Below are 115,343 nucleotides of genomic sequence, written 5' to 3' on the forward strand. Positions count from 1 at the left end.
GAAATCTGCAGCCGCTCGGCCACCCGGTGCTGGGAGTAACCGTCGACGAGAACCACATCGACGATCTTCTGCCTACCGGCCGGGGTCAAAGGTGCGTTACGGTGTGTTATGGAAACCTCCGTCGTGGATGTTCGTGTGGATGCCTACACCTCTACCGGAGGCTTCCCCTTTTCGTTCACAACCTCCCGAGGAAGCACACCGAGCGGCGAGTACACTAGAACGCCGTGATTGTCACCAACGATTTCGAGGTCCGCGTCGGCGCCCGCACGCTTCTCGACGCCCCAGGCCAGCATCTTCGGGTGCAGCCGGGTGACCGGATCGGTCTCGTGGGCCGCAATGGGGCCGGGAAGACCACGACGATGCGCATCTTAGCGGGGGAGACCGAGCCCTACGCCGGTTCGGTGACGCGCTCCGGCGAGATCGGCTACCTGCCGCAGGACTCCAAGGAGGGCGACATCGAGCAGACCGCCCGGGACCGAGTGCTCTCCGCCCGCGGGCTGGACCAGATCCGCCGCAGTATGGACAAGCAGCAGGCAGCGATGGAATCCACCGACGGCGCCGAGCGCGACAAGGCGATTGCGAAGTACTCCCGGCTCGAGGAGCGCTTCCAGGCGCTCGGGGGCTACGAGGCCGACGCCGAGGCCGCGCAGATCTGCGACAACTTAGGCCTGCCCGAGCGCATCCTTGACCAGCCGCTGAAGACGCTCTCAGGCGGCCAGCGCCGCCGGATCGAGCTCGCGCAGATCCTCTTCGCGGCGAACGACGGGGCGGGCAAGTCGACGACCACGCTGCTTCTCGACGAGCCCACCAACCACCTTGACGCCGACTCCATCCACTGGTTGCGCGGGTTCCTGTCGCGCCACGAGGGTGGGCTGGTCATGATCTCCCACGACGTTGACTTGCTTGACGACGTCTGCAACAAGATCTGGTACCTCGACGCCGTCCGCGCCGAAGCCGACGTGTACAACATGGGCTTTTCCAAGTACAAGGACGCCCGGGCGCTCGACGAGGCGCGGCGCCGCCGCGAGCGCGCCAACGCCGAGAAGAAGGCCTCCGCGCTGCAGAAGCAAGCCGCCAAGCTGGGCGCCAAGGCCACGAAGGCGGCGGCCGCGAAGCAGATGCTCGCCCGCGCGGACCGCATGATGAACGAGCTCGACGAGGTTCGCGTCGCCGACAAGGTCGCCTCGATCTCGTTCCCCGAGCCCGCCCCTTGTGGCAAGACGCCGCTGTTTGGCAAGGGCCTGACCAAGATGTACGGCTCGCTCGAGGTTTTCGCCGGTGTTGACCTTGCCATTGACAAGGGCTCGCGCGTCGTCGTCCTTGGCACCAACGGGGCGGGCAAGACCACGCTGCTCAAGCTGCTCGCAGGCGTCGAGCGCACCGACGGCGAGGGGGGACTTGTCACCGGCCACGGCCTGAAGATCGGCTACTTCGCCCAGGAGCACGACACGATCGACGGCTCCAAGTCCGTCTGGGAGAACACCATCGAGGCCTGCCCGGACGCGGGACAGCAGGACCTGCGCGGCTTGCTCGGCGCGTTCATGTTTTCCGGCGACAAGCTCGAGCAGCCGGCGGGCACGCTCTCCGGCGGCGAGAAGACCCGCCTCGCGCTGGCCACACTCGTCTCCTCGCGTGCGAACGTGCTGCTTCTCGACGAGCCCACCAACAACCTCGACCCCCAGTCCCGCGAGCAGGTCCTCGACGCCTTGAAGACCTACACCGGCGCCGTCGTCTTGGTCACCCACGACCCAGGCGCCGTGCGCGCCCTCGAGCCGGAGCGCGTCATCATCATGCCGGAAGGCGACGAGGACCTGTGGAACGACGAATACATGGAGATCGTCGAACTGGCGTAGTAGCATCCTGTGAATGGGGGATTTTCATAGTGTGCTCGACCAGGAGCGGGGGCGTGTCATCGACGTCCTGGTCGGCTTCGACAAGCAGGAAGCACTCAACGCAGGCATCAACAACGCGCAGGTCAACGACTGGAAGCGCATCCACGACGCGTACTTCGGGCGCACGCGCTGCACGCGCTTGCAGCGCGTTGCCCTCATCAAGGCGCGCGCGAACCGGGTCACTCTGTCCAAGCTAGCGGTCATCGAGCGCGCCATCGCGCACATCGCCGATGAGGCCGCGCGCTGGCGGGCGCGCCACGCGCTGTTGGAGGTGCGCGGGCGGTGCGAGACGCTGCGTCGACAAGCAAAAGCGATCGTCCCGGCGAAAGAACCCGCGCCGCCGCGACCCGGGGTCCGCTTCAGCAGCTCGCACGCAGGACACCGGCGTCTCACGGTCATCGCGCCCGAACGTGTGATCGCCGACGTGGAGCACGCCCTGCGCAGCGGACTCGACGCCGCACGGGCGCCCGCCGAGCACATGCTGGAGGCGTTCGTACGTATCCTGCGCGGCGGAGGCGCCGTCCCGGAAGGCACCTACCGGCCAATTCTCATGGTGCCCATCGACGTGCACCTGCATCCCGAGCGCACCGATGCCGGCGTGACCCTTCACGCCACCGACGGCACCAGTGTGACGCTCCGCGACTACCTCGCCCGCACCTACGGCGAAGCACTTGAGGTTGCCGCCTTCCACCCCGTGCGTGGCGCGCTCGACCTGTTTCGCACCCAGCGCTTCGCCAACGACAAGCAGCGCACCCTCATGCGCATGGTGCAGCCTACCTGCACCGTCCCTGGCTGCCGCCTGCCCTCCGACTTGTGCGAGATACACCACATCACGGCCTGGAAAAACGGGGGCACCACGAACCTCGACAACCTCGCGCCGCTGTGTCGCTACCACAACCGTGTCAACGACGACGACGCGCACGTGCGCAAGCGCGGCCGCATCCGGCATGTCGCCGGCAGGTGCACGTGGGTGTCACCCCGCGGCTATGCTGTGCCCGCCAGTCACCCGGCCAGCGCCATGCAGGTACTTTTTGGGGACCCTGTAGAGGACCAGGGCCGGCGCTCGTCTGCTCACGACGTGGAAGTCCGAGGCGTGCAGGTCATGCGTGCCCCGGTGCGATGAGGAGGAGGGCAGCGCATCCGCCCCGCAGCTGCGGCGGCCAGTGAGAACGAGCGCGGCCCCGTTTATGCACGGGGACGTTGACCGAGACCTCGGTGGCGGACGCGTGGATGACCTACGACTGGGACCATAAGCCATATTTGTTCGAACTGGCGGCCCTGCAAAAACCCGGCGGGTACCTAGCGCACCGTGTGCGCAGCCTCGGCGTCGCTCGCTATGCGAACGCCAATGGCGAAGATGCCTGGGCGGAGAGCGCAGTCATTGCCCTCAGGGCGCTCATTGACAATGGTGAGATCGCCGCGGATGCGGGGGGGCTGAGCGAGCTACGAGACGCAAAGCGCCTGCCCTGCGCATACGGCGTGGAAAAACGCGGTTACCTACTCATTCGTGTTCGATCGGGCTTGACCCTAACGAGGCCGGGGCAGGGTTGTGTCCGTTAGCGTGGTGTATCTGTGGCTGTCGGTGAGGGACCTCATGAATGTGTGAGGCGGCCGCCGCCACACCGCGGTTCTTGTCAGTACACGCTCCTTAACCTGCCGTCGGCAGGGACGCGGCCACCCAGCTTCGCCCGGGCGTCCAGCGCGTCGGCGACCGTGTGGTCTCGGAGCTACGCCCGCTCACACCAACCAGACAGCCAGGAACGTTCGGCGAGGTCAAAGAGCGCCTCGCGTTGTTGGCGCGTGAGGGTGGTGTCGAGGGCTGCGCGGTCGTCGTCATGCCGGTGGTTGATAGCGACGATCCCCCAGCCGTTGGTGGTGTGCGCGTCCACGGCAGCGGAGGGTTCGTCGCTGGCCACGTTGAAACGGCGCGCGTACCAGCGGGGCATCCTGGAGAGCTGGAACTCGTACGAGTGCATCGGGCGCAGCGAGCCGCCGGGGAGAAGCACAAGCAGGGGAGCCTTGTAAAAGAATTGCATGTGGTCGCCGTTGATGCGCCTGCGATGAAGATAAATGTCGCCGATGAGCGCGGGGTAGAAGCCGATTCACCCATTGCGCCACGCGAGGGTGAACCGCCGCCGGCGACGCGTATCGACGACAAGCATGACCGCGGCTACGACGAACGCGACCGCGCCCAGCGCGAGGACGACCACACCGCCGGGAGTGCTGCGTGGCCCGTCGCTGAGGAGCGCCGCCGCGATGACGGCGAGCACCACACCGATGGTGCCGAAGATGAGGGTGACGCGCAGGATGCCGGGGTGAATCTGGGGTTCGGGGCCGGACCGTTGTCCGCGATGACGCCGGCGGCACCGCTGGCGCCGCCGTAAGGAAGGGTGTAGTAGCTTTCCGTGCGTCCCGGCACGAGCCGCGGTCGGCTACTCGACCGAACCTTAAGTTCAGTGCGCGGCATCCGTGTCATCCCTCTACCGGCTCCTTGCTAGTTCCTGAACCCGTGCACCGGTGCCGGGATGAACCCGCCGCGGCGGATGAACGCGTCGTTGCCAACGCTGCTGACCGGGATGACGGGAGCGTAGCCGAGGAGACCGCCGAAGTTGACCTCGTCGCCGGGCTTCGTGCCGGGGACGGGGATGAGGCGCGCGGCGGTGGTCTTATGGTTCATGACTCCGATGGCGGCCTCGTCGGCGATCATGCCGGCGATGAGTTCGGCGGACGTGTCGCCGGGAATGGCGACCATGTCGAAGCCGACGGAGCAAATCGAGGTCATGGCCTCAAGCTTGTCCATAGAGATCGATCCGGAGCGCACTGCGTCGATCATGCCCTGGTCTTCGGAGACGGGAATGAAGGAGCCGGAGAGGCCGCCGACGCGGGAGCAGGCCATCATGCCGCCCTTCTTGACGGCGTCGTTCAGCAACGCGAGCGCCGCCGTCGTGCCGTGGGTGCCCACCTGGTCGAGCCCCATGTGCTCGAGGATGTGTGCGACAGAGTCGCCGATCTCGGCCGTCGGAGCGAGGGAAAGATCGACGATGCCGAAGGGAACCCCGAGGCGCTCGGCGGCCATGGTGCCAACGAGCTGGCCGGCCCGGGTGATTTTGAACGCCGCCTTTTTGATCTCCTCGGCGACCTCGTTAAGGGTCGCGCCTTCGAGCGAACCGATCGCGTTGTCGACGACGCCGGGGCCCGACACGCCGACGGAGACGACCGTGTCGGGTTCCTCGATGCCGTGGAAAGCACCCGCCATGAAGGGGTTGTCGCCGACGGCATTGGCAAAGACCACGAGCTTCGCGCAGGCGATGGAGGAGCGGTCTGCGGTCAGCTGCGCGGCCTCTTTGACCACCTCGCCCATGGTGCGCACGGCGTCCATGTTGATGCCGGCCCGGGAGGTGGCCACGTTTACCGATCCACAGACGGCCTCGGTGGTGCTGAGAGCCTCCGGGATGGAGCGGATGAGTCGCGTGTCGGACTCCGTGGCGCCCTTTTCCACCAGCGCCGAATAGCCGCCGACGAAGTTGACGCCCAGTTCGGCGGCGGCGCGGTCGAGGGCCGTGGCGATGTCCACCGGGTCGCCCTCGGCGCCCGCCGCAACAAGCGAGACGGGGGAGACCGAGATGCGCTTGTTCACGATCGGGATGCCGAGCTCGCGCTCGATGCCTTCGCAGACCTCGACGAGGCGCGCGGCGCGCGTGGTCACCCTGTCGTAGACCGCCTCGGCGGTCGCGGCCATGGTGGGGCGCGTGCACCCGATCAGGGAGATCCCCATCGTCACCGTCCGGATATCCAGCCGGTAGTCCTCGATCATCTGGATGACGCTGACGACGTTGCGTGCAGCGATCCTGAAATCTACGGCCACCTGAACCCCCTAAATCTCGTTCATGGCGGTGAACAAGTCCGCCGACTGGATACGCACCACGACGCCGAGCGGCTCTCCCGCTCGGGCGAGGTGCTCCTGCAGCTCGCCCATGTCGACGGGGTCGCCGGGAATGTTGACGCGCATGACCATGGTGAAGAAGTCGTCCATGAGCGTCTGAGTGACGTCGAGTACGTTGAGGTTGTGCTCTGCCGCGGCGGCGGAGACTGCGGCGATGATGCCGATCTGGTCGCGCCCGGTAGTCGTAATGATTGCCTGCATACCGGGCAGTGTAGTCACTCGCTGCGGCAGTGCTGCACGTAGCGCCTGAGCAGCTCGTTCGACCAGGTGACGTCGACGCTCGGCAGCGAGGCGATGATCGTGTCATAGTCCGTCAGCGGGAAGTAGCCGTAGTCGTAGAAGAAGTCCATGCGGGTCTTCATCGCGGGCGCGTCCATCTCAGCGTGGAACTGGCACGCCCACACCTTCTCGCCCCAGCGGGCGACTTGCACGGTGGTGGTGGGGCCGGTGGCGAGCACCGTGAGGTCGGCGGGCACCACCTCTGGGTTTTCGGTGTGGCCGGTGAGCGCGTCGAAGCGAGCCGGGAAGTCGGCGAGCAGCGGGTCGTCGTGGGCGGCGTCGGTGAGCTCGACCACGGTGGGGCCGGAGGCCTCGGGGCTGGAGTGGCCGACGGCGCCGCCGAGGGCGTCGACAAGCCAGCACATGCCGAAGCAGATGAAGAAGACAGGCACGTCCGCGGTGAGCAGGCCGCGCAGTTCGGCGTTGACGTGGTTCTGCCAGGCGTTGTACTGCGGGGTCGTGACGGTCAAGGAGCTGCCGCCGACGATGACGCCGGCGAAGCCGGACACGTCGCCGATCGTCGCCGAGGGGGAGTCGATGACCCGCACCTCGACGTCCTCGCGGGCGAGCGCGGTGGCACGAAGGATGTCGTTGAGCTCGGCCTCCACCACGGAGGGCCCGATCTCTCCGTTTCGGAGACAGACGAGGAGGAACCTAGACATGCTCCCCACCCTATACCGCTCGGTCTAGTGCTCGGGGACAGGGGCCCGTACTGAAAGCTCCACCAGGTCGAGCATGGCGGACAGGCGCGCGGAGGATTCGCCCTCGGCAAGCTTGACGACGAGCCCGTCCATCACCGTTTCGAGATACGTCTGGATGACGTCGAGGGGGACGTCCTCACGCATGTCCGCGTTGTGCGACAACCGCGAGCGAACCGCCTCGTCGAGCACCTCTTGGTGCCCCCGCCAGCGCTCCTCGAAGGCGGGGTCCGTGCGGAGCTTGCGGACGGTTTCCGCGCGGGTCATGTACCAGCTGTGCGCCTCCGGGTGGGCGACGAGGGTCCGCATGACCTCGATCAGGCCGTTGTCCGCCACGACCTCAGCCTGGCGACGCGCATCCTCGCTGGCGACTGCGAGGAAAAGCGATTCCTTGTCGCCGAAGTGGTGGAAGATCGCGCCCCGGGTTTTACCGGTGGCTTTTTCCAGCCGGGTCACCGTTGCCCCCTCGTAGCCGTACTGTGCGAAGCACCCGCGCGCGGCGTCGATGATGTCGCTGCGGCGACGGGATAACTCGTCGTTGCTGACTATGGGCATGGGTGTGTCCTTCCGGGGCGAAAAGGGCCCGCCGGCCGAAACCGGAGGGCCCTCGATGATGGGTCAGAAGTTAGCTCTTGACCATCTGGCGCAGCACGTACTGCAGGATGCCGCCGTGGCGGTAGTACTCGGCCTCGCCAGGCGTGTCGACGCGGACCACGGCGTCGAACTCGACCTTCTCGCCGCCGTCCTTGGTGGCGGTGACGTGGACGGTTGACGGGATGGTGTCGCCGTCGTTGAAGGCAGTGATGCCGGAGATATCGAAGGTCTCGGTGCCGTCGAGGCCCAGGCTCTCGTGCGACTCACCGTCCGGGAACTGCAGCGGCAGCACACCCATACCGATCAGGTTCGAGCGGTGGATGCGCTCGAAGGACTCGGTGATGACGGCCTTCACGCCGAGCAGGTTGGTGCCCTTCGCGGCCCAGTCGCGCGAGGAGCCGGTCCCGTACTCCTTGCCAGCGAGGACGACAAGCGGGGTGCCCTCCTTGGCGTAGTTCTGCGCCGCGTCGTAGATGTAGGCCTGCGGAGCGCCCTCTTGTGTGAAGTCGCGGGTGTAGCCGCCGGCCTCGTCCACGAGCTGGTTGCGCAGGCGGATGTTGGCGAAGGTGCCGCGGACCATGACCTCGTGGTTACCGCGGCGCGAGCCGAAGGAGTTGTACTCGTGGCGCGCGACGCCGTTCTCGTCGAGGTAGTTCGCGGCTGGGGTACCCGGCTTGATGGACGAGGCGGGGGAGATGTGGTCGGTCGTGACCGAGTCACCCAGCTTCGCCAGGACGCGAGCGCCCGCGATGTCCTCGACGGCCTCCGGCTCCTCCGGCATGTCGTCGAAGTACGGCGCCTTGCGGATGTAGGTGGAGTCGTCGTTCCACTCGAAGGTCGTGCCTTCGGGGACCTCGAGGTTCTTCCACTGCGCGTCGCCCTCAAACACGTCGGCGTAGTCGTGCTCGTACATCTCGCGGGAGATGGTGTCGGCGATGGTCTTCTCGATCTCCTCCGGGGAGGGCCAGACGTCCTTGAGGTAGACATCGTTGCCCTCGGAGTCCTGGCCGAGCGGCTGGGTCTCGAAATCGAAGTCCATGGTGCCCGCAATGGCGTAGGCGATAACGAGCAGCGGGGACGCAAGGTAGTTCATCTTCACGTCCGGGGAGATGCGGCCTTCGAAGTTGCGGTTGCCGGACAACACGGCGGTCGCGGTGAGGTCGTACTCGTTGATGGCCTCGGAGACTTCGGTGGGCAGCGGACCGGAGTTACCGATGCAGGAGGCGCAGCCGAAGCCGGTGAGGTAGAAGCCCACGGCCTCGAGGTCCTTCCACAGGTCGGCGCGCTCGTAGTAGCCGTCGACAACCTGGGAGCCGGGAGACATGACGGTCTTGACCCACGGCTTGGCGCGCAGGCCCTTTTCGGCGGCCTTCCGGGCAAGCAGAGCAGCGCCGATCATGACAGAGGGGTTCGAGGTGTTGGTGCAGGAGGTGATCGCCGCGATGGCGACGGCGCCGTGGTCGAGGGTGTACTCGCCGCCCTTCGGGGATTCGACGATGACCGGCTTGGAGGCGCGGCCTTCGGCACCCTCGGCTGCGGACTCGCCGTTCGCGGCCCAGGACTCGTTGTAGGAGACGGACTCGCTCTTGGCGGCGCGCACCGGCTCGAAGGTCTCGTCGCCAGCGTCGTTGTAGTCCGGCAGCTGCTGGCGGAAGGTCGACTTAGACTCGGAGAGCAGGATGCGGTCCTGGGGGCGCTTCGGGCCGGCGATCGAGGGCTTGACCGTGGACAGGTCGAGCTCGAGGTACTCGGAGTACTGCGCCTCCTCGGCGTCCTGCTCGAGCCACATGCCCTGTGCCTTGGCGTAGGCCTCGACGCGGTCGAGGGTGACCTGGTCGCGGCCGGTCAGCTCGAGGTAGTTGATGGTCTCCTGGTCGATCGGGAAGATCGCGCAGGTGGAGCCGAACTCGGGCGACATGTTGCCGATGGTGGCGCGGTTGGCCAGCGGGATCTGGCTCACGCCGTTGCCGTAGAACTCGACGAACTTCTGCACCACGCCGTGCTCGCGCAGCATCTCGGTGATGGTGAGCACGACGTCGGTGGCGGTGACGCCGACGGGGATCTCGCCGGTGAGCTTGAAGCCGACGACGCGCGGGATGAGCATGGACACCGGCTGGCCAAGCATCGCGGCCTCAGCCTCGATGCCGCCGACTCCCCAGCCCAGGATACCCAGGCCGTTTTCCATGGTGGTGTGGGAGTCGGTGCCGATGCAGGTGTCCGGGTAGGCGACACCCTCGTTGTCGAAGACGACGCGGGAGAGGTACTCGATGTTGACCTGGTGGACAATGCCGGTCCCCGGGGGCACAACGCGGAAGTTGGAGAAGTTCTCCGCGCCCCAGCGCAGGAACTGGTAACGCTCTTCGTTGCGCTGGTACTCGATCTCCACGTTCTTATCCAGCGCGTCGGTGCTGCCGAACGCCTCGATGATGACGGAGTGGTCGATGACCATCTCGGCCGGGTTGAGCGGGTTCACCTGGTCCGGGTTACCGCCCAGGCTAGAGACGGCCTCGCGCATGGTGGCCAGGTCGACCACACAGGGCACGCCGGTGAAATCCTGCATGAGAACGCGGGCCGGGGTGAACTGGATCTCGACGGAGGGCTCCGCCTCCGGGTCCCAGTTGGCGAGGGCCTTGATGTGCTCCTCGGTGACGTTCTTTCCGTCCTCGGTGCGCAGAAGGTTTTCTCCGAGGACCTTCAGGGAATAGGGAAGCTTGTCCATTCCTTCGACGGCGTCGAGTGCGAAGTAGTCGTAGGACTTTTCGCCGACCTCAAGGGTTTTCTTAGCGTTGAAGGAGTTCTTACTTTCAGCCACAGTGAGCTCCATTTCTCGTTGTAAACCTGGTTCGGGGATAATGGCCCCGGTTGTGGTCTCCTCCTTATCTTAGGGGAGACCACCGGTTCCAGTCGGCATTGTAACGTAACGGCCGTTATGTTTCGGACCCGGCCTGCGCCTGCCGCTCCGGCGCACCGGATTTGTTCGAAAGTTTCCCCCCGAGCGGGGTAGTAGCGGCGCGCAAGGAGGCCCCATGATCCCCGCTGGTATTGACATGCCCGACCTCGCAACCCAGCTGGAGGAGGATGGCATCGCCTTCACGGCACCCCACCCCGCCACTGCGCCCTTGGAGGCGCACCTCGAGGCCACCCTGAACGCGATCGACATCGACGCGATCGCCCCGATCGGCGTGGTGGTAGTGGAGCACACGCCCGAGCGCCTCGCGGACCTGCGTGACGTCGCCCAGGATCTCGCGCTCGCGACCGACTACGAGACTGTCGTCGTTCGCTCACCCGGCGGGGCGGGGATTGTGAGCGAGCACTTGACGCGCGCCGAGATCGAGAGCGGGCAGCGTGCCATGCTCGCCGAGCAGGACTACGGCGAGGGGCTTCGAGCCTTCGTGTCCGAGGCGTCGTCGGTGGCGATCCCGTGGGGAGTCGTTGCCGTCGCGATCGCGCTTGTGATCGCCGTAGTGTGCGGGGCAACCTTTGCCCGCGCGCGCTCCGTCGTCAAGCGATAGGCGTTCGCGTTACATGGTGTGAGTAACATCACACCACCTCTACGGCGTGGCAATCCCGCTGCTTGTGGCGCTTGTGAGTCATGTGAAATTCCTTGACTGTTGAAAAGATCGGTAAAGGATGGGTCACGAATTAATAAAGTGCCGTAGGGTGTGCTTGTCGGCTCGCGAGCCGAAAGTAGCAACATACATTTCAGAGGCACCTTGAGGCCCCGTGGTCTAGTCAACCCGGGGACGCAGTCCAGGCATGTGGGGAAGCACGCTCCGTACTGTGGTGGCTCGATCCGGTATGCCTTTCGGCCCGCGGCTCGGCGTCAGTAGTCAACCAACCGACCGCGCGTCAAGCCTCGTACCTTGCCGTGCGGTGTGAGGAGCACCATCAGTGGGCAGCACACCTTTGGGCACGGGTCTGCGCTGGGCACGCACAGCCGTCAGCGTCGTCACGTGCTCGACCATCTTGTCACTCACAGCCTCGCCGAGCGCGTCGAGCCAACCCGCGGGCTCGAGCGCCTCCGAGCTCGTCGCCGCCATCGCGCAGGCACAATCGCGTGTCGACGCCCTCGACCTCCGCATGGGCGGCCTGCGCGAAAACGTCAACAGGGCGCTCGTCGAGCTTCACGACGCCCAACTGCGCGCCGAGCAAGCTCGGCGCGGCGTCGAGGAAGCCCGCTCGCGGCTGAACCAGTCCGAGGACGCGGTTGTCAGCGCACGGACCGAACTATCGGAGGTGACACGCTCGCTGTACCGCGCCCAGGGCGGGCCCTCCGTGCTCGCCGGGCTCAACAGCGACGACCACGCGAAAGACGCTCTCGACCGCGCCTCCTTCCTGCGCAGCCAACGGGAAGAGAAGCAGGAGCAGCTCACTGAGGTCGAGCGCGCCCGCACCGTCGCAGCGAACGAGGAATCGACGCTCCGAGAGGCGAGCAACTACGCGGAGGAAGCTGCGAACGACGCCGTCGCCGCCGAAACGGCTGCCCGCGCCGTGCTCGAGGAGTCTCAGCAGGAGCTGGAGGCGCAGCTGGCCGAGCGCCAGGCCGCGCACGACGAGCTCGTCTCCGTGCAAGCCCAGCTGGATGCCGTCCGTCCGTCCGCCGCGCGGCCCGCCGAGGATGAAGAGGCAGTGCCGGACACCACGGTGCCGGATACCGCGGCGCCGGACACCACGGCGCCGAGCACCGCCTCGACTGAGACCCAGGAAACCGAAACCCGAGAAACCAGAGCCGACGAGCCCGCGGAACAGCCGGGCACCGCGGAGACCGAGCCCGAGGCTCCCGACGAGGCGGGTTCCCACCCTGCCCTCGTCCAGCCGCAGCCCCCCGCCCCGGCGGCGGGCGTAGCGGGCACCCCCTACGCCGCCTCGCAAGACGACATCGACGCCGTGCGCGACGAGGTCTCGAGCAGCTTCCCGGGCACACCCGAGCTCAGCGACACCGTGATCTCAAGCGCCCTGTCGACCGCGCAGCAAGCAGCGCAGCGGGCCGGCGAGACGCTCAGCGACCCGACGATTCAGGCCGCGGCGATCGCGGCTGCGTCGGCTCTGGTGGCATCGTCGCAGGCGCCGCACGACACTCTGGACAACCCGTACACGGCTAACGGAAGCAGTGCCGGCGCTGGGGAGCTTGTCGCCGCGTTTTCCCGCGGGCTGACGGACGTCCTCGAAGGGCGCGTCGCGACGGCATCCCCCGCGGTCGAGGAGGTCCTGCCCGAGGTTGACTCCGCAGCGACCGCCACGGAGAAGATCACTGGCACGGTCCCGGTGGGCAACGGCGTGGAAACCGTGATTGCGCGCGCAATGTCGATGATTGGCACCCCCTACGTGTGGGGCGGCGGCGACGCCAACGGCCCGACCACGGGTGTCAATGGCGGTAGCCAGCTTGGCTTCGACTGCTCGGGGCTGGTGCTCTACGCTTTCGCTGGGGTGGGCATCAGCCTCCCGCACTACACCGGCGACCAGTACCGGCGCGGCACCCAGATCGACCCGAGCGAGGCTCGTCGCGGCGACCTATTGTTCTGGGGGCCCAACGGTAACCAACACGTGGCGATCTACCTGGGGGACGGCACGATGATCGAGGCCCCGACGTTCGGGCAGACAGTGACGATCTCCCCGGTGCGCTACGGCGGTATGTCGGCGAAGGCGGTTCGTCTGTTGTAGGCATCGACTAAAATCGCCCGCATGGCATTTCATGACTACGACGCACTCCTCGTCCTTTCCTTCGGTGGCCCCGAGGGAGAGGACGAGGTTATTCCTTTTCTGGAGAACGTGACCCGCGGGCGCGGCATCCCCCGCGAGCGCCTCGCAGAGGTAGGGGAGCACTACTTCCACTTCGGCGGTGTCAGCCCCATCACCGCGCAGAATCGGGAAATCATCGCGAACGTGGAGGACGAGCTCACGACCCGCGGCATCGACCTGCCGGTCTACTTCGGCAACCGCAACTGGCGGCCGTTCGCGGAAGATGCCGCGCGCAGGATCGCTGCCGACGGCCACCGACGAGTCCTCGTGTTCGCTACCTCAGCGTGGGGCGGATACTCCGCGTGCCGCCAGTATGACGAGGACATCCTGCGCCTGCGGGAGGCGACGCCAGAGCTAGAGTTCACCAAGCTGTGGCAGTTCTACGGCCACCCGGACTTTATTCGGCTCAACGCTGAGTACCTGCGCGAGGCAGTCGAGCGCGCCGAGGGGAAGCGGACGGCGATCCTCTTCTCCGCCCACAGCGTCCCCACCGCGGCGGATCAGGCCTCGGGCGGCCCGCAGGACTCGCAGCTGTACTCGCGCCAGGTTGCCGAGGCCGCGCGCCTCGTGGCCAAGGACGCGGGCGTGGACGACTACGAGGTTGTCTGGCAGTCCCGCTCGGGTAACCCGGCCACCCCGTGGCTCGAGCCCGACGTCGTGGACCGTTCGCTTGAGATCCACGCCGCGGACCGTCCCGAGCACATCATCTGCGTGCCCATCGGGTTTATTACGGACCACATGGAGGTCGTGTGGGACCTAGACACCGAACTCAAAGAAGCGGTCGAGGACAAAGGCATGAGCCTGGACCGCGTTCCCACAGTAGGCCTGACCAAGGACTTTGCCGCGATGGTCGTCGATATCGCGGAGAACGTCGCGCAGGGATCGACGCCGCCCACCCTGTCCGAAGTCACCGTGCAGGGCTGCACGGTCAACGGCGCGCCCTGCGCGGCGAAGTGCTGCGCACCGGCCCAGCCGAAGCCCGCCAGCGCCTAGCCGTAGGCCTCGCGCCACAGTTCGTGCACCGCGTTGGCCACCCCGGCCATGCGCGCAGTGCGGATGTGGCGCCAGAGGGCGAACAGGTGCGGGTCGAGGCTGTGGTCGTTGAGGCGGTCGGTGACCGTCTCAACGATCGCCGCGACACTGTCTGCCCTAGCAAAGAGTTTCGCAGAACGCGGGGGTACGCAGCCGGGTAACCCGGGCGCGTCGTAGAAATCGGCGAGCGAGCCCATCGTCAACCGGGGGGAGGGCAGCTCGGCGGAGGCGCCGCCCGCTGCCTCTATGAGAAGAGCCGCCCGGTCCGTCGCCTCTACGAGGAGCGCGTCGGCCTCTCCGGGCGAGAGCCATGCGGGTTCGGGGAGGCGCTCGTGCTCCTCGAACCAGCGCCACTGCACCCCGTCGTCGCCGTAGGAGGGGACCAGAAGGTGATGGACGTGTTCGCTCTCGCGCAGCGCGAGCGCCCCGGCGGGGGTTAAGGCCTGCAACGCGGGGGAGGCCGGGGGAATCGCCGCGGCTTGGCCGGGGCCCCAGAGGATGAGCCGGACTACCGGCTCGGGTGAGGTGAGGGAGGCGGCCGACCGGACGTCGTTGAGCAAAGCCGACAGCGGTGCGTCGCCGTAGGCGTGGGGGCCTCCGAGGTCACGAAGAGCGGCGACGAGCTCGTCGGTCGGTTCGTGGCCGTAGAGCCATGCAGCGAGCCACACCGCGGTGTTCTGTAAAGGGGAATAGACTTCGGCGCGCGTGTACATCGCGGCTATCCTAGCGGATAGAGTAAGCGGACTATGGACCGTTACGCAGGAGACATCTTTGCCGGGCACGCGCGCCGCACAACGCCGTCCTACCCGCAAGTCCCGGCCGAGCCCGGGCTCGTCGCGGAGGTCTACGGTGACGAGTTCGTCGGCGCGGTCCTCGGGGTCGAGCGCACGTACGACGGCGAATTCGTCCGCCTCGAGGACAGGTACGGGACGCAGCGGCTGTTCAAACTACTTCCGGGGGCGTTCCTCGTCGACGGTGCGCGGGTGACGCTCACGCGCCACGTGCCGCGCACGGACACGGCGCCGCGCACCTCGAACTCGGGGTCGCGCAGAGTCGAGGGGGTGCGGGCGAAGGTTGCCCAACCGAGCCGGATCTGGGTCGAAGGCATCCACGACGCCGCAATCGTGGAGAAGGTGTGGGGCCATGACCTGCGCGTCGAAGGTGTCGTCGTGGAGTATCTGGAGGGCTTAGACAACCTCGCTGAGAAGCTGGCTGAGTTCGAGCCGGGGCCGGGTCGACGCATCGGCGTGCTCGCCGATCACCTCATCGAGGGGACGAAGGAGTCGCGCCTTGTTGCAGACGTCGGACCGCACGTGTTGGTGACCGGCCACCCGTACATTGACATCTGGGCAGCGGTAAAGCCGGCAAGCGTGAAGATCCCGGCGTGGCCCGAGGTGCCCTACGGCGAGGACTGGAAGGAAGGCGTGTGCCGGAGACTCGGGTGGTCCGACCCGCAGGAGGGGTGGCGGCGCGTGTATAGCTCGGTGGGGACGTTCCGAGACCTCGACTACACGTTGATCGGGGCTGTCGAGAGGCTGATAGATTTCGTAACAAACCCACAGCTACGAAAGGAAGACATGTAGGCTGGCGGCGTGGGCGCGATCGTGTGGTTAATCGGAGCAGTAGTACTCGCGGGCCTCGAGTTGGCCGTCGGCGAATTTACCTTCCTCATGCTTGCCGCCGGAGCGCTCACGACCTCGGGCGCCGCATTGTTCGGCCTGCCATTGTGGGCTGAGGTTGCGGTATTTGCCGCCACCTCCGCAGCGTTTTGGGTGTTTCTTCGCCCGTATCTACACAGGCGCTTTCTCACCCCGGGGGCGTATAACGACTCACCCCGTACCCTCGTCGGATCCCGCGCGGAGGTAATCGAGGACATAACGCCCGGCGGCGGCCAGATCCGCCTCGACGGCACGATCTGGTCGGCCCGCGCGCTTGACCCGGCGGTCCGCATCGCCTCCGGGGAACACGTAACCGTATCGGACATCGACGGCCCGGTCGCGGTCGTCTGGAAGGACAACTAATGGGAGCTATTGTTGCCCTCATCATCCTCGCGTTGGTGGTGGCGGTACTGTTTGCCTCGATCAAATTGATCCCTCAAGGCGAGTCTGCCGTGATTGAACGACTCGGACGCTACACGCGAACGGTCTCCGGCGGTATTACGCTGCTGGCCCCCTTCATCGACCGCGTCCGCGCCCGGGTGGACACGCGCGAACGCGTCGTGTCCTTCCCGCCGCAGGCCGTGATCACCCAGGATAACCTGACCGTGGCCATCGACATCGTGGTGACGTTCCAGATCAACGACCCAGCCAAGGCCATCTACGGTGTGGACAACTACCTCGTCGGCGTGGAGCAGATCTCGGTAGCTACGCTTCGCGACGTCGTCGGCGGCATGACCCTGGAAGAAACGCTAACCTCCCGCGAAACAATCAACCGCCGCCTGCGCGGCGAGCTCGACGCCGCAACCGGCAAGTGGGGACTTCGCATCAGCCGAGTGGAGCTCAAGGCGATCGATCCGCCGCCCTCGATCCAGCAGTCGATGGAGATGCAGATGAAGGCGGACCGCGAGAAGCGCGCGATGATCCTCACCGCCGAGGGCAAGCGCGAGTCCGACATTAAGACCGCCGAGGGCGAGAAGCAGGCACGCATTCTGTCCGCAGAAGGCGAGAAGCACGCCTCCATCCTCGCCGCGGAGGCCGAGCGCCAAGCAACGATCTTGCGCGCCGAGGGCGAGCGCGCCGCGAAGTTCCTCATCGCGCAGGGTGAGGCCCGCGCGATCCAGAAGATTAACGCGTCCATCAAGTCTTCCGGCGTGACCCCCGAGGTGCTGGCGTACCAGTACCTGGACAAGCTGCCGCAAATCGCGGACAACGAGGCCGCCACCCTGTGGATGATCCCCTCCGCCTTCGGAGACTCGCTCGAGCAGTTCGCCAAGGCCTTTGCCAAGAAGGACGACGACGGCGTCTTCCGCTACGAGCCGGCCTCCGTCGACGCAGAAACCCGCGACATGGCGCGGCAGGACAACACGGACAAGTGGTTCGACACCTCGACCGACCCGGAGCTGGCGAAGGCGCTCGCCGAGGCCCGCGCGGTGGCGAACAAGCACGTCGACGACCCAGACCCGACCGCCGCGGCGGCGGCGAACACCGCGAGCACGACGAGCTCGTCGTCCTCCCGGGAGCTGGACATTAACCAGCAGCAGCCTGAGTAATCAGGTTGAGCACAAGCCTCCAGCCGGCCTGCTCGGCGCGCCATCCAGCGGCCTGGAGGCGCTGGCTGATCGCCTGCTTGGAGATGCCCAGCTCGGCCGCCGCCTCGTTCTGGTTATAGCCGCTGCGCAGCAGAGCGGTCGCCTCGCGCCCCTCGAGGGTGCGCTTATGCAGCACGTACGCAAGCAACGCCAGGGCCGCGGCGATGTCCTCGGCGGCCGTGCCCGCCCCGGGCGCCTCCACTGTCACCGTCACCGCCGCGGGGGTGGTGCCGACGGCGTCCGAGGCGGCATAGAGCGCGCTGCCCTCGTGCGTAATGCCGAGGCCAACGGCCCAGTTGGCGTCGGACAGCAGCGCCATGATGAGGTTGAGGGCCGCCTCGGGGCACTCCACGTGGGCGCGGATGTCTTCGACTCCAACCATCTCGAATTCGCCGACGCCCGGAAGTGCTGCGAGCGCCTCGGCGGAACGTCGGACCAGTTCGGCCCGGCGTTTTTCGCGTCCGCGGTAGCGCGCGTGTACGGCAATCATGGCCCCTCAGTCTACTGGTCTACCCCTGCGCCTTGACGCGCCACGCCGCGGCGCGTCGACCGGGTGGGCAGTGTGGCGTCGAGAAGCAAGCCCCCGACGCCGACGACCGCAAGCACGACGCTAAGGCCCACGACCGCCGGGTTCGCCTGCCCCGTGAGCGTGTCGCCGAAAAGGACGACGATCGCAGTGCCGGGCAGCGATCCCACGAAGGTCGCCGCGGCGAAGGGGAGCACCCTCACCCGGGTGAGCGCCGCCGCATAGTTCATAAGGGAGAAGGGGACAATCGCGATGAGGCGCAGGCTTGCGACGGCGAGCCATCCACGCTCTTCGAGGCGCCGGTTGATCACCTCGACCGCGGGGTGCGTCAGGCGCGGAGCGATCCACTCGCGCAGCAAGCTGCGCACGACGGCGAGGGAGACTACCGCCGCGACCGTCGTGGCGGTGATGGACAAAGCAATGCCCCCGACGCTGCCGAAGAGGACACCAGCCGACAACGTCATGATGGTGCGCGGGATGGGAAACTGCGTGATGAGCACGTACAGCAGCCAAAACAGGAGCGGAAACCACGGGCCCGTTTGTTCCGCCCACTCGCGCAGGACCGCCAGCGGCGGGACGTCGAGAAAGGCCCACGCGGCGACGAAGAGCACCGCCGCGCAGACAAGGGCGGCGAGGCGGGGAGCGGAAAGCCTAGGCAATGTGGGTCCTTTGCGGGTTAAGGGTCAAAATGTGTGTCCGGAATTGGTGATTTCCGGTATCTGACCTCGGCGATTTCCGGAAGTATATGCCCCAAGAGCGTATATCCGCTGTTGTGGTCGTATATCCCCGGTGTGGCGTGGTTGATGTGGTAGGGGCCGGTGGTGTGGTGGCCCAATGCCGAAGAACCGACCCCGCTGCGCTGTGTGCGGCGGCGAAATGAAGCGTAATGGGAAAACCTCCGCGAACCGCACTCGGTGGCGATGCAAGATCTGCGGTGCCTCCGTCACGAAACGACGGCCGGATATCACCAACGCCGCCGCCTTCAACGCCTTTATCACTCACGTCACCACGGGTGACAGTCTGAAAATCACCGCTGCCAAAACAGGCTGCAACCCACGCACCTTGCAACGCCGGTTTGAGCACTTCTGGCTAGTTGATGTTCCCGATCCCACCATCGGGCACGAAGGCCGAGTCTATGACCAGGTCTTTCTTGACGGCACCTACACCGCCGGCGGATGTCTCATAGTTGCCGCCACTTTGGATCACGTCATTGCCTGGCACTGGTGCACACACGAAACCACCCGCGACTACCAGCAACTGTGTGAACGCATCCCCGCGCCCCTGATCGCCGTGATCGACGGTGGACAAGGCGCAGCCAGCGCGATCAAAAAGTGCTGGCCTAACACCAAGATCCAACGCTGCCTTGTCCACGCCCAACGCGTGGTACGCCGCTACACCACCTCCCGCCCGCGCACGGATGCTGGACGAGCGATCTACCATCTCGCGCTTAACCTCACGAAGATCACCGATCTTGATGAGGCGGCCGCGTGGGGTGCCAAGCTCCACGAATACGGCACTATCTACCGCGACTGGATGAACCAGAAAACGTGGACAACCGACCCATTGACGAAACAACGCACCTGGTCGTGGACGCATGAGCGCACCCGCAAGGCCTACAACAGCCTCAACCACCTGTGGCGCAACAACTTGTTGTTTGTCTACCTCGCCCCACCCGCTGGTGTGATCAACCCCGGGCGGATCAAACCGACGACTAACAGTCTTGAAGGCGGGATCAACGCCCAGCTGAAACTGCTTGCCCGCACCCATCGCGGCAGATCCGGTGAGCATCAACGCCGGATGCTCGACTGGTGGCTTTACCTGAAAACAGAACTGCCTGACGACCCAGTCGAGATCGCCAGACAGTCCAACTGGGGTCAGGACCAACTCGCCAAAGCTTCAACCCTGACCCACAACGAGAACCACGCCAACCACGAAACAGGACGACCAGCCCTCTACGACAACGCTATCGACACCAACTACACCCACTCAATCGGCATCCAAAAAGGCCACATCTAACCCCCGCGACACGCCGACACCAGACACACATTTTGTCGTTTAACCCTCCTTTGCGGGGCAGGAACGAAAAAAGTCTCGGGCCAACGTGTAAACGATGACTCGAGACTTCACTCTGTGCCCGAGGGGGGACTTGAACCCCCACGTCCGTTAATAGGACACTAGCACCTCAAGCTAGCGCGTCTGCCATTCCGCCACCCGGGCCGGGTGTTGTTGTCAGCCTCTCGGCTGGGCACCTGCATTACTATAGGGCGGCGGGTGCGACGAGACAAATCGCGAGGTCAACAGCAATTTTTCGAGAGACCGAACCCGGCGCATGACAGCCAGGTAATTTCCCCTACCCGCCCGGCAGGCTGGCGCGTTCGGGTAGAAAGGAAACCATGACTACCTACGACTACACCTCTGACGTGTTCCCTGGCCACGACCCGCTGCCTTCCATGGCCAGCGTCCCCAGCTTCACGCTGACGACCCCGGACGTGAAGGAGGGCGAGCAGCTCGACGAGAAGTTCGCCGGCGACCACGCGGTCTCGCCGCAGCTGTCATGGTCGGGACTGCCCGAGGGCACGAAATCACTGGCCGTGACGTGCTACGACCCAGACGCCCCCACGGGGGCGGGCTTTTGGCACTGGGCCGCCTTCAACATCCCAGCCGACGCCACGGAGCTCCCGCAGGGCGCGGGCAGCACCGCGGACTTGGGCCTGGGGGCGACGACGCTCGTCGGCGATTCCGGCCAGCGCGCCTACTACGGTGCGAACCCGCCGGCCGGGCACGCCCCGCACCGCTACATCTTCGCGGTGCACGCCGTGGACGTGGAGAAGCTGGACGTGCCCGAGGACGCGACGCCGACCGTGCTGGCGTTCAACCTCTACTTCCACTCGCTGGGTCGGGCGCATGTCTGGGGCTGGTACGAGGAGAAGTAGCCTCGGGGGAATGATTCCGGTTCAGCTTCGCGCGGGCGGCGCTTTTCTCACCATCGCCCTCGTCTTGGTCATCTACGCCGCGGTGTGGTTCTTCCGCGGCGAGCCGATCTTCCCCATCACGCCGCAGGTTCTCAGCATCGTTGCTGCGGCGGCGCTCTTCGGCGCGAACGCGACCTTCGTGCGCGGACAGGAACGCTCCCGCGGGCAGGTCATCGCGCTCGCGTGCGCGGTGTTGCTCGTTATTGTGGGCGTCGCGCTGCCCGCGGTGACGATCGTTGCCACCCAGACCTTTTGGCTGGTCCTCTGGGCGGCCGCGGCGGCGGCCTGCGCGCTTATTCTGCGTCGCAGCGCCAGCTGAGCCCGCTACCGACGGCCTCGCTTATCGACGCCAACCCGTGCGCCCGCACCTGCTCCGCCAGCGCCCGGTGGATACGACGGATCCAGCCCGGGCCGCCGTAGATGAAGGGCGTATAGCCCTGCAGAAGGCTCGCGCCTGCAGCGATGCGCTCCCACGCCTGCTCGGGTGTGGAGATCCCGCCGACGCTCACGAGCACGAGCGAATCGCCGACGCGCTCGTTGAGCCGCGTCAGCACCTCAAGAGAGCGCGCGGCAAGCGGTGCGCCCGAGATGCCGCCGGCGCCCATCTTCTCCACCTCGGCGGGGTCCGTGGCTAAGCCCTCGCGGGAGATTGTCGTGTTGGTGGCCACGATCCCGGCGAGTCCCAGCTCGACGGCGAGGTCGGCGACGGCGTCGATATCCTCGTCGCTGAGGTCGGGGGCGATCTTCACCAACACGGGGGTGTCGGTGCTCTCCGTGACCACCTCGAGGATCGGGCGCAGCTCCTCGACGGCCTGCAGGTCGCGCAACCCGGGGGTATTGGGGGAGGAGACGTTGACGACGACATAATCCGCGAGTGGCCCGAGCAGCGTGGCGCCAGCGCGGTAGTCGGCCACGGCGTCGTCGGCCGTCTTGTTTTTGCCGATGTTGATGCCCACCACGTCCGAAGAGCGGCGTCCTCGCAGGTTCGCCGCCACGGCGAGCGCGCCCGTGTTGTTGAAACCCATGCGGTTGAGGATGGCTTTGTCGGCGGGCAGCCGAAACAGCCGCGGCGCCGGGTTGCCGGGCTGGGGCCGCGGCGTGACGGTGCCGACCTCCGCAAAGCCAAAGCCCGCAGCCCCCCAGGCGTCGATGGCCGTGCCGTTTTTGTCGAGGCCCGCGGCCAGCCCGAGCGGGGCGGGGAAGCGCACCCCGAACAGCTCCTGTTCAAGGACAGGGTCGTGGACTCGGACTGCCCTTTCCACGGCGCGGTTCACCGGCCCGAGGACATGCAGGGTGCGGAAGGCGCCGCCGACGATGCCGTGGATGCGTTCCGGGGGAAGGAGGAACATGCCTTTGAGGAGAAATTCGTAGGGCCGCATGGCTACCTTTCTAGCTGGGAGGGAGCGACGACCTGGAGACCCTCGCCCGTCGCGGAACCGAGGACGAGTGTCCCATCGGGCAGCGCAGCGAGCGACTGGGCGTCGGCGACAGTGGGGAAGGAGGCGGTTTTGATGGGGACGCCGGTGGCAAGGGAGTAGCCCTCGGCGGTGTTCGTGGACGTCGAGGCCACCCACGCCAGCTCTGCGGGCACGTCCCACGCCACGGCCCACGGGCTGTCGGCTACCGGGGCCGTCATTTGCAGGCGGATCACATCGTCCGTGTTGTACACCAGCAGCTGCGAACCCGTGGTGTCGGCGGCGAGGATGGTGCCCTGAGGCGCGGCCGCCACTTTGCCAACCCCGAGCCCCGCGCGAAGGGTGCCGCCTTGGCGCCCCGCGCGCCAGTCGAGGTCCTGGATGGTGGTGTCGAAGTTGTTCACGCGCACGACGGAGTCGGGGCTGCCCTCGCCGTTCTGCGCGGCCACAACCCGGTCGGTCTCGCGGGCGACCGTGAAGGTGTCCTCGACGTCGCCGTCGCGGATGACGCGCACGGAGCTGTCGTCGCCCGAGGCGGCGATGATCTCGCCGGTGGTGGTCACGGCGGCGGCGCTGGCCGGCTCGTCGAGCGTGACGCTGTCGGCGCCCTTGGCGGTAAACAGGCGGATGTCTGTGCCGCAGGCGGTGACGAAGGTGCCGTTGTTAGGGGAGAGGGCCCCGCAGGCGTCGTCAAGCGTGTGCGTCGCGGCGGTGCCGTCGACGATGTCGTCGAGCGTGCCCACGTGGAGCGTCGAGCCGGTGCGGACCGCGAGGAGGTCCCCGGAGGCCTCAATCTCGCTGATGGCGGCAAAGGGGTGCACAGCGCCCGCGGGACTCGCGGTTTCCGTGGAGGCCGGGGAGGGCGCCGGGGTGGCGTTGCCCATCGACGCGGATGCCTCCGGCTGCGGAGGCTCGGACTGACAGGCGGCGAGGCAGGCAACCAATGTGGCCGCGACCGCCGCTTTCTTCACACGCACACTCACGGTTGCTTAGAGTAGCAACGCCCGCGGTGTATGGTTCCCTCCCATGAACATGAGCTGGATCCAGGTGGTCGTCCTCTCGGTGGTGCAGGGGCTGACCGAGTTTCTCCCCGTCTCCTCCTCCGGCCACCTGCGGATCGTCTCCGAGCTGTTCTGGGGTGAGGACGCCGGAGCGAGCTTTACGGCGGTGATCCAGTTGGGCACGGAGCTGGCGGTGCTCGTCTTTTTTGCGCGGGACATCTGGCGCTTTGTCACCGGGTGGTTCCGCGGGCTGGTGAACAAGCAGGAGCGCGGCTTCGACTATCGGATGGGGTGGATGGTCATCGTCGGTACGATCCCGGTCGGCCTCGCCGGGTTTTTGCTGCAAGACCTCATCCGCGAAAACTTCCGCAACCTGTGGATCACCGCGACGGTGCTCATCCTTTTCTCCTTCGTGTTTATTGTCGCGGAGCGGGTGGGCACCAAGAAGCGCACCTTCGAGGAACTGACCATGAAAGACGCCGTGGTCATGGGTCTGTGGCAGTGCCTCGCGCTCATCCCCGGCGTGTCGCGCTCAGGCGGCACGGTTTCCGGCGGCCTGTTTCTCAACCTCGACCGCGAGGTGGCAACGCGCTTTAGCTTCCTGTTGGCCATCCCGGCCGTGCTTGCCTCGGGGCTCTTTTCGCTTCCCGACGCCTTCGACCCCCAAGCCGGGCAAGCCGCCAGCGGTGCTCAGCTGCTGGTGGGCAGCGCGATCGCCTTCGTCCTCGGCTACGCGTCCATCGCGTGGCTGCTGCGTTTCGTCTCCCACCATTCGTTTGCCTGGTTCGCCGCATACCGCATCCCGCTCGGCATCATCGTGATGATCCTGCTCGCCACCGGTGTGATGAGCCCGGGGTAGCCGAGCGCTAGGGTAGGGGCATGCGTTCTTGGCCCACACCGCCCGTAGCCGACGTGCCGGGCGACCCTGTCGAACTCAGCCTCTACGACACCGCCGACCGCCGCGTCAAGGCTGTCGATGTCGCCCCCGACGCGAACGGGGAGGTGGGTATGTACGTCTGCGGGATTACCCCTTACGACTCGACCCACCTCGGGCACGCCGCGACCTACCTCACCTTCGATCTGGTGTACCGGCAGCTTGTGGCCAACGGCCACCGAGTCCACTACGTCCAGAACATCACGGACGTCGACGACCCGTTGTTCGAGCGCGCCGAGCGCGACGGCGTGGACTGGCGCGAGCTGGGCTCCTCGCAGATCGATCTGTTCCGCAGCGACATGGAGGTCCTCGGGGTCATCCCGCCGCGCGACTACATCGGTGCGATGGAGGCCGTCGACGAGGTCGTGGAGATGGTTTCCGTGCTGCTCGAACGCGGTGCCGCCTACCAGATTGATCACGGCGATATTTACGCCTCGATCGCGGCGACAGAGCAGTTCGGGTACGCCTCTAACCTGGATCGTGCCGAGATGGACGAGCTGTTCGCGGAGCGCGGCGGCGACCCAGAGCGTGAGGGCAAGCGCGACCCGCTCGACGCGTTGGTGTGGCGCGGGCACCGCGAGGGCGAGCCCGCGTGGGAGGCGCCCTTTGGCGCGGGCCGGCCAGGCTGGCACGTGGAGTGCTCCGCGATTGCCACCAACCGTTTGGGCCGCACCTTCGCGATCCAAGGAGGCGGCTCCGACCTCGCTTTCCCGCACCACGAGTTCTCCGCCGCGCACGCCGAGGCGGCCTACGGCGTCGACCGCATGGCGGGCCACTACGTCCACTCGGGCATGATCGCCCTCGACGGCACGAAGATGTCGAAGTCCCTGGGAAACCTCGTGTTTGTGCACTCGCTCACCGAGGACGGCGTCGAGCCGTCGGGGATCCGCGTCGCCCTGTTCTCGCAGCACTACCGCGACGACCGCGAGTTTTCGCCCGCGCTGGTCGACGACGCACGCGAGCGCCTGTCGCGCTGGAGGGCCGCCGCCGCGCAGCGCTCCAGCGAGGAGGAGGCGCTCGGGGTCGTCGCGCAGCTGCGCGAGGCCCTCGCTGACGACTTGGACACGCCGCGCGCCCTCGCCGTCCTCGACGCGCTCACCGGCGACCACGAGGGCATCGTCGCCCGCGCTGTCGATGGCCTCCTCGGCGTGCAGTTGGAACCGTCTTCGCGCACAATGAACGCATGAGCATCCGCGAGCAGTTCCAAAGCGACGTCGACGAGTTCATCGCCGACCTGACCACCTTCGCCTCCGGCTCCTACCTGCGGGAGGAAGACAAGGAGCTGTGGGAGCAGCCCTTCGACCCAGAGGTACTTCCCACCCTGAAGCACATCATCGAGGCCTTCCTCGACGCGCTGGAGCTCCTCGGCGACGACCCCGAGGGCGAGGCCCTGTCCAAGGTTGTCGCCGCCTTCTACGACAACCTGCGCGAGTTCAACGCCGAGCACCACGATGCTGTGCTCGAGCCGGAAGAAAAGGCGGACCTGGAGTCCCTGGTCTTCCGCGCGGCGGCCGCGACCGGCGCGGACGACGAGGCTCTCAGCGATCTGCCGGAGTTTGAGTAGCCTGTGACACACCGAGGCCCGCGTGCCATCTTCTGGGACATGGACGGCACGCTCGTGGACACCGAGCCGTTGTGGGGGATTGCCACCTACGAGCTCGCGGAGATGCTCGGACGCCCGCTCACGCCCGAGCTCCGAGAAAAGACCGTCGGCGGAAGCTTCGCCAACACGTTGAACGTCTGCGCCGCCAACGCGGGCTACACGCTGCGCGACGGCGACTACGAGCGCTATCACGCCTGGATCTACGAGCGCATGGGGCAGCTGCTGGGCACCGGCCTTGAGCCCAACCCCGGGATACGTGGGCTTCTCACCTCGCTCGCGGACGCGGGGATGCGGATGTTCGTGACCACGAACACGGAACGCCAGCTTGCCGACGCCTGCATCGCCGCCATCGGCACCGACTTCTTCGTCGATTCCATTACCGCCGACGAAGTCTCGCGACCGAAGCCGGCCCCCGATATCTACCTCGAGGCCGTACGCCGCGTGGGCGAGCGCCCCGCGGACTGCCTCGTCGTTGAGGATTCGTGGGCAGGGATGAGCGCTGCCGTGGCCGCAGGCTGCACCGTGCTGGGCCTCGCTGCCGAGGTGCCCGACCACGTGGTTTCTTTCTCTCCCGAACGCTTCATCGGAGCGGAGGCTGCTGACGTGGACAGGTGGTTCGCCGCGGCCGCGCGGGGGGATGGGTAGAGTAGTTCAGCGTGAAAACCTTCGATGATCTCTTTGCCGAACTGTCCCGCAAGGCCGAGGAGCGCCCAGCAGGCTCCGGAACCGTCGAGGCGCTGGAGAAGGGGGAGCATTTCATCGGCAAGAAAATCATCGAGGAGGCTGGCGAGGTCTGGATCGCCTCCGAGTACCAATCCGACGCGGCACTCGCCGAGGAGATGAGCCAGCTCCTCTACTGGACGCAGGTGATGATGCTCAAGCGCGGGCTCACCCCGGACGACATCTATAGGTACCTCTAGAAGGAGCAACCGTGATCAAAATTGCCGTGCCCAACAAGGGCTCCCTGTCCGAAAAGGCGATGGAGGTGCTCAAGGAGGCCGGGTACAAGGGCCGCGGCCTGCACAAGGCCCTCAACGTCGCCGACGAGGACAACGGGGTCGAGTTCTTCTACCTGCGCCCCAAGGACATCGCGATCTACGTGGCGCAAGGCCACCTCGACCTCGGTATTACGGGCCGCGACCTCGCGCTCGACTCGCGGGCGCAGGTGGAGGAGGTGCTCCAGCTCGGTTTCGGGCGCTCGACGTTCCGCTTCGCCGCGCCGCAGGGCGAGCACTGGGAGATCGACGACCTCGGCGGCAAGCGGATCGCCACCTCGTACCCGCACCTCGTGGAGGACTACCTCGCTGCCCGCGGCATCCGCCCGGCACAGGTCATCCGCCTCGACGGGGCGGTGGAGATCTCCATCAAGCTCGGCGTCGCCGACGCCATCGCGGATGTCGTATCCACCGGCCAGACCCTCCGGCAGCAGGGGCTCGCCCCCTTCGGTGAACCGATGACGAGCAGCGAGGCGGTCGTCGTCAAGCGAGCTGGCTTCGAGCTTGATGCGCGTCACGACGTCCTCCTCAAGCGCATCACCGGCATCCTCAACGCGCAGAACTACCTGATGATCGACTACAACATCTCCCGCGATGCGCTCGACACCTCGTCGGCGATCACCCCCGGCATCACTGGCCCGACGGTCTCCCCGCTGTCGCGGGAGGGCTGGGTGGCGGTGCGCGCGATGGTGCCACGCCACGATGCGAACAAGGTAATGGACGAGCTCGCGACCGTGGGCGCGGAGGGGATTCTTGCCACTGAGCTGCGAATAGCTCGACTCTAACGCGGTGAATGGGCGTGCGTATGATGGCGCTCATGACTACTCGAATCGAAGAAGATTTGCTCGGCACCATGGAGGTTCCCGGTGACGTGTACTACGGGGTGCACACGCTGCGGGCCATGGACAACTTCCGCATCTCCGGCTCCACCATCAATGACCTCCCCGACTTCATCCGCGGCATGGTTCAGGTCAAGAAGGCCGCCGCGATGGCCAACCGGCGCCTGCACACTCTGCCGAAGAAAAAGGCGGACGCGATCATGTGGGCCTGCGACCAGATCCTTGACGAAGGCCGCTGCCTCGACCAGTTTCCCATCGACGCCTTCCAGGGCGGCGCGGGCACCTCGGTGAACATGAACACGAACGAAGTGGTGGCTAACCTCGCGCTGGAGCACCTTGGTTTTGATAAGGGCTCGTACGACGAGGTCAATCCGAATGACGACGTCAACATGTCCCAGTCCACTAACGACGCGTACCCGACGGGCTTCCGTCTCGGCGTCTACTACGCCGTGCAGGGCCTGCTGGAGGAGCTCGACGAGCTGCAGAAGGCCTTCCGTGCGAAGGGCGACGAGTTCCAAGACGTGATCAAGATGGGCCGCACCCAGCTGCAGGACGCGGTGCCCATGACCCTGGGCCAAGAGTTCACCGCCTTCGGCGCGAACCTGCTGGAGGAGCAGCGCACGATCCAGAGCGCCGCGGAGGCGCTGCTCGAGGTCAACCTGGGCGCGACCGCCATCGGCACCGGCATCAACACCCCGTCCGGCTACCGCGACCAGGTCGTCGCCGCGCTGCGCGAAGTTACCGGCCTGAACATTCAGGCGTCCCCGGACCTCATCGAGGCGACCTCGGACACGGGCAGCTACGTTATGATGCACTCCGCGATCAAGCGCGCCGCGATGAAGCTCTCCAAGATCTGCAACGACCTGCGCCTTCTGTCCTCCGGCCCGCGCGCGGGCCTGAACGAGATCAACCTGCCGGAACGCCAGGCGGGCTCCTCGATCATGCCGGCGAAGGTGAACCCGGTCATCCCCGAGGTGGTCAACCAGGTGTGCTTCAAGGTGTTCGGCAACGACATCACGGTCACCATGGCGTCTGAGGCCGGCCAGCTGCAGCTCAACGTCATGGAACCCGTCATCGCTGAGTCGATCTTCGCCTCCATCAACCTTCTCGGTAACGCTGCGCGCACCCTGCGCGAGAAGTGCATCACCGGGATTACCGCCAATGCAGAGATCTGCCGGGACTATGTGACCAATTCCATTGGCATCATCACCTACCTCAACCCGTACATCGGTCACCACAACGGTGACCTCATCGGTAGGGAGGCCGCGGAAACCGGCCGTAGCGTGCACGAACTCGTCCTCGAGCACGGCCTGATGAGCGAAGACGAACTCGAACGCGTGTTCAGCATGGAGAACCTCATGCACCCCGAGTTCCGCGGCAAACTCTACTTGAACGAGGACTAGCCGGCGCGCGCGTCTGTAGCCTGGGGGTATGGCTACAGACGTAGAAATCGCCCAAGCTCACACCCTCGAACCCATCACCGATATCGCGGACAAGGCGGGCGTCCCCGCCGACGCGCTCATCCCCATCGGCAACCACATGGCTAAGGTCGACGCCTCCCGCGTGCCGGCCACCAACCCCGGCAAGGTCGTCTTGGTCGCAGGCGTCTCCCCGACCCCGGCGGGCGAGGGGAAATCCACCGTCCTCATCGGCCTGGCGGACGCGCTGGCCAAGCTCGGAAACAACGCCATGGTGGCGCTGCGCGAGCCCTCGCTCGGCCCGGTCATGGGCATCAAGGGCGGCGCCGCAGGCGGTGGCTACTCCCAGGTCGTCCCGATGGAGAACATCAACCTGCACTTCACCGGCGACTTCCACGCCGTCACCTCCGCCACCAACACGCTCGCGGCCCTCATCGACAACCACATCCAGAAGGGCAACGAGCTGGGCATTGACCCACGCCGCATCATCTGGCAACGCTGCCTCGACGTCAACGACCGCTCCCTGCGCCGCGTCATCACCGGCCTCGGCGGACCCGGCGACGGCGTACCCACCCAGACCGGCTTCACCATCACCGCTGCCTCGGAGATCATGGCAATCCTCGGCCTTGCGTCTGACCTTCAGGACCTGAAGAAGCGTCTCGCCGCCATCACCATCGGCCTGACCTTCGACAAGGAGCCCGTCACCGCTGGCCAGCTCGGCGCCGAAGGAGCGCTGACGGCCCTGCTGAAGAACGCGATCAACCCGAACCTGGTGCAGACGCTCGGCGGGACCCCGGCCCTCATCCACGGCGGCCCCTTCGCCAACATCGCCCACGGCTGCAACACGCTGCTGGCCACGCACACCGCGCAGAACCTCGCCGACATCGTCCTCACCGAGGCAGGCTTCGGCTCCGACTTGGGCGCGGAAAAGTTCTTCGACATCAAGGCACGCTACGGCGGCTTCGACGTGGCGGGCGCCGTGGTCGTGGCCACCATCCGCTCCATGAAGTACAACGCTGGCGTGGCCAAGGAAGACTTGACGGAGGAGAACACCGCCGCGGTCAAGGACGGCATTGTGAACCTAGAGCGCCACGTGGAAAACGTCGCGAAATTCGGCGTGAAGCCTGTGGTGGCGATCAACCTGTTTACGTCTGACACCCAGGCGGAGCGCGCGGTCGTGCGCGAGTGGGCCGACAAGCACGGCGTGGCGCTTGCGGAGTGCGAGGTGTGGGCCAAGGGCGGCGACGGCGCCATCGACCTTGCCACCACCCTGCTGGACAACCTCAGCGAGGGTACCTCCCGAGCGCTGTACGATCCTGCGGACGGCGTAGAAAACGCGATCGAGACCATCGCGACCGAGATCTACCGCGCGGAGAAGGTCGAGTACTCCGTCAACGCCCTGCGTGACCTGCGCACGCTGAAGGGCAACGGCTTCGACACCCTGCCGGTGTGCGTGTCCAAAACGCAGTACTCCTTCTCGGACGACCCGAGCCAGCTTGGCGCGCCGGAGGGCCACACCCTCCACGTGCGCAAGCTTGTCCCGCTTACCGGTGCGGGCTTCGTCGTCGCCCTGACCGGCGACGTGATGACCATGCCGGGCCTGCCGACGATTCCGGCGGCCAACAACATCGACGTCGACGAGAACGGCGTCGTCTCCGGCCTGTTTTAGTCAGCCGCTGACCCCGGCCATCCGGGGTAGTGTGGCGGAGTGCCACCGAAGACAGGGCAGATGGCCTGGAAGGAACACCACCCGCACAGCTTGGTGTGGCGGGGACGGTACGTTCCCTCCACGCCATCTCCTGCTATTTTCTGCCACAGGTCACCCAGGTCGCGCTCGAAGTACTCCAGCTCTTCTCGCGAGGGGGTGAGGAAGAGCGAGTCGGCGACCTTGAGGTACATCAGCCGCAGCTGCGTGGGGATCTTTCCGAAGAGACGCCAGTACACGAGCGCGTAGAATCGCATCTGAAACTGCGCGTCCGCAGAGTAGCGCGGTAGCGGCTTTTTGCCGGTCTTGTAATCGACGACGCGCACCTCACCCGTGGGAGCGATATCGACGCGGTCGATGAACCCGCGCACTGGGACACCGTTGGGGAGCACGGTGGAGACGTACATTTCCTGCTTGTACGAGTCGAAGCCGAGCGGGTTTTCCATTTCGAAGTACCCACGTAGCAGCGCGCGCGTGTCGACGAACAACTGGTGCGTGTCGGTGATGGGGTCGGCGGAGGATGGGTCGTCGTCAAGCATGCTCTCCCACTGCGGTCGAATGCGCTTCACTGCGGCGGGGTATGTGCGCTCTTCGCGTGGCCACCCGTGCATTTCCTCGAGCACGGCGTGAACGAGCGTTCCTTTGACCTGTGCTTCTGTCTTTTCTTCGGGCAGTTTGTCGATCGCCCGGAAGCGGTAGAGCAGCGGACACTGTTTGTAGTCGGAGGCGCGGGAGGGGGACAGGGCGAGGGGTTTAGGTGTGGACGTCGTCATGGTGCCTGTAAGTCTAACCCCGGGATCCGGCACTACGGTCGTGCCGTCGGTGCGGTGCGAACGGGGGCCGCCGGGCCCGATAGGTCGCCAGCGTATATCAGGACTTCCGGGTAATTATCTAATAATTCCATGTGGTCATACGGTTCATGTTGCGTTAACTTAGCTCGGCGAACTATATATTTTCTTCGTCAGTTTTTCTTCTACGTTGGGAGAGTCCTAACATGAGCATCAGTAAATCGCGCCGTCGCGCACTGTCTGTGATGATTGCTACGGCCGTCGCGGCCCAAGGTGTCGCCACAGCCGTGCCCCCGGCTGCGCACGCGACCGAAGTCTCGGCAGAACAGCAGGGGGGAGAAACCCTTGCGAAGAAGGCGGAGGCCGTCAAGGCCAAGGCGGTCAGGGTCCACAAACAAATCTCCGACAGGTCGGATGCCGTGACAACGGAGGAGGGTCAGAAGGAATACGCGACTATCCTTGCCGCGGCGGAGACGCTGGTGAAAGAGACCGAGGCGCTCGTTGAGGAAGCAAAGAATGCTACCTCGAAGGAAGACATGGATGCGTTGAGCGACAAGGCCGACGCCTTGGGCACTAAGGCGGATCGCATCAGCCAAGATTGGATCAGGATTCTCCAGGAAGAAGTCGTCCGCTACAGGGCGGGCATCGACGCCGCAGTCAAACGGGCGGAAGATGCGCTCACGGTCATTCAGGCAGCCTATGACAGGACTGAGGATATGGCAGTCAAGAAGCGGATCGCGTCCGAGTTCCTCAACCCCGCAAAGGAATTCGTTGCCGAGGCTCGACACAAGCAAGCTGAGGTGGCCGAGATCGAGCGGAACCAGCAATCTGTGTTCCGCGTGGAATCGATCCGCGATGCGCTCGTTGCGGCCAACAGCGCCGCTGGTAAGACCGTCGAGCTGAGCAACAGTGTGGACAAGGTCGCCGGCAAGCAGGGTGACAAGGGCTCGAGCATCGACAACAACCTGGCGCTGGGGCTCGGTATCCCCGCTATTATCGCGGTGCTTGTCGGGGCCGTGGCCTTGCTGCTGAAGAAGGCCCTGAGCATGGTTGGCAAGCACTAGAGCCGACTTCCGCACCCGCTAGGGTAAAGGCATGACCGGACGCTCCCCAGACCAGTTGCCCTCCCTCGCCGACTTCATCGCCGCTAGCCCGAGCCCATTCCACGCCGCGGCGAATGTCCGCGATGAGCTGCTCACAGCAGGTTTCGCAGACGAATGCTTGTCGACGCCCGGCGGACACGTCCTTGTCAACGGAGGTGCCGTGATTGCCTGGTGGGTGCCCGACAACCCCCGCCCGCGCATGCGGGTCGTGGGCTCGCACACGGACTCTCCGGGCCTGTCCGTCAAACCGGACCCGGACCTCGTGCGCGAGGGTTTTCACCAGGTGGCGGTGGAGGTCTACGGCGGCCCCATCCTGAGCACCTGGTTCGACCGCGACATCACGTTCGCCGGGCGTGTCGTGTTGCGTGACGGCACGCACAACCTCGTGAACACGGGGCCGGTGGCGCGGGTGTCCAGCCTCGCCATCCACCTCTATCGCGGCGACGCTCCGGCGCTGGAACGCCAGGCGCACACTGCGCCGATCCTCGGCGGCGGGGAGCCTTTTAGCGAGGTGCTCGCCCGCGCTGCGGGAGTAGAACCGGGGGAGATTCTGGCGCACGAGCTCGTCTCGGCGGACACCCAACGCGGCGAGCTGGTGGGGGACATGCTGGCGGCGGGGCGGTTGGATAATCTGAGCAGTGTGTGGGCGTCGCTACGCGCGCTGCTCCGGGCGAAGGACGCGGCGCGCGACGTGCTCGTGCTGGCGGCCTTCAACCACGAGGAAGTCGGCTCGGCGAGCCCGACGGGGGCCGGCGGGCCTCTGCTGGAAAGGGTGCTGGCCGCCCTAGCGGCTGAGCTGGGCAACCCGGCCGAGGTGTTCGCGCACTCGCTGCTTGTCTCCGCGGATGCAGCGCATTCGGTGCACCCGAACTACCCGGGCAAGCACGACCCAACGCACCGGCCGGTCATCAACGGCGGTCCGGTGCTCAAGATCAACGCGAACCAGCGCTACGCCTCCGACGCCGTGACGGAGGCTGAATGGAAGCGCGCCTGTGCCGCGGCGGGCGTGCCAGTGCAGACGTTCGTCGGCAACAACGACGTTCCCTGCGGCTCGACCATCGGGCCGATCTCGGCGACGCGGTTGGGTATTCCCACCGTCGACGTGGGCGTGCCCCTGTTGTCCATGCACTCGGCGCGCGAGCTGTGCGGCGTGCGCGACATGGAGTGGTTCACCGACGCCTTGGAGTCCTTCTACCGCGCCGACTACCGTTGACGCGTCAGGCCAACCAACGCAGGAGGATCTGGAGTGTATTCCCGCCCTTTCCAGGCAGGCGAGAAGGTGCAGCTCACCGACGCCAAGCGCCGCCATTTCACCATCGAGCTCGTGCCCGGCGGACAGTTCCACTCCCACAAGGGCATCGTGGAGCACGACGAGATCATCGGCGCTGAGGAGGGCACCGTGGTCACCTCCACCCTCGGGGCCGACTACCTGTGCTTCCGCCACCTGCTCGTCGACCACGTGCTGTCCATGCCGCGCGGCGCCGCCGTGATCTACCCGAAGGACGCGGCGCAGATCCTCGTCGAGGGCGACATCTACATGGGCGCGCGCGTACTCGAGGCCGGGGCTGGTTCGGGCGCGTTGTCGATGTCCTTGCTGCGCGCGGTGGGCCCTGAGGGGACGGTGTTTTCCTACGAGGTGCGCGAGGACCACCTGGAGTACGCGCGCGCCAACGTCGCGGAGTACTTCGGCGAGGAGCCCGCGTGGTGGCAACCGCGCCTGGGCGATTTCGGGGCGGTGACGCGGGAGGATCTCGGCGGGCCGGTGGACAGGCTCATCCTCGACATGGTCGAGCCGTGGCACTTCATCGACACGGTGAAGCAGCTGCTTATCCCGGGCGGGGTGTTTATGACGTACGTGGCCACGGTGCCCCAGCTGATGAACATCATGGAGAGCATCCGCGAGGCCAAGTGCTTCACGGAACCGCGCGCCTGGGAGACGCTGCTGCGCGAGTGGAAGGTCGAAGGCCTGGCCACCCGCCCCGAGCACCGCATGAACGCCCACACGGCGTTCCTCGTGTGGACGCGCCGACTTGCCGACGGCGTCACGCCGCCGCGCCCCCAGCGCAAAGCGCGCCGCTAGTGTGGACGTATGGCTATCGAGGATGACGCTTTCGGCCCCCAACTGCGCGAACTGAAGCGCGAGAACCAGGCGATGAGCTCGCGCAACAAGAAGCTTGCGGAGCTGCTCAAGGCGAGCCGCGACAAGCTCACCGACCTCTACGCGCAGATGGAGGCGCTGGAAGAACCCGCCAGCACCTACGGCATCTTCCTCGACGCCTCGCCGAAGGGCATGGAGGCGGAGGTGTTCACCTCCGGCCGCCGCATGCGCGTCAAGGTGTCACCCCTGCTCTCCCCGGAAGCGCTCGCCCCTGGCATGCTGGTTCGCCTCGGCGACGGCACGATCGTGGTCGAGGCCTGCGGCTTCGAGCACACCGGCCAGCTGGCCACGGTGATCGAGCGCATCGGGGACAACCGCGCGGTCATCGCCGACCAGCAGGGCGCGGAGAGCCTCGTGCAGCTCGCCCAGCCGCTGCGCGGCACCCTGCGCGCCGACGACACGGTCATCTGCGACACCCGCGTGGGCTACGCCTACGAGAAGGTGGCCAAGACGGAGGTCAACCAGCTCTCGCTGGAAGAGGTCCCCGACGTCACCTACGCCGACATCGGCGGCCTGTCCTCGCAGATCGAGACCATCCAGGACTCCGTCGAGCTGCCCTTTTCCTACCCGGAGCTCTACCGCAGCTACGACCTGACCCCGCCGAAGGGCGTGTTGCTCTACGGCCCGCCCGGCTGCGGGAAGACGCTCATCGCCAAAGCCGTGGCCAACTCCCTGTCCGCCCGCATCGGCGATGGCGGCACCGCCCACTTCATCAACGTCAAGGGCCCGGAGCTGCTGAACAAGTTCGTCGGCGAGACCGAGCGGCGCATCCGCCTCATCTTCGAGCGCGCCCGCGAGCTCGCCGCGACCGGCCAGCCCGTCATCATCTTTTTCGACGAAATGGAGTCGATCTTCCGCACCCGCGGCTCCGGCGTGTCCTCTGATATGGAGACCACCGTCGTCCCACAGTTTCTCACCGAGATCGACGGGGTGGAAGGCATCGCCAACGTCATCGTCATCGGCGCCACCAACCGCGAGGAGCTCATCGACCCGGCCATCCTGCGCCCCGGCAGGCTGGACATCAAGATCCGCGTCTCGCGCCCCACGCGCGACGAGGCCCGCGACATCTTTGCCCGCTACCTCACCGAGGAGATCCCCCACGAGGGCGAGATCGCATTGCTTATCGACGCCGCCACCAGCGCCCTGTTCGAGCCCCGCCCGTACCTGCGCCTCGAGCTCGCTGACGGGACCGAGGAAACCCTCCACTACGCCGACTTCGTCTCCGGCGCGATGATCGCCAACATCGTCGACCGGGCCAAGAAGCTGGCGATCAAGGATCACATCGCAGGGGCGTCGACACGCGGCGTGCGCGCGGACCACCTGCGGGCGGCGGTGCGTGCCGAGCAGGACGAGAGCGAGGATCTGCCCAACACGACCAGCCCGGACGAGTGGGCGCGGATCACTGGCCACCACGGCCGGCGCGTCGTTGCTGTGGAGGTGCTGTCGCGCGTTTAAGGGCGTGGGGTACCATACCCTCCATCCCGTATTTTGGGACGCAAGTTTCATGTTTTGGAATGGAGGGCTCATGAAAGACCGTTCCGCCGCAGTCGCGGTCGCGGCGTTCCCGGTATTTATCCTCATCGGCGCGGCCATCGCCTTCGCCGCGCCGGCGCCGTTCCTACCGCTGAAGCAGTACATCACGTACTTCCTCATGATCATCATGTTCGGCATGGGTCTCACCTTGACCATCCCGGACTTCAAAGAAATCGCGCGCCGGCCGACGCCTGTGCTCGTCGGCGTCGTGGCGCAGTTCGTGATCATGCCGCTGGGCGCGGTCATCGTGGCCAAGGTTTTCGGGCTCAACCCGATGCTGGCCGTGGGCCTGCTCATGCTCGGCTCCGTGCCGGGCGGCACAGCCTCGAACGTCATCGCTTACCTGGCCAAGGGGGACGTGGCGCTGTCCGTTGCCATGACCAGCGTGTCCACGCTCGTCGCGCCGATGATGACACCGCTTCTTATGCTGCTTCTCGCGGGCGCAGAAGTGGAAGTCAACGCCGCCGGCATGGCAACCCAGTTGGCGCAGACCGTGCTGATCCCCGTCGTGGGAGGCGTCCTGCTGCGCTACCTGCTCAACGCATGGATGGAGAGGATCTCTCCTGTCCTGCCGTGGATCTCCATCCTCGGCATCGGCGGCGTGGTCTTTCCCACGGTGGCCGCGAACAGGGAAGCACTCATCGAGGTCGGCGGGCTCGTCCTCCTAGCGGTGCTGGCCCACAACGTGTTCGGCTATGTGCTTGGCTACTACGCCGCCAAAGCCGTGGGGCAACCGGAAAGCTACCGTCGAACTGCCGCCGTCGAGGTTGGAACCCAGTCGGCCGGTCTCTCGTCCGGCATGGCCGGGCAGTTCTTCGCGCCGGAGGCGGCGCTGCCTGGCGCCGTCGCCGCCGTGCTGCACAACGTCACCGGCGCGATCTACGCCTCCCTCGTGCGCCGGCGCCCGACCGAGCGGGAGCAGGTGCCCGTTAAGGTTGCGGCCTGAGGACAGCGATGGCGTGGGCGAAGTCTTCCTCGCTGAGGTGACCAAACCCGAGGAGGAGCCCGTCTCCTAGGTACCCACACGTCAGACGCCCGCGCCGCATCTGTTCCTCGAAGGCCTGCTTTGCCGCGGCGTCGTCGAAGTAGACAAGAGCGTCGACGCCGAGCGAGTCATCGCTGTGCACGATGCGCGCGCCGCGCTCCCGGAGCGCCGGAAAAACCGTGCCCGCCAGCACCTCGCGGCGTACCACAAGGCGCGCGTGCACCCTTTTCGTGGTGCGGCGGACATCGCCGCTGTCGAGCAGGTGGGCGATGGCGTCCTGCGTGACGCTCGACACCGGCATGCCGAGCAGCTCCCGGGTGGCGCGCAGCGTGACCGCGGTGGCGGGGTCGGCCACCACGTAGCCGGCGTTGAGCTCGCGGCTAAGCAGGGTCGAAAACGTTCCGAGCGAGACCACCGTAGCCTCCGTGGACAGGGCCGCCAGGGTGGGCTGCGGGGACACGCGGTAGCGCAGCTCGCTGTTGAAATCGTCCTCGATGAGCACCACGTCCGTGCGGGCAGCCCACTCCAACAGCGCGTGGCGGCGCGGGGCAGGCATCGAAGCGCCCAGCGGATAAAGGTGCGAGGGGGTGACAAGCAGGGCGTCGAGGTCCGTCGGCAGCGCCTCCACCACCAGGCCGTTTTCGTCGGTCGGGCAGGTCACAGGGGTGTGCCCGGCGAGCGGGACGATCGTGCGCAACCCCGGGTGCCCCGGATCTTCCACGCCCACACGCAGCGCCCGCCCGAGCGACATGAGGATAAGGAGCAACCCCTCGCGCGCCCCGCCCGTGACCAGGACGTTCTCGGGATCGACGCGCAGGCCACGGGCGAGGCGGAGGTGCTCGGCGACGGCGCCACGCAGGTAGGGCTGGCCCGCCTTATCCACCGGTTGGGCAGGCGCCGCCGCCGCTTCGCGCCAGGCCCGCCGCCAGGCGGCTGGCCTGATCGTCCCGGCGTGACCGGACGTCGGCTTCAGCGAAATGACGCGCTGTGCGCCGCGTCGCGACGGCGGAGCGGGGCGAGGAACCGGCGGGCTCAAACGGGGCAGCTGCGGGTGGACGATGGTCGGCGCCCCCTGGGAGGCCAACAGGATGCCCTCGGAGGACAGCTGGTCGTAGGCGGTGACAACGCTTCCGCGAGAGACGTCAAGGAGCGCGGCAAGCTCGCGCGTCGAAGGCACGCGCTCGCCTGCGGCGAGCTGGCCGCTGGCGACGAGCTCGCGCATGCCCGCGGCGATCTGGGCGGGTAGTGACAGGGGGAGGGAACGATCGACGCTCAACACAACTGGTCCAAAAAACTAACGATAAACTGGCACTAGTAATCTACCAGTTGCACCGGCACGATAGAGACATGTCTGAAAACACTTTTACTGTGAAATCCGGCCTCGCCCAGATGCTCAAGGGCGGGGTGATCATGGACGTTGTCACCCCCGAGCAGGCGCGTATCGCCGAGGATGCCGGCGCGGTGGCCGTCATGGCGCTGGAGCGCGTGCCCGCCGACATCCGCGCCCAAGGCGGCGTGGCCCGCATGTCGGACCCCGACCTCATCGAGGGAATCATCGACGCCGTCGACATCCCGGTCATGGCGAAGGCGCGCATCGGCCACAGCGTCGAGGCACGCATCCTGGAGCACCTGGGAGTGGACTACATCGACGAATCCGAGGTGCTCAGCCCCGCGGATTACGTCAACCACATTGACAAGCGCGACTACCGCGTCCCCTTCGTCTGCGGCGCGACCAACCTCGGCGAGGCCCTGCGCCGCATCAACGAAGGCGCGGCGATGATCCGGTCCAAGGGCGAGGCCGGAACGGGCGACGTGTCCGAGGCGACCAAGCACATCCGCACCATCAAAGCCGAGATTGCTCGCCTGCAGGGGCTGTGGAACTCGAACCGCGACGAGCTCTACGTCGCGGCCAAGGAGCTGCAGGCCCCCTACGAGCTGGTCCAGTACGTCGCAGAGCACGGCGCGCTGCCGGTCGTCCTGTTCACCGCAGGAGGGGTTGCCACCCCCGCGGATGCCGCGCTCATGATGCAGCTCGGTGCGGACGGCGTGTTCGTCGGCTCGGGCATCTTCAAGTCGGGCGACCCGGCGGCGCGCGCCGCGGCGATTGTCAAGGCCACCGCCGCGTGGGACGACATTGAGGTTGTCACCGAGGCCTCCCGCGGCCTCGGTGAAGCGATGGTGGGGATCAACGTCGCCGACCTGCCCGCCCCGCACCGCCTGGCGGAGCGGGGGTGGTAGCCCCCACCGTCGGGGTCCTCGCGCTGCAAGGCGGAGTGCGCGAGCACGTAGACATGCTCGCTTCCTTGGGCGCCGCCGTCACCACGGTTCGCACGCCCAAGGACCTGACCGGGATCGACGGGGTTGTCATCCCCGGCGGTGAATCCTCCACCATCGACCGGCTGCTGCGGATCTTCGGCCTGTTCGACCCGCTGCGCGAGGAGCTCGCCCGGGGGCTGCCGGTGCTCGGCACGTGCGCCGGGCTCATCACTCTCGCCAGCGAGATCGTTGATCCCGCGCCGGGGCAGGGAAGCCTCGGGGTCATCGATATGACGGTGCGACGCAATTCCTTCGGCCGGCAGATCGCGAGCGACGTCGAAAAGCTTGCGACTTCCTACGGCGAGGTGAGAGGGGCGTTCATTCGGGCGCCGGAGGTGCTGGACGCCCGCGGGGCGGCCCGGGTGATAGCCCGGCGCGGCGAGGCGATCGTCGGAGTGGAGACGGACACGGCGATCGCGGTCAGCTTCCACCCGGAGCTGACCGGCGACACCACCATCCACGAGAGGTTCCTGGAGGCAGTCTCGGCCCGTGGCTAGCGGTCGGCGCGCAGCGCCCGCCCGCTGGCGCCGGCGGTGCGGTGCTGGACGGCGGCATCCGCCGCGAGCACGAGCAGGGTCGCGGCCACGTGCGGCCAGGAGAACCAGGGCCCGGCTTCGGCGAGCACCGCGAAAGGCCACGGAGTAAACCCGGAGAAGAACAGCAAGGCCGAGTTCGCCGCCAGCCACACAGCCAGGGACACCACAACTCCCCGCAGTTTCCCGAGGGCTGTAATGGCGAGGCCCGCGATGGCGAAGAGGAGCAGGCTGTTGTTGATGATGAGCTCGCTTTCCGGAACTCCGCCCTTAGTTGTCTCGGCTAGCACGACAAACCCGGCCTTGACCTGGTGATCAGCGAAGCTGGCCACGGCGACGACGCAAAGAGCGGCGCCCGCGTGGCGGGCTACGGCCAGCCCCTGGCTGCGTGGCCGTCGCAGGTCAACCTCCGGCATCGTGGGCGCGGCCAACGCGGCCGCGCACACGGCGAAAATCAGCGAGGCGATCTCCGGCGCCGTCACCACGAAGGGATCGAAAGGGTCGCGGCCAACGTGGAAGCTGATCACGCGCAGGGCTCGCACCCCGAGCATGCAGGTGCCGAGGAGCACCAGGAGCGTGACCCACGGCATGGACCGCAGCACACTGCGAATCGGCATGACTTGTCCCCGCCTACCGCGCCGCCGGCGCGCGAACCATGTCGATGTTTCCCTGGCAGGACGTGATGGCGTCCCAGTTGTCGTGGATGAGTTGGTCGGCAACGCCCTCGGGAAGCATCGACAGCTCGTCCACCGGGGCGGGGAGAGCCGAGCCGGCGTCCGAGTAGGCCTTGTAAAACGCCCCGTTTTCCTCGACATTTTTGGAATAGGCGCCCGTCTTATTGACGATGTACACGCCCACCCTGTCAATGACGAACGCGCCTTCCGCCGTCGGATCGGTGCACGAACTCAACCCAAGCTCGGCAAGGAGAAACTCCCCGATATCCAGACGCCGCTCCGACCCCCTGACTAGGAAATATCGGTAACCCGGGTGCGCGGTCTTAATCCGGTACGAAGAGACATCCGCCAGGGCGGGGGGCTGGTTTTCGGCGGGAAGAAACTCTTCCACGGCCGCCACATCGCCAACCATTCGCTGCAAGCCGGGTGCGTCGGAGGCGTCAACACAGACCTGCGTGCCGCCGGGGGTGGTAGCGCACACGTCGCGGTCCAGCACTACCACGGGGCCGGCGAGCGCCTGCCCGCCGACGGCCACCCCAGAGATAGCGAGCACCGCCGCCGCTCCTACCAGCGCCTCGCCCCTTCGCACCCTGGCGACCACGGCCACCAGGACCACACTGAGGAGCGCGACGACCCCGCTCACCAGCACTGCCACGGAGGAGTTGCGGGGCTCTACCACGTCCGTCCGATTGATGGCGTCTAGAGAGATGGCAGCGACAGCCCAAGTCGCCGAACTGTTCGCCGCAAACGCCACAACGAAATACGTCACCAGGAGAGCAACGAGGGCGGAGATGACGGGGTGCAGTCGGCGCAAGGAGATCCCGATAAGGGCAGTAAACGCGGCGATGATCGCCAGAAAGGCGACACAGGCGAGGAGGTTGAGCAACACACCGCCAGACATCGCCCGGCCACGGGCGGCGGCAAGGGCCACGACGGGAAGAAAGCCGATCAGCACGCCTGCCGCGGCCACGGCGGCAGGCGTGAGACTAAGCAGCACCACCTGGCGGGCGAGCGGGTACCGGCCCAGCGAAGTCGCTGAGTACACCCGCGGGGCGCTCAAGGCGGCGACGTTGAACGCTGTGACAATACCGACGCCGAAGGACAGATAACTGGTGGCTAATCGCAGGCTGTAGCCGACATCTGGCGTTCTCACGTAAACGAATTGAAGCTCCCTGGCGGCAAACAAGAGTGAGATTCCGACGCTGGCAACAAGCAGGATAATCCCCAGCATCGGCAGGGCGGGGGAGCCGAATTTGCGGGCGATCATGGGCTCAGCCCCTCCTCTGCGCGGTACCCGCAATGAAGGCGAGGGCGCTTTCCAGATCGTCCGTGGTCAATCCCTCCATCTCCTGCCGGGCAGCGGACTTTAGCTCATCCCACGTGCCCTCGAACGCGACGCGCCCCGCGTGCAGCGCTATAACGTGTTGTGATAGCGACTCAATGTCGTCCGAAAGATGCGTGGACAGCACAACGGTTGCTTCCGTGCCTAGCCGCTCAACGATTCGGCGCACCTCGATCCGGGCGTGCGGGTCAAGCCCAGCGGTGGGCTCGTCAAAGAAGAGAATGTCCGGCGAGTGCATGAGAGCAGCCGCAATGCCAATTCGCCGGGTTTGCCCTCCCGACAGCGCTCCGACGCGCGCGTTTTCGGTGCCGGAAAGCTCAACGAGGGAGAGCACCTCGGGTACGCGCGCCAGGTAGTGGGGGCGGTTGAGGCCCGCAACCCAGCCCGCGTAGGAGAGAGCATCCTTGCAGGTCATGGTGGACACGAAGTGCACGTCCTGCGGGACGTACCCGATCCGCTGCCTGTAGCTGGTGCGGGCCCTGCCCGCAATCACGTCCCCCGCGACAGTAAAACTTCCGCGCGATGGTTCCTCGAGTGTGCACAGGAGGCGCATTAGCGTGGACTTGCCGCTGCCATTAGAACCGATGAGTGCGGTCACCCCAGGCGGGATAGCAACAGAGACATCTTTCAGCGCATCCGTAGAGCCCTTACGCGTCCGGTACGTCTTGGACAGGGAACGTGTGCAGATCATTGCGAGTGTTTTCTCCGTTCTTCCTAGCGGCAAGCGCCTGAATTATCCCCTCGCAGCGTCCGTCCAGTGCTGCTGGTTACCTTCCCGTAGTACAGTCCGCTGCCCTGGCAGGCACCAAAAGCGCGAACAATCTGGTTGTTCACTCCACGGACCGAACCGATGAGCGGATCGGGCCTTAACTGCAAATCTTTACGCAACTCAACGTTGAAGGATGCGTAGTTCTCGCAATTTTCGCGGCCGCCCTGGATACCGAGCCAGTTTGCAGCCTGATCCCACCCGACATCCCACACCACGAGACGGCAAGCACCTTGGGGTCCAGTCCCGCGGAAGTCAAAGGGCGTGATATCGAAGGGGTCTTGAGCTTTGAGGTCATCTCCGCTGGTGTCCGGAACTGAGGCGCTGGGCGCTCCGCTCCAGCTGCCCGCCAACGAGACCGACGCTACAGCGTCTTCTGCGTGGGAGGGTGGAGTGATTGCAGCCGCACACACGAGGGTGAGCGTGACAACGGCACATGCAGGTCGAAACATGACAGATTCTCCTTCCAAAGTTGTCGGGGTTATGCGCTCCCCGTGTTGGTGAGTGGCCCACCGTTCAAGCTGATGTGAAAGCTCGACAGTGGCAAATCAAAGAATAACTGATCCTTAGTTATTGTGGGGTCAATTTAAGGAAAATAATGTGGCTCGCCGGCGTGCAGTAACCTGGCCGGGTGAGCGCAACGAACCAACCCCGGTACATGGGGACCGAAACCGAGTACGGGATTACGTGCCCCTCCGACCCGAGCCTGAGCCCGATCGTGACATCGACGCACACGGTGGTGGCCTACGCCGCGATGCATACGGGGGCGCGGGCGCGCTGGGATTACGAAGATGAGCACCCGCTGAAGGACGCACGGGGCTTCGACCTGAAGCGCTACCACACCGCCCCCGTCGTCGACGCGAACGCGATCGGTGTGGCGAACGTGGTCACGTCGAACGGGGCGCGCTTTTATGTCGACCACGCGCACCCGGAATACTCCAGCCCGGAGGTGTCCAACGCGTGGGACGCGATGGTCTACGACGCCGCCGGGGACGTCGTGTTGAACACAGCGGCGGCGAACATCACGGGACTATATGAGCAGGGGGTGAGCGTGCTCAAGGATAAGGAGCCGTGCCCGCCGCTGAAGTTCTACAAAAACAACGTCGACGGAAAGGGCGCCTCCTACGGTAGCCACGAGAATTACCAGTACTCTCGCCACACCGACTTTCCTACGCTTGCCCAGGCTCTCATTCCCTTCTTTGTCACCCGCCAGGTCCTCGTCGGCGCGGGGCGCGTGGGCCTCGGTGCGGAAGGAGAGCGCGAGGGGTTCCAGATCTCGCAGCGCGCCGACTACATCGAGCAAGAAATCAGCCTCGAAACCACGCTCAACCGAGGCATCGTGAATACTCGCGACGAGCCGCATGCGGACGAGCGCGAGTTTCGTCGCCTCCACGTCATCGTCGGGGATGCGAACATGAGCCAATACTCGAACCTGCTCAAGCTGGGCACGACGAAGCTCGTGCTCGACGCCATAGAGTCGGGCGTTGATTTCAGCGACCTGAAGCTCGCTGACGCGGTGAGCGAGATCAAGCGGGTTTCGCACGACCCCACCTGCACGCATGAGCTTGTGCTTAGCGACGCCCGAAGGCTCACCGCCATCGCCATCCAGCGCGAGTACCTAGCGCGGTGCCGCGGCGAAGGGGACGTCGACACGCGCGTGCTCGAGCTGTGGGGCGAACTGCTCGACGACCTTGAGCGCGACCCACTGTCCACGTCCGACCGCCTCGACTGGACGGCGAAGTACGCGCTGGTGAAAGGCTTCTCCGCGCGCGGGGTCGGCGTCGGGGACGCGAAGCTGAAGGCGGTGGACTTGCAGTACGCGGACATCGACCCAGCGTCTTCCCTCTACCATGCCCTAGTGCGCAAGGGGAGGATGAAAACCCTGGTGTCGCCTGAACAGATTGAGGCGGCCGCCCTCGACGCTCCCGCGGACTCGCGGGCGTGGTTCCGCGGCGCCGTAAGCCGTAAGTTCGGCGAGGACATCCTCGCCTCCAACTGGCAGTCCGTGCTGTTTTCCACGGCGACCGGGCCCCGCAGGGTGCACATCGACGCGGTCGACGGGTTCACGGCCGCCGAGGTGGGCGCAGTGGTGGACACGGCCAGGACTGTCGACGAATTGCTTGCCGCGCTCGGTTAGGCTTGGGGCATGGCGAACCAGCAGCAGATCCACGGCAACGGGGGCGGCGAGGACTCTCACGAGGAGTTTGAGGCCGCTCAGGCGCAGATCACCACGACGGGCACGGAAGACCTGCTCGACGAGATCGACTCCCTCCTCGACTCCAACACCGAAGAGTTTGTGCGCTCCTACGTGCAAAAGGGCGGCGAATAGCGCGTGGCCACCGTGTACACGCGCCGGATTATGGGCGTGGAAACCGAGTTCGGCGTTACCGCCTTCCGCGACGGGCGCCCTGTGCTCAGCCCGGAAGAGGTGGCGCGTTACCTGTTTCGCCCCGTGGTGTCGGCGCACCGCAGCTCGAACATCTTCACCGCCAACGGCGCCCGCCTCTACCTCGACGTGGGGGCGCACCCCGAGTACGCCACCGCGGAGTGCGACTCGGTGACCCAGCTGCTCAACCACGACAAGGCCGGTGAGCTGACGTTCGACCGACTCTCCCGCCAGGCGGAAAAGACGCTGGCGGCCGAGGGGATCGGGGGAGAGGTTTACCTGTTTAAAAACAACGTGGACTCGCGTGGAAACTCCTACGGCGCGCACGAGAACTACCTGGTCAGCCGCGAGCTCGTGCTGAAGAACTTCTCCCGTCAGCTCCTGCCTTTCCTTATTACCCGCCAGCTGACGTGCGGGGCGGGCGTGATCAAAGACGGGCGCTTCCTCCTCTCGCAGCGCGCCGACCAGGTGTGGGAAGGGGTCTCTTCGGCGACGACGCGGACCCGGCCCATCATCAATACTCGGGACGAGCCGCACGGAGATTCGCACCGATTCCGGCGCATGCACGTCATTGTCGGAGACTCGAACATGTCGGAGACCACCTTCGCGCTGAAGATCGGCTCGACGCTGCTGCTCATCGAGATGCTCGAGGCCGGCTTCGGCCTACCCGACCTGGAGCTCGCCGACCCGATCGCGCATATCCGCGACATTGCGGCCGACCCGACCGGGCGCACAAAGCTACAACTGAAAAACGGCGGCACGATCACCGCGCTCGAGGTCCAGCGTAGTACGTGGGAGGCCGCGACCCGCTGGTGCGCACAGCGCGAGAGCCACGGTGAGGGGGACAACGCCGAGATGGGGCGCGTCGTCGAGCTGTGGGGGCGCGTCCTCGACGCTCTCGACACCGGAGATTACTCCGGGGTGGACACCGAGGTGGACTGGATGATCAAGCGCGCGCTCCTCGAGCGCTTCAGGGAGCGCCTCGGGTGCGACTGGGGCCACCCCAAACTCGCTCACATCGACCTGACCTACCACGACATTCGCCGCGAGCGCGGCCTGTTCTACCTGCTTGAGCGCAAGGGTCTTGCCGCGCGCTGGACAACCGACGAGGCCATCGCCGACGCGGAGCGCACCCCGCCGCCCACCACGCGGGCCCACCTACGCGGAGCTTTCCTCCGCGCGGCACGGGAGGCCGGAGCTTCGCACAACGTCGATTGGGTGCACCTGAAGGTCAACCGCCCCGAGCCGCGCACCGTCGAGCTTCTCGATCCCTTCGCCACCGCCGACGAACGCGTCGACGAGCTCATCGCCTCCTTCCGCGCCGGCAGGGAGACGCAATGAGCGCCGATGCGGAGGCCATCGGGAGGCTCACGAACCTGACCTTTGCGCTGCTTGGCGCCCAGCGCCCCCGCACCTACGACTGGGTTTACGCGCACGTCGACGGCTACGCGCCGCGCACGACGGATTCTTTCCAGCGCCAGCTCGCGCGCGACGTGGACACGCTGCGCCGCGCCGGGGTGCCCGCCCGCATGTCTCACGGCCTGGTGTGGGTACTCAAGGACGCCTACGAGCTGCCGGCGATCGAGTTTACCGACGAAGAGGCCACCGTCCTCGGGTTGGCGGGTGACCTGGGCCGCGGCACCAGCCTGGGCGCATTCGCCCGCTCCGGATGGACCAAGCTGGCGGCCTCGGGCGCGACGCGTACCTTCGACAGCCCCGCGCTGGCTTCCGTCGACAACGACGTGCTGCGCCTCGACGCCGACACCGTGACGGCCGTGACGGCCTGCGTGCGCAACAGGCGGCGCATGATTTTCGACTACGCGCCCTCGCCGACCGCCGCGACGCAGAAACGCACGATGGACCCGTGGGGCATTGTCGCCCTGAATAATCGCGCCTACGTCGTCGGATGGGACACCGACCGGGAGGCGGAGCGGGCCTTCCGCGCCATGCGGGTAAGTAACGTGCGCAAGGCCACCACCAGCGCCTACCGGGGGCCGGACCGCCCTCTCCAGCAGGTCGTCGAGGACGCCCTGCGCGGGCCGGTCACCGACGCGCGCGTGACCATAGGCGGTGCGGTAGGCGAGGAGCTTGCGCAGCGAGGGCAGCGCGAGGGCGAGACCATCACGCTGCGCGCCGTCGAACGCGACTGGCTCGTGCGCACTGTGGCCAGCTACGCGCCGGACGTCACGCGGGTGGAGCCCAAGGACGTGCTGGATGACGTCGTCACGCTTTTAAAGGCGAACTCTGGAGGCGAACGATGAGCGATAGCGCCGCGAAGCTGGAGGGCCTCGTGCGCTCCCTCAACCTGATCCCGTACCTGCGCAAACACCCGGACGCGACCCCGATGGAAATCGCGCGCGACCTCGGCGGCAGCCACGAGGACATCATGGCCGACCTGACCCGGCTCACCCTCTCCGGGGTGGGAAACGGCCCCGGGGAGCTCATCGACCTCGTCGCCTCCTGGAGGGGCATTACGCTTATCGACGACCAAGGGCTGACCGCCCCCCTGCGCCTGACGCCCACGGAGGCGAACGCGCTGCTTCTCACGCTCGAATCCCTGGAGACGATGCCGGGGTTGGTCGACCACTCCGCCGTGACCTCGGCCGCGGCCAAGCTGCGCGCGGTCACGCGCGCAGGCGTCGCCGACGCCGATCACCCCGCCGACGAGAACGAGGCCGTCGGCTCCGCCGTCGCTCGCGCCCTCGCCGACGGCGTCGAGGTGGAGCTGCTCTACTACTCCGCGTCCTCGGACACCACCAGCACCCGCATCGTCTCCCCGGTCGAGCTGTTCCACCACAACGGCCAGACCTACCTGCGGGCGCTCGAGGACGGCCACGACAAAACCTTCCGCCTCGACCGGGTCCGCACCGCTCGTCCGACGCAGCGGCCCGCGGGGAGGGTACCCGCTCGAGCAGGAGGCAGCGACCCCTTCGGCTTCGGCGACGCCGCGCGGGCCACGCTGCTCATCCGCAGCGAGGCAACGTGGCTGGCGGACTACTGGGAGATCGAGCTCGACGCCGACACTCTGGACCAGGAGTGGGTGCGCGCCACCATGCCCTACGGCAGCGCCGACTGGCTGATCCGGTTTTGCCTGGGGCAGTCCGACCGGGTTCGGCTGGAGAAACCGACGGAACTCGCCGAAGAAGTCACATGGCGCGCTAAAAAGGGCGCCGAGAGGTTAGGATAAGGCGATGGCAGCGCGCCGGTGGCGCGAGCACGACCTACGAAAGGAACACCCATGCCCAACCTGGGTTGGACCGAAATCCTCATCATCCTGCTGATTATCCTGCTGCTGTTCGGGGCGGCGAAGCTGCCCGATCTTGCGCGCTCGCTGGGTCGCTCCGCGCGCATCTTCAAGTCTGAGGTGAAGGAGCTCAAGAACGACGATCGTCCCGTGCCCGAGCAGCAGGCCGAGCTGACTCAGGGCTCGCCCGAAACGCAGAGCGCCTCCCAGGGCGCGGAGAGCTTCTGGGACCGGCCGGAAAACCAGCCGCGCACCCAGGGCTAGTCACCCGTGGCGCGGCGTAAACCCAAGAACCCCACCGGGGACATGACCCTGGTGGAGCACCTGTCCGAGCTGCGGCGCAGGGTGATGATCTCGCTGGCGGCCATCGTCGTCGGCACCATCATCGGCTTCATCTGGTACCAAAACGCCCCCTTCGGCACGGCTCCGCTGGGCGAGATTATCCGCGGGCCGTACTGCAACCTGCCCAGCGAACTGCGCGCCGACTTCACCGGCGACGGCGAGTGCCGCCTTCTGGCCACCACGCCGTTCGAGATGTTCATGCTGCGCCTCAAGGTGGGCGCCCTCGCCGGTTTGGTGCTGTCCTCGCCCGTGTGGCTCACCCAGATTTGGGGCTTTATTACCCCCGGCCTGCGTACACACGAGAAGCGCTACACCTTTACGTTTGTCACCCTCGCCGTCGTACTATTCGTCGCGGGCGCGGCGCTGGCGTACTTCGTCCTCGACCAGGGCCTGTACATCCTCATGTCCATCGGTTCCGAGTTCCAGGTCGCGGCGCTAACCGGCCATGAGTACTACAACTTCCTGCTTGCCCTCATCACGATCTTTGGCGTGAGCTTCGAGCTGCCGCTGCTCATCGTCATGCTCAACATCGCGGGGGTGCTGCGCTACGAGCACGTGAAGGACAAGCGCCGCATGATCATTGTCGGCCTCTTCGCCTTCGCGGCCTTTATGACGCCGGGCCAGGACCCCTTCTCCATGGTCGCCCTCGCGCTGTCCATGACCCTCCTCGTCGAGATCGCTTTCCAGTTCTGCCGCCTGCGCGACAAAAAGGCCGCCAAGCACAAGCCCGAGTGGATGACGCTTGACGACGACGAAGCTTCCGGCCCCGTCACCTCCTCCGGGCCCATCGCGTCCTCCGCCCCGGTCACGGCCTCCGTCCCGTCGTCCTCGCCGACCCCGACGCCGTCCGTCGTGCGGACGAGGCCGAAGAACTCCCCGCCGCCCGAGGAGTATTACGACGACGTACTCTAAAGGGCATGGCTCTTAGTGCACCGCTGCTGGATGATTTTCGGGCCACCCGCCCCTTTCCCCTCGACGACTTCCAGGTCCAGGCCTGCCGCAGCGTCGACGGAGGCAAGGGGGTCCTCGTCTGCGCCCCCACCGGCTCCGGCAAGACCATCGTCGGCGAGTTCGCCGTGTACGCGGCGCTGCGCCGCGGTACCAAATGCTTCTACACCACCCCTATTAAGGCGCTGAGCAACCAGAAGTACCACGACCTGGTGAACGAGCACGGCGAGGACGCGGTCGGCCTGCTCACCGGCGACGTCAGCGTCAACGGCTCCGCCGACATCGTGGTCATGACCACCGAGGTTCTGCGCAACATGATCTATGCGGATTCGCCGCAGCTCGAGCGCCTCGCCTACGTCGTGATGGACGAGATCCACTACCTCGCCGACCGCGACCGCGGCGCGGTGTGGGAAGAGGTGATCCTCAACCTCGACGACTCCGTGGCGCTCATCGGGCTGTCCGCGACCGTGTCTAACTCGGAGGAGTTCGGCGAGTGGCTCAACACCGTGCGCGGGGGCACCGACGTCATCGTGTGGGAGGAGCGCCCCGTTCCGCTCAGCCAATACATGATGGTGGGCCGGAAGATCTTTCCCTTGTTCGAGCCCGGCACCGACGGGCGCGTCAATCGTGATCTCGAGCACGCCATCGAGCGCATCGACGAGGACCGGGCGCAGGAGGGCCGCCGCGACTACGAGGAGGGCAGGGGCTTTCGCTCCCGCGCGGCCGGGCGACGCAGCGGCAAGGAACGCCCCCGCGACAAGACGCGCCCCATCGGCCGGCCGGAGCTGGTCTCCGCGTTGCAGGGGCGCGACATGCTGCCCGCCATCGTCTTCATCTTCTCTCGCGCGGGCTGCGACGGGGCACTGTTCCAGTGTCTGCGCTCGCGCAAGGAGCTGACCACGCCCGAGGAGCAGGACGAGATTAAGCGCATCGTGGACGAGGGCGTGGAGGGCATCCCGGAGGAGGACCTGAAGGTGCTCAATTTTCGCCAGCTTCGCACCGCGTGGTCGCGCGGCTTCGCCGCCCACCACGCCGGCCTGCTGCCCGCCTTCAAGCACATCGTCGAAGAGCTCTTCGTGCGCGGGCTCGTGCGGGTCGTCTTTGCGACGGAGACGCTCGCCCTCGGCATCAACATGCCCGCGCGCACGGTGGTGCTGGAGAAACTGGTCAAGTTCAACGGCGAGGCGCACGTCGACCTCACGCCAGGGCAGTACACGCAGCTAACGGGTCGGGCCGGCCGACGCGGCATCGACTCCATCGGCAACGCCGTCGTCCAATGGGCACCGGCGATGGACCCACGCGAGGTCGCCGGGCTCGCCTCCACCCGCACCTACCCGCTCATCTCGCCCTTTGCACCGGGATACAACATGGCCATCAACATGCTCAAGATGAACGGCTACGACGACTCGATCCGGCTCATCGAGCAGTCGTTCGCCCAGTTCCAGACCGATCGCTCGGTGGTCGGGGAGGTCCGCGAGATCGAGCGTCGGCGCGCGAAGGTGTCGTCGTTGCGGGCTCAACTCGAGCGCGATATAGCTTCCTATGCACCGCCTAGCGACGACCCAGTGGCCGACGTGCTCGACTACCTTCGCCTGCGGCGCGATCTGACCGACGCCGAGCGCGAGGCGCGCCGCCACGCGCTTGAGGACCGCGCCGCCGAAACCGCCGCTATCCTGGGCCGCCTGCAGGTCGGCGAGGTGATTGCTCTGCCGGGCAAGAAAAAGCCGGAGCTCGCAGCCGTGGTCCAGGTCGCGGGCAAGCGGCACGACCCGCGCCCGTGGGTCACCACCGAGCGCGGCTGGTCAGGGCGTATCGACGCCGCCGCCTTCCGCAACCCTCCCGTGGTGGTGGGCCGGATCAAGGTGCCGCGCCACATGCAGGACCAGCCGCGGCGCCACGCGCGCAAGGTGGCAAGCATGCTCCACGCTGCCAACCTGCGCGGGCCCAAGAAGCTGCGCGAGGCGGCGCGGGTGCGGCCGTCGAAGAAGGTCACGGCACTGCGCGAGGCCGTGCGCTCCCACCCGGCGCACTCCTGGCCCGCCACCGACCGTGAGATGCTCGCCCGCGTGGGGGAGGAGCTCGTGCGGGAGGAACGGAAGCTCTCGTCCCTCGAGCGCCGCGTGGATTCCTCCACGGATTCGCTGGGCCGCACGTTCGAGCGCATCGTCGGGCTGCTGACGGAGATGGACTACGTCGAGGTCGTCGAAGGGCAGCCTCGCGTGACGGAGGAGGGCGAACGCCTCGCCCGGATCCACAACGCCTCCGACCTGCTCGTCGCCCAGTGCCTCAAGCGCGGCGTGTGGGAGGGGCTCGACCCGGCGGAGCTAGCCGGCGTCGCCTCGATGTGCGTCTTTGAAAACCGCAAGGCAACCGGGGGCGCCCCCGACGCGGCGACCGAGCCGATGGCGGGAGCGATGAACGCCACCGAGCGGATTTACGGCGAAATCGTGTCCGACGAGCAGCGCCACGAGCTTCCCCCCACGCGGGTTCCGGACGCCGCCTTCGCACTCGCCGCGCACCAATGGACGGCGGGCGCGCCGCTCGGCTACGCCATGGCGGCCGCCGCCGAATCGGGCGCCGAGCTCACTCCCGGCGACTTCGTGCGCTGGTGCCGGCAGGTCGTCGACCTCCTCGAACAGGTGGCGGCCACTGGATATACCGACGAGATCCGCCGCAACGCCCGCCGGGCTATCGACTCCATCCGCCGCGGCGTCGTGGCCATCGGAAGCTAGGCGCGTACGAGGACATGGTGTGAGGACATGTGTGACGATAAGGAGACAAGCAGCATGAAAGCGTTTGCCCCGGAGGTCTACCGCGACCGCATCCGCCGCGTCGTCGACGAGCTCCGCCGTCAAAGGATGGCGGGGGCCGTCATCGGGGCGGGCCCCGAACTCGCATACCTCACCGGCTCCTGGGTGAGCTCCCACGAGCGGTTAACGGCGCTGTGCCTGAGCGCTGAAGGCGCGGCGCGCCTCGTCGTCCCCGCCACCGACGCTGGCGGCATCGACGTCGCCGGCGTCGAGATCGTAGGCTGGCGCGACGGCGACGACGCGCACGCCATGGCGGCCAGCGCGCTCGGGGAGGGCGCGCAGCGGGGGCCCGTGGGGTTGGGGAGCTCGCTTACCGCGGATCACGTGCTGCGCCTCCAAGAACTCCTGCCGGAAACGACGCTGGCGGCACGGGCGTTGGCCGGGGTCTTTGCCGTCAAAGACGCACTCGAGATCGAACAGATCGGCGCTGCCGCCGACGCTATCGACGCTGTCCACGCCCGCGTTCCCGGGCTTCTTCGCCCCGGCCGCACGGAGGAGGAGGTCGCACTCGACATCGAGCGCCTCATTCTCAGCGGCCACGACGCCGTGGACTTCGTCATCGTCGGCTCCGGCCCCAACGGTGCGAACCCACACCATAGCCGTTCCGGGCGCGTGCTGCGCGAAGGCGACCCCGTCGTGGTGGACATCGGCGGCAGCTTCGGCGCCGGCTACCACTCCGACTGCACCCGCACCTACCAGGTCGCCGGACCGGCCGACCCCGAGTTCACGCAGGCCTACGCCGTTTTGCAGCGCGCGCAGCAGGCGGCGGTCGAGGCTGCCGCGCCTGGTATGACGGCCGGGGCGCTCGACGCCGTCGCGCGCCGCATCATCGCCGAGGCGGGCTACGGCGACTACTTCACGCACCGAACCGGGCACGGGCTGGGCCTGTCGCTGCACGAGGAGCCTTTCATCGTCGCTGGCTCGGACGTCGAACTGCGCGAAGGCATGGTCTTTTCCATCGAGCCGGGTATCTACCTGCCCGAGCGGTGGGGGATGCGCATCGAAGACATCGTCGTGCTCGAGGGCTCGGGGGCGCGCCGACTCAACCGCGCGCCGCGGGGCCTAAGGTAGGGCCCATGGGAACGTCGCAAGGCACGCTGTTGCTGCTGGGGGCCACCAGCGAGATCGGCGGAGAAGTCGCGGTGCGGATGTGCCGCGGCAGGCCGGTCGTTCTCGCGCTGCGGGATGTGGGGCGCGGGGCGAGCGTCGAAAAGCGACTGCTCGAGGCGGGCGCCACCGCGGTACGCACCGTCGAGTTCGAAGCGACCGACCTGGATTCGCACCGCGCGGTCGTCGAGGATGCGGGCGAGGTGACCACCGCGATTGTGGCCTTCGGCGTGCTCGGGGACCAGCAGCGCGCGGAACGCGACGAGCGCGAGGCAGCGCGCATCGCCACGATCGACTACCTCGCGCAGGTGAACGCGCTGACCGTGCTCGCCGATACGATGACGCGCGGGGAGATTGTTGCGTTTTCCTCCATCGCCGGGTGGCGCCCGCGCCGCGCCAACTACGTTTACGGCTCGACGAAGGCCGGCCTTGACGCGTTTTGCCAGGGGCTCGCCGACCGCCTCCACGGCAGCGAGCTGAAGCTCATCACCGCGCGCCCCGGCTTCGTCATCGGCTCGATGACCGCGGGGATGACGCCGGCGCCGATGTCGGTGACCCCGGGCGTCGTCGCGGACGCGGTCGTCCGCGCGGCGGAGGGGACGCGCAGCGCAACCGTCTGGGTGCCCGGCCGGTTGCGGGTGCTCGCCGCGATCATGCGCCTCGTCCCGCGCCCGATCTGGCGCCACATGCCGCGCTAAGAGAGGTGAACGTGCAGTGAACGTGTTGCCCACCATCCTCCGCGCGAGCGTGCCTTACGTGGCCGATCCGCTGCGTCGCGCGCCGCGCAGCGATCCCGACTTTGCCCCCGCGACGTGGCTTGCGGGCGTTGCGCCCGGCACTTTGCTGCGCTCTTCTGAGATTTCCCCGGTCGGGCTGCACTCGCGGCTCAACCCGGCGAGCGCCCACCGGATCAGCTACGTCACCACGGACACCCGCGGGCGCGTCCTCACCGCCACCGGCGCGGTCATGCGCTCGCGGGTGCCCTGGGCGGGAAACGGGCCGCGCCCGACGGTCGCCTTCGCGCCGTCAACGCAGGGGGTGGCGGCGCGCTGCGACCCCTCTTTCTCGTGCACCGTGGGCTTCGCCGTGCGCACCGGCCCGCTCGACGCGATCGCCTCCTACGAGCAACCCGTCATCAGCCTGCTGATCGCCGCGGGCGCGGACGTTGTTCTCAGCGACTACCCGCGCGACCCGGAAGACCACGTGATGCTCTACGGAGACCACTTTTCGGCAGCCCGCGCTCTCGCCGACGCGGTGCGCGCCGCGCGTGAGCTCGGGGTGGACTCGCGAGTGCTCGGTCTCTGGGGCTTCTCCCAGGGCGGGGGAGCAGCCGCCGGGTGGATGGAAGCGCCGGAGTACGCCCCGGAACTCCAGGTGGCCGCCGCGGTCATCGGCGCCCCGCCGGTCCACCTGCCCGAAGTCCTCGGCCACCTCGAGGGGTCCTTTGTCGCCCCGCTGGCGCTGTACGCCGTGGCTGGCCTCGCCGCCTGGGACGAAGAGATCGCCGACGAGCTCTACGCGCACCTGAGTCCTGCGGGCATTGCCGCCGCGGAAGAAGCTCGAACTACCTGCGCTGTCGGGACCGTGCTGCAGCACCCCTGGGCGACGACGCGGGAGTGGACCACCGCGGGCATTGCGATGACCGAGCTCCTCGCCGACTTGCCCGCAACGCGCAGGCGCCTCGCGGAGCTCGAGCTGGGTACCCGGCCACCCCTCAACGCGCCCACCCGGCTCTGGGCGGGCCTCGACGACAGCGTCGTTCCCTACGACGGGGTGGCGAGGCTCGCTCGGGCGTGGGGCGTGGAGCTGGACACGCGGCGCCCGCCCCGGGTGGGGGTAAGCCATTCCCTCCCGTATTTCCTGCACGCGCCGTGGGACGTGCGTTGGTTGATGGAACATCTTGGCGGGTAGTCTGTGCCCATGCGGCTACTCCTTTTTGCCTATTTCGTCGTCGAGGTCCTTGCATTCATCGGGGTTTCGAGCCAGATCGGCCTCGGGTGGGCTTTCCTCGCGGTCTTCGCTTTGTCCGTGTTCGGCGGCCTCGGCGCGAACATCGCCCTGCGCAACTCGCTGCGGCGCGCCGCCGGCGGGCAGGGTTCGTTGGGCCGCCTAGCAGGCGACGGCGCGCTGCTTGCCGTCGGGTGGCTGCTCTGCATTCTGCCCGGCTTCGTCTCCTCGGCGGTCGGCCTCATCATGGTCTTCCCGCCGACGCGTGCGCTCCTGCGCCGAGCGCTGACCGCGAGCGCCACGAAGGCAATGGAGGACTTCAGCGTGCGCGTTTACTCGGCCTCCCCGGTGGCGCAGTACCGCACGAGCTACGGCACGTTTACCACGCCGCCGACCGAGTCCTCCCAGCCCTCCCAATCCTCCCAGCCCGAGGTCGACGTCGAGAAGCTCGAAGAATGGTTCCGCGCCGACAGTGCCACCGACGACGACCGACGCCGGGGCCGGGATAACGGCCCGGAGGGGACCAGCTAGGTGGCAACGCTCCTGCGCCTGGCTCTCGCCGTTGCCTCTGGGGCGCTCGTGTATTGCTCGTACGAGCCGCTCGGCCTGTGGTTCCTCGCTATCGCGGGCTGTGCCGTGTTCTGGATCGCCCTGATGCCGTGGCGCGATCGCCCCTCGGGCTGGCTGGGCGCGCTGCTGGGCTTCGTCCACGGCGCCTCTATCTACGTGCTCTTGCTGCCGTGGGTGGGGGAGTTCGTCGGCGCGGCGCCGTACCTGGCTCTTTCCGTGGCGCTAGCCCTGTATTCCATACCGGTCGGTGCCTTCGGCGTCCTGCTTGCGCGCCTGCGCTACGGCTTCGTGCTCTTCCCGCTCGTGTATGTGGCGTGGGAGTTTCTCCGCTCGAGCTTCCCCTTCGGTGGTTTCCCGTGGGTGCGTCTCGCGTGGGGGCAGATCGAGGGCCCGCTGCGCTACCTCGCTCCGTGGGGCGGCACGGCTCTCGTGACCACGGCCACCGTCCTCGTCGCCTGCGCTGTCGTCGCCGTTGTTGCTTCTCGACGCCCCGCCGCCCGCCTCACCGCGCTCGCCTGCGCCGTCGTCCCGGCGGGTCTCGCTTTCGCCGCTGGAGCCGCGGCCCCGCCGGCCGGCCCAACCCCGGAGGAGGCGACGGCGACCGTGTCCGCCGTGCAGGGCAACGTGCCCCGTTTAGGCCTCGACTTTAACGCCCAGCGCCGCGCGGTGTTGAGCAACCACGTGGAGCAGACCAAGAACCTCGCCGCCTCCGGCGCGGACCCGGACTTCGTGGTGTGGCCGGAAAACTCCTCGGACGTCAACCCCTTCGCCGATGCGGAGGCCGCCGCGCAGATCACGGAGGCGGTCAGCGCTGTCGACGCTCCCGTCGTGGTGGGCACGATCACCCGCGACGAGGTCGGTGCCCGCAACACCATGGTCGTCTTCGACCCGGTCACCGGGGCGGGGGACCGGCACAACAAGAAGTACCTGCAGCCTTTCGGCGAGTACATGCCCATGCGCGACTTCTTCCGCCTCTTCTCCGAGTATGTCGATCTGGCGGGCAACTTCAAGCCCGGCGATGGCGACGGAACGGTCCAGGTGGGCGACGTCATCCTGGGCGTGGCGACGTGCTACGAAGTCGCCGTGGACGCCGCCTTCCGCTCCGCGGTCGACGCGGATGCCGAGATCTTGGCAACCCCGACGAACAACGCCACGTTCGGTTTCACCGACATGACCTACCAGCAGATGGCCATGAGCCGATTCCGCGCGATTGAGACGGACCGCTCCGTCGTCGTCGCGGCGACGTCCGGTTCCTCGGGCATTATCCTGCCCGACGGCAGCGTCGTCGAGCAGTCCGGCATCTTCGAACCGGCGCTGCTGACCGCGGAGCTTCCGCTGCGCAGCACGGTCACCCCGTCGATGCGCTTCGGCGCGGCCCTAGAATGGCTGATCGTCGCCTGCGGCGTCGCCGCCATGCTCTGGTCGTTGGTGCGGCGCCGAGGCGGGTATGCTGCAAGGGAGAACAAAGACGCACCATCTTAAAGGAGTTATGCCCGTGGCCAACACCACACTGGTGATCATCCCGACGTACAACGAGGTGGACAACCTCCCGCTCATTGTCGACAGGGTTCTTTCGGCGACACCGGACGTTGACGTCCTTGTTGTCGATGACAATTCTCCGGACGGCACCGGTGGGAAGGCCGACGAGCTCGCCGCGGCGCACCCCGAGGTCCACGTTCTGCACCGCGAGGGCAAGGAGGGACTCCTTGCCGCGTACCGTGCCGGCTTCGCATGGGCGCTCGAGCGCGATTACGAGATCATCTGCCAGATGGACGCCGACGGCTCCCACGCCCCCGAGGAGCTGGAGCTGCTTCTCGGCGAAATCTCCAACGGAGCCGACCTCGTCATCGGGTCGCGCTACGTCGAGGGCGGCCAGGTGGATAACTGGTCGAGCGAGCGTTACGCCCTCTCGCGCTGGGGCAACCGCTACATTTCCCTCGCGCTCGGGGACGACGTGGAGGACATGACCGCGGGCTACCGCGCCTTCCGCCGCGAGGTGCTCGAGGCCGTCGACCTGGACGGTCTGTCCACCAAGGGCTACATCTTCCAGGTCGACATGGTGCGCAAGGCGATTGAGGCGGGTTTCGACGTCCGCGAGGTGCCCATCACCTTCGTCGACCGCCAGCTGGGGGAGTCCAAGCTGGACGCGTCTTTCGCCAGCGAGTCCCTGCTCGAGGTCACCAAGTGGGGCGCCGAGCGGCAGTCCGCCTTCCTGCGGGAGCTCGCCCGGGAGACCAGCAAGCTGCTGCGTCACGAGATTGACCAATCGGGTCTGTGGAAGACGCGCCGCGTCGTGGGCGACGTTGCCGAGACGGCCGTGAACATGGTGGGCGAGGGCGCGAAGCTCGCTGGCCACGAGCTGAAGCGCTCCGGCGTCTACGAGCTACCGCGACGCGCCGCGCGTGCCGCCGACACCGCCGTGGAGTTTGTCCGCGAGACGATTCGCGTGGGGGCCTCCGGCCACTAGCGGCCACTAGCGGCCACTAGGCCCACAGACGAACAAAAAACCCGAGCCGCGCTTCGCGGGGCTCGGGTTGTGTTTACTATTTCTTCTGCGCCTGCTGCTCTTTGGCAATGCGCGCCGCGGTGCGGCGCCGCTTACGCAGCTGTTCGAGGCGCTCCTCCAGCAGGACATCGAGTTCCTCGATCGTGCGGCGCTCGCGCAGCATGTCCCAGTGGGTGCGCGGCGGCTTCACGGGCTTCGCCTCGACGCCTTCGCCTTCTATGAGGGTGCCCACTTGGCCGTTCTTACACATCCACTCCTCGGGGATCTCGGCGTCGTCGGCAAAGGGGACGTCGAACACCTCGCCGTTCGGAGTGCGGTACTTCGCCATCTGGCGGGGTGCGAGATCGTGGTCACGGTCCGTCTCGTAGCTCACGGCGCCCATCCGGCTTCCGCGTAGGACCCGATCAGCCATGCTTTACATCCCTTCCTTACGTGAGTTCAATCGCTACAGTATAACGTCAGCGCCGTCTTCTTTGTTCCCGGCGTCGTGTACTACGCTGAGGCTGTGGCTGTGGCTGTGTCTGTGTCTGGGTCCGTCGTCCCTGTTCGTCCCGCGCCCACCTGCCAGTGGTGCGGCGCGGAGCTCCCCGAGCACAAGGGGAGGGGCAGGCGGCGCAGGTACTGCAGCGACTCCTGCAAGCAACGCGCTTACGAGCAGCGCAATGGCGTGAGCGGAACCTCGATCCCACGCGACGCCGTCATCCTGCACCCAGACAAGGCACAACGCATGCGGGATAAACTCTTTGAGTTAAGGTGCGCAGCAGAAGACATAGCGACCGCGCACGCGGAAGGTGCACAGTCCGCCGAAATTCGTCACCTCTGTGACGAATTAGTCGACATAGCCAGAAGTTTGGAGAAGCTCAGGTGAAACGCACGCCCATCATCGTCACCGGCATTATCGCGATCGTCGTGCTGGCAAGTATCGCGATCGTCCCGATGGTCATCTCGCTCATCCGCGGTGGCGCCGGTATCAAGACCGAGGGGATTAACGAATCGAGCTTGCAAGCCGCAAGCACCGATATCGACGGCACGTGGAGCGTCTCCGGCGCCTCCGGGCCGAACCAAACGTCGGCGGGCTTTACGTTCTTCGAGGTTCTGCCCGCCGAACGGAAGTCGACCTCAGGGTCGACGCGCGAGGTCAGCGGCTCGGTCACCGTCGAATCCGGCACCCTCAGCGCCGGCGAGATCGTCGTCGACATGGACACGCTGACGACGGACAGCGACGTGCGCGATAACAACGTGCGCCGCAAGATCCTGCACACGGACCAGTACCCAGTAGCAACCTTCGTTGTCACCGAGCCCGTCGACGTCACGCACGTGCCTGACGACGGCACCGTGGCGCCCGTCGAGCTGACGGGCGACCTGACGATCCACGGCGTGACCAACACGGTGACGCAAGAGTTTGCCGTGGCGCGCACGGGCGACAACGTCGTCGTCGCCGGCGACATTCCGATCGCTCGCACCGACTATGGGGTCGAGACGCCGGAGTTCGTCGCCGCGAAGATCGCGGACGAGGGCGAGATCAACATCCGCGTTAACCTCGAGAAGTCCGAGTAGGACTGGCCGCACCCGCCACTTCCGCGCACATCGCTAATTGTCCGATAATGTACATTATGTCAAGTAATCGCTGAGGGGCCCGCTACCTCCGGCCCCGCCGTGTGCGCGGCACGAGCGTCACGTGGACAAGGTCGAGCATGCCCGCGCGCGCCAGCGCCTCGCGCAGCGCGAACTGCCACTGCCACAGCCGCCGGTACACGGCGTCGAAGCCGTCGGCGGCGGCCTCGCGCAGGTGCGCGTCGAAGGTCTGGCGCTGCAGCCGCAGCGAATGAGCGACATGCTCGGGCGCATGCGACTGCGCGATGATGCGCAGCTCGGTACGGCGGTCAACGAGCGTAGCGAGCTCGTCGGGCGTCGCAAAGCTCAGCCCTGCCCACACGTAGGCTCGGAGGGAGTCGAGCGCGGCATCGGCGGACGCCGAGTACGTCGGCGTCCGCATAATGGTCTGCAGCGCGATACGCCCGCCCGGGTGGATGAGCGCGCCGAGGCCGGCGAGGTAGCCCGCTTTCTCGCGCGGGGCCAGCGCCTCGAGCCGCTCCACCGAGACGGCCGCGTCGTACGATCCGCGACGCTGCTGCCCCTCCTGCGCGACGCGGATCGCGGACCCGCTCACTCCGGCGAAGGTCACGCGCTCGCGGATGGCCCCCGCGGCCGCCGCGTCGGCCGCAAACGAGTCGACCGTCGCCCCACGTCGCGCCGCTTCGATCGCGATCGCCCCGCCCGAGGCCGGGTACTCAGCCAGGTGCGTGCCGGAGCCGACGCGCGCGGCCTCAAGGAGCATCTCGACCGAGCGGGCCTGGGCGTGCGCCAGATCGCCGCGCTCCGCGTCGAGCGGGGCGCCTATAGTTGTCACATCTACAAAATGGGTCGCAGGCGCGCCACCCCGACCTGCGCCCGGCACGTGCGATGTCACAGCGACGCGCTCCTTCGTGGGCACCCCGGTGGCAAAATGCCCGGCGAAACCGCTCATCCCGTCGCCCGCGTACAGCTGGACAAGCTCCGGCGGGACATCTCCGCTGGCCGCGGCGTGCGACCCCGCCTGCACCGCGGGCCGGGCCTTCGGCCGGTAGCCGCCCCGAATCAAGCTCTCGAGCGCGTCGACAAGCGCGTCCGTACTCGTCGCCGACCACTCCCCGGCCATGAACCCCTCCGCGAGCCCCACCCAGCCGCTGTCGGCAATACGCGCGAACACCTCAGGGCGGGCGACGACGATCTTCGCCCCCGCCGCCGGGTCCAGCTCGATCCCGGCCTTCGCGCACGCGCGGGCAAAGACCGCCTCCGCATGCCTCGCCCGCAGCCGAGTCGCCCTGCCAGCGGGCACGGTGGCGACGCCCGGCCACGCCTCGGCGTCGATGGATTCGAGGTGAGACTGGGGCATGCGCGCGGAAACCACGCCCCACACCTTAAACGGCCAAACATTGTGAGGGAGTGCGCCACGTCGCACGGAGAGATAGACGTTTCCGAGGCGAGGCGTATCATGGCGTGGGTAATACAAACCTAGTATCACAAGGAGACGTAACACAATGGCTGATGCAGCCGTTCGACCCGCAGGCAACCGCCACCACGTAGTCATCATCGGCGCCGGATTCGGCGGCATGTTCGCAGCACGCGAGCTTGCCGACGCCGACGTTGACATCACTCTCATTAACCGCACCAACCACCACCTTTTCGCGCCGCTGCTCTACCAGGTCGCCACCGGCCTGCTGTCCACCGGTGAGATCGCCGCCTCCGTGCGCCAGATTCTTGCCCACCAGGACAACGTCGACGTCGTGCGCGGCGACGTCACCGGTGTCGATGTCGACGCTCAGACCGTGACCTTTGAAGAGGGCGAGTTCTCGCAGGACGTCGAGTACGACTCCCTCATCGTCGCCGCCGGTGCTGGCCAGTCCTACTTCGGCAACGACCACTTCGCCCAGTACGCCCCAGGCCTGAAGACGCTCGACAACGCCCTCGAGATCCGCGGCCGCCTGATCAGCGCCTTCGAGCGCGCCGAGGTCGCCCAGACCGCCGAGGAACGCGAGCGCTTCCTCACCTTCGTCGTCGTCGGCGCGGGCCCGACCGGCGTTGAGCTTGCCGGCCAGATCGCGGAGATGGCGCACCGTTCCTTCGGCGGCCAGTACAACAACTTCGTCCCCTCGCAGGCCAAGATCGTGCTCGTCGACGGCGCGCCGCAGGTGCTTCCGCCCTTCGGCAAGCGCTTGGGTAAGAAGGGCCAGCGCGAGCTGGAGAAGAAGGGCGTCACCGTCATCCTCAACGCCATGGTTTCCGACATCGATGAGAACTCCGTCACCTACAAGGACACCAACACCGACGAAGAAACCACGATCCAGGCAGAGACCAAGATCTGGTCCGCTGGCGTCCAGGCCTCTCCGCTGGGCAAGCTCATCGCGGATCAGGTCGGCGTCGAGGCGGAGCGCAACGGCAAGGTCCCGGTGAACGAGGACCTCACCGTCGGCGACAAATCCAACATCTTTATCATCGGCGACATGATGAGCCGCGACGGCCTGCCGGGCGTGGCTCAGGTGGCTATCCAGTCCGGTGAGTACGTCGGCAAGATCATCGCCGAGCAGGTCGAGCACGAGGTCGCCCCGGAAGACCGCGATGCCTTCGAGTACTTCGACAAGGGCTCCATGGCTATCGTCTCCCGCTTCAACGCGGTGGTGAAGATGGGCAAGGTCGAAATCACCGGCCTGCTCGGCTGGTTCATGTGGCTCGCTGTCCACGTCTCCTTCCTGGTCAGCGCTCGCAACCGCCTGGTGTCCATGTTCACGTGGACGCTCAACGCCCTCTCGCCCAAGCGCTACAACTTGGCGACGAGCCTGCAGGAGATGCACGCCCGCACGGCTCTGGATAAGCTGCGCGAGCTCACCAACGAGGACGACGAGAAGCTGCCCGAGGTGCGCGACACCAACGGCGAAAACTAAGCCCTCGCTCCGTGCCACCCGGGTCCGCGCTACGCGGGCCCGGGTTTTTTCGGTCATGCCGTAGTATTCTCAAGGTCTTCATTCGGACGCGCCCCGCGCCACAAGGAAGGGAGGATTACTACCTTGCCGCCATTGATTCCGCTGTCGAAGCAGCGCGGAAAGCGCCCCGCCGGCTCCTCGCGGCCCCCCGTGCCCGTTCCGATCGAGCGCTCGACGGACTTCTGCCGGGTTTTCGTCGACGGTAAACGCCTGCCCGGCGAAGCCCGCATCTCCCACGCCCTCGAGCTAGCCCGGGAGCGGGACAACGCCTTCGTCTGGCTGTCGTTGCGCGAGCCTCCGCGGGCCCAGATGGACAGGCTTGCCGACGTCTTCGGGCTGCACGACCTCATCGTCGACGACGTGGTCACCGCCCACCAGCGCCCCAAGTTCGAGCGCTACGACGACCAGCTCTTCCTCGTGATCCGCACCGTCCAGTACCGCGACGATGAAGAAGTCGAGGACCTCCGCGAGATCATTTCCACGGGAGAAGTGCAGGTGGTGACCGGGCCGCACTTTGCCATCACGATCCGCCACGGCGTGTCCATCCCCGACCTGACCTCCGACCTCGAGGAGGAAGAGGAGCTCGCGATTCTTGGCCCTCCGGCTGTGGCGTGGAAGATGGCCGACTACGTTGTGGACAACTACCTGCGCGTCACCCAGGAGCTGAACCGGGACGTCGACGAACTGGAAAACGAGGTGTTCACCCCGCGCAAGTCGATCAACATCGACAAGATCTACATGTACAAGCGCGAGATCTTGGAAATGCGCCACGCCATCGACCCGCTCGGCCCAGCGCTGCGCGGCGGCGTGACCAACAACAAAGACCTCCTGCGCAAGGCCCTGCGCTCTTATTTTCGTGACGTGCAGGGCAACGCCATGATCGTCAGCGACCACGTCTCCGGGTTCGACGAAAGGTTGTCGTCGCTTCTCGACGCCTCCGTCGCCAAGGTCAGCATGCAGCAAAACCGCGACATGCGCACGATCTCGGCCGTGGTGGGCATGGCGGCGGCCCCGACGATGATCGCGGGCATCTACGGTATGAACTTCACCAATATGCCGGAACTGGAGTGGCGGTGGGGCTATCCCGTCGTCCTGCTCACAATGGCCACGGTTATGCTGCTGATGTACTGGTGGTTCCGCCGCAACGACTGGCTGTAAAGGTTAGCGCTGGCGCAGGATCATCAGCTTCAGGTGGGTCAGGGCGACGAGGGCTCCCTCGTGGCGCATCTCGATGCGCCACAGGTGCGTCGACGAGCCGACGTGGACGGGCTCAGCCACGGCCTCGAGGCGCCCCTGCCTCACGCTGCGTAGGAAGTCCGTGCTGTTGCTCATCCCCACCGCCGGCGCCCCCGAGGCGGCGACGGCGGCGATGGAGCCGAGCGTCTCCCCGATGCTGGCCATTACCCCGCCGTTGGCCAGTCCCATCGGCTGGTGGTGGCGCGGCCCGATGTCGATGTACCCGTCGACGCGCTGCGCCGAGACGTGCGTGACAACAAGCCCGATCGTCCTCGAAAACCCAGAGTCCGCCTCGCGGAGCGCGGAGAGTTCCTCCTCGCTCAAGGGGGTGTCCAGAATCTCTTTTCCGTATTTGGTCTGCATGCCCCGCGATTCTAACCGCGCTGCGTACTATGAGGGCCATGACAAACCCCGAAAACAGCACTCCCCTTGCGCAGATCGGCGTGGTCGGTATGGCCGTCATGGGCTCCAACCTGGCCCGCAACTTCGCGTCCAAGGGCCACACCGTCGCCCTGTTCAACCGGTCCCCCGAAAAAACAAGGGCCGTCCTCGACGCCTACGGCTCTGAAGGCTCGTTCATTGGCACGGAGAGCATCGAGGAGTTTGTTGCCTGCCTCGAGCGCCCCCGGAAGGCCATCATCATGGTGCAGGCTGGCCCGGCCACGGACGCCGTCATCGGCCAGCTCGCGGACGCGATGGAGGAAGGCGACATCATCATCGACGGCGGAAACGCCCTGTTCACCGACACGATTCGCCGCGAGCGCGAGATCGCAGCCCGGGGCCTCAACTTTGTCGGCGCGGGCATCTCTGGCGGTGAAGAGGGCGCCCTGACCGGCCCCTCGATCATGCCGGGCGGCCCGGCCGAGTCCTGGGAGACGCTCGGGCCCCTTCTCGAGGACATCTCCGCAAAGGTCGACGGCGTGCCCTGCGTGACGCACATCGGCCCCGACGGCGCGGGCCATTTTGTGAAGATGGTTCACAACGGCATCGAGTACGCCGACATGCAGGTCATCAGCGAGGCCTACCACCTGCTGCGCTATGCCGCGGGCCTCGAGCCCGCGGCGATCGCCGACGTCTTCGCCGAGTGGAACCGCGGCGACCTAGACTCCTACCTCATCGAGATCACCGCTGAGGTCCTCCGCCAAGTCGACCGCCGCACGGGCACCCCTTTTATCGACGTCATCCTCGACGCAGCGGGCCAGAAGGGCACCGGCCGGTGGACAGTGAAGGAGGCCCTCGATCTCGGGGTGCCCGTCACCGGTATCGGCGAAGCCGTCTTTGCGCGCGCTCTGTCCTCTGCGCTTGCCCAGCGCCAGTCGGCACAGGACGAGGGCCTGCCCTCCGGCCGGCTCAGTACCCTGGAGGAGCTCGGAATCGACCGCACCGAGTTCACGGAGGACGTCCGCCGCGCCCTCTACGCCTCCAAGCTCGTCGCCTACGCCCAGGGCTTCGACGAGATCAACGCCGGCTCGCAGGAGCACGGCTGGGACATCAACCCGGGCGACCTCGCGCGCATCTGGCGCGGCGGCTGCATCATCCGGGCGCAGTTCCTCAACCGAATCACCGACGCCTACGACACTCAGCCGGACCTGCCCTCCCTCCTCCTCGACCCCTACTTCAAGAACGAGCTGGGCGGCCTCGTCGACTCCTGGCGCCGTGTCGTTGTCACCGCGACGCGCCTCGGCCTGCCCGTTCCCGTGTTTGCGTCCTCCCTGTCCTACTACGATTCGCTCCGGGCGAAGCGCCTGCCGGCGGCTCTGATTCAGGGTCAGCGCGACTTCTTCGGCGCTCACACCTACAAGCGCATCGACATGGAAGGCACCTTCCACACGACGTGGTCAGGCGAGCGCGAGGAGCTGGAATACTAGCTCGGCGCCGGTGCCGGGTACACTGCCGGCAATGACCTCTTTCGCCGAGCTCGGCCTCCCCGACCCCATCGTCCGCGTCCTCAGCAAACAGGGCATCACGGACGCCTTCCCGATCCAGGAGGCAGCCATCCCCGACGCTTTGTCGGGCCGCGACATCCTCGGCCGCGGCCCCACGGGCTCGGGCAAGACCTTCACGTTCGGGCTGCCCATGCTCGCCCGCCTCGCCGGCGCGCCCTCGCGACCCGGCAGCCCGCGGGGCCTCGTCCTCGCCCCCACCCGCGAGCTCGCGGCCCAGATTCGCGAGCGGCTCGAGGACCCCGCCTCGGCGCTGGGGTTGCGCGTGATCGACGTCGTCGGAGGCGTGAACATCAACCACCACATCCGCGCGCTCGCCGCGCCCGTTGACCTACTGGTAGCCACCCCGGGCCGCGCCGAGGACCTCATCAACCAGGGCAAGCTCGACCTCGGACGCGCCGAAATAACGGCGCTCGACGAGGCCGACCAGATGGCCGACATGGGCTTTCTCCCCCAGGTGCGCAAACTGCTGGATCGCACGCCTAACGACGCCCAACGGATGTTGTTCTCCGCAACGCTCGATGGGGACGTCGAAAAGCTCGTGCAGGCCTATATGCACGACCCGGTGACGCACTCGACGGCCCCCGCCGAGGCGGCCGTGGACACGATGGCCCACTACGTGCTGGAGGTCGGCGACCGCGAGCAGCGCAACGACGTCGTGCTGCGCATTGGCGCGCGCGAGGGCCGCACCATCATGTTCATGCGCACGAAACATGGGGTGGACCGGCAGGTGAAGAAGCTGCGTCGCGCGGGCATCCACGCGCAAGGGCTGCACGGCGATAAGGGCCAGGGGGCGCGCACCCGGGCAATCGAGGGGTTTAGCGACGGTTCAACGCCCGTTCTCGTGGCCACCGACATCGCCGCCCGCGGTATCGACATCGGGGGTGTCTCTCTCGTCGTCCACGTCGACCCTCCGGCCGAGCACAAGGCGTACCTGCATCGAGCCGGGCGCACCGCGCGCGCGGGCACGTCGGGGACGGTCGTCACCCTCGCCATGGATGAACAGCGCGACGAGGTCGCCCAGCTGCTCCGCAAGGCCGGGGTGGAGGCCACGAGCGTTACTGTTGCGCCGGGGTCGGAGGCCTTGGTTAGAATCACAGGAGCGCGCGAACCTCAGGGCCCGCCGCTTCCGCCGCCCGGGCACGCCAGCCCTGCTGGCCCCGGCACCCGCACTGGAACGGGTGGGAAACGTCGCCCCGCTCGGTCGCGCCGACAACGAAGGGGCGGCGGGCGCTAACACGCCGCCCGTAAAGGACTTCACACATACATGGACATAGTTTTATCGATCCTCGCGCTCATCGGATTTGTCGTGCTGACGGCCTCGACCGGGTTGTTCGTGGCCATCGAGTTCTCCATGACGGGGCTGGAGCGATCCACGATTGATGCGCATGTGCGCGCAAAGGGGGACAAAACGGCGCACGCGGTCGCGCGCGACCACGCCAACCTCTCCTTCGTCCTTTCGGGCGCGCAACTGGGTATCACGGTTTCCACCCTGGCGGCCGGATACCTCGCGGAGCCGGTGCTAGGGGCCTTCTTCACCCCGCTGCTCGAGCTCGTGGGGCTCAACGAGTCGGCGTCTTCTGCGGTCGCGCTCGTCATCGCCCTCATCGTGGCGACCTTCCTGTCGATGGTCTTTGGCGAGCTCGTGCCCAAAAACGCGGCCATCGCCGAGCCGCTGACGGTCGCGCGCGTGGTCGTCCCGCCGGTCAACGTCTTCAACACGATCTTTACGTGGTTCATCCGCGCGATGAACACCTCCGCGAACTGGTTCGTGCGCAAGCTCGGCTTCGAGCCCGCCGACGAGCTGACGTCGGCGCGCTCCGGCACGGAGCTCGGGGCGATGGTCCGTAGCTCGGCCGAGGCCGGCGGCCTCGACGCGCGGACGGCGCGCGTGCTTGACCGCTCCCTCCAGTTCGGCGAGACCACCGCGGAGGAGGTGATGACGCCGCGTTCGAAGATCGAGTCCCTCGACGCGGAGGACACCGTCGCTGACCTCATCGAGATGGCCCGCGACACCGGTTTCTCGCGCTTTCCCGTGCGTCGCGGAGACCTCGACGACACCCTCGGTGTCGTCCACATCAAGGACGCCTTCTCCGTCGACGCGCCTTTGCGCGCGAGCACCCCTCTCTCCGAGCTTGCTCGCCCGGTGATTTTGGTGCCCGGCACCCTCGATGGCGACGCCGTGCTCAACCGCGTGCGCTCCGCGGGCTCCCAGGTGGTGCTCGTCGCCGACGAGTACGGCGGGACGCAGGGGCTCGTGACCATCGAGGACGTCGTCGAGGAGATCCTCGGCGAGGTCTACGACGAGTACGACGACCGCGAGTCCGAGCGCGACTTCCAGCGCTTCGGCGCCTCCTGGGAGGTCTCGGGCCTCGTGCGTCTCGACGAGGTGAGCGAGCGCACGGCCTACACGGCCCCCGACGGCCCCTACGAAACCCTCGGTGGGCTCGTCGTGCACACCCTCGGGCGCATCCCCCGCGTGGGGGATAAGGTGCTGCTGCCGGAGGATAACGCCTCGCTTCGCGAGTCCTTTAACTCGGTCAACGCCGGGCGCTGGCTCGCCCAGGTGTCGGTCATGGACGAGCGCCGCGTGGACAAGGTGATCCTCACCCCCGTGTCCCACCCCGCCGACAACGGCCAGAAGGAACACACCGGAAACACCACAGCTCGGAACGGGGGTGCGGCATGAACATCGGCATCGCCATCATCTTGATCGTGCTGCTCCTGGCGATGAACGCCTTCTTCGTCGCCTCGGAGTTCGCCCTGATCTCGTCGCGCCGCGACCGCCTTGAATCACTCCTCGCGCAGGGCAAGCAGGAGGCGAATCGCGTCATCGACGCCATCGAGCACCTCACCACCTACCTTGCCGGTGCGCAGTTTGGCATCACGATCGCCTCGCTTGTGTTGGGTAAGGTTGCCGAGCCCGCGGTGGCCCGGTACGTGGAGATGCCCTTTTCGGCCTTGGGGCTTCCCCCCAACATGCTCCACCCAGTCTCCTTCGTCATCGCCCTCGGGCTGATCTCCTACCTGCACATCCTCTTCGGCGAGATGGTGCCCAAGAACATCGCCATCGCCGGCCCAGAGCGGCTCGCGCTGGTGCTCACCCCCGCGATGACGGTCTGGGTGAAGATCACCCGCCCGATCATCGAGTTCCTCAACTGGGTGGCCAACAAGACGCTGCACGCTTTCGGCATCGAGCAGCGCGACGAGCTCGAGTCCACGGTTGACCAGGAGCAGCTCGCGGACATGATCCAGGAGTCTCGCAAGGAGGGGCTTCTCGACGCCGAAGAGACCGTCCGCCTCGCCAAGGCGCTGCGCTCCGACTCGCGCAACCTCAAAGAGGTCATGATCCCCCTGGACAAGCTGACAACCATCCCCTACTCTGCGCGCGGAATCCCCCTGTCCACGGTCGAGCAGGCCGTCCGCGACACCGGCTTCTCCCGCTTCCCCGTCGAGCGCTCCGCCGGCGTGGTCGTGGGCTACATCCACGTCAAGGACATCCTCGACCTCATGGCCACCGGCGCCGAAGACGAACAGACAGACCCGCTCATCCCCACCTCCCGCATCCGCGCGCTCAGCATCGTCGACGGCGCAGGCAGCCTCGATGACGCGCTGACGTCCATGCACCGCCGCTCCGCGCACATGGCGCAGGTGCGAGACAACGGCGAACTGATCGGCGTCCTCGCCCTTGAGGACCTCATCGAGGAGTACGTGGGCACGGTGTCCGACTGGACGCACGAGGGCGCCTAGATGCGCACAACGCTCGCGAAAACCGACTGGCAGGCACGGCAGGCTCACCACGAGCGACGCGCCGACCGGTGGGTCGGGCCCCACCGCGCGCGCCGCAGCGCCGGGACGACCCACCCCGTGTGGGACTTCCTCTTCGACTACTACCGGCTGCGCCCGAGCCACCTGAAGCGCTGGCAGCCGGGAATTGGCGTGGAGCTCGAGGACGCCGACACGTTTCGCGGGCGGCGCTACGTTGACGTCGATACGCATGGCACCGCCCGCCTGAACCTCGACGAGCTGCTGGAGCACCGGGGTGCAGACCTGCGGCGGGTGCGCGACCTCGTGGCTCGGATCGGCGCGTCGCAGGCGCACTTCGATTGCTTCGGGCTCCACGAGTGGGCGATGGTCTACCGCACGGGCGAGCCGCGGCACGACCTACCGTTGCGGCTCGGCGCCGCGGGGACCGACGCGGTCGTGGAATCGCACCAGCTCAGGTGCAGCCACATCGACGCGTACCGCTTTTTCACCCCCGCGGCGCGTCCGCTGAATCTCACGGTGCTCACGCGCGAGGGCCAAGCGGACAACGACCAGCCGGGCTGCGTGCACGTGACGATGGACCTGTACAAGTGGGCGGCGAAGGCGGGCCCGATCGTCCCCGGTGACCTGCTGCTCGACTGCTTCGAGCTGGCGACGCGGGCGCGCCGGCTTGACATGGAGGCCTCGCCCTACGACTGCCGCGGCTTGGGCTTCGACGTCGTGCCCATCGAGACGCCGGAGGGCAAGGCGGAGTACGTGCGGCGGCAACGCGAGCTGAGCGACCACGCGCAACCGCGGGTTAAGGGTCAAAATGTGTGTCTGACTCCGGCGTGTCGCGGGGTTAGATCTGGCCTTTTTGGATCCCGATTGAGTGGGTGTAGTGGGTGTCGATAGCGTTGTCGTAGAGGGCTGGTCGTCCTGTTTCGTGGTCGGCGTGGTTCTCGTTGTGGGTCAGGGTTGAAACTTTGGCGAGTTGGTCCTGACCCCAGTTGGACTGTCTGGCGATCTCGACTGGGTCGTCAGGCAGTTCTGTTTTCAGGTAAAGCCACCAGTCGAGCATCCGGCGTTGATGCTCACCGGATCTGCCGCGATGGGTGCGGGCAAGCAGTTTCAGCTGGGCGTTGATCCCGCCTTCAAGACTGTGTCAAGCCCCGAGTTTTGTAGAGGGTCCTATTGTTGTCGATTAGGCCGCTTGGGTGTTCGCGGCGGTGTATTCCTGATGGACCTGGCTCGGTGGGCGGTACCCCAGCGCCGAGTGCAAGCGGCGGTTGTTGTACCAGCCGACCCATGTCGACGTCGCGACGAGAACATCTCGCAGTGCCGGCCAGGTCCTACGGTCGATGAGTTCAGCTTTGAACACTGAGTTCAGCGCTTCTGCCATCGCGTTGTCGTAGGAGTCTCCCCGCGAGCCAACCGAAGCGATAACCTGCGACTGGGCCAAGGTCTCTCCGTAGACGACCGACCTGTACTGCACGCCCCTGTCTGAGTGATGGATCAGACCGGAGACATCTTCACCGGCACGCAAGCGCGCTGACAAGGCCATGTCAAGTGCGTCTTTAGCCAGTGATGCTCGCATGTGGTTGGTGATCTGCCAGCCAACAATCTCCCGGGTATACGCGTCGAGGACGAACGAGGCGTACACCCACCCGGCACGCGTGGGGATGTACGTGATATCCGCGACCCACAGCCGGTTCGGCGCATCGACACAAAAGTCGCGCTCGACCAAGTCGACTGGGCAGTTATCGGGGGCAGCGCTGCGGGTGGAAGGCTTTTTCTTCCTGCGCCGGATACCACGGATGCCTTCGAGTGCCATGAGACGCTCGACGGTGCACCGGGCGACGTGACAGACATCGCCTCGGCGATTGACCTCGGCCCATAGTTTGCGCGCTCCATAGCAGGAGTAGTTGTCGTCGTAGATAGCACGCAAAGCTTTGCGTAGTTGTCGGTCGCGGATAGATCGAGATGATTCAGGCCGGGATTTGTAGGCGTAGTAGGTGCTCAGGGCGATTTTCGCGTCGGTTGCCGCCAAGGCGCGAATAATCGGCTCGACCCCGAATTCCTCCCGGTTGTCGTCGATGAACCGGACGACTACGTGTGTGGGCGGTCGGGCTCCGCCGCGAAAAAAGCTGATGCTCTTTTCAAAATCTCGTTGGCGCGCTTCGCTTCAATCAGTTCAGCTCGCAGTCTGCGGTTTTCTGCTGCACAATCCACCGATTCAGCCGGGGTTGCCGCGCCGGATTGTTTATGAGCGCGGACCCAGCCGCGCAGAGTTTCCTTGACTGATTCCGAGCTCGACAGCGATGCGGGATATCGCACCACGAGACGTGTCAGGGTCAGCTTGCGCGTGCAGCACCAGTTCGATGGCGCGCTGCCTCAACTCAGGCGTGTACTTCGAGGGCATGTGTAGGGCTCCTTTTCCACATCCCTACCCTCTATTAAACCCGGGGCGAACCAACTGTTAGTCGTCGGTTTGATCCGCCCGGGGTTGATCACACCAGCGGGTGGGTCGAGGTAGACAAACAACAAGTTGTTGCGCCACAGGTGGTTGAGGCTGTTGTAGGCCTTGCGGGTGCGCTCATGCGTCCACGACCAGGTGCGTTGTTTCGTCAATGGGTCGGTTGTCCACGTTTTCTGGTTCATCCAGTCGCGGTAGACGTTGCCGTATTCGTGGAGCTTGGCGCCCCACGCGGCCGCCTCATCAAGATCGGTGATCTTCGTGAGGTTAAGCGCGAGTTGGTAGATCGCTCGTCCAGCATCCGTGCGCGGGCGGGAGGTGGTGTAGCGGCGCACCACACGTTGGGCGTGGACAAGGCAGCGTTGGATCTTGGTGTTAGGCCAGCACTTTTTGATCGCGCTGGCTGCGCCTTGTCCACCGTCGATCACGGCGATCAGGGGCGCGGGGATGCGTTCACACAGTTGCTGGTAGTCGCGGGTGGTTTCGTGTGTGCACCAGTGCCAGGCGATGACGTGATCCAAGGTGGCGGCAACTATGAGACATCCGCCAGCGGTGTAGGTGCCGTCGATGAACACCTGGTCGTATACCCGCCCGGTATGCGCGAGTGTGGGATCGGGCACATCAATGAGCCAGCACCACGAAAACCGCCGTTTCATGGTGGAGTGGCTGATCCCAGCGTCTCCTGCGATCTGCCTCAGGGCGGTGGTCGATGTGCAGTGCTCGATGAATTGTCGAAACACCGCTTGGTTGGTGATATCGCTGCGGGTTTTGGTGGTTGATGCACCGCAGATTTTGCAGCGCCACCGAGCGGTGCCCTTGGATGTGGTTCCGTTGCGTTTCATTTCCCCACCGCAGTGGCAGCGTGGTCGGTTCTTCGGCATTGAGCCACCACACCACCGGCTCCTACCACATCAACCACGCCACACCGGGGATATACGACCACAACAGCGGGTATATGCCCTTAAGGCATATACTTCCGGAAACCACAAAGGTCAGGCACCGGAAATCACCAATTCCGGACACACTTTTTGACCCTTAACCCGCAACCGCTGCGTCTGCGGCTGCTGTCGCTTCTCGACGCCGCGTTGGGCGATAAGATGGCACGAAAGGTTCATTAGCACCAAGTTTCTCGAGGTGGTTCCCGCATGGGTCGGCATTCCGACGGCACAAACAACTACTCACTGTCGCGCAGTGTGATCGCGGCGCTGATCATCGTCGTGCTCGTGATAGCAATGGCGATCTGGTACGTCGCCGCGCGCCCCGGCTCGACCACCGCGGACCACGAGGAGCCGGACTGCGTCGCGGGCGAGCTCGAGCTTCCCGTCGCCTCCTCCGACGAAGCGGTCGCGCGCAGCCTGAACGACGCCTACGCCGCGTCCCACCCCGTCGTCCGCGATTACTGCGTCACGCCGATCCTGGTGAGCGACCTGTCCGCCGCGGCCGTCTACGTCGGCTCCGACTCCCCCGCCACCGACCAGCTCCTCGAGCAGGCGGGGCGGACCGTCTCCGTCGCCGACGCGGAGCCCGTGGCTACGCAACCGGTGGGCGTGGCCGCGGACGTCGAGGTCGCGCGCGAAGACGTCGCTCTCGAGCAGGTCGCCTTCCCCACTGACGTTGACCCGGCGGTGTCGGCCGCGGTGGCGACCGAGCTCGCCGCCGGCGACGAGGACGCCGCGGCCGCGCTGCGCGACCAGCGCGTGCACACGGCCGAGGACGTCCTCAACGAGGACCGGTACGCCGCCACTACCCGCGACGGGTCCCCCGTCGGCTGGTTCTTCACCGAGCTCGACTCGTCCGTGTCCTTTGCGGCGCTGCCGCTCAACCAGACCGAGAGCGTGAGCGAGGACAAGGCCCGCGCCGGGCAGGACTTCGCCCGCTTCGCGGCCGAGAGCTTCGCCGGCGGCGACGCGCAACAGCCAGAAATCTCGGACACCGTGTGGGAGGCCGCGCTGCCGGCTACCGGGCAGGCACCGGCCACGCCGGCCGACGACGATGCGCCGGAAGCACAGGCCGCTCCCGAGGTGATGAGCACCCTGTTCCTTCTAGATACCTCCGACGCGATGTCGCCCTTCCTCCCGGCAGCAGCCGAGGCGATCGGCGAGGCCGCCCGGGGCGTCGCGGGCGCTGGCCATAGCGTCGGGCTGTGGAACTACTCCTCGCCGCTCAACCCGGGCGTGCAGAAGAGCTACCGCGAAAACGTCATGCTCGGGCCGGCTGCGGAGGCTGTCGCTGCTGCCGCCGGACGCTTTAGCACCGGTGGGCAGCCGAACACGCGCGAGGCACTCAGCGCCGCCACCGGATACGCCGCGGAGGTGCAGGGCCCCGTGCGCGTTGTGCTCATCACCACCGGGACCGCCGACTCGGGCGCCGCACTCCCCGAGATCGCCGGCGACGACGTGCGGGTCTCCGTTGTGCACATCGGGCCAAACGAACCTGACCCCGCAGTGGCGGATGTCGCCGAGGTTGTCACTACGGCGCAGACCGCCGAGGGGCTCAACGACGCCGTCGGTCAGGCCGTCGGCGAGTAGCACCGGCCGGTCGCACGCGAAACGGCGCGACGACGGGCCGCCCCGCTCGCCGCGCCGTCGATGCCGCGAGTGCGTCTCCTAGGAGGACTTGCGGCGCCGACGCGCCGCGAGCTCGTCAAGGCCGATGACGTTGTCGCCCTGCTCATCGTCGCCGACGCGCTCGGCGGGGAAAGCAGAGATCGTGCCCGTCAGCTCGCGCATGATCTGCGGCACCGCGATACCGAAGACGCCCTGGCCGCCGCTGAGCAGGTCGATGATGTCCTCGTTGCTGCGGCACTCGTACACCGTCGTGCCATCGGACACGAGGGTGATCTCGGCGATGTCGTTGACGCCGCGATCGCGAAGCTTGTCGACGGCCAAGCGAATGTTCTGGAGGGAGATACCGGTGTCGAGCAAGCCCTTGACAATCTTCAGGACGAGCAGGTCCTTGAAGGAGTACAGGCGCTGCGAGCCGGAACCCCGTGCGCCGCGGATGGAGGGGCGCACCAAGTTGGTGCGCGCCCAGTAATCCAGCTGGCGGTAAGTGATGCCGGCGACCTGGCAGGCGATGGGGACGCGGTAGCCGACGACGTCGGAGGGTCCGACGTCGAAAAGCGTCTCTTGCACGGCCTCTGCCGTGGGCTCCGTGCTGAGGTGTGGGGTGTCCTTGCTCACGTAATTACTCCCGTGAAGTTATGCGGTGCGCGCTCTTTCCTATTAAAAGGCAACCTTATGCCGGGGTCAAGACCAGCGTACCGCGACACGCCGAAGTTTCAACGTGAACTTTAGGGTTAGTCCTCGTTGCCGAGGTCCCCTTCTTCGACGCCGAGGTCGCGCATCAGCTGTTCGAACTCCGCGTCGGCCGCAGCGTCCCCGCTGGCCGACTCGCCCTCAGCGGCGCTGCCGCCCGGGTCGATGTCCAGGTTGAAATATGTGGCGAGGTCCGCCGCCGAGATGCGCAGCCCCGCCTGGGCGAGCACCGCCTCGTCGGCTTCAATCTCCTCGTCGAGGGCCGCGGCGAGCACGAGTGCGTCCGAGGCGCGCAGGTCGTACTCGGTGCCGTCGGCAAGGGTGAGCGTCGCCATGAACACGCCGTTGACGTAGCTCGAAATCTCGATCGACGACACGCCGCGCCCCGATTGCGTGATCACGTCCGAGAGCACATCGTGCGTGCCCGGCCTGGTGGGACGCGCCCCGCTCAGCCGCGCAGACAACTGGGCGCCCTCGACGGGCGGGAGCCACACGGGAAGGAAACGGCCTTTCTCGGGGGCGTGAAGCAGGGCGCAGAGAAAGTTCTCCGGGCCAAGCGGGAACACGCCTGCGACGCTAAGTGGGACCATCAACGCCACCCTAGTGGTCGAGGCGGTTGCGTAGTTCGTTCTTGACCAAGTCGGCGTGCAGGGAAACAACCAGCGCCGTCATCTGGTGGCTGATCTCCTCCGCCTTTTGCTTCGCCGCCGCCGTGCGCGACTTCGCAACAGGCTCGACAACCTGGGAGATGAGGTCGGCCTGGCGCCCCGCTGTGGTACGCAGGGATTTCAGGTGGCGCGTGTCCAACCCGAACTCGGACAGGGCAAGAGCCGTGGTGACCACGCGGACGTCGTCCGCGCAGAAATGGCCCGTCGCGTCCGGGGTGAGCAAACCTGCCTTGACGAGCTCGGCGACGGTCGACTCGTCGGTCGCCGCCTGCTCCGCGAGATCGACGTCGGTCAGCCGCGTCGGGGGTGCCGGGCGGAACGTCTCCGGCGAGACAATCGGCTCGGCCTTCGCCGCGGACATGATCGCCGTGACCTGGCCGGAGTCCATCGCCTCGAGCTGTTCGCGGATCACCTTCAGCGGCAGGTAGTTGTCGCGCTGGGTGACCAGGATGTAGCGCAGGCGCTCAACGTCATCATCGGTAAAGCGACGGTAACCGGACGCGGTGCGCTGCGGAGTGATCAGCCCCTCCGATTCGAGGAAGCGGATCTTCGACACCGTGACGTCCGGGAACTCTTCGCGCAACCGGTTAAGCACGACGCCGATGGACATGGTCTTGGCGGTGGTGGACGCGCCTGCGCGCGTGGCAGGCTGCTGCGGGGAGGTCTGAGGGAGTGCGCTCACGGTGTTTGCTCGGGTTTCTACTCAGGCGGGCGAAAACATGCGGCCCGGCGGGCGGAAAACGACGCCCCTCCGAGCCCGTATGCCACTTAGTTGGTGGCGGTGAGGAAGACGAGGCGGAACTTGCCAATCTGAATTTCGTCGCCGCTCGACAGCGCCTGGGAGTTGCGCGGCTCGCGGTTGACGTAGGTGCCGTTCAGCGAGCCTACGTCGACGACCTCGAAGCCGCCGTCCTCGCTGAGGCGGAACTCCGCGTGGCGGCGCGAGACCGTAACGTCGTCGAGGAAGATGTCGGCCTCAGGGTGGCGGCCAGCGGTGGTCGTGTCTTGGTCCAGAAGGAAGCGGGAACCTGCGTTCGGGCCGCGCTTGACCACAAGAAGCGCAGCGCCCTCGGGAAGGTTTTCCGCACCTCCCACAGCGTCGGAGGCGGCAGCGCCCGACTCCATTTCCTTCAGCAGGTCTGCACGGAACACCGAAGTGGTTTCTACTTGATTCTCCGGCGTACCAGTGTTTTCGCTCATGAACTTCTCCTGACGCTGTCGAGGGATTTTCAAATCAACTGTTAGCCATACTAGCCATTGGCACCCGCCCCGGGGAACAAAGGCAGCTCACAACAGCCTACCCGCAGCTTAGCGCGCGACGCGCCCGCAAGCCGCCTAGCGGAAGATGTTGGCCACGCCCGTCATGAAAGAATTTCCCGAGCCCGCCAACGGGTTGTCGGAGACCATGTAGGTCCACGTGGCGCTCGGGCGTTTCCACCCAGCGTCGTCGAGGTGTGCCCCGTCGGCGTCGATACGCACCTGCTCAAAGCTCTCCACTGCCTGCTCGACGGCCCGGTTGGCCAGATCCTTGAATTCGCGCACCGCGATGCGGTGATATTCGTCGATGGGCGTCTCGCGGGCGATCGCGCGCAAGTGGATGGATTCGCGCACGTCGTCCATGAGCGCGAGGTGTTCCGACCACTGCGCGTCGAGGTGGAAGAGCATGATCTCGCGCGCTGCTTGCTCACGCACTTCCGCGGGCAGCCCGGAGAGCGAGGCGGCGCGTTCCGGGCTGCGTTCGGCGAGCTCGCGCCACGCGGTGTCCGTGTCCAGCAGGCGGGCGCGGCGCTCATCGAGGATGTCGCGGTGGTCGGCGAGCAGCTTGTTGTACTTCCACGTCTGCGCGTGGATTTCGAGCAGCTGGCCCTCGGTGACGCGCTGGCAGTGCTCCACAAAGGCCTGCACCCGCCCGGACTCGACGCGCCCATCGGGCCCGGGGTGGGCGGTGACCTGCTCGTCGGCGCCGCCGCTCACCACGATGTCGTCTTCCAGCGACACGAAGAACACGCTCAGCCCCGGGTCTCCCTGGCGGCCGGCTCGTCCGCGCAGCTGGTTATCCAGGCGCGCGGTGCGGTGGCGGGCGGTGCCGATGACGGCCAGGCCGCCGCGCTCGGCGACCTCGTCGCGCTCGGCCTCGTTCGCACCGCCGAGGCGGATGTCGGTGCCGCGCCCGGCCATCTGGGTCGACACGGTCACCCGGCCGAGGTCGCCCGCCTCGGCGATGATGCGGGCTTCCTCCCTATCGTTTTTCGCGTTGAGTACGTTCGCCTCCACCCCGCGGCGCGAGAGCGCGTCCGCCAGCGCCTCCGACTCGGCGACGTCGTGGGTGCCCACCAACACGGGCTGGCCGGTGGAGTGTAGGTGCACGATCTCCTCGACGATCGCAGCGTTCTTCTCCTCCATCGTGGCGTAGATGCGGTCGGCCTCGTCGAAGCGGCGCAGCTCCTTCGCGCGGTCAATGACGGAGACGTGCAGCCCGTAGAAGGAGCGCAGCTGGTCGGTCGCCTCCACCGCGGTGCCGGTCATTCCGGTCACGCGCGGGTAGCGGCGCATGAGCGCCTGGAGGGTAATGGAGTCGAGGATGCGCCCACCCTCCGACACGTCGAGACCTTCCTTCGCCTCCACGGCGGCTTGGAGGCCGTCGGGCCAGCGCTGAAGCTCGGCGACGCGCCCGCGGGAGGCGTCGACAAGCGCGACCTTGCCCTCGTCGATGATGTAGTGGACGTCCCGGATCAGTAGCGCCTTGGCGTGCAGGGCGAGGTTCACGCGCACGAGCGTGTCGCCGATGTGCTCGTCGGAGTAGAGCGAGTCGATGCCAAGCAGCTTCTCCACCCGCGCCGAGCCCTCGTCGGTGAGGAACGCGTTGCGCCCGTCGGAGTCGATGGTGTAGTCCGTGCCCTCTTCAAGCCGGGAGACGGCCTCGGTGATACGCCCCGTCGCTTGCGTGCCCGGCTCGGAGCCCGCGAGGACGAGGGGGACGAGGGCTTCGTCGACAAGCACGCTGTCGGCCTCGTCGACGAGGGCGACCTGCGCCGGCGCCTGCACCGTCTGGTCCCGGTGCGTGATCTGGTTGTCACGCAGGTGGTCGAAGCCGATTTCGGTGATGGGCGCGTAGACCACGTCGCTGCGGTACGCCAGGGCGCGCTCCGAGCGTGTCGACGCCTCCGTCACGGCCGCGACGTTCAGGCCGAAGAACTCGACGAGGGGCCGCATCCATTCCGCGTCGCGGCTGGCCAAGTAGTCGTTCACCGTGATCACGTGGACCCGCTTGCCCGTCAGGGCGTAGCCCGTGGCCGTCATCGCCCCCACCAGCGTCTTGCCCTCGCCGGTGGCCATCTGGATCACATCGCCCTCCAGCATGCGCAGTACGGCCTGGCTCTGGACCTCGTAGGGCGTCATGCCGAGCGTCCGCGTCGAGGCGACGGAGAGGATCCCCAGGAAGGCGGCCTTGTCCTCGATGTTCTCGCCTTTCACGGTGGCGCGGATCGCCGCCGCCAGCTCGGCGTCGGAGAGCTGTTCGTACTCCCGGGTCAGCTCGTGCGCCTTCGCCACAATGCTTTTCGACGCCTTATTGTTGCGCTCCGCGCTCGCGCCCATGGCCCTCCAGAACCAGTCAAAGGCACCCATACACCGCACATCCTTTCGTTGGCGACTCCATCTCTGTCAACCTTACGGCAGGCATTTGCACACGCCGCGCGCTCCTGCAATATCCTCTACTGGCGTACACCGGCTCTGCCGCCTTCCAGGAGGTTCCACCCCGCATGCATTCGCTCAACGTCACGGTCCCCTCGTCGACCGGGGTCGCCATGGCCGGCACCATCGACCAGCCAGTCCACCCCGCCGAGGCCTACGCCATCTTCGCGCACTGCTTCGCTGGGTCCCGCCACACCCCGGGCGCCTCCCGGATCTCCAAAAAACTCACCGAGTACGGCATCGCCACCCTCCGTTTCGACTTTCCTGGGCTTGGCCAGTCCGAGGGGAATTTCCGCGACACGAGCTTTAGCCAAAACGTCGACGACATCGTCGCCGCGGCCCAGTGGCTCGAGGAACACTACAGCGCGCCCCAACTCCTCATCGGCCACTCCCTCGGCGGGGCGGCCGCGCTCAAGGCCGCGACCCGCCCCGAGCTGAAGAAGAAGCTCAAAGCCGTCGCCACGGTCGGCGCGCCCTTCGACCCAGCGCACTCCGTCCTGCACTACGCCGACAAAATCCACGAGGCCGACACCTCCGGCTCCGTCGTGGTCACCCTCGGCGGGCGCGAGCTGGAGATTTCTCGCGAGTTCCTGCTCGACCTCGCCGAGACCGACCCGCAGACCTACCTGCCCACCCTGCGCACGCCTCTCCTGTTGGTCCACTCGCCCATCGACCAGACCGTGGGCATCGACAACGCCCAAACCATCTTCCGCCTGACCCGCTACCCCAAGTCGCTCATGGCCCTGGACAAGGCGGACCACCTGCTCACCCGTCAGGGCAGCGCCCAGCGCGCCGCCGACATCATCGGCTCCTGGGCGACGCAGTACATCGACCCGGAGTTTGTCCCCGAGCCCACCACGGATACAACGGCCGTGTCCTACTCCGCCCGCGGCACACGCTTCGGCGACGTCGTGCGCACCTCCAATCGCTCCATCGCCACCGACCGCGCCAAGAACTCCGGCGGCCGCGGCCAGGGGGTGACCTCCACGGGGCTGTTCATGAGCGCACTTGCCGTCTCTACGTCCCAGGCGGTCCGCGAGGCGGCCCGGGGCATGAAGCTTGACGACGTCCGCGTCGCCGTCACCCACCACGACGGCGCCCGGTTCACCCGCGCGGTCACCCTCGTCGGCGACCTCTCCGACGCCGAGCGCGCCCAGCTCCTCGGGGCCGCCAGCCGCTCCCGCGTGGACACCTTCATCGGCGCGGCCACCATCGAAACCACATTGGTGTAACTTACTCCCCAATTTTTCCGCCGTGACCTGCCGATTTCTACTATCGGAGGCGCGTGATGTAATCTATCCGAGTTACCGCGAGCGCCCCACGCGCTCAACGTACACGGGCTATGGCGCAGTTTGGTAGCGCACTACACTGGGGGTGTAGGGGTCGCAGGTTCAAATCCTGTTAGCCCGACGCAGAGCATTCAGACCCCGCTCCGAGGAGCGGGGTCTTCGTCTGCCTGACGGCGGATCCAGGGTGGGCCCTACCCTCGCGTGTGCCGCTGGGGTGCGAGTGCTCTGGTTCGAACGTGCAACCGTCACCGCCCTCTTCACCCGCTCGAATGACCTGCTTGCCTTAGCTCGTCCCCTCCTCCAACTCACAAAAACCAACACGTGTGCGACACTCCGGCCGGATATGTCAGAGAGACGGCGAAAATGGGCCGTGTTAGGGAGTTGGAAGAATTCTCGCCCCCTTAGAGTTGAAAGCTCACGACAAAACCGCAATCAAGGACAGGCATTGGCAAACACCGAGCTCAATCAGACCGCTGTATGGAATACGGCCGATCGCTACCTGCGCTCCATCGTGGAGCCGGAGGACTACGGCGACTTCATCATCCCCATGACCGTGCTGCGGCGCATGGAATGCATCCTCGCCCCCACCAAGGACGCGGTACTCGACTTGGTCTGGCAGCTCGAAGAGGAAAACGCCTCCCAGGAGATGATCGACTGGGAAGTCCACACACGCTTCGATCTGTCCTTCTACAACTCCTCGCGCCTGGACCTGACCCGCATCGCCGAGCTCGACGACCACGTCTATGACGCGCTCATGGAGTACGTCTCGGGGTTTTCCGAGTCAGTGCGCGACATCTGGGACGCATTCGACTTCGAAGTGAAGATGCGCACGCTTGACGCTGCGGGTCGCCTCTGGCCGGTGGTAAAACACTTCGCCTCCATCGACATGAGTGAAGAGGCGTTGCCGGACCACCAGATGGGCGACTTGTTCGAGAACATCATGTACCGCTCCTTCAACACGAAAGGCAAAGCCGCGGGCGCCTTCTACACCCCGCGCGACGCCATTCGCCTCATGGTGGACATCCTTTTCGCCTCCGACGATGTGGGGCTGACTTCGGACGGCGCGTCGCGTACGGTCTACGACCCCACCGCGGGAACCGGCGGCATGCTGCTCATCGCCCGGGAGGCCCTGCAGGAGCTCAACCCGGACATTGAGGTGGTGCTCGCGGGCCAGGAGCTCATGCCGATGGGCTATGCCATCGGCAAGGCCGACCTACTCATTCAGGGCGGCGAGCCGGACGCTATCCGCCACGGCGACACGCTGCTGACCGACCTTTACGAGGGCGAGCAGTTCGAGTACATCCTGTCCAACCCGCCGTTTGGCACGGACTGGTCCGTGCAACAGCCGGCCGTGAAGGCCGAGGCGAAAATCCCCGGCTCGCGCTTTTCCCACGGCCTTCCCGGCAAATCCGATGGTCAGATGCTGTTCCTTGCCCACGTTACTTCCAAGCTCACCGCAGCCGGGCCGAACGGGTCGGGTGGCCGCGGCGCAGTGGTCTCCAACGGGTCCCCGCTGTTTACGGGCGGGCCGGGCTCCGGCCCCGACCAGATTCGCGCGTGGCTGCTCGAAAACGACCTGGTGGACGCGATCATTCAGTTACCGACGAACATGTTCTACGGCACCGGCATTTCCACCTATGTGTGGATTCTGGACACGAACAAGGAGGACCACCGCAAGGGCTTCGTCCAGCTCATCGACGCATCCGAGTGCTGGTCTGTCCCCCGAAGGGGCTAGGTGACAAGCGCCGCGAGATGCGCGAGGACGATCGCGCCAAGGTGCTCGACGCCTACGCCGCGTTCGAGGACTCCGGCATGTCGAGGGTACTCACGCCCACGGACTTGGGTTTTCGGGACGTGCCGGTCACCAAACAGGCGCGTCTACGCGTCGAGGTCACCGAGGACGCCAAGGCCGCGGTGGCGGAAGCGAAGAACGCGGTGTCTGAGCACGCCGACATGCTCGACGATGTGGCCGGCGCCCAGTTCAACGACCTGCCCGCGGCGCTGAAGATCGCGGCGAAGAACCGCGGCCTGAAACTGCCCGTCACTGTGGTGGATGCGGCGCTCGAGGCTGTTGGTGTGCCGGACGAATCCGCGGACCCGAGCGTGGACCGGAAGGGAAAACCGGTGCTCGACCCCACGTTCACGTTGACCGAGCGCGTGCCGCTCACCGAGGACATCGACGAGCACATGGCGCGCGAGGTTGTGCCGTTCGCGCCCGACGTGATCTGGGATGCGGACAAGGCCAAGGTGGGCTACGAGATCCCATTCAAGCGGGTGTTTTACACCCCGGCCCCGGTGCGCCCGTTGGAGGAGATTGACGCGGATCTGGCCGTGGTCATGGGCCGGTTGGCGGAGAAGTTCGCGGAGGTGCGGGGGTGATGGGGTCACCGAGCACTGCGCCTCTTTGGAAGTTTGCCGAGGTTTCTCCCCCAACCCCGGAGTTTGGGAATCTTTCGAAGCATGACGAAGTGACGTTTATCCCGCTAGAGGATGTTTGGCCGTCTCAGTCAGGTGAGGGTTTCCAAACGGTACCCTGGCACAAAAAATTGATTGGTTACACGCAGTTTCGAAGGGGTGACCTCCTACTCCCCAAGGTGACTCCTACGGTCACTCACGGTAGAACGATGATTGCTCAAATTCCCACTGAGTTGGGAGTGGCATCCACAGAGGTATATACAGTCCGTCCCCGACCTGGGACAGACTCGCGCTGGCTTGCCTATCTACTCGTAGGAATAGAATTCCTTGGGCTAGCCGGTGCTTCAGCTCAGGGTACCGGAGGACTGAAGCGAATCAGTGCTCAGTTCGTCGAGTCATTCCCTCTCCCGGACTCTTCTCCGTCCGTCCAGCGAGCCATCGCGGACTACCTCGACCGGGAGACCGGCGAGATCGACGCCATGAGCGCGGATCTCGACGAGATGGAAGCGCTGCTGACCGAGCGGCAAGCAACCGCAATTGGGCGGCACCTTTGCGGGTCGAACGCACCCTATGCTCCGATCGCGACGATGGCGGAAGTCACGCTCGGGAAGATGGTCCAACCCGAGCGCAAAAACACCGAGGAGATAGAGGCGCCCTATCTACGTGCGGCTAACATATCTGCGCCAGGACAGCTCGATTTAACCGTTAAACCTAAGGTGATGTGGTTTTCGCAGTCAGAGTTATCACATTTGACGCTGGACCGCGGAGACGTCGTTATTGTCGAGGGGGGTGCCGGTTACGGGCGTGCGGCGTTGGTAGGCGACGCGCTCGACGGGTGGGCGTTCCAGAACTCGATTGTGCGCGTACGACCTCGCTCGGGTATCGCTTCAGGTCCGTATCTCGCGTACGCATTGCAACACGCCCAAGCTCAGGGCCATATCGAGATCCTAGTGAATACCGCAACCCTGCCGCACTTCACAGCAGAGAAAGTAGAGCGGTTCCGCCTACCGCTTCCCCCCCTCGAAGAGCAGCGCCGCATCGCCGACCAGATCAACCGTGAAACCGTCGAGATCGACGCCATGCTCGCCGATATTGCTGAACTGCGCGACCTTCTCGCCGAACGCCGCGCCGCCGCCATCTCGGCTGCTGTGGCCGGCCAGATCCACGTCCCCACCCCGTCTAAAGGAGCCCACTGATGGTTAAGCCGTACATCCTCCACGAAGCTTCCCTCGAAGACACCATTTGCAACGGCCTCGCCCAGCGGGGGTGGGTCTACGTCGACGGGGTACGCGACACAGGCTGGGACGCACGCCTGGGCCTGTTCCCTGCCGACGTGCTCGCCTGGCTCAAAGGACAGTACTCCGACGAGTACGACAAGGCCATCCCGGAGGGGCTGCCGGACGCGAGCCGGGACACCGCGGAGCGTAAGCTCCTGGAATTCGTCGCCGACCAGCTCGAAACGCGCACCAAGCGCGACCCGCGCACAGGCCGCACCATTGGTGGGTTGCTCGGCAGCCTGCACGAAGGCTTCAAATACGCCCAGGTTGGTGCGCGCTCAGCCACGTTCGGGCCGATGGTGGCGTTCCCACCCGCTAACCCCCTGCTCGCGCTTGCCCAGGAGCGTGCCAACGCGAACATTTTGCGAGTGATCCGCCAAGTTCACTTCGACCCGAAGTCGAACGAGACGCTTGACCTGGTGCTCACGGTCAACGGCATCCCGGTGGCAACGATGGAGCTGAAAACCGACAACACCCAGTCGGTCGCTGCCGCACGCAAGCAGTACCGCGAAGACCGCGTCCCGTCACCGACACGCCGAGTTCTGCTGCCGGGGCGCGCACTGGTTCACTTCGCCGTCTCCAACATGGAGGTGTGGATGACCACGGCGCTCAAGGGCGCGGATACGTACTTCCTGCCGTTTAACCAGGGGCATGAGGGCGGTGGCGGCAACCCACCGCGTGAGGGGTCGTCGGCCACGGCTTACCTGTGGGAGGAAACTCTAGAGCGCGATCAATTCTTGCGGATCCTGCGCGATTTCGCGGTATGGGAGCCGGACGCGAAGCCGAAAAAAGGCACGCCCGGCGGGAAGCTGATTTTCCCGCGCTACCACCAGCTGCGCGCGGTGGAGGCCGTAGCGCGGGACGTGACGGCCAACGGGCCAGGTGGGCGTTACCTGATTGAGCACTCTGCGGGTTCGGGAAAGACAAAGACGATTGCGTGGTTGGCGCACCGCCTCATCCGCCATGTGGGCGCTGGGGGCACGAAGACGTTCGATTCGGTGATCGTGGTCACCGACCGCACAGCGCTGGATACGAACGTGCGCGCTGATATGCAGATGCTTGCTTCGTCGCACGGACTCGTTGTGGCGGTCGGCGAAGACTCCGGCGCGAAATCCCCACAGCTCAAGAAGGCCATCGACGAGGGCGACCACATCATTACGTGCACGTTGCAGACGTTCCCGGAGGTGATGAGACTCCTTGAAGGCGAGGAGAACTTGGGCTCTCGCAACTGGTGCGTGATCGCCGACGAGGCGCACTCCTCGCAGACGGGCTCCTCCGCGACGGCGCTTAAGGAGCTGCTGACCGGCGTGGAGGTCGACACCGACAGTGACGTCAGCGCCGACGAGTTGTTGGCCATGCGGCAGAGCGCCGTGGCCAACGCGGTGAATCTGACCTTTGTCGCGCTGACGGCGACCCCCAAGGGAAAAACGTTGCGCCTGTTCGGCACCGAGAACGACAAAGGTGAGTGGGTCGCATTCGACACGTATCCGATGGGTCAGGCCATTGAGGAAGGCTTCATTCTCGACGTGTTGAAGAACTACTCCACCTACGACATGTGGGCCGAGGTGCGCGACGAGCTGGGGCGGACTGAAGAAGTCAACGAACGCGCTGCGGTGACCGACATGGTGCGGTTTATCCGCTTGCACCCGACCTCGATTGCGCAGAAGGTTGAGGTCGTCATCGAGCACTTCCGCCGCAACGTGGCGCATCATTTGGGCGGCGAGGCACGGGCGATGGTGGTGACCGACTCGCGCAAGGCCGCGGTGCGGTGGTCGGAGGAGATGAACAAGTATATCGAGGCGAAGGGCTACGATTTTCGCTCCCTGGTGGCGTTTTCGGACGCAGTGAAACTCGACGACTACCCGGAGCCTGTGACCGAGATTGGGCTCAATGGAGTCCCGGACGTAGAGCAGGCGTTCAAGGACGACGACCTGGGCTACCGCGTGTTGATCGTGGCGAATAAATTCCAGACCGGGTTCAATGAGCCGCGGCTGTGCGCGATGTATGTGGACAAGAAGCTTTCCGGGGTGGCGACAGTGCAGACACTGTCGCGGTTGAACCGGATCTACCCGGGAAAGCCGAATCCTATGGTGGTGGATTTCGTCAACACCCCGGAGCTGGTCGTGAAAGACTTCGCGCGCTACTACCAGGGCGCAAAGATCACGACGGATGTCGCCCCGAATGAGCTGCACAAACTGGGCCTCGACTTGGACGTGTCTGGCTACTACACCGACGAAGAAATGGACGAGGTGGCTCAGAAGTACGTCGAGGGGGTCGACTCCGAGGGACTGCATGCCGCGACAGCGCCTATCATCGCGCGCTGGGTAAGCTCCGTGAAGGCGGGACAGACCGACGCAGACGAGCGGGAGCGAGCGCGCGAGTTCAAGGTTCGTGTGAGCAAATACCGCAACGCCTACGAGTTCCTCTCCCAGATCGTCGACTACGCCGACCCCGAGGTGTCCAAGCGTGCGATCCTGTGCGCCGTATTGGAGCGGAACCTGCACCTCTCCGACGACCCAGAGGACGTGGAGGACTTCCTCACTGGGATCACGCTCGCAGGAGCAGCGGTCACACAGCACGAAACCGAGGCCGACTACTCCATCAGTGAGGGCGAGGGCGAGCTCAACACCCCGCAGTTCACGGTGACGTTGGGTGCTGCCGGGACTCCGATGCGAACGGCGTTCGACGAAGCGGTAGAAAAGGTCAATGACTTGTTCTCGATGGCGGGTGTAGACCTGCACTCGGGCGAAACGGCGAACATGATTGTCGCTGCGTGGGGAACGTTGGCGCAGCAGCCGCAGGCCGTGAAGTTGGGTAAGACGAACTCAAAGGATCAGCTCAAGCGCTCAAAGAAGTTCCAAACCGAGGCCACCAAGGCGATCCTTTCTGGTATCGAGGAGCGCAAACAGCGAGACGCCCTCCTGTCCAGCGACAGGCAGATGTTGCAGAACGTGGTTGGCGTACTCGCGGAGCTCATGGCCGCGGCGAAGGAGATGGGCGAGCTGGACTGTTCAGAAGACCGAAATGGTAGCGGTATGGTGAGTATCTGGTAGCGCCTGAGTGGGTACCCGGTAGCGGTATCTCACTCAGGCGTTTCCGGTTGTTATGCGTTGGTGGTCAGGCGCATGTTTGGTCCTTCGAGTGTGATGATTTCGGCGCCGGAGACGAGTCGGTTGAGGATTGACTCGGAGATCACGGCGTCGGGGATGGACTTGTACCACTCGTGTGGGGTGAACTGTGAGGTCACAATGGTTGAGACTTTGCGTTCCCGCCCGGCGAGGATATTGAGTAGTTGGTGCGCGGTCGCGGCATCAACAGGTGTGGTGAGAAAGTCATCCAGGACTAGGACGTCGGCGTCGTGGAGTTGCTGAATGAACTTCAGCCGTGTGGGGTTATCGGGTTGGAGGACTGCCAGTTCGGCGGCGAGCATGTCGGTGTGGTAGAACCGTGCGGAGTAGTCGTTGCGGCATGCTGCGGTGATGAGTGCTTGGGCGAGGTAGGTTTTACCAACTGAGGATTTGGTTCGCTCGTGAAACCGCGCGGTGCGAGCATCCGAGCTGGTGTTCAATCTGGCGGTAAGAACGCTGCCGAATCAGCAGCGTCATCACCGCACGGTAATCCGTCATAGGCGGACTCCTTCCAGTACGAGCCGCACCCGAGTGGTGCGGCTCGTACTGGAAGTATCACCTTGAGCGCTGTGAGCTGCTACCGGATACTCACTGAAGCGCTACCGGAAAGTCACGACGCTGCTACCAAATAGCCGGTCGCAACATGGACTAAACGCGAGACGCGGCAGACGCCGCGTACTCAATGGACGAACCGTCGAGTACGTACCTACGCCGTCTCCTAGCCGTGGATCGCTGGGATGCTTTGTCCGAGCGTGGAAACGAACGAAGCGGTAGCTCGACAAAATCAGACAACAGAGCTGTCCGGAGTCATCTCAGCCACTCCTGCTTACCACGAGGTTGAACTACGGCAGGAACTGTTCAAACCCTGGGATGAGGTTGAAGTATTTGGCCGCACCCAGCAGTGAGACCACGGCTGCAATGAGCCCGATGGTAATAGCGACGGCGCCACCGACCGAGGACCCCGACGACAAGACGGTCGACCCCTGCGCTGTCGGCACAGGATCGGCCTGAACCCAGTCGACCGATAGATAGTCGTCGTGGGGCACCTCGAACGTAAACATAATCCTGTTTTTGCCCTCCTCGAGTTCAAACTCCCCTAGATCTTCGACGGTAAAGTTCCGCTTGTGCGTGGTGTTCGGCAGATCTACGGCCCGCTTCTGGTGATTCTCGGTTTCTACGACGACCCTGGCTCCTGGCTCACGCTCCGACGACTGGCGCATCGACAGGTTGTATGTCCCGGCCGCCGGCACCTCGACATCAAGGGCCCAATACTCTCCATCCCTGATGAACTGAATAACCCGCGCCCCGTGCAAATTGCAGGCGTCAACGGGGTTTTCTGGCCGAGCGATGGGCTCTTCGCACTCGTTCTCGGTGGTGTCGTTGTACCATTCAGAGTCGTCTACATAATCCTCGGCTTGGACCCTGATCGTGTCTGGCCCCCGAAGATACGTTGCCATATCGTTGCCATCGCGCCAGTATTTCATCGCCTGCACGTCGTCGGTCTGGATTGCATCCGCCCCACGCGAAACATGATACGCCCAACCGTCGTCAGGGTTGAGTATCGATGCTTCGTCAGTGTACCCACCTGAGATCTTGGTCCACATGGCGTTAGCAAAGATGCCCGCCTGGCCATCCGCTTTCTGCCAGAATTCGTCAGTTCCCTGGATCTCCCTTTCTTCACCGTCTTTTGGTTTGTCCCAGTTGATCTCGAACATGTGCGGGATGGTGTCACCGAAGTCGTCGATGTGCCCAGCCTTGCTGTTGTTTAGGATGTGCATGTAATAGACATCCGGATAGGTCTCCATGAATTCGACCGCTTCGGCGACAGTCGGCGCGTTTTTGAACAACCCGTAGGACGCCATATCGCGCTCGGCGAGAGCAGCGTAAATCTGCTCGCGGTAGTCCCAGCCTTTGTCAAAGTTGATGAGAACGTTGTGTCCTTCGACCGCATCCAACAGTTCTTCCAACGTGGGAATCTGGTGGCCGGTCAGTGGGGCTGGACCGTTCCCAAGCCCTTCACGGAGTCGCAGTTGTTTGAGCTCCGCGAGTGTCAAGTCGGCGACATTCCCAAAACCGTTTGTCGTTCGGTCCACGCTCTCATCGTGAATAACCACGAGGTGGCCATCCCTGGTTTTTCTGATATCAGCTTCGAGGATATCTGCGCCGTCCTCGATGGCGGCACGAAATGCTGCAATCGAGTTCTCAGGGGCCTTTCGCCATTGGCCGCGGTGCGCGACGATCCAGGGCTTCGGTGAGTTCCCCAACGGCAGCTGGATCGTGGACGCCCTGTCAGACCCGCGGGAATCAGTTTGGTCCACAGCGTTAGCTGCCGAAGACGTTGTAATAACCTGTACTGCCGCTACCAGTGCAGCCAGTGAAGTTTTAAGCGAAGTGTGCATGAGAGCATGACATCAGCTCTCAAAATACTGTGCAACGGTGGGAAAACATCGCACTATATGCCCCTACATGCCCCTACATGGACCTTTAATGCCAAAGTTAACCACAGTTTTTCGAGTTTTCGCGCCGATTTCATAAAAACTTTCGCATGACCATCGGCCACTTCACCTGGCAGTAACCCCCTACCGGTGTTCCACCCCGAAGAAATCCAGGACCGTGTTCGTGGCAAAGTCCGGCGCCACGGTCTGCGTTGTGTCGTGGCTCGCGCCGGGCCACACGTGGGCGCCGTTGAAGATGCGGTAGTGCGTGACGGGGGCGTCGCAGCCCTGGTAGCTCTGCCGGGTTAGGGTCGGCGTGACCTCGCTGGACACGGGGTCGGGGGCACAATGGTTGCGCCGCGCGGTGTCGCCGATAACCTGCTCGAGCGACTCGTAGTGGGTGTTGTGCCGCATGCCGCCGTTGTAGTTGATGATCGCGTCGTTGGTGCCGTGGATATCCAGGGTCTTGATGGGGATCGGCGAGCAACCCTCGAAAACGCGGTCGTAGAACGCGGCCGACACCGTGGCCACCGCCGCAACAGCGTGCGGGCGGTGGCAGCCCAGGAAGGCGGCGAATCCGCCGCCGTTGGACAGCCCGGTGGCGAACACGCTCGCGGGGTCGATGGCGAACTCCCCCATCAACTCGGCCCGCACCGCGTCGAAGAAGGCGAGGTCCTGCGCCCCCGTCGTCTGGGCGTACGGCGCCGGCGCCCATGCCCGGTCCTTGCCGTCCTGCTGCCCCCGGCCGTTCATGTAGACCACAACCGCGTTCGCCCGGTCGAAGCCGGTGGCGGCGCGCATCGACGCGGCGTCGCCCTTAAAGCCATGGAACACGAAAATCAGCGGCACCCGCGCTCCGTGCGCCGCCGCCGGAGGGATGGACACGGTGTAGGAACGCTGCAGGTCCGCGGCGACGATGGTGCGGTTGTCCACGGTGCGCTCGCCCTCGACCGGTGAGCTCGAGCTCGCAACCTCGGGAACGACCTTGCGCACCTGCTGCGAGGAACTCTGCGCTTCGGTGTGCACCTCGGTCGCGCACGCCGTTGCCGGCAGCACAGCCGCCATGAGAGCCGCCGCGCCCCACCGCCACATTCGTCCATTCACCTAAGAGTGTCCCTTCCGTCGGTTGCTACATTGATTCAGCATGGAACCAAGCAGGAAAAACGGCCCGGCGTTCCGCGACGCGGAGCATCGCGTGGCCTCGGCCCGGTCCTTCCTCGCTGGGGCGGCCGACTATGACTCTGCACGCCCGTCCTACCCACGTGACATTACATCCCTCTACACCATAAAGGGAAGGGTGCTCGACATCGGGGCCGGTACCGGGATTTTTAGCGCCGTTCTCGCCGCCGCGGGCCACAGGGTTGTTGCCTGCGACCCGTCCCCGGACATGCTGCGCACGCTGCGCGCGAACCACCCCACGATCCCCGCCTGGTGCGCGACAGCGGAGAGCACCGCGCTTCGCGATGCCTCCGTCGACAACCTGGCCGCCGCCCAGACGTGGCACTGGGTCGACGCCGCCCGCGCAAGCGCCGAGGCTGACCGCGTCGTGCGCCCCAGCGGCGAGATGCTGCTGTGCTGGAACACCCTCGACGTGCGCCACCCCTGGGTGCTGCGCCTCAGCCGCATCATGCACTCGGGCGACGTCCAGCGCGAGGGCTTCTACCCCGACGTGCGCCCCCCGTGGCGCTTGCGTGACGAGATGCGCCTGACGTGGATTCAGCCCGCCACGCCGGAGGACCTGTTCCGGCTCATGGCCACTCGGTCCTACTGGCTGCGCGCCAGCGACCCAACGCGGGAGAAGATGACCGCCAACTTACGCTGGTACCTCTACGAGCGCCTCGGCTTCACCCCCGGCCAGCTCCTACCGCTGCCCTACCGCACCGACGCCTTCGTCTACGCGCGCTAGCGCTTCTGGCGCCGCTCGCGGACCCGCACGGCGATCCGGATCGGCGTGCCGTGGTAGCCGAAGGCCTCGCGGAACTTGCGCTCCAGGTAGCGGCGGTAGCTGCCGTCGAGGAAACCCGTGGTAAACAGCACGATTGTCGGCGGACGGGTGCTCACCATGGTGGTGAACAGCACGCGCGGAAGGCGGTTGTTCTTCATCGGCGGCGGGTTCGCCGCGATCGCATCCCGCAGCCAGTTGTTGAGCTGGCCGGTGGACACGCGCCGGTCCCAGTTCTCCAGCGCCTCGGCCATCGCCGGCTCGAGGCGATGCAGACCGCGCCCGGTGTCGGCGGAGATGTTGAGCTTGGTCACCCACGGCAGGTGGCCGATCATCTCGTCGAACTCGCGGTCGAAGTAGTAGCGCCGGTCCTCGTCCATGAGGTCCCACTTGTTAAAGCAGATCACCATGGCCTTGCCAGCCTCGAGCACCATGGAAATGACGCGCTGGTCTTGCTCCGAGATGGGCTCTGAGGCGTCGATAAGCACGACGCAGACCTCGGCCGCCTCGATGGTGCCGCGGGTGCGCAGGCTGGCGTAGTACTCGTGGCCCTGGGCGTTTTTGACCTTCTTGCGCAGGCCGGCGGTGTCGATGAACTTCCACAGGTCATCGTCGAGCTGGATGAGCTCGTCGACAGGGTCGACGGTGGTGCCCGCGACGTTATCGACAACGGAACGGTTCTTCTTCGACAGCTTGTTCAGCAGACTCGACTTGCCCACGTTGGGGCGGCCGACGAGCGCGACGCGGCGCGGGCCCTCGGTCACCGACACCGCCCCGCGCGGCACCTCCGGGAAGACGCGCAGGATCTCGTCGAGAACGTCGGCGCCGCCGCGCCCGTGCAAAGCGGAGACGGGCCAGGGGTCGCCGAGGCCGAGGGCGTAGAACTCGGCGACGTCCGCCCACTGGGACTCGGACTCGAACTTGTTGGCCACCAGCAGAACGGGAACGTCGGCGCGCTGCAGGTTGCGGGCCATCACTGCGTCCGTTTCCGTCACACCGGTGTGGGAGTCGACGACCATCACGATGACGTCGGAGGTCTCCATCGCCGCCTCCGATTGGCGCGCGATGGCAGCGTGGATGCCCTTCGCGTCTGGGTCCCAGCCGCCGGTGTCCTGCACCCAGAAGCGCCGCCCACCCCACTCAGCGAGGTAGCTCACGCGGTCACGCGTCACGCCGGGGTGGTCCTCCACGACCGCTTCACGACGCCCGAGGAAGCGGTTCACCAAGCTGGACTTGCCCACGTTGGGTCGGCCGACGATAGAGACGGTGGGCAGGGACTCCTCGATGATGTCCGGGCCACCGACGCCGTACGTCTCCTCGAGCTCGGCCCAGTCCTCGTCGGTCCAGTCCTCGTCGGTCATGTCCTCCGGGAAGTCATCCTCCGGGAAATCATCCTCCGAAAAGTCCTCGTCGTAGAGGTCCTCATTGACGTCCTCCGAGCTGAAATCGTCGTCGGGATAGTTCTCTCTCATTGCGCGCTCCTTGCGATGAGGGAGACGAGGGCGGCGTGCACCTCGTCGCGGTCCATGTCGGAAGTGTCAATCACTTCGGCGTCCTCGGCTGGGCGCAGGGGGCTCACGGCGCGCGAGGAGTCGAGGTCGTCGCGGCGGATGACGTCGGCAAGCACCGTGTCGTAGTCGGCGTCGCGCCCGGCCTGGATGTCTTGGGCGTAGCGGCGGCGAGCGCGTACCTCAGCGGAGGCAGTCAGGAAGGCCTTCGCGGGGGCGTCGACAAGCACGACCGTGCCAATGTCGCGGCCCTCCACGATCGCGCGGTGCGCGTCGCGGGCCAGCTTGCGCTGCAGCGCCACCAGGTTCTCGCGCACCTCCGGGATCGCGGAGACGGCGGAGACGTTGCGGGTGACCTCAGGCCCGCGGATCTCTGCGGCGACGTCCTCGCCCGCGAGGAGCACCTCGGTTGAGTCCGGGTCGTCGGAGACGGTCAGCGGCAGCTCGCGCGTCGCCTCGATCACGGCCGAGGCGTCGGACGGGTCCACGCCGGAGCGCAGGACCGCCAGGGTGGCCACCCGGTACATCGCGCCGGTGTCGACGTACTTGGCGCCCAGCTCCTTCGCCAGGCGGCGGCACGTGGTGGACTTGCCGGTGCCGGACGGGCCGTCGACGGCAAGGATGAGCCCGCCTTCGGGCATGTTGGAGAGATCGTTCATGCTCGTCGTCACCCCCATTACATCTCCACCGCCTTAAACAGCGAGGTCAGCTCCGCGCGGTTGAGCGCGCGCAGGGAGCCAGGCTTCATGTCGCCGAGCTGCACCGTGTGCACCTTCGTGCGCACCAGGCGCTGCACCGGGTAACCGGCCGCCTTCAGCATGCGGCGCACCAGGTGCTTGCGGCCCTCGTGGATTTCCAGGCGGATGATGGACATGCCGTTGTGGACGTCCACGATCTGGGCGTAGTCGGCGGCCGCTGGGCCGTCGTCAAGCTCGATGCCCTTCTTCAGCGTGGCCACCAGGTTCGGCTTCGCCTCGCCGAGCACGGTGGCCATGTACGTCTTGGACACCCCGTAGCGCGGGTGCATGAGGCGGTTGGCCAGCTCGCCGTCGTTGGTGAGCAGGAGCAGTCCCTCGGTATCCGCGTCGAGGCGGCCAACGTGGAACAGGCGCTCGCCCGCGGCCGTCTTTTCCGCCACGTAGCTGCCCACCGACGTGCGGTCCATCTCGTCCTTCATGGTGGACTGGACACCGCGGGGCTTGTTGAACACGAAGTATTCCAGCTCGTCGTTGACGTTGATGCGCGTGCCGTCGACCCGAATGATGTCCCTCTGCGGGTTCACGCGCACGCCCTGGCGGGTGATGATTGTCCCGTTGACCTCCACGCGGCCCTGCTCGATCATCACCTCAGCGTGGCGGCGCGAGGCCACACCCGCCTGCGCGAGAACCTTCTGCAGGCGCACGCCCTCGTCGGCGGGGGCGGTGGGTGAGTCGTCCCACCAGTTGTCCTCGAGCGGGTGGGGGTCGGTGGGGCTGACGTTTTGCTTCTTCGCCGGCTTGGCATAGGAGATGTAGAACGTATCGTCCTTCTGCGTGTCCGGTGTGCCGTCGCGGCGAGCGGGGGGAGCCATCGAAGTGTCCTTACTGTCGTATGCGGTTATTTCTGACGTGTTCACGCTACCAGGGGATACTCCCCCTCTTCAAAGGGCTCACCACGCGTCGTCGATGGCATCGACCTCCGGCAGCAGCGGCGCCAGATCCGGCAGCCTGTCGAGCGAGTCGATGCCGAGCAGCTCCGTAAACAGCTCCGTGGTCACGTAACGGTGCGCCCCCGTCGCCTCCTCCGGGTCCACCTCCGCGATAAGCCCGCGCAGCGCCAGCGTGCGCATGACCCCGTCGACGTTCACGCCGCGCACGCCCGCCACCTGCGCGCGCGTGACGGGCTGGCGGTACGCCACGACCGCCAGGGTTTCCATCGCCGCGCGCGAGAGCTTGGTCTGGGAGCCGTCGACAAGAAACGCCTCGACGGCGGCCGCGTTCTCCGGCCGCGTGTACAGCCGCCAGCCCTCCGCCGTCTCCCGCAGGTCAATCCCGCTCCCGCGCGCATCGAGCTCACCTTTCCATTCGCGCAAGTGCGTGACGACGTCCCCCTCGCTCGCCCCCAAGGCGCGCGCGAGCTCCTCTGCGCGGGCGGGAGTGTCCAGGACGAGCAGGACCGACTCAAGCTGCGAGCGCAGCTGGGGCACCATTTCCATGGCCCCACATGCTAGTTCCAGTTGCTCGCCGCCACGACCGCCGGGTCCACCTCCAGCCCCGTCCACGACACATCGAGCGGGCCGAGCGCCTCGTCCTGCTGGGCCTCCACGGCCCGCGCCTTGTACAGCTCGAGCAGGGCCAGAAAGCGTCCCACCACCTCCATCGAGCGCGCGCAGTCCCGCGTGAGCGCGGCGAAGGATACCCACGTTCCGGCCCCCGACAAGCGCAGGGTGCCCAGGATCTTTCCCGCCTGTTCGGGGACCGACACCGGCACGCCGTGGACGTGGTCGGTGCGCACCGTCTCCGGCGGCCGGGGCCGGAACACGCTCGCCGCGAGCTGCGCGAAGCTGTCGGGCGTGTGCCCGAGCTCGACCGGCGGGAGGAGGTCGGCGTAGCGCTCTTCCAGGCCGACGGCGCGCGGGTAGCGTCGCTGGGCGCTGGCTTGCCAGGTGGAAAACATGTCCGCGACCTGCTGGTAGGCGCGGTACTGCAGCAGGCGGGCGAAGAGCAGGTCGCGCGACTCCAACAGCTCGAGGTCCTCCGCCTCACTCATGTGGCCGCGCGGAAGCAGGCGCGCCGCTTTGAGGTCGAGAAGCGTCGCCGCGACGAGGACGAACTCCGTGTATTCGTCAAGCCCCGCGTTTTCCCCCAGCGCCTTGGTGTACGCGATGAACTCGTCGGTCACCTCCGCGAGCGCCACCTCGGTGACGTCGAGCTTGCGGGAATTGATGAGGCTGAGCAGGAGGTCGAACGGGCCCTCGAAGTTGTTGAGCACCAGCTGGAAGCCGGTGATCTCCGGCTGGACAGCTGTCACCTCTCAGTGCGCTCCAACACCTCGAGCGCCAGGTCGCGGTACTGCTTCGCCCCCTGCGACGTCGGCGCCCACGTGATGATCGGCTCGCCGGCCACCGAGGTCTCCGGGAAACGGACGGTGCGGGTAATCACGGTGTCAAAGACGGTGTCACCGAAGACCTCGAGCACGCGGTCCATCACCTCGCGAGCGTGGGTGGTCCGGCGGTCGAACATGGTGACGAGGATGCCCACGATCTCCAGATCGAAGTTGATGCGGTCGCGCACCTTTTCCACAGTGTCCGTGAGCAGCGCCAGGCCGCGCAGGGAGAAGTACTCGCACTCCATCGGGATGATCACGCCGTGCGAGGCCGCGAGCGCGTTGACGGTCAGAAGCCCCAGCGACGGCCCGCAGTCGAGGATGATGATGTCGTATTCCTTGCTCACCGGGCGCAGGGCGCGCGCCAGCGTGTACTCGCGGCCGACCTCGCTGACCAACTGGATCTCGGCTGCCGATAGGTCGATGTTTGCCGGAACGAGGTCCAAGCCCGCGACGTTGGAATGGCGGATCGCCGCATGGATGCTCGCGGTGTTGTCGAAGAGCAGGTCGTAGACGGTGACCTGTTCTTCCTCGTAGGCCACCCCGAGGCCCGCCGACAACGCGCCCTGGGGGTCTAAGTCAACCAACAGGACTTTACGTCCTTGCTCCGCCAGACACGCCCCGAGGTTGATCGTCGAGGTAGTCTTACCCACCCCGCCCTTCTGGTTCACCATGGAAATGACGGTGGCGGGGCCGTGTTTATCCAGCGGTTTCGGCTGCGGGAACTCGCGGACGGGGCGGCCGGTCAGCCCGACCTCCACGTCCTTGGCGTCAAACAATGAGCCGTCCGTCATTGACACACCTTCCCCTCGCGCGACACGTCTACCTTAGCGGGTTGACCCTGAGCTTACACCGTTGTCATTCCGCGTTTGGCTTCTGCGCGCGAGGGTGCGTCGTGCGCCACACCTCGCGCACGTTGTCCGCCGTGACGTGGGTGTAGATCTGCGTGGTGGTCACCGAGGAATGGCCCAGGAGCTCCTGCACCGTGCGCACGTCCGCCCCGCCCTGCAGCAGGTGCGTGGCAAAGGAGTGTCGCAGCGTGTGCGGCGACACCTCCTTATCAATCCCCGCCCGCGCGGCGGCGTCCTTGATAATGCTCCACGCGCTTTGCCGCGACAACGCCCCGCCCCGCGCGTTAAGAAACAGCGCGTGGCTGCGCCCCGTCGCCAGCCCCGGCCGGCCTCGTACCAGGTACGCCTCCACGGCGTCACGCCCCGCCCCGCCGAGGGGAACCAGCCGTTGTTTGCCGCCCTTTCCCGTGACGCTGAGCACGCCCTCATTCTCGGCGACGTCGTCCACAGCGAGGGCGAGAACCTCCGAGACGCGAGCCCCGGTGCCGTAGAGCATCTCCAACAGGGCTTTGTCGCGCAGGTGCAGGGGGGTGTCGGTGGGGCAGGCGTCGAGAAGCTCCGCGACCTCTGCGATCGACAGCGCGTCGGGCAGCTTCTCCCCCGGCGACGGCGGCGCGACGGCAGCAGCGACGTCCGAGGCGACGAGCCCCTCCGCTGCGGCAAAGCGGTGCAGCCCGCGCGCCACCGTGAGCGCCCGCGCCGCCGAGGAGGCCGCGAGCGGACGCGCGGTCTCCGTGCCGCGGCGCAACTCGGCGGCGTAGGCCTCGATATCGCCCGAGGAGACCTCGTCAAGGTCGGTCATGCCCGCCCGCTCCAGCCACTCGGTGTAGCGTGCCGCGTCGCGGCGGTAGTTACTCAGGGTGTTTCGCGCCCGTCCGCGCTCCACCGCAAGATGGTTGAGCCACAGCGCGGCCACGTCCTTGGCACGCATCAGATCCGTTTCATATCGCCGCCGCTGCCGACGCCGCGCCTGCGCTCGGCGAGCGCCGTCGGGCGCACCTCGAACGGCTCATCCACGCTGCGCGGCTCGACCCCCGACTCCAGCGACGCTGCCGCGGCGAAGATGCCCGCCACGGCGATCGAGTTCACGACCCTTCCCTCCAACACGGCGCGACGGGCGCGATCCAGCGGGACCCACGTCAGCGTCATATCCGCTTCCTCGTCCTCCGCGGCGGGGCGCTCCACCTGGGTCAGGTCGGTGGCAACGAAGACGCGCACCGCCTCGTCCGCGAAACCGGGCGAGGTCACCAAATCCACCAGCACTCCCCAAGTGGCGGCCTCGAGCCCGGCCTCCTCGCGCAACTCGCGGCGCGCACAGTCGAACGCGGGTTCGCCGGCGACGTCGAGCAGCCCGGCCGGCAGCTCGAGCAGACGCCTGCCGACGGTGTGCCGGTACTGCTCCACCACCGCCACGCGGCCCTCGCTGTCGAGCGCGACAACCGCAACGGCGCCGAAATGCTCCACAACCTCGCGGGCGGCGTCCTTCCCGCCTGGCATGGCGACCTGGTCGCGGCGGACGCTGATGATCGGGGCCTCGAGAAGAAGCTCTGAGCTGCTAACAGTAAAGGAGTGAGCCATGCGCCCCAACGCTACTCCGCGTCGAGCGCCTCGCGCACCGCGCGCACGCTCAGCACCGCTCCCGCCTCGGTGTCGACGACGTTCTGGGTGGCCACCCCCTGCCCGCCGCGGGCGTGCAGCTCGCCTGCGACCTCGCCGCCGGGGCCTTGCTCCGCGGCGACAACGGCCCCGCCCCGCGCGTTGAGAGCCGCCGCGAAGTCGGCGAGCGCGCCGACCGCAAAGGGCTCCTCCTCCCCGCCGGTCACCACGATGACGGCGTCAGCCGCCATAAGGTCGGGGCTGTGGTAGGTGAGGAACCCGGCGTCGGCAAGCGCGGAGAGCACGAAATCACGGTCCTCCAGCGTGGCGCGCGGGGCGCCATCCTCGCCGGCGAAAAGCGCTACGGCGAGCGACTCGCCCGCGTGCGTGGCCGGGGAGAGGTTGTCCGGCGACAGCTGCGCCCCGGCCGGCAGCGTGTTGGCCACCACCGAACCGAGCTCATCAGCGCCCTGGCGGGACACGAACTTCTCGGTGAGGGCGATCTCCCCGGCGTCGTCCGCGCCGGCCTGCCCCAACAGCTCGCGCAGCCGGTTGGTGTCCTCCGGCGCGGTGCCGGGGCTGCGGATGATCAGTACCGCCGTATCCGCCAGGCTCTCGCCCACCAGAGCCCCGGCCTCCGTTGCGACGAGCTCGTTCGCCGCCGCGGCCTGGGCCTCCGCCTCCTCGACCCGCGGCGTCAGGTCCTGCGCAGCTGGCTCCTCCACGCCCGTTCCGCGGGCCTCCTGCACCGCCGGGGCCATCACCAACGACCCCAGCGCTACTCCCAGCGCTGTCCCCCACGCCAGACCCGCAACGACGAGGCCACCACGTCCACCAGACACTCTTTCTCTCCTTCCGCGCTCGTACCGTCACGCTCGTACCGTCAACCGAGGGGGCTAGCCCTGGGTCCATCCCTCGAACCACCCCTGCACTCGCTCCACGAGCGCATCCCAGGTGTCCACGAGGTTCTCCGCGAAGGCGCCGTCCCCGCCGAGCCCGACGACGAGGATGATGGTGGCCACGGCGACCAGAAGGCCCAGCACCGCCCACGCCCACGCGAGCCCGCCGCCCGATTGCACCGCGTACAGGTCGTCGATGACGGTCGAGTCAACGATGCGGTTGCCCGCTTTCAGCCGCGTCAACATCGCCGCGGGGCTTGCGTGCGGGGCGCCCGCAAAAATCGCGTCGAGGTCCGCCGCGTCGCTGACCGTGACGATCATCTCCGCGTCATGGAAACGCGCCAAGAGGATCGCGAGGTCGAGGGCCGAATCCGTGGCGGCCGGGAACGTCATCGCCCCCACCCCGAGGTCCTGGATGCGCTCCAAGCCAGCGGCGTGGCCGTCGGGGTCGGCAGGCAGCACCACGCGCGCTTGCCCGCGCAGGTTCTCCTCCGCGATCGTGGTGGGGTCGCCGACGATAAAGTCCGGCTCGTAACCCGCCTCGCTAATCACGTTGGCGCCTGCTCCCGCGCCGATGAGAACCGGCTCGTACTCGCGAATGAAGTTGCGCAGACGACCCAGCTTCTCCTTCGCGTCGGCCGCGTCCGCAACGATCAGGACTTTGCGCCCGCTCATGGTCTCGCCCATCTCGGGGACCCCGACCCCGTCGATAAGCAACGGCGATTCCGAGTGAATGAACTCGATCGTGTTGCCGAAGTAGGCCTCCATGTGGTCGAGAAGGTTGCGCTGAGCTGTGGCGAAGGTCTCGTCGGCGCCCCCGCGCGTGATCGCGTTGGCCTCGCCAGCGGGCCTTTTGCCCACGTGAATCAGGCCAGACTCCTGCACGGATGCCTTCTTACCGTCGCGCAGCAGCTCGCGCAGCTGGTCGCCGCGGGCCTCGTAGAGCGCGATCCCGGCGTCGAGAAGCAGGTGCGGGCCGTAGTTCGGCATCGCGCCGGTAGAAAAGGTCGACAGGTTAAGCACGGCGGCGGGGGCGGCCGCGATAAGCTGCTCCGCTTCACGACGGCTCATGTCGCGCGAATCCACCACGGCAATCTCCCCCGCCCGCAGCTTACGCAGCCCCTTGCCCCGCGAGGTGCAGTCGCGCAGCGTCCCCTGCACCTCGACAGGAGAAGCGTCGGCCGAAACGGTGGACCCTGCCGGGTCAGCGGATGCACGCGAAAAGACACTCATGCCATGCATTGTGCAGGCTGGAGGGCCTCTGCTGGTGGAGGCGCGCTGTCTAGGAGCGCAGGGATTTCACTTCCTCCCGCGCCCGTGAGAATAGCTCGCCCGCATGGGCGCGGCCCGTCGCGGAGTCTTCCATCCCCGCCATCATGCGCGCCAGCTCCTCCACGCGCTCCTCGTCCGCCAGCTCGACCACTCCGGAGGTCACCGTCGTCTCCCCCACGTTCTTGGCCACGTGCAGGTGGGTGTCCGCGTAGGCCGCGACCTGGGGCAAGTGGGTGACCACGATGACCTGGTTGTGCGTGGCCAGGCGCGCGAGGCGGCGGCCGATTTCCACCGCGGCGCGCCCTCCCACCCCGGCGTCAACCTCGTCGAAGACGAGCGTCCCCCCGCTTGAGCCTGCGCTCAGGATCACCTCGAGCGCCAGCATGACTCGCGAAAGCTCGCCGCCGGAGGCACTGGTGGCCAGGGGCCGCGGCTCCACCGCGTCGTTGGGTGCAAGGCGTAGCTCCACGGCGTCGGCGCCGTCGCGGGTGTAGGCCGTAGGTGTGACCGCCACCGTCAGCCGCGCCTTCGGCATGGCCAAGCCGTGCAACTCCGCCGTCACGGCCTCGCCGAGGGCGTTTGCGGCGCGGGCGCGCACGGCGCTGAGCGCGGCGGCGCGGCCCGCCAGCGACTTCTCCAGCTCCTCCACGCGCCGTTTCAGCTCACCGAGCGCTTCCGCTGAGGTGTCGATCTTGCTCAGGCGTTTCGCCGCCTTCGCCCGCCATGCCAGCACGCCGGCAATGTCGGGGGCGTATTTGCGGGTCAAGGCCTTGAGGGCCTGCTGGCGCTGCAACTGTTTGTCCAGTTCCTCCGGGTCGCTGGGCAGCCCGGCCGCGTAGGTACCTAGCTCCCCGGAGATGTCCGACAGGGCACCCGCCACCTCGCCAAGCCGCTGCCCCAGGTCGTTGAGGGCCGGGTCGCTTGCCGACGCCAAAGCCGACTCGGCGCGCCCGACGAGGGTAGACGCTGCCTCATCCTCGCCCCCGAAGGCCCCGACGGCGTCGGGCCCGTCGATGGCCACCAGCGCGGTCTCCGCGGCATCGCGTAGGGCATCCACGTCCTGCAGGCGGTTAATGCTGGCAACCAGCTCGGTGTCTTCTCCCTCGTGCGGATCAACCTCGTCGATTTCGCCGATGGCGAACTGGAGGCGGTCAACCTCTTGCGCGAGCTCGCGGCGCTTCTCGGTGCGTTCCTTCAGGTCCCGGGACGCCTCGCGCCACTGCACCCACACCTCGCGGTAGGCGTCCACCGCCTGTGCCGCCTCCGGCTCATAGCGATCGAGAGCGGCGAGCTGCTGGTCCGGGGACAGCAGCCGCAGCTGGTCGTTCTGCCCGTGGATGGTGATCAGATGGCCCGCCAGCTCGCCGAGCGTCGCCGCCGGGACGGCCCGACCACCCAGGTGAGCTCGCGAGCGGCCCGTCGCGCGCACCGAGCGCGAGACCACGTATTCGCCGTTCTCGTCAGCTTCCGCCCCCGCCCCCGCGGCGAGTTCCTCGACGGCGACACGTTCCTGCTCCGGCAGGTCTGCGACGGAGAACGCCCCCTCCACGACGGCCTTGTCGGCTCCCGTGCGCACTCGCGAGGCGTCGGCACGCCCCCCGGACAGCAGGCGGAGGCCGGTGACGACCATCGTCTTTCCCGCTCCGGTTTCGCCGGTGAGCACTGTCAGCCCTGGGCTAAGCTCCGCCGTAGCGCGGGGGATGACGCCGAGGTTGTCGATCGTGATTTCCGTAAGCATTACTTCGCCGCCGGCCCCCTCCACCCGGAAACGGGGAGCTTGAACTTGTGCACGAGGCGGTCGGTGAAGGGGTGCTCGTCCAGGCGTACCCACCGCACGGGGCGGCGCCCGCGCACGATCTCGACGCGCGAGCCGGGCGGCATGGCCAATGAGCGAAAGCCATCGAGCACCACGTTCGCCTCGCCGGTGTTCGATTCTGACTCGATCGCCACAGTCGAGCGAGGCGAGACGACCAGCGGCTTGGTAAAAAGCGCGTGCGCGTTATTAGCGACGACCAGAAGCGCCTCCACCTCCGGCCACATCACCGGGCCGCCCGCAGCGAAGGCGTAGGCGGTCGAACCGGTCGGGGTGGACACGAGCACCCCGTCGCAGCCGAAGGAGGACACGGGGCGGAAGTCGACCTCCAGGGTGGCGTCCATGACCTTCGTGCGGTTGACGTTTTCGATGCTGGCCTCGTTGAGCGCCCAGCCCGTGCCGAGGACGTTGTCGCCGGAGTCGAGCAGGACGACGTCGATGGTCATGCGGTCTTCGATCCGGTAGGTCGTGCGAATGACGCGACCGATGGCCTCCTCCAGGCTCTCCTGCTCCCATTCCGCCAAAAAGCCGACGTGGCCGAGGTTGATCCCGAGCACGGGAACGTCCTGGGCGTGGGCGTAGTTCGCCGCGCGCAGGAAGGTGCCGTCGCCGCCGAGGACGAGGACAAGCTCGCAGTCAGCAGCTGCCTCGGGCCCCTCGGGGACGCGCTCGAGCGAACGCAACGACGGCTCCTCTTCGACCGGCCCCATATTCGACTGGTCGAGGAGCCGGACTTGAATGCCCGCAGCCGTCAGCAGCTCCGCCGCCCGTCCAGCTGCGGCGATGTTGCCAGCGCGGTAGGTGTGCGGCACGAGCAGGATTGCCCGGTGGTTGCGAATAGTCATCAGTTCGTGGGTCCTTCCTCGACGGCCCGAGAGACAAGGGCGCGCAGCGTGTCCTCGTCGAGCGAACGCGCGCCCGCATCCTTGACGAGCCACAGGAAGTATTCTACGTTGCCGCTCGGACCGGGCAGCGGCGACGCCACCACATCCTTCAGGCTCAGCCCCAGCCCCTGGGCGAACCGCGCGACATCGGCCGTGACCTCAGCACGAAGCTGCGCCGAACGCACCACCCCTCCGCTTCCAAGCCGGTCCTTGCCCACCTCGAACTGGGGCTTCACCATCGGCAACAGGTCCGCGCCCTCGGCCATGCACTCGGCGATCGCGGGGAGGACCAGGCGCAGCGAGATAAACGACAAATCCCCCACCATGAGCTCCGCCGGCCCGCCCATCATCTCCGGCGTCAGCGTCCGGATGTTCGTCCGGTCGAGGACCGTCACCCGCGAATCATTCTGCAGCCGCCACACCAGCTGCCCGTACCCCACGTCGACAGCCACGACCTCACGCGCTCCCCGCGTGAGCAGGACGTCCGTAAACCCGCCCGTCGAGGCTCCCGCGTCGAGGCACCTCCGCTTAGCGACGTCCAACCCCCGCCCCTCAAACACCTCTAACGCCCCCAGCAACTTGTGCGCCCCTCGCGACGCCCACTCGTCCGCCTCGTCGACGTTGACACGGATCGATACGTCGGGCTCCACGACTGTCGCCGGTTTCGAGGCCACGAACCCGGCCACCTCCACGCGGCCGTCTTTGATCCACTCGCGGGCCTGCTCGCGCGAGCGGGCGATCTTGCGGCGCACCAACTCGGCGTCGAGACGACGACGTCCTGGGGGCATCGGGGTATCCTTCCTGGTTGGTCCTGCGTCAGCGCGTCTGAAGGGCGTCGTTGAGCAACGCGTGGGCGCGACGTAAGTGCTCGGCTTCCTCGCGCAGGGTGGTGGCGGGTTCCGCGAGTATCTCATCGACCGCGCGGGAGAGCTCCGCGCCGTCGACGCGGGGCCGCCTCGGATCGCGCGGGACGGGCGCGTTCATCGGCGGCTCACCACCATTCGGCGCAGGCTCGTTCGGCGGCATCTGAGTTCGGGCGGACCAACCGCGGCGGCTCCGGCATGTGCCACGCGACCTCGAGCGCGGTACGCAGCGCCTGGATTGGTGTTGCGTCCTCGTCGCCGCGGCTCACGATGATGTCTCCCGCGTCCACGCGGGCAGTAAACCCGCCCTGCGGGCCTGGAGCCAGAACGCTCGGCTCCTCGCGCAAAGCCGCGAGGTTTTCCCCAATGAAGGTGGGGCGCTGCACCTTCGGCGCCGACAACAGCGCCAACGGCCCCGAGACACCCGTCAGGACATGCAGCACGGGTATCCCCGCGCCCACCGCGCCGGCGATGTCCGTGTCAAGCCTGTCGCCCACGGCAAGCGGGCGCGTAGCCTCCACCTGGGCCGCGGCCTGGATAAACATCGCCGGCTCCGGCTTTCCGGCGGCCCTCGGACGCACCCCGGTAGCCGAGGTCACGGCGGCCACCATCGACCCGTTGCCGACGAGGAGCCCCCGCTCCGTGGGCAGGGTGGTATCCAGGTTCGAGGCGATGTACTCGGCACCGTCCGCGATGGCGAGTGCCGCTTCGGACAGCTCCCGCCACCCCGTGTCCGGGCTGTGGCCATGCAGCACAGCGCGGGGTCCGTCGGTCGCGCTGTCGACGACCTCGAAGCCGGCCCGCCGGGCCAAGTCCTTGAAGGACTCCGAGCCGAGGACGAGGACCTTGTCCCCTGCGCCGAGGCTCTCCTTCGCAAGCGTCACCGCAGCCTGCGCGGAAGTGAGGATGTTCTCCGGTGCAGCCGTAATCCCAATGTTCTCCAGCATCTCGGCAACCGCGGTGGCGGGGCGCAACGCGTTGTTGGTGATGTAGAGCGCCGGAACGGTGACGTCGGCAAGCGTCTCCGCCGCCTGCGGCAGCGCGTGACCGCCCTCCCAGATGGTTCCGTCGAGGTCGAGCAGCAATGCGTCGACGGAATCGAGCAATGCCATGGGCTAATGAACCTCCTTCGCACGCTCCGCCGCGTCCGTCATGCCGTCGGTATCGATGGCCGCGGCGTGCTCGAACCATTGCTTCGCCTCCTCGCCACGCCCGAGCGCCAGAAGCGCGTCGGCATAGGCGTAAGACAAACGCGCCTGTTCCGCTCCCTTCGAATCAAAGGAGGGGTGGAGACGCTCCAGGGTCGCCAGAGCCGCCTCGTGTTGCCCCAGGTCGTGCCGAGCGCCGGCCAAAACAATGGCGAGCTCAATACGGCCGACCTCGTCGAGCTCGCGCACTTCGGGGCCACGGCCGATTTCGAGTGCTTTCTGCGGGCGGCCCAGCCCCCGCTCAGCGTCCGCCATGACGGCAACAAGCCCAGGACCGCCCGAAATACGCCGCGCTGCACGCAGCTCAGACAGTGCCTCGCGCCACTCCCCCGCGTGGTACGCAACGATTCCGTTTGTCTCGCGGACAACACCGACACGGCCCGCGCGATTCTTCGCGGCACGGGCGTGGCGCAGCGCAAGCTGCGGGTCGTCCTCCAATAGCGCGCTCGCCATAATCATGTGCTTTGCTACCCGCTCCGCATTATCCTTCGACAACACACGGAGGTCCTGGAGCACCGACGGGTCGAGGTCGGAGACGTCAATATCCGTCGGCAGATCCGGCTCGGACAGTCGCTGAGCCATACGGTCCTCCCGAAAACCCTGACGCTGCGGGGTCGACCTGTTGTGCCTGATGCTGCCGTCCTCGCGACGCCGCTGGCCCTTCCCGTCAGCGCCACTGCGGTGGCCGCGTTTGCCGCCACGCTCGTTCGGGCGACGCCCGCGGCGGGAGCGGTCGTCGCTGTTGCGGGGATTCATCCCTTCGGACATACAGACCCTTTCTGTTGAGACTTCCCCAGTATAAAGGCCGCACCCGACACGGACCGAAACCCGGGCGGCCCTCCCTTACCAGCTCCCGCTCACCGCTACACCCAGGCACTCGCAATCTCCCGGGTATACGCGTCGAGGACGAACGAGGCGTACACCCATCCGACATGCGTGGGGATGTATGTGATATCCGCGACCCACAGTCGGTTCGGCGCATCGACACAAAAGTCGCGCTTGACCAAGTCGACTGGGCAGTTATCAGGGGCAGCGCTCACGGGTGGAAGGCCTTTTCCTCCGGCGCCGGATACCACGGATGCCTTCGAGCGCCATAAGGCGCTAGGCGGTGCACCGGGCGACGCGACCGAAGTCGCCTCGGCGATTGACCTCGGCCCATAGTGTGCGCGCTCCATAGCAGGAGTAGTTGTCGTCATAGATAGCACGCAAAGCTTTGCGTAGTTGTCGGTCGCGGATAGATCGAGATGATTCAGGCCGGGATTTGTAGGCGTAGTAGGTGCTCAGGGCGATTTTCGCGTCGGTTGCCGCCAAGGCGCGAATAATCGGCTCGACCCCGAATTCCTCCCGGTTGTCGTCGATGAACCGGACGACTACCTGTGTGGGCGCTCGCACTCCGCCGCGAAAAAAGCTGATGCTCTTTTCAAAATCTCGTTGGCGCGCTTCGCTTCAATCAGTTCAGCCCGCAGCCTGCGGTTTTCTGCTGCACAATCCACCGATTCAGCCGGGGTTGCCGCGCCGGATTGTTTATGAGCGCGGACCCAGCCGCGCAGAGTTTCCTTACTCATTCCGAGCTCGACAGCGATGCGGGATATCGCACCACGAGACGTAGCAGGGTCAGCTTGCGCATGCAGCACCAATTCGATGGCGCGCTGCCTCAACTCAGGCGTGTACTTCGAGGGCATGTGTAGGGCTCCTTTTCCACATCCCTACCCTCCATTAAACCCGGGGCAAACCACCCCCGTGTGGGCGCTCCCCCGCAGTTGAACATGGTGGTGCCCCCCTTGCGTGTTGGTGGGGGGCACACACAAAAAACAAGGGGGGGGTGGCCAGCCGTTCCACCTTGTTCCCTGCCCGCTTGGGGTGGGTGTGGTGGTGGGGCTGGTCACCCCCCTTTAGGGTTTTTATTTTGTTGTTGTTGAGTTGTTGGGTCGGCGGTAACTTACTCTCCCACCCCCTCCCGGGGGCAGTACCATCAGCGCGGGCGGGCTTAGCTTCCGGGTTCGGAATGGGACCGGGCGTTTCCCCGCCGCCATCAACCACCGACACACTCATCGGGACAGGCAGCACAAACTGTGTACTGTATTCGATTCTGGTACTGGCTCACACACCATGAATAAAGGGGGTGGTGTGGTGTGTCAGATACTGCATAGTGGACGCGAACACACGGTCTTTACGGTGCTTCTTGTTGGTTTGTTTTGTTTTTTGTTGGTGTATTAGTACCGGTCACCTTCACGTATTGCTACGCTTCCAGATCCGGCCTATCAACCCTATCGTCTGTAGGGAACCTCGAATGAAACCTCATCTTAAAACAGGCTTCCCGCTTAGATGCTTTCAGCGGTTATCCCTCCCGTACGTAGCCAACCAGCGATGCTCCTGGCGGAACAACTGGCACACCAGAGGTACGTCCGTCCCGGTCCTCTCGTACTAGGGACAGCCTTCTTCAAGTTTCAACGCGCGCGGCGGATAGAGACCGAACTGTCTCACGACGTTCTGAACCCAGCTCGCGTGCCGCTTTAATGGGCGAACAGCCCAACCCTTGGGACCTACTCCAGCCCCAGGATGCGACGAGCCGACATCGAGGTGCCAAACCATCCCGTCGATATGGACTCTTGGGGAAGATCAGCCTGTTATCCCCGGGGTACCTTTTATCCGTTGAGCGACACCACATCCACAAGTAGGTGCCGGATCACTAGTCCCGACTTTCGTCCCTGCTCGACTAGTAAGTCTCACAGTCAAGCTCCCTTGTGCACTTACACTCGCCACCTGATTGCCAACCAGGCTGAGGGAACCTTTGGGCGCCTCCGTTACTCTTTGGGAGGCAACCGCCCCAGTTAAACTACCCACCAGGCACTGTCCCCAACCCAGATCATGGGCCAAGGTTAAGGTATCCACTACGGTCAGAGTGGTATTTCAACAACGACTCCACAACCACTAGCGTGGCCGCATCAACGTCTCCCACCTATCCTACACAAACCGCACCGAACACCAATACCAAGCTATAGTGAAGGTCCCGGGGTCTTTTCGTCCTGCCGCGCGAAACGAGCATCTTTACTCGTACTGCAATTTCACCGGGCCTGTGGTTGAGACAGCAGGGGAGTCGTTACGCCATTCGTGCAGGTCGGAACTTACCCGACAAGGAATTTCGCTACCTTAGGATGGTTATAGTTACCACCGCCGTTTACTGGGGCTTAAATTCTCCGCTTCGACCCAAAGGGTCTAACAGGTCCTCTTAACCTTCCAGCACCGGGCAGGCGTCAGTCCGTATACATCAACGTAAAAGTCTTCGCACGGACCTGTGTTTTTGATAAACAGTCGCTCCCCTCTATTCTCTGCGACCCCACACAGCAACAACCACCGCAAAAGGGTGGCGCACCATGTAAGGTCCCCCTTCTCCCGAAGTTACGGGGGCAATTTGCCGAGTTCCTTAACCACAGTTCACCCGACCGCCTTAGTATTCTCTACCTGACTACCTGTGTCGGTTTCGGGTACGGGCCGTGTACACACTCGCTAGAGGCTTTTCTCGACAGCATAGGATCACCACCATCACCCACAAAAGGGCTACGCATCACGCCTCACACAAAAGGGCCGATGCATTTCACACCAACCCGTGCCACACGCTTACACCGCAATCCATTAAACGGCGTGGCTACCTTCCTGCGTCACCCCATCACTGCACTACTACGGATCAGGCCCCACCCCACACACCACCACCAGTGGCCCAAAGACCACAACAGTAGCGGCATAAAGGGCGGTTAGTATCACCGCCTCGCACCTGGGCGCATATACACGGGTACGGGAATATCAACCCGTTAACCATCGACTACGCCTGTCGGCCTCGCCTTAGGACCCGACTCACCCTGGGAAGACGAACTTGACCCAGGAACCCTTAGTCATCCGGCGGATAAGATTCTCACTTACCACTCGTTACTCATGCCTGCATTCTCACTCGCACACAGTCCACAACCCCTTACGGTACTGCTTCACCCCATGCACGACGCTCCCCTACCCAAACACACACAACATGTGCTTGCCGCGGCTTCGGCGGTGTACTTGAGCCCCACTAAATTGTCGGCGCGGAACCACTCGACCAGTGAGCTATTACGCACTCTTTCAAGGATGGCTGCTTCTAAGCCAACCTCCTGGCTGTCTTCGCGATCCCACATCCTTTTCCACTTAGTACACCCTTAGGGGCCTTAACCGGCGATCTGGGCTGTTTCCCTCTCGACTATGAAGCTTATCCCCCACAGTCTCACTGCCATGCACCACTTCACCGGCATTCGGAGTTTGGCTGACATTGCTAAGATGATAGTCCCGCTCAACCAACCAGTAGCTCTACCTCCGGCAAGCTAACATGACGCTGCACCTAAATGCATTTCGGGGAGAACCAGCTATCACGGAGTTTGATTGGCCTTTCACCCCTACCCACAACTCATCCCCTCAGTTTTCAACCTAAGTGGGTTCGCGCCTCCACAACCTCTTACAGCTGCTTCACACTGGCCATGGGTAGATCACCCCGCTTCGGGTCTAGGACATGCCACTAACAACACCCCATTAGGATTCGCTTTCGCTACGACTACCCCACCAACGGGTTAACCTCGCGACATGCCGCTAACTCGCAGGCTCATTCTTCAAAAGGCACGCCATCACACACACGAAGGTGCTCTGACGGATTGTAAGCGCACGGTTTCAGGAACTATTTCACTCCCCTCCCGGGGTACTTTTCACCATTCCCTCACGGTACTATCCACTATCGGTCACACTGAGTATTTAGGCTTACCGGGTGGTCCCGGCAGATTCACAACAGATTCCACGAGCCCGCTGCTACTCGGGAAACACACCAACATTCATGCATATGCCTTCACGTACAGGGGCTCTCACCCACTACGGCGCACCATCCCAGGCAACTTCCGCTAACACACACACAAACGCACAGACATGACAGTGCCTGAACAATGCATCCCCACAACCCCACATGCGCAACCTCTGCCAAGTATCACACACACATGGTTTAGCCTCATCCACTTTCGCTCGCCACTACTCACGGAATCACACTTGTTTTCTTCTCCTACGGGTACTGAGATGTTTCACTTCCCCGCGTCAACCCCCACACAGACTATGAATTCACCTGCAGGTAACACCACACAACCGGTGCCAGGTTTCCCCATTCGGACATCCTCGGATCAACGCTTAGTTGGCAACTCCCCGAGGCTTAACGCAGCCTCACACGTCCTTCATCGGCTCAGCATGCCAAGGCATCCACCGTACGCCCTTGACCAAAAAACACAACACAAAAAACACACAAGAATAAAGATGCTCGCGTCCACTATACAGTTCTCACACACCACACCCACACACCCAACCACCACCACACAAACAGCAGCAGCAGCAAGCATGCAAGCCACAGAACAACACACATGTGCCATCCCAGACACCCAACAGCGCACCAACACAACATTTGCTCGCAGGAAAAAGGCCACATACCACACGCACAAAGCACAACAACCACACGTCATGCCGGCATGCATCCACCCGGATTTTAAACAACACAGTGGCAGCACCACACACGGGCACTCAACCACCACACCTGCAACCGCAGGCACACAAAACAAAAGCTCCTTAGAAAGGAGGTGATCCAGCCGCACCTTCCGGTACGGCTACCTTGTTACGACTTCGTCCCAATCGCCGATCCCACCTTCGACGGCTCCCACTTAAGGCCACCGGCTTCGGGTGTTACCAACTTTCATGACGTGACGGGCGGTGTGTACAAGGCCCGGGAACGTATTCACCGCAGCGTTGCTGATCTGCGATTACTAGCGACTCCGACTTCATGGGGTCGAGTTGCAGACCCCAATCCGAACTACGACCGGCTTTCAGCGATTAGCTCCACCTCACAGTATCGCACACGCGCTGTACCGACCATTGTAGCATGTGTGAAGCCCTGGACATAAGGGGCATGATGATTTGACGTCATCCCCACCTTCCTCCGAGTTAACCCCGGCAGTCTCTCATGAGTCCCCAACCAAATGCTGGCAACATAAGACAAGGGTTGCGCTCGTTGCGGGACTTAACCCAACATCTCACGATACGAGCTGACGACAACCATGCACCACCTGTACACCAGCCACAAGGGAAACTACATCTCTGCAGCGATCTGATGCATGTCAAGCCCAGGTAAGGTTCTTCGCGTTGCATCGAATTAATCCACATGCTCCGCCGCTTGTGCGGGCCCCCGTCAATTCCTTTGAGTTTTAGCCTTGCGGCCGTACTCCCCAGGCGGGGCGCTTAATGCGTTAGCTACGGCACGAACCCCGTGGAAGGGACTCACACCTAGCGCCCACCGTTTACGGCATGGACTACCAGGGTATCTAATCCTGTTCGCTACCCATGCTTTCGCTCCTCAGCGTCAGTTACTGCCCAGAGACCTGCCTTCGCCATCGGTGTTCCTCCTGATATCTGCGCATTTCACCGCTACACCAGGAATTCCAGTCTCCCCTACAGCACTCAAGTTATGCCCGTATCGCCTGCAGTCCCACAGTTAAGCCATGGACTTACACAAACGACGCGACAAACCACCTACGAGCTCTTTACGCCCAGTAATTCCGGACAACGCTCGCACCCTACGTATTACCGCGGCTGCTGGCACGTAGTTAGCCGGTGCTTCTTATCCAGGTACCGTCACAAAAGCTTCGTCCCTGGCGAAAGGAGTTTACAACCCGAAGGCCTTCATCCCCCACGCGGCGTCGCTGCATCAGGCTTGCGCCCATTGTGCAATATTCCCCACTGCTGCCTCCCGTAGGAGTCTGGGCCGTATCTCAGTCCCAATGTGGCCGTACACCCTCTCAGGCCGGCTACCCGTCGACGCCTTGGTAGGCCATTACCCCACCAACAAGCTGATAGGCCGCGAGCTCATCCCATACCGCAAAAGCTTTCCACCACCGACACTAAACGATGGTCCTATCCAGTATTAGACCCAGTTTCCCAAGCTTATCCCGAAGTACAGGGCAGATCACCCACGTGTTACTCACCCGTTCGCCACTCGAGTACTCCTGCAAGCAGGAGCCTTTCCGTTCGACTTGCATGTGTTAAGCACGCCGCCAGCGTTCATCCTGAGCCAGGATCAAACTCTCCACAAAAAGTTTCAGCAGAAACAGGCCGTGAAAAGCCCAAACCCAACCAAAAACAAACCAACCACCACACCACACCACACACAAACATGCAGCACGACACAGTGAACTGGCCAATCCTCAAATTACAAAACAGCCACCCCCCACCCGACGAGGGCAAAAAAAAGGGGGGCAACCAAAAAACAGCATCCACAATCCGCGAATCAATCACGCACCACAAACACCAACAAGCAGCATCCCATCAAAGGTTCAGACACCACCCACCGGCACACACCAACCACCACCATCACAAACAACAGCAGCAGCCAGCACACGCAGCACACAACCAACCCACAAACAAAAAATGCATTGGCACACTATCGAGTTCTCACACAACACACGCACACCCTCACAGCCCAACCAGACTGCTCAAGCGGCAAGAAGTCAATCTACACAACCGGTAACCAGAAGTCAAACACAACGTTAACCCCAGCAACCAACTCTGCACTTATCAACTCCCCATCACCTCGCGGCGACGAAACAACACACTAAACCCCCACCCACCAACACCACAAATCCCCAGCACAACCCAACAAACGGGGAACAGTATTACGCGACCTTGACGCCGGCGAAGTTCTTCTTGCCGCGACGCAGAACCAGCCATTCCCCGTGCAGCAGGTCGTCCGCGTCCGGGGTCCACTCCTCCGATTCAACGCGGACATTGTTGGCGTAGACGCCGCCCTCCTTGATGGATCGACGCGCGGCCCCGCGAGAGTCGGCAAGGCCCGTCCCCACCAGATAATCCACAATCGTATCTTCCTGGCTCGCCTGGTAGACGGCCGTTTCCTTCACCGCAGATTCGAGCGTCGCGCGGTCGAGCGCGGCAAGCTCGGCGCGCCCAAAAAGCGCCTGGGACGCGAGTTCGACGGCCTCAGTCGCCTCTGCCCCGTGGACAAGTGTCGTCATTTCGCGCGCGAGGCGCTTCTGAGCCTCCCGCGCGTAGGGGCGTTCCTCGACCTCGACGGCAAGCTCGTCGAGCTCTTCTTTCGTGAGGAATGTGAACCAGCGCAGGAAGCGGATAACGTCGGCGTCTGCGGTGTTCACGAAGTACTGGTACCAGGTGTACGGGCTGGTCATCTCGGGATCGAGCCAGAGCGAGCCTCCGCCGGTGGACTTGCCAAACTTCTTGCCCTCGGAGTCCGTCACAAGCGGCACCGTCAGGGCGTGAACGTGCGCACCGTCCATGCGACGGTTCAGGTCAACGCCGGCGACGAGGTTGCCCCACTGATCGCCGCCGCCAACTTGCAGGACGCAGTCGTGGTTGCGGCGCAGCTGAACGAAGTCGTTCG

The 115,343-nt window shown here is 65.8% G+C and carries 103 protein-coding genes, 2 tRNA genes, 3 rRNA genes, 3 pseudogenes and 2 other annotated features (2 of these 113 cut by a window edge); of the genes and pseudogenes, 56 read left to right on the top strand and 55 right to left on the bottom strand.

The annotated features are described in order from the left end of the window. Positions 1 to 110: the start of an IS481 family transposase gene (locus tag BLT81_RS04375; RefSeq protein WP_040421577.1), read on the bottom strand. The gene continues 688 nt to the left of window position 1, outside the view; 110 of the gene's 798 nt are visible here — the first part of the coding sequence; it begins with the start codon at positions 108 to 110; its stop codon lies beyond the left edge, outside the window. Between the two features lie 114 nt (positions 111 to 224). On the opposite strand from BLT81_RS04375, the gene BLT81_RS04380 reads away from it, so the two are divergent. After that, positions 225 to 1,853, top strand: coding sequence for an ABC-F family ATP-binding cassette domain-containing protein (locus BLT81_RS04380; protein WP_019194610.1), 1,629 nt, complete (start codon positions 225 to 227; stop codon positions 1,851 to 1,853). Between the two features lie 13 nt (positions 1,854 to 1,866). After that, positions 1,867 to 3,015, top strand: a complete 1,149-nt coding sequence (locus tag BLT81_RS04385; RefSeq protein WP_019194611.1) for an HNH endonuclease signature motif containing protein — start codon at positions 1,867 to 1,869, stop codon at positions 3,013 to 3,015. 604 nt (positions 3,016 to 3,619) lie between these two features. Here BLT81_RS04385 and BLT81_RS04395 read toward each other — a convergent pair. Further along, positions 3,620 to 3,928: a hypothetical protein gene (locus BLT81_RS04395; protein WP_019194613.1), complete on the bottom strand. Its 309-nt coding sequence runs from the start codon at positions 3,926 to 3,928 to the stop codon at positions 3,620 to 3,622. Between BLT81_RS04395 and BLT81_RS04400 the strand changes: the two genes are divergently transcribed. Beyond that, positions 3,929 to 4,276, top strand: a complete 348-nt coding sequence (locus tag BLT81_RS04400; RefSeq protein WP_019194614.1) for a hypothetical protein — start codon at positions 3,929 to 3,931, stop codon at positions 4,274 to 4,276. 110 nt (positions 4,277 to 4,386) lie between these two features. On the opposite strand, the gene BLT81_RS04405 is transcribed toward BLT81_RS04400, so the two are convergent. From BLT81_RS04405 to acnA, 5 genes are all read right to left on the bottom strand, one after another. Next, positions 4,387 to 5,757 carry a PFL family protein gene (locus tag BLT81_RS04405; protein ID WP_019194615.1) on the bottom strand — a complete coding sequence of 457 codons (1,371 nt, stop codon included), beginning with the start codon at positions 5,755 to 5,757 and terminating at the stop codon, positions 4,387 to 4,389. 9 nt (positions 5,758 to 5,766) lie between these two features. Further along, positions 5,767 to 6,036 carry an ACT domain-containing protein gene (locus BLT81_RS04410; protein ID WP_019194616.1) on the bottom strand — a complete coding sequence of 90 codons (270 nt, stop codon included), beginning with the start codon at positions 6,034 to 6,036 and terminating at the stop codon, positions 5,767 to 5,769. Positions 6,037 to 6,050: 14 nt separating this feature from the next. Next, positions 6,051 to 6,776: a glutamine amidotransferase-related protein gene (locus BLT81_RS04415; protein ID WP_040421579.1), complete on the bottom strand. Its 726-nt coding sequence runs from the start codon at positions 6,774 to 6,776 to the stop codon at positions 6,051 to 6,053. Between the two features lie 24 nt (positions 6,777 to 6,800). Then, complete coding sequence (locus BLT81_RS04420) at positions 6,801 to 7,367, bottom strand: TetR/AcrR family transcriptional regulator (protein WP_019194618.1); 567 nt, start codon at positions 7,365 to 7,367, stop codon at positions 6,801 to 6,803. A gap of 70 nt (positions 7,368 to 7,437) precedes the next feature. Beyond that, positions 7,438 to 10,218: an aconitate hydratase AcnA gene (acnA, locus tag BLT81_RS04425; RefSeq protein ID WP_231286657.1), complete on the bottom strand. Its 2,781-nt coding sequence runs from the start codon at positions 10,216 to 10,218 to the stop codon at positions 7,438 to 7,440. Positions 10,219 to 10,432: 214 nt separating this feature from the next. Here acnA and BLT81_RS04430 point away from each other — a divergent pair, with 214 nt between their 5' ends. From BLT81_RS04430 to BLT81_RS04440, 3 genes are all read left to right on the top strand, one after another. Continuing rightward, positions 10,433 to 10,918 carry an Rv1476 family membrane protein gene (locus BLT81_RS04430; protein WP_019194620.1) on the top strand — a complete coding sequence of 162 codons (486 nt, stop codon included), beginning with the start codon at positions 10,433 to 10,435 and terminating at the stop codon, positions 10,916 to 10,918. A 379-nt stretch (positions 10,919 to 11,297) separates the two neighbouring features. Further along, positions 11,298 to 13,067 (top strand): DIP1281 family NlpC/P60 protein, encoded by a 1,770-nt coding sequence (locus BLT81_RS04435; RefSeq protein WP_040421582.1) that lies wholly within the window; start codon positions 11,298 to 11,300, stop codon positions 13,065 to 13,067. A 21-nt stretch (positions 13,068 to 13,088) separates the two neighbouring features. After that, complete coding sequence (locus BLT81_RS04440; protein ID WP_019194622.1) at positions 13,089 to 14,138, top strand: ferrochelatase; 1,050 nt, start codon at positions 13,089 to 13,091, stop codon at positions 14,136 to 14,138. Here BLT81_RS04440 and BLT81_RS04445 read toward each other — a convergent pair. Further along, positions 14,135 to 14,890, bottom strand: coding sequence for a hypothetical protein (locus tag BLT81_RS04445; protein WP_019194623.1), 756 nt, complete (start codon positions 14,888 to 14,890; stop codon positions 14,135 to 14,137). The genes BLT81_RS04440 and BLT81_RS04445 overlap by 4 nt on opposite strands. Positions 14,891 to 14,923: 33 nt before the next feature. On the opposite strand from BLT81_RS04445, the gene BLT81_RS04450 reads away from it, so the two are divergent. The 3 genes from BLT81_RS04450 to BLT81_RS04460 are packed head-to-tail and all read left to right on the top strand — an operon-like array spanning position 14,924 to position 17,385. Next, the gene (locus tag BLT81_RS04450) at positions 14,924 to 15,760 is read left to right on the top strand and encodes a DUF3097 domain-containing protein (protein ID WP_019194624.1); all 837 of its coding nucleotides are present in this window, start codon (positions 14,924 to 14,926) and stop codon (positions 15,758 to 15,760) included. Positions 15,761 to 15,769: 9 nt separating this feature from the next. Further along, positions 15,770 to 16,198: an NfeD family protein gene (locus BLT81_RS04455; protein WP_019194625.1), complete on the top strand. Its 429-nt coding sequence runs from the start codon at positions 15,770 to 15,772 to the stop codon at positions 16,196 to 16,198. Continuing rightward, on the top strand, positions 16,198 to 17,385 hold the full coding sequence (locus BLT81_RS04460; RefSeq protein WP_019194626.1) for an SPFH domain-containing protein: 1,188 nt from the start codon (positions 16,198 to 16,200) through the stop codon (positions 17,383 to 17,385). The genes BLT81_RS04455 and BLT81_RS04460 overlap by 1 nt, the downstream gene beginning before the upstream one ends. Here the strand turns inward: BLT81_RS04460 and BLT81_RS04465 are convergent. Beyond that, the gene (locus BLT81_RS04465; protein WP_019194627.1) at positions 17,363 to 17,914 is read right to left on the bottom strand and encodes a hypothetical protein; all 552 of its coding nucleotides are present in this window, start codon (positions 17,912 to 17,914) and stop codon (positions 17,363 to 17,365) included. The genes BLT81_RS04460 and BLT81_RS04465 overlap by 23 nt on opposite strands. An 11-nt stretch (positions 17,915 to 17,925) precedes the next feature. Beyond that, positions 17,926 to 18,609 carry a TVP38/TMEM64 family protein gene (locus tag BLT81_RS04470; RefSeq protein WP_019194628.1) on the bottom strand — a complete coding sequence of 228 codons (684 nt, stop codon included), beginning with the start codon at positions 18,607 to 18,609 and terminating at the stop codon, positions 17,926 to 17,928. A 175-nt stretch (positions 18,610 to 18,784) separates the two neighbouring features. Here BLT81_RS04470 and BLT81_RS04475 point away from each other — a divergent pair, with 175 nt between their 5' ends. Further along, the gene (locus BLT81_RS04475) at positions 18,785 to 19,966 is read left to right on the top strand and encodes an IS1249 family transposase (RefSeq protein WP_083337249.1); all 1,182 of its coding nucleotides are present in this window, start codon (positions 18,785 to 18,787) and stop codon (positions 19,964 to 19,966) included. A 115-nt stretch (positions 19,967 to 20,081) separates the two neighbouring features. Here BLT81_RS04475 and BLT81_RS04480 read toward each other — a convergent pair. After that, a tRNA-Leu gene (locus tag BLT81_RS04480) sits at positions 20,082 to 20,167 on the bottom strand. 176 nt (positions 20,168 to 20,343) lie between these two features. Here BLT81_RS04480 and BLT81_RS04485 point away from each other — a divergent pair. Together BLT81_RS04485 and BLT81_RS04490 are read left to right on the top strand one after the other, a co-directional pair. Beyond that, on the top strand, positions 20,344 to 20,883 hold the full coding sequence (locus BLT81_RS04485) for a YbhB/YbcL family Raf kinase inhibitor-like protein (protein WP_019194630.1): 540 nt from the start codon (positions 20,344 to 20,346) through the stop codon (positions 20,881 to 20,883). 10 nt (positions 20,884 to 20,893) lie between these two features. Further along, the gene (locus BLT81_RS04490) at positions 20,894 to 21,241 is read left to right on the top strand and encodes a hypothetical protein (protein ID WP_019194631.1); all 348 of its coding nucleotides are present in this window, start codon (positions 20,894 to 20,896) and stop codon (positions 21,239 to 21,241) included. Here BLT81_RS04490 and BLT81_RS04495 read toward each other — a convergent pair. After that, positions 21,216 to 22,301: a quinone-dependent dihydroorotate dehydrogenase gene (locus BLT81_RS04495; protein ID WP_019194632.1), complete on the bottom strand. Its 1,086-nt coding sequence runs from the start codon at positions 22,299 to 22,301 to the stop codon at positions 21,216 to 21,218. The genes BLT81_RS04490 and BLT81_RS04495 overlap by 26 nt on opposite strands. A gap of 2 nt (positions 22,302 to 22,303) precedes the next feature. Beyond that, entirely contained in the window at positions 22,304 to 23,320 is a 1,017-nt protein-coding gene (locus BLT81_RS04500) for a WD40 repeat domain-containing protein (protein WP_040421584.1), read from the bottom strand. 49 nt (positions 23,321 to 23,369) lie between these two features. Between BLT81_RS04500 and BLT81_RS04505 the strand changes: the two genes are divergently transcribed. From BLT81_RS04505 to BLT81_RS04540, 8 genes are read left to right on the top strand one after another with little or no spacing between them, the layout of a single operon-like run. Beyond that, positions 23,370 to 24,197 carry an undecaprenyl-diphosphate phosphatase gene (locus BLT81_RS04505; protein WP_081582974.1) on the top strand — a complete coding sequence of 276 codons (828 nt, stop codon included), beginning with the start codon at positions 23,370 to 23,372 and terminating at the stop codon, positions 24,195 to 24,197. Positions 24,198 to 24,217: 20 nt separating this feature from the next. After that, positions 24,218 to 25,459: a cysteine--1-D-myo-inosityl 2-amino-2-deoxy-alpha-D-glucopyranoside ligase gene (gene mshC, locus BLT81_RS04510; RefSeq protein ID WP_040421587.1), complete on the top strand. Its 1,242-nt coding sequence runs from the start codon at positions 24,218 to 24,220 to the stop codon at positions 25,457 to 25,459. Then, on the top strand, positions 25,456 to 25,836 hold the full coding sequence (locus BLT81_RS04515) for a hypothetical protein (RefSeq protein ID WP_019194636.1): 381 nt from the start codon (positions 25,456 to 25,458) through the stop codon (positions 25,834 to 25,836). The genes mshC and BLT81_RS04515 overlap by 4 nt, the downstream gene beginning before the upstream one ends. A gap of 3 nt (positions 25,837 to 25,839) precedes the next feature. Then, complete coding sequence (locus BLT81_RS04520) at positions 25,840 to 26,520, top strand: HAD family hydrolase (RefSeq protein ID WP_040421589.1); 681 nt, start codon at positions 25,840 to 25,842, stop codon at positions 26,518 to 26,520. An 11-nt stretch (positions 26,521 to 26,531) separates the two neighbouring features. After that, positions 26,532 to 26,795 carry a phosphoribosyl-ATP diphosphatase gene (locus BLT81_RS04525; RefSeq protein WP_019194638.1) on the top strand — a complete coding sequence of 88 codons (264 nt, stop codon included), beginning with the start codon at positions 26,532 to 26,534 and terminating at the stop codon, positions 26,793 to 26,795. An 11-nt stretch (positions 26,796 to 26,806) separates the two neighbouring features. Then, complete coding sequence (gene hisG / locus BLT81_RS04530) at positions 26,807 to 27,655, top strand: ATP phosphoribosyltransferase (protein WP_019194639.1); 849 nt, start codon at positions 26,807 to 26,809, stop codon at positions 27,653 to 27,655. 32 nt (positions 27,656 to 27,687) lie between these two features. Then, the gene (gene aspA / locus BLT81_RS04535) at positions 27,688 to 29,112 is read left to right on the top strand and encodes an aspartate ammonia-lyase (protein WP_040421649.1); all 1,425 of its coding nucleotides are present in this window, start codon (positions 27,688 to 27,690) and stop codon (positions 29,110 to 29,112) included. 28 nt (positions 29,113 to 29,140) lie between these two features. Further along, a complete protein-coding gene (locus tag BLT81_RS04540; RefSeq protein ID WP_019194641.1) occupies positions 29,141 to 30,796 on the top strand; it encodes a formate--tetrahydrofolate ligase in 1,656 nt (551 codons plus the stop codon). On the opposite strand, the gene BLT81_RS04545 is transcribed toward BLT81_RS04540, so the two are convergent. Further along, complete coding sequence (locus BLT81_RS04545; protein ID WP_019194642.1) at positions 30,793 to 31,605, bottom strand: RecB family exonuclease; 813 nt, start codon at positions 31,603 to 31,605, stop codon at positions 30,793 to 30,795. The genes BLT81_RS04540 and BLT81_RS04545 overlap by 4 nt on opposite strands. A 221-nt stretch (positions 31,606 to 31,826) precedes the next feature. Between BLT81_RS04545 and BLT81_RS04550 the strand changes: the two genes are divergently transcribed. From BLT81_RS04550 to BLT81_RS04570, 5 genes are all read left to right on the top strand, one after another. After that, on the top strand, positions 31,827 to 32,684 hold the full coding sequence (locus BLT81_RS04550; protein ID WP_155860857.1) for a hypothetical protein: 858 nt from the start codon (positions 31,827 to 31,829) through the stop codon (positions 32,682 to 32,684). A 31-nt stretch (positions 32,685 to 32,715) separates the two neighbouring features. Continuing rightward, on the top strand, positions 32,716 to 33,936 hold the full coding sequence (locus BLT81_RS04555; RefSeq protein ID WP_019194644.1) for a M18 family aminopeptidase: 1,221 nt from the start codon (positions 32,716 to 32,718) through the stop codon (positions 33,934 to 33,936). A gap of 33 nt (positions 33,937 to 33,969) precedes the next feature. Next, the gene (locus BLT81_RS04560; protein WP_019194645.1) at positions 33,970 to 34,803 is read left to right on the top strand and encodes a tRNA (adenine-N1)-methyltransferase; all 834 of its coding nucleotides are present in this window, start codon (positions 33,970 to 33,972) and stop codon (positions 34,801 to 34,803) included. A 9-nt stretch (positions 34,804 to 34,812) separates the two neighbouring features. Then, positions 34,813 to 36,336: a proteasome ATPase gene (gene arc, locus BLT81_RS04565; protein ID WP_019194646.1), complete on the top strand. Its 1,524-nt coding sequence runs from the start codon at positions 34,813 to 34,815 to the stop codon at positions 36,334 to 36,336. Between the two features lie 70 nt (positions 36,337 to 36,406). Beyond that, positions 36,407 to 37,360: a bile acid:sodium symporter family protein gene (locus BLT81_RS04570; RefSeq protein ID WP_019194647.1), complete on the top strand. Its 954-nt coding sequence runs from the start codon at positions 36,407 to 36,409 to the stop codon at positions 37,358 to 37,360. Here the strand turns inward: BLT81_RS04570 and pdxR are convergent. Then, positions 37,344 to 38,678, bottom strand: coding sequence for a MocR-like pyridoxine biosynthesis transcription factor PdxR (gene pdxR, locus BLT81_RS04575; RefSeq protein WP_019194648.1), 1,335 nt, complete (start codon positions 38,676 to 38,678; stop codon positions 37,344 to 37,346). The two genes, BLT81_RS04570 and pdxR, sit on opposite strands and share 17 nt — an antisense overlap. Before the next feature lie 68 nt (positions 38,679 to 38,746). Between pdxR and pdxS the strand changes: the two genes are divergently transcribed. Continuing rightward, complete coding sequence (pdxS, locus tag BLT81_RS04580; protein WP_019194649.1) at positions 38,747 to 39,637, top strand: pyridoxal 5'-phosphate synthase lyase subunit PdxS; 891 nt, start codon at positions 38,747 to 38,749, stop codon at positions 39,635 to 39,637. Then, complete coding sequence (gene pdxT, locus BLT81_RS04585) at positions 39,631 to 40,212, top strand: pyridoxal 5'-phosphate synthase glutaminase subunit PdxT (RefSeq protein ID WP_019194650.1); 582 nt, start codon at positions 39,631 to 39,633, stop codon at positions 40,210 to 40,212. The genes pdxS and pdxT overlap by 7 nt, the downstream gene beginning before the upstream one ends. Here pdxT and BLT81_RS04590 read toward each other — a convergent pair. Genes BLT81_RS04590 through BLT81_RS04600 form a run of 3 tightly spaced genes read right to left on the bottom strand, consistent with a single transcriptional unit; the run spans position 40,209 to position 42,955 of the window. Beyond that, positions 40,209 to 40,865, bottom strand: a complete 657-nt coding sequence (locus BLT81_RS04590; RefSeq protein WP_019194651.1) for a hypothetical protein — start codon at positions 40,863 to 40,865, stop codon at positions 40,209 to 40,211. The two genes, pdxT and BLT81_RS04590, sit on opposite strands and share 4 nt — an antisense overlap. A 13-nt stretch (positions 40,866 to 40,878) precedes the next feature. Then, positions 40,879 to 42,189 carry a hypothetical protein gene (locus BLT81_RS04595; protein ID WP_019194652.1) on the bottom strand — a complete coding sequence of 437 codons (1,311 nt, stop codon included), beginning with the start codon at positions 42,187 to 42,189 and terminating at the stop codon, positions 40,879 to 40,881. Positions 42,190 to 42,193: 4 nt separating this feature from the next. Continuing rightward, a complete protein-coding gene (locus BLT81_RS04600; protein ID WP_019194653.1) occupies positions 42,194 to 42,955 on the bottom strand; it encodes an ABC transporter ATP-binding protein in 762 nt (253 codons plus the stop codon). 733 nt (positions 42,956 to 43,688) lie between these two features. Between BLT81_RS04600 and dop the strand changes: the two genes are divergently transcribed. From dop to BLT81_RS04670, 14 genes are read left to right on the top strand one after another with little or no spacing between them, the layout of a single operon-like run. Further along, complete coding sequence (gene dop / locus BLT81_RS04605; RefSeq protein ID WP_019194654.1) at positions 43,689 to 45,167, top strand: depupylase/deamidase Dop; 1,479 nt, start codon at positions 43,689 to 43,691, stop codon at positions 45,165 to 45,167. 9 nt (positions 45,168 to 45,176) lie between these two features. Then, positions 45,177 to 45,359 (top strand): ubiquitin-like protein Pup, encoded by a 183-nt coding sequence (locus BLT81_RS04610; protein WP_019194655.1) that lies wholly within the window; start codon positions 45,177 to 45,179, stop codon positions 45,357 to 45,359. A gap of 3 nt (positions 45,360 to 45,362) precedes the next feature. Then, positions 45,363 to 46,757: a Pup--protein ligase gene (pafA, locus tag BLT81_RS04615; protein ID WP_019194656.1), complete on the top strand. Its 1,395-nt coding sequence runs from the start codon at positions 45,363 to 45,365 to the stop codon at positions 46,755 to 46,757. Further along, positions 46,754 to 47,677, top strand: coding sequence for a helix-turn-helix transcriptional regulator (locus BLT81_RS04620; RefSeq protein WP_019194657.1), 924 nt, complete (start codon positions 46,754 to 46,756; stop codon positions 47,675 to 47,677). The genes pafA and BLT81_RS04620 overlap by 4 nt, the downstream gene beginning before the upstream one ends. Continuing rightward, the gene (locus BLT81_RS04625; protein ID WP_019194658.1) at positions 47,674 to 48,603 is read left to right on the top strand and encodes a helix-turn-helix transcriptional regulator; all 930 of its coding nucleotides are present in this window, start codon (positions 47,674 to 47,676) and stop codon (positions 48,601 to 48,603) included. Before BLT81_RS04620 ends, BLT81_RS04625 begins: the two co-directional genes overlap by 4 nt. Before the next feature lie 51 nt (positions 48,604 to 48,654). After that, a complete protein-coding gene (gene tatA / locus BLT81_RS04630; RefSeq protein WP_019194659.1) occupies positions 48,655 to 48,924 on the top strand; it encodes a Sec-independent protein translocase subunit TatA in 270 nt (89 codons plus the stop codon). Between the two features lie 42 nt (positions 48,925 to 48,966). Further along, positions 48,967 to 49,914: a twin-arginine translocase subunit TatC gene (tatC, locus tag BLT81_RS04635; RefSeq protein WP_019194660.1), complete on the top strand. Its 948-nt coding sequence runs from the start codon at positions 48,967 to 48,969 to the stop codon at positions 49,912 to 49,914. Between the two features lie 5 nt (positions 49,915 to 49,919). Continuing rightward, a complete protein-coding gene (locus BLT81_RS04640) occupies positions 49,920 to 52,682 on the top strand; it encodes a DEAD/DEAH box helicase (RefSeq protein ID WP_019194661.1) in 2,763 nt (920 codons plus the stop codon). A 54-nt stretch (positions 52,683 to 52,736) separates the two neighbouring features. After that, the gene (locus BLT81_RS04645) at positions 52,737 to 53,831 is read left to right on the top strand and encodes a M24 family metallopeptidase (protein WP_019194662.1); all 1,095 of its coding nucleotides are present in this window, start codon (positions 52,737 to 52,739) and stop codon (positions 53,829 to 53,831) included. 5 nt (positions 53,832 to 53,836) lie between these two features. Beyond that, entirely contained in the window at positions 53,837 to 54,565 is a 729-nt protein-coding gene (locus BLT81_RS04650; protein WP_019194663.1) for an SDR family oxidoreductase, read from the top strand. Between the two features lie 16 nt (positions 54,566 to 54,581). Next, positions 54,582 to 55,778, top strand: coding sequence for a lipase family protein (locus BLT81_RS04655; protein WP_019194664.1), 1,197 nt, complete (start codon positions 54,582 to 54,584; stop codon positions 55,776 to 55,778). 9 nt (positions 55,779 to 55,787) lie between these two features. After that, complete coding sequence (locus BLT81_RS04660) at positions 55,788 to 56,345, top strand: FxsA family protein (RefSeq protein ID WP_019194665.1); 558 nt, start codon at positions 55,788 to 55,790, stop codon at positions 56,343 to 56,345. Further along, on the top strand, positions 56,346 to 57,866 hold the full coding sequence (gene lnt / locus BLT81_RS04665; protein ID WP_019194666.1) for an apolipoprotein N-acyltransferase: 1,521 nt from the start codon (positions 56,346 to 56,348) through the stop codon (positions 57,864 to 57,866). A 13-nt stretch (positions 57,867 to 57,879) separates the two neighbouring features. After that, on the top strand, positions 57,880 to 58,851 hold the full coding sequence (locus BLT81_RS04670) for a polyprenol monophosphomannose synthase (protein ID WP_407918964.1): 972 nt from the start codon (positions 57,880 to 57,882) through the stop codon (positions 58,849 to 58,851). 76 nt (positions 58,852 to 58,927) lie between these two features. Here BLT81_RS04670 and BLT81_RS04675 read toward each other — a convergent pair whose 3' ends face one another. Further along, positions 58,928 to 59,302 carry an RNA polymerase-binding protein RbpA gene (locus BLT81_RS04675; RefSeq protein WP_040421592.1) on the bottom strand — a complete coding sequence of 125 codons (375 nt, stop codon included), beginning with the start codon at positions 59,300 to 59,302 and terminating at the stop codon, positions 58,928 to 58,930. 452 nt (positions 59,303 to 59,754) lie between these two features. Between BLT81_RS04675 and BLT81_RS04685 the strand changes: the two genes are divergently transcribed. Continuing rightward, complete coding sequence (locus BLT81_RS04685; protein ID WP_019194669.1) at positions 59,755 to 60,447, top strand: YceI family protein; 693 nt, start codon at positions 59,755 to 59,757, stop codon at positions 60,445 to 60,447. An 82-nt stretch (positions 60,448 to 60,529) separates the two neighbouring features. Here BLT81_RS04685 and BLT81_RS04690 read toward each other — a convergent pair whose 3' ends face one another. After that, a complete protein-coding gene (locus tag BLT81_RS04690) occupies positions 60,530 to 61,825 on the bottom strand; it encodes a class I SAM-dependent methyltransferase (protein WP_040421659.1) in 1,296 nt (431 codons plus the stop codon). A gap of 145 nt (positions 61,826 to 61,970) precedes the next feature. Between BLT81_RS04690 and BLT81_RS04695 the strand changes: the two genes are divergently transcribed. Together BLT81_RS04695 and BLT81_RS04700 are read left to right on the top strand one after the other, a co-directional pair. Next, a complete protein-coding gene (locus BLT81_RS04695) occupies positions 61,971 to 63,371 on the top strand; it encodes an NAD(P)/FAD-dependent oxidoreductase (protein ID WP_019194671.1) in 1,401 nt (466 codons plus the stop codon). 123 nt (positions 63,372 to 63,494) lie between these two features. Beyond that, positions 63,495 to 64,568 (top strand): magnesium and cobalt transport protein CorA, encoded by a 1,074-nt coding sequence (locus tag BLT81_RS04700; RefSeq protein ID WP_040421594.1) that lies wholly within the window; start codon positions 63,495 to 63,497, stop codon positions 64,566 to 64,568. 3 nt (positions 64,569 to 64,571) lie between these two features. On the opposite strand, the gene BLT81_RS04705 is transcribed toward BLT81_RS04700, so the two are convergent. Next, positions 64,572 to 65,009, bottom strand: coding sequence for a PaaI family thioesterase (locus tag BLT81_RS04705; RefSeq protein WP_019194673.1), 438 nt, complete (start codon positions 65,007 to 65,009; stop codon positions 64,572 to 64,574). Positions 65,010 to 65,047: 38 nt separating this feature from the next. On the opposite strand from BLT81_RS04705, the gene gndA reads away from it, so the two are divergent. The 5 genes from gndA to BLT81_RS04730 are packed head-to-tail and all read left to right on the top strand — an operon-like array spanning position 65,048 to position 71,248. Then, positions 65,048 to 66,514: an NADP-dependent phosphogluconate dehydrogenase gene (gene gndA, locus BLT81_RS04710; protein WP_019194674.1), complete on the top strand. Its 1,467-nt coding sequence runs from the start codon at positions 65,048 to 65,050 to the stop codon at positions 66,512 to 66,514. 31 nt (positions 66,515 to 66,545) lie between these two features. Next, on the top strand, positions 66,546 to 67,826 hold the full coding sequence (locus BLT81_RS04715) for a DEAD/DEAH box helicase (RefSeq protein WP_019194675.1): 1,281 nt from the start codon (positions 66,546 to 66,548) through the stop codon (positions 67,824 to 67,826). A gap of 30 nt (positions 67,827 to 67,856) precedes the next feature. After that, complete coding sequence (locus tag BLT81_RS04720; RefSeq protein WP_019194676.1) at positions 67,857 to 69,278, top strand: hemolysin family protein; 1,422 nt, start codon at positions 67,857 to 67,859, stop codon at positions 69,276 to 69,278. Further along, the gene (locus tag BLT81_RS04725; protein WP_019194677.1) at positions 69,275 to 70,339 is read left to right on the top strand and encodes a hemolysin family protein; all 1,065 of its coding nucleotides are present in this window, start codon (positions 69,275 to 69,277) and stop codon (positions 70,337 to 70,339) included. Before BLT81_RS04720 ends, BLT81_RS04725 begins: the two co-directional genes overlap by 4 nt. Beyond that, a complete protein-coding gene (locus tag BLT81_RS04730) occupies positions 70,340 to 71,248 on the top strand; it encodes a hypothetical protein (RefSeq protein ID WP_019194678.1) in 909 nt (302 codons plus the stop codon). On the opposite strand, the pseudogene BLT81_RS12575 reads toward BLT81_RS04730, so the two are convergent. From BLT81_RS12575 to BLT81_RS04740, 3 genes and pseudogenes are all read right to left on the bottom strand, one after another. Then, positions 71,196 to 71,498, bottom strand: a pseudogene (locus BLT81_RS12575) (IS1249 family transposase); the annotation flags it as partial. The gene BLT81_RS04730 and the pseudogene BLT81_RS12575 overlap by 53 nt on opposite strands. Positions 71,499 to 71,537: 39 nt before the next feature. Next, positions 71,538 to 72,485, bottom strand: a complete 948-nt coding sequence (locus BLT81_RS04735; RefSeq protein WP_155860858.1) for an IS3 family transposase — start codon at positions 72,483 to 72,485, stop codon at positions 71,538 to 71,540. Further along, positions 72,354 to 72,482, bottom strand: a sequence feature (AL1L pseudoknot). (Overlaps the previous gene by 129 nt.) A gap of 323 nt (positions 72,486 to 72,808) precedes the next feature. Next, a pseudogene (locus tag BLT81_RS04740) lies at positions 72,809 to 73,690 on the bottom strand (IS1249 family transposase); the annotation flags it as partial. 264 nt (positions 73,691 to 73,954) lie between these two features. Between BLT81_RS04740 and BLT81_RS04745 the strand changes: the two are divergent. Next, on the top strand, positions 73,955 to 75,337 hold the full coding sequence (locus BLT81_RS04745) for a hypothetical protein (RefSeq protein WP_019194681.1): 1,383 nt from the start codon (positions 73,955 to 73,957) through the stop codon (positions 75,335 to 75,337). 78 nt (positions 75,338 to 75,415) lie between these two features. Here BLT81_RS04745 and BLT81_RS04750 read toward each other — a convergent pair whose 3' ends face one another. From BLT81_RS04750 to secA2, 5 genes are all read right to left on the bottom strand, one after another. Then, positions 75,416 to 75,991: a MerR family transcriptional regulator gene (locus BLT81_RS04750; RefSeq protein WP_019194682.1), complete on the bottom strand. Its 576-nt coding sequence runs from the start codon at positions 75,989 to 75,991 to the stop codon at positions 75,416 to 75,418. 116 nt (positions 75,992 to 76,107) lie between these two features. Further along, complete coding sequence (locus tag BLT81_RS04755; RefSeq protein ID WP_019194683.1) at positions 76,108 to 76,656, bottom strand: bifunctional nuclease family protein; 549 nt, start codon at positions 76,654 to 76,656, stop codon at positions 76,108 to 76,110. 10 nt (positions 76,657 to 76,666) lie between these two features. Further along, positions 76,667 to 77,416 carry a transcriptional regulator FtsR gene (gene ftsR / locus BLT81_RS04760; RefSeq protein ID WP_019194684.1) on the bottom strand — a complete coding sequence of 250 codons (750 nt, stop codon included), beginning with the start codon at positions 77,414 to 77,416 and terminating at the stop codon, positions 76,667 to 76,669. 86 nt (positions 77,417 to 77,502) lie between these two features. After that, positions 77,503 to 77,934: an oxoglutarate dehydrogenase inhibitor Odhl gene (gene odhI, locus BLT81_RS04765; RefSeq protein ID WP_040421601.1), complete on the bottom strand. Its 432-nt coding sequence runs from the start codon at positions 77,932 to 77,934 to the stop codon at positions 77,503 to 77,505. 135 nt (positions 77,935 to 78,069) lie between these two features. After that, positions 78,070 to 80,361: an accessory Sec system translocase SecA2 gene (gene secA2, locus BLT81_RS04770; protein WP_019194686.1), complete on the bottom strand. Its 2,292-nt coding sequence runs from the start codon at positions 80,359 to 80,361 to the stop codon at positions 78,070 to 78,072. Positions 80,362 to 80,495: 134 nt separating this feature from the next. Between secA2 and BLT81_RS04775 the strand changes: the two genes are divergently transcribed. The 5 genes and pseudogenes from BLT81_RS04775 (at position 80,496) to BLT81_RS04795 (ending at position 88,461) form a co-directional block, all read left to right on the top strand. Continuing rightward, positions 80,496 to 81,659: a bifunctional alpha/beta hydrolase/OsmC family protein gene (locus BLT81_RS04775; RefSeq protein WP_019194687.1), complete on the top strand. Its 1,164-nt coding sequence runs from the start codon at positions 80,496 to 80,498 to the stop codon at positions 81,657 to 81,659. 104 nt (positions 81,660 to 81,763) lie between these two features. Further along, positions 81,764 to 81,837: transfer RNA gene (locus BLT81_RS04780), tRNA-Pro, on the top strand. Positions 81,838 to 82,161: 324 nt separating this feature from the next. Beyond that, positions 82,162 to 84,095, top strand: a pseudogene (locus BLT81_RS04785) (type I restriction-modification system subunit M). A 515-nt stretch (positions 84,096 to 84,610) separates the two neighbouring features. After that, on the top strand, positions 84,611 to 85,327 hold the full coding sequence (locus tag BLT81_RS12915) for a restriction endonuclease subunit S (protein WP_172812373.1): 717 nt from the start codon (positions 84,611 to 84,613) through the stop codon (positions 85,325 to 85,327). Then, positions 85,327 to 88,461, top strand: a complete 3,135-nt coding sequence (locus BLT81_RS04795; RefSeq protein WP_019194690.1) for a type I restriction endonuclease subunit R — start codon at positions 85,327 to 85,329, stop codon at positions 88,459 to 88,461. The genes BLT81_RS12915 and BLT81_RS04795 overlap by 1 nt, the downstream gene beginning before the upstream one ends. A gap of 50 nt (positions 88,462 to 88,511) precedes the next feature. On the opposite strand, the gene BLT81_RS04800 is transcribed toward BLT81_RS04795, so the two are convergent. The 3 genes from BLT81_RS04800 to BLT81_RS04810 form a co-directional block, all read right to left on the bottom strand. Then, on the bottom strand, positions 88,512 to 88,976 hold the full coding sequence (locus BLT81_RS04800; RefSeq protein ID WP_231286660.1) for an ATP-binding protein: 465 nt from the start codon (positions 88,974 to 88,976) through the stop codon (positions 88,512 to 88,514). Between the two features lie 402 nt (positions 88,977 to 89,378). Then, positions 89,379 to 90,935 carry a glycerophosphodiester phosphodiesterase family protein gene (locus BLT81_RS04805; RefSeq protein WP_081582967.1) on the bottom strand — a complete coding sequence of 519 codons (1,557 nt, stop codon included), beginning with the start codon at positions 90,933 to 90,935 and terminating at the stop codon, positions 89,379 to 89,381. Positions 90,936 to 91,115: 180 nt separating this feature from the next. Continuing rightward, a complete protein-coding gene (locus tag BLT81_RS04810) occupies positions 91,116 to 92,075 on the bottom strand; it encodes a CE1 family esterase (RefSeq protein ID WP_155860859.1) in 960 nt (319 codons plus the stop codon). 40 nt (positions 92,076 to 92,115) lie between these two features. Here BLT81_RS04810 and BLT81_RS04815 point away from each other — a divergent pair, with 40 nt between their 5' ends. Then, positions 92,116 to 92,877, top strand: coding sequence for a class I SAM-dependent methyltransferase (locus BLT81_RS04815; protein WP_040421603.1), 762 nt, complete (start codon positions 92,116 to 92,118; stop codon positions 92,875 to 92,877). Here BLT81_RS04815 and der read toward each other — a convergent pair. From der to tyrS, 23 genes are all read right to left on the bottom strand, one after another. Further along, positions 92,874 to 94,385 carry a ribosome biogenesis GTPase Der gene (der, locus tag BLT81_RS04820; protein ID WP_019194695.1) on the bottom strand — a complete coding sequence of 504 codons (1,512 nt, stop codon included), beginning with the start codon at positions 94,383 to 94,385 and terminating at the stop codon, positions 92,874 to 92,876. The two genes, BLT81_RS04815 and der, sit on opposite strands and share 4 nt — an antisense overlap. Continuing rightward, positions 94,382 to 95,080: a (d)CMP kinase gene (gene cmk / locus BLT81_RS04825; protein ID WP_040421672.1), complete on the bottom strand. Its 699-nt coding sequence runs from the start codon at positions 95,078 to 95,080 to the stop codon at positions 94,382 to 94,384. Before cmk ends, der begins: the two co-directional genes overlap by 4 nt. Positions 95,081 to 95,097: 17 nt before the next feature. Then, a complete protein-coding gene (locus BLT81_RS04830; RefSeq protein ID WP_019194697.1) occupies positions 95,098 to 95,991 on the bottom strand; it encodes a pseudouridine synthase in 894 nt (297 codons plus the stop codon). A 78-nt stretch (positions 95,992 to 96,069) separates the two neighbouring features. Next, positions 96,070 to 96,609 (bottom strand): SMC-Scp complex subunit ScpB, encoded by a 540-nt coding sequence (gene scpB / locus BLT81_RS04835; protein WP_019194698.1) that lies wholly within the window; start codon positions 96,607 to 96,609, stop codon positions 96,070 to 96,072. 17 nt (positions 96,610 to 96,626) lie between these two features. Next, on the bottom strand, positions 96,627 to 97,430 hold the full coding sequence (locus BLT81_RS04840) for a segregation and condensation protein A (protein ID WP_019194699.1): 804 nt from the start codon (positions 97,428 to 97,430) through the stop codon (positions 96,627 to 96,629). Then, positions 97,427 to 98,299 carry a ParA family protein gene (locus BLT81_RS04845; protein WP_019194700.1) on the bottom strand — a complete coding sequence of 291 codons (873 nt, stop codon included), beginning with the start codon at positions 98,297 to 98,299 and terminating at the stop codon, positions 97,427 to 97,429. Before BLT81_RS04845 ends, BLT81_RS04840 begins: the two co-directional genes overlap by 4 nt. Positions 98,300 to 98,363: 64 nt before the next feature. Then, positions 98,364 to 99,287: a site-specific tyrosine recombinase XerD gene (gene xerD, locus BLT81_RS04850; protein ID WP_019194701.1), complete on the bottom strand. Its 924-nt coding sequence runs from the start codon at positions 99,285 to 99,287 to the stop codon at positions 98,364 to 98,366. Then, on the bottom strand, positions 99,287 to 99,934 hold the full coding sequence (locus BLT81_RS04855; protein ID WP_019194702.1) for an NUDIX domain-containing protein: 648 nt from the start codon (positions 99,932 to 99,934) through the stop codon (positions 99,287 to 99,289). The genes xerD and BLT81_RS04855 overlap by 1 nt, the downstream gene beginning before the upstream one ends. Positions 99,935 to 99,945: 11 nt before the next feature. Next, on the bottom strand, positions 99,946 to 100,794 hold the full coding sequence (locus BLT81_RS04860; protein WP_081582968.1) for a copper transporter: 849 nt from the start codon (positions 100,792 to 100,794) through the stop codon (positions 99,946 to 99,948). A 54-nt stretch (positions 100,795 to 100,848) separates the two neighbouring features. After that, a complete protein-coding gene (gene steA / locus BLT81_RS04865; RefSeq protein ID WP_155860860.1) occupies positions 100,849 to 102,093 on the bottom strand; it encodes a putative cytokinetic ring protein SteA in 1,245 nt (414 codons plus the stop codon). A gap of 40 nt (positions 102,094 to 102,133) precedes the next feature. Beyond that, positions 102,134 to 103,861, bottom strand: coding sequence for a DNA repair protein RecN (gene recN, locus BLT81_RS04870; protein WP_019194705.1), 1,728 nt, complete (start codon positions 103,859 to 103,861; stop codon positions 102,134 to 102,136). Then, positions 103,861 to 104,781: an NAD kinase gene (locus BLT81_RS04875; RefSeq protein ID WP_019194706.1), complete on the bottom strand. Its 921-nt coding sequence runs from the start codon at positions 104,779 to 104,781 to the stop codon at positions 103,861 to 103,863. The genes recN and BLT81_RS04875 overlap by 1 nt, the downstream gene beginning before the upstream one ends. Then, positions 104,781 to 105,608 (bottom strand): TlyA family RNA methyltransferase, encoded by an 828-nt coding sequence (locus tag BLT81_RS04880; RefSeq protein ID WP_019194707.1) that lies wholly within the window; start codon positions 105,606 to 105,608, stop codon positions 104,781 to 104,783. The genes BLT81_RS04875 and BLT81_RS04880 overlap by 1 nt, the downstream gene beginning before the upstream one ends. A 28-nt stretch (positions 105,609 to 105,636) precedes the next feature. After that, the gene (locus BLT81_RS12920) at positions 105,637 to 105,804 is read right to left on the bottom strand and encodes a hypothetical protein (RefSeq protein WP_019194708.1); all 168 of its coding nucleotides are present in this window, start codon (positions 105,802 to 105,804) and stop codon (positions 105,637 to 105,639) included. Between the two features lie 7 nt (positions 105,805 to 105,811). Continuing rightward, positions 105,812 to 106,795: an HAD-IIA family hydrolase gene (locus BLT81_RS04885; RefSeq protein ID WP_019194709.1), complete on the bottom strand. Its 984-nt coding sequence runs from the start codon at positions 106,793 to 106,795 to the stop codon at positions 105,812 to 105,814. 3 nt (positions 106,796 to 106,798) lie between these two features. Then, positions 106,799 to 107,473 (bottom strand): tetratricopeptide repeat protein, encoded by a 675-nt coding sequence (locus BLT81_RS04890; protein ID WP_040421676.1) that lies wholly within the window; start codon positions 107,471 to 107,473, stop codon positions 106,799 to 106,801. A gap of 281 nt (positions 107,474 to 107,754) precedes the next feature. Next, positions 107,755 to 107,931: a hypothetical protein gene (locus tag BLT81_RS12580; protein ID WP_019194711.1), complete on the bottom strand. Its 177-nt coding sequence runs from the start codon at positions 107,929 to 107,931 to the stop codon at positions 107,755 to 107,757. Positions 107,932 to 107,992: 61 nt separating this feature from the next. Next, on the bottom strand, positions 107,993 to 108,283 hold the full coding sequence (locus BLT81_RS04895) for an IS3 family transposase (protein WP_172812374.1): 291 nt from the start codon (positions 108,281 to 108,283) through the stop codon (positions 107,993 to 107,995). Next, positions 108,173 to 108,301: a sequence feature (AL1L pseudoknot), on the bottom strand. (Overlaps the previous gene by 111 nt.) Continuing rightward, positions 108,262 to 108,573, bottom strand: a complete 312-nt coding sequence (locus BLT81_RS04900; protein WP_081582970.1) for a transposase — start codon at positions 108,571 to 108,573, stop codon at positions 108,262 to 108,264. Its footprint overlaps the feature before it by 40 nt. The genes BLT81_RS04895 and BLT81_RS04900 overlap by 22 nt, the downstream gene beginning before the upstream one ends. 244 nt (positions 108,574 to 108,817) lie before the next feature. Continuing rightward, positions 108,818 to 108,935 (bottom strand): 5S ribosomal RNA (gene rrf / locus BLT81_RS04905). Between the two features lie 150 nt (positions 108,936 to 109,085). Then, a 23S ribosomal RNA gene (locus tag BLT81_RS04910) occupies positions 109,086 to 112,174 on the bottom strand. Between the two features lie 337 nt (positions 112,175 to 112,511). Further along, positions 112,512 to 114,024, bottom strand: a 16S ribosomal RNA gene (locus BLT81_RS04915). The 16S, 23S and 5S rRNA genes sit together here, the layout of an rRNA operon. A gap of 579 nt (positions 114,025 to 114,603) precedes the next feature. Continuing rightward, positions 114,604 to 115,343 carry the 3' portion of a tyrosine--tRNA ligase gene (gene tyrS / locus BLT81_RS04920; RefSeq protein WP_019194888.1) on the bottom strand. It continues 526 nt past the right edge of the window, so 740 of the gene's 1,266 nt are visible here — the last part of the coding sequence; its start codon lies beyond the right edge, outside the window; it ends in the stop codon at positions 114,604 to 114,606.

Origin of the sequence: Corynebacterium timonense (assembly GCF_900105305.1) — a bacterium.
Classification (GTDB): Bacteria; Actinomycetota; Actinomycetes; order Mycobacteriales; family Mycobacteriaceae; genus Corynebacterium; species Corynebacterium timonense.

Coding starts and splice junctions, on each gene's coding strand:
- BLT81_RS04385 (WP_019194611.1), top strand. CDS start 1,867: ATGGGGGATTTTCATAGTGTGCTCGACCAGGAGCGGGGGCGTGTCATC.
- BLT81_RS04395 (WP_019194613.1), bottom strand. CDS start 3,928: ATGCAATTCTTTTACAAGGCTCCCCTGCTTGTGCTTCTCCCCGGCGGC.
- BLT81_RS04410 (WP_019194616.1), bottom strand. CDS start 6,036: ATGCAGGCAATCATTACGACTACCGGGCGCGACCAGATCGGCATCATC.
- BLT81_RS04415 (WP_040421579.1), bottom strand. CDS start 6,776: ATGTCTAGGTTCCTCCTCGTCTGTCTCCGAAACGGAGAGATCGGGCCC.
- BLT81_RS04420 (WP_019194618.1), bottom strand. CDS start 7,367: ATGCCCATAGTCAGCAACGACGAGTTATCCCGTCGCCGCAGCGACATC.
- BLT81_RS04430 (WP_019194620.1), top strand. CDS start 10,433: ATGATCCCCGCTGGTATTGACATGCCCGACCTCGCAACCCAGCTGGAG.
- BLT81_RS04440 (WP_019194622.1), top strand. CDS start 13,089: ATGGCATTTCATGACTACGACGCACTCCTCGTCCTTTCCTTCGGTGGC.
- BLT81_RS04445 (WP_019194623.1), bottom strand. CDS start 14,890: ATGTACACGCGCGCCGAAGTCTATTCCCCTTTACAGAACACCGCGGTG.
- BLT81_RS04450 (WP_019194624.1), top strand. CDS start 14,924: ATGGACCGTTACGCAGGAGACATCTTTGCCGGGCACGCGCGCCGCACA.
- BLT81_RS04460 (WP_019194626.1), top strand. CDS start 16,198: ATGGGAGCTATTGTTGCCCTCATCATCCTCGCGTTGGTGGTGGCGGTA.
- BLT81_RS04465 (WP_019194627.1), bottom strand. CDS start 17,914: ATGATTGCCGTACACGCGCGCTACCGCGGACGCGAAAAACGCCGGGCC.
- BLT81_RS04475 (WP_083337249.1), top strand. CDS start 18,785: ATGCCGAAGAACCGACCCCGCTGCGCTGTGTGCGGCGGCGAAATGAAG.
- BLT81_RS04485 (WP_019194630.1), top strand. CDS start 20,344: ATGACTACCTACGACTACACCTCTGACGTGTTCCCTGGCCACGACCCG.
- BLT81_RS04490 (WP_019194631.1), top strand. CDS start 20,894: ATGATTCCGGTTCAGCTTCGCGCGGGCGGCGCTTTTCTCACCATCGCC.
- BLT81_RS04495 (WP_019194632.1), bottom strand. CDS start 22,301: ATGCGGCCCTACGAATTTCTCCTCAAAGGCATGTTCCTCCTTCCCCCG.
- BLT81_RS04505 (WP_081582974.1), top strand. CDS start 23,370: ATGAGCTGGATCCAGGTGGTCGTCCTCTCGGTGGTGCAGGGGCTGACC.
- mshC (WP_040421587.1), top strand. CDS start 24,218: ATGCGTTCTTGGCCCACACCGCCCGTAGCCGACGTGCCGGGCGACCCT.
- BLT81_RS04515 (WP_019194636.1), top strand. CDS start 25,456: ATGAGCATCCGCGAGCAGTTCCAAAGCGACGTCGACGAGTTCATCGCC.
- aspA (WP_040421649.1), top strand. CDS start 27,688: ATGACTACTCGAATCGAAGAAGATTTGCTCGGCACCATGGAGGTTCCC.
- BLT81_RS04540 (WP_019194641.1), top strand. CDS start 29,141: ATGGCTACAGACGTAGAAATCGCCCAAGCTCACACCCTCGAACCCATC.
- BLT81_RS04545 (WP_019194642.1), bottom strand. CDS start 31,605: ATGACGACGTCCACACCTAAACCCCTCGCCCTGTCCCCCTCCCGCGCC.
- BLT81_RS04550 (WP_155860857.1), top strand. CDS start 31,827: ATGAGCATCAGTAAATCGCGCCGTCGCGCACTGTCTGTGATGATTGCT.
- BLT81_RS04555 (WP_019194644.1), top strand. CDS start 32,716: ATGACCGGACGCTCCCCAGACCAGTTGCCCTCCCTCGCCGACTTCATC.
- arc (WP_019194646.1), top strand. CDS start 34,813: ATGGCTATCGAGGATGACGCTTTCGGCCCCCAACTGCGCGAACTGAAG.
- BLT81_RS04570 (WP_019194647.1), top strand. CDS start 36,407: ATGAAAGACCGTTCCGCCGCAGTCGCGGTCGCGGCGTTCCCGGTATTT.
- pdxS (WP_019194649.1), top strand. CDS start 38,747: ATGTCTGAAAACACTTTTACTGTGAAATCCGGCCTCGCCCAGATGCTC.
- BLT81_RS04590 (WP_019194651.1), bottom strand. CDS start 40,865: ATGCCGATTCGCAGTGTGCTGCGGTCCATGCCGTGGGTCACGCTCCTG.
- BLT81_RS04595 (WP_019194652.1), bottom strand. CDS start 42,189: ATGATCGCCCGCAAATTCGGCTCCCCCGCCCTGCCGATGCTGGGGATT.
- BLT81_RS04600 (WP_019194653.1), bottom strand. CDS start 42,955: ATGATCTGCACACGTTCCCTGTCCAAGACGTACCGGACGCGTAAGGGC.
- dop (WP_019194654.1), top strand. CDS start 43,689: ATGGGGACCGAAACCGAGTACGGGATTACGTGCCCCTCCGACCCGAGC.
- BLT81_RS04610 (WP_019194655.1), top strand. CDS start 45,177: ATGGCGAACCAGCAGCAGATCCACGGCAACGGGGGCGGCGAGGACTCT.
- BLT81_RS04620 (WP_019194657.1), top strand. CDS start 46,754: ATGAGCGCCGATGCGGAGGCCATCGGGAGGCTCACGAACCTGACCTTT.
- BLT81_RS04625 (WP_019194658.1), top strand. CDS start 47,674: ATGAGCGATAGCGCCGCGAAGCTGGAGGGCCTCGTGCGCTCCCTCAAC.
- tatA (WP_019194659.1), top strand. CDS start 48,655: ATGCCCAACCTGGGTTGGACCGAAATCCTCATCATCCTGCTGATTATC.
- tatC (WP_019194660.1), top strand. CDS start 48,967: ATGACCCTGGTGGAGCACCTGTCCGAGCTGCGGCGCAGGGTGATGATC.
- BLT81_RS04640 (WP_019194661.1), top strand. CDS start 49,920: ATGGCTCTTAGTGCACCGCTGCTGGATGATTTTCGGGCCACCCGCCCC.
- BLT81_RS04645 (WP_019194662.1), top strand. CDS start 52,737: ATGAAAGCGTTTGCCCCGGAGGTCTACCGCGACCGCATCCGCCGCGTC.
- BLT81_RS04650 (WP_019194663.1), top strand. CDS start 53,837: ATGGGAACGTCGCAAGGCACGCTGTTGCTGCTGGGGGCCACCAGCGAG.
- BLT81_RS04660 (WP_019194665.1), top strand. CDS start 55,788: ATGCGGCTACTCCTTTTTGCCTATTTCGTCGTCGAGGTCCTTGCATTC.
- BLT81_RS04675 (WP_040421592.1), bottom strand. CDS start 59,302: ATGGCTGATCGGGTCCTACGCGGAAGCCGGATGGGCGCCGTGAGCTAC.
- BLT81_RS04690 (WP_040421659.1), bottom strand. CDS start 61,825: ATGCCCCAGTCTCACCTCGAATCCATCGACGCCGAGGCGTGGCCGGGC.
- BLT81_RS04695 (WP_019194671.1), top strand. CDS start 61,971: ATGGCTGATGCAGCCGTTCGACCCGCAGGCAACCGCCACCACGTAGTC.
- BLT81_RS04705 (WP_019194673.1), bottom strand. CDS start 65,009: ATGCAGACCAAATACGGAAAAGAGATTCTGGACACCCCCTTGAGCGAG.
- gndA (WP_019194674.1), top strand. CDS start 65,048: ATGACAAACCCCGAAAACAGCACTCCCCTTGCGCAGATCGGCGTGGTC.
- BLT81_RS04715 (WP_019194675.1), top strand. CDS start 66,546: ATGACCTCTTTCGCCGAGCTCGGCCTCCCCGACCCCATCGTCCGCGTC.
- BLT81_RS04720 (WP_019194676.1), top strand. CDS start 67,857: ATGGACATAGTTTTATCGATCCTCGCGCTCATCGGATTTGTCGTGCTG.
- BLT81_RS04725 (WP_019194677.1), top strand. CDS start 69,275: ATGAACATCGGCATCGCCATCATCTTGATCGTGCTGCTCCTGGCGATG.
- BLT81_RS04730 (WP_019194678.1), top strand. CDS start 70,340: ATGCGCACAACGCTCGCGAAAACCGACTGGCAGGCACGGCAGGCTCAC.
- BLT81_RS04745 (WP_019194681.1), top strand. CDS start 73,955: ATGGGTCGGCATTCCGACGGCACAAACAACTACTCACTGTCGCGCAGT.
- BLT81_RS04755 (WP_019194683.1), bottom strand. CDS start 76,656: ATGGTCCCACTTAGCGTCGCAGGCGTGTTCCCGCTTGGCCCGGAGAAC.
- odhI (WP_040421601.1), bottom strand. CDS start 77,934: ATGAGCGAAAACACTGGTACGCCGGAGAATCAAGTAGAAACCACTTCG.
- secA2 (WP_019194686.1), bottom strand. CDS start 80,361: ATGGGTGCCTTTGACTGGTTCTGGAGGGCCATGGGCGCGAGCGCGGAG.
- BLT81_RS04775 (WP_019194687.1), top strand. CDS start 80,496: ATGCATTCGCTCAACGTCACGGTCCCCTCGTCGACCGGGGTCGCCATG.
- BLT81_RS12915 (WP_172812373.1), top strand. CDS start 84,611: ATGAGCGCGGATCTCGACGAGATGGAAGCGCTGCTGACCGAGCGGCAA.
- BLT81_RS04795 (WP_019194690.1), top strand. CDS start 85,327: ATGGTTAAGCCGTACATCCTCCACGAAGCTTCCCTCGAAGACACCATT.
- BLT81_RS04805 (WP_081582967.1), bottom strand. CDS start 90,935: ATGCACACTTCGCTTAAAACTTCACTGGCTGCACTGGTAGCGGCAGTA.
- BLT81_RS04815 (WP_040421603.1), top strand. CDS start 92,116: ATGGAACCAAGCAGGAAAAACGGCCCGGCGTTCCGCGACGCGGAGCAT.
- der (WP_019194695.1), bottom strand. CDS start 94,385: ATGAGAGAGAACTATCCCGACGACGATTTCAGCTCGGAGGACGTCAAT.
- cmk (WP_040421672.1), bottom strand. CDS start 95,080: ATGAACGATCTCTCCAACATGCCCGAAGGCGGGCTCATCCTTGCCGTC.
- BLT81_RS04830 (WP_019194697.1), bottom strand. CDS start 95,991: ATGGCTCCCCCCGCTCGCCGCGACGGCACACCGGACACGCAGAAGGAC.
- scpB (WP_019194698.1), bottom strand. CDS start 96,609: ATGGTGCCCCAGCTGCGCTCGCAGCTTGAGTCGGTCCTGCTCGTCCTG.
- BLT81_RS04845 (WP_019194700.1), bottom strand. CDS start 98,299: ATGACGGACGGCTCATTGTTTGACGCCAAGGACGTGGAGGTCGGGCTG.
- xerD (WP_019194701.1), bottom strand. CDS start 99,287: ATGCGTGCCAAGGACGTGGCCGCGCTGTGGCTCAACCATCTTGCGGTG.
- BLT81_RS04855 (WP_019194702.1), bottom strand. CDS start 99,934: ATGGCTCACTCCTTTACTGTTAGCAGCTCAGAGCTTCTTCTCGAGGCC.
- steA (WP_155860860.1), bottom strand. CDS start 102,093: ATGCATGGCATGAGTGTCTTTTCGCGTGCATCCGCTGACCCGGCAGGG.
- recN (WP_019194705.1), bottom strand. CDS start 103,861: ATGCTTACGGAAATCACGATCGACAACCTCGGCGTCATCCCCCGCGCT.
- BLT81_RS04875 (WP_019194706.1), bottom strand. CDS start 104,781: ATGACTATTCGCAACCACCGGGCAATCCTGCTCGTGCCGCACACCTAC.
- BLT81_RS04880 (WP_019194707.1), bottom strand. CDS start 105,608: ATGCCCCCAGGACGTCGTCGTCTCGACGCCGAGTTGGTGCGCCGCAAG.
- BLT81_RS12920 (WP_019194708.1), bottom strand. CDS start 105,804: ATGAACGCGCCCGTCCCGCGCGATCCGAGGCGGCCCCGCGTCGACGGC.
- BLT81_RS04885 (WP_019194709.1), bottom strand. CDS start 106,795: ATGGCATTGCTCGATTCCGTCGACGCATTGCTGCTCGACCTCGACGGA.
- BLT81_RS04890 (WP_040421676.1), bottom strand. CDS start 107,473: ATGGCTCAGCGACTGTCCGAGCCGGATCTGCCGACGGATATTGACGTC.
- BLT81_RS04900 (WP_081582970.1), bottom strand. CDS start 108,573: ATGCCCTCGAAGTACACGCCTGAGTTGAGGCAGCGCGCCATCGAATTG.